Annotated in this window: 79 protein-coding genes (1 of these 79 running past the window's edge); 35 read left to right on the top strand and 44 right to left on the bottom strand. The window is 71.2% G+C overall.

Annotated features, from left to right (window positions below):
- Positions 1-373, bottom strand: the start of a protein-coding gene (locus R3E98_00420) for a YncE family protein (protein MEZ4421843.1). The gene continues 659 nt to the left of window position 1, outside the view; the window shows 373 of its 1,032 coding nt (coding positions 1-373); its start codon is at positions 371-373; the stop codon falls past the left edge of the window.
- Between the two features lie 126 nt (positions 374-499).
- The gene (locus R3E98_00415) at positions 500-1,141 is read right to left on the bottom strand and encodes a hypothetical protein (protein ID MEZ4421842.1); all 642 of its coding nucleotides are present in this window, start codon (positions 1,139-1,141) and stop codon (positions 500-502) included.
- Between the two features lie 175 nt (positions 1,142-1,316).
- Here R3E98_00415 and R3E98_00410 point away from each other — a divergent pair, with 175 nt between their 5' ends.
- The 4 genes from R3E98_00410 to R3E98_00395 are packed head-to-tail and all read left to right on the top strand — an operon-like array spanning position 1,317 to position 6,123.
- Positions 1,317-1,910, top strand: coding sequence for a hypothetical protein (locus R3E98_00410; GenBank protein ID MEZ4421841.1), 594 nt, complete (start codon positions 1,317-1,319; stop codon positions 1,908-1,910).
- 52 nt (positions 1,911-1,962) lie between these two features.
- On the top strand, positions 1,963-3,153 hold the full coding sequence (locus tag R3E98_00405) for an FAD-dependent oxidoreductase (GenBank protein MEZ4421840.1): 1,191 nt from the start codon (positions 1,963-1,965) through the stop codon (positions 3,151-3,153).
- Positions 3,150-4,682 (top strand): P1 family peptidase, encoded by a 1,533-nt coding sequence (locus tag R3E98_00400; GenBank protein MEZ4421839.1) that lies wholly within the window; start codon positions 3,150-3,152, stop codon positions 4,680-4,682. Before R3E98_00405 ends, R3E98_00400 begins: the two co-directional genes overlap by 4 nt.
- Before the next feature lies 1 nt (position 4,683).
- Positions 4,684-6,123 (top strand): DUF839 domain-containing protein, encoded by a 1,440-nt coding sequence (locus tag R3E98_00395; protein ID MEZ4421838.1) that lies wholly within the window; start codon positions 4,684-4,686, stop codon positions 6,121-6,123.
- Positions 6,124-6,209: 86 nt separating this feature from the next.
- Here R3E98_00395 and R3E98_00390 read toward each other — a convergent pair whose 3' ends face one another.
- Positions 6,210-9,518 carry an amidohydrolase family protein gene (locus tag R3E98_00390; protein ID MEZ4421837.1) on the bottom strand — a complete coding sequence of 1,103 codons (3,309 nt, stop codon included), beginning with the start codon at positions 9,516-9,518 and terminating at the stop codon, positions 6,210-6,212.
- A 273-nt stretch (positions 9,519-9,791) separates the two neighbouring features.
- On the opposite strand from R3E98_00390, the gene R3E98_00385 reads away from it, so the two are divergent.
- Positions 9,792-10,493 (top strand): hypothetical protein, encoded by a 702-nt coding sequence (locus R3E98_00385; GenBank protein ID MEZ4421836.1) that lies wholly within the window; start codon positions 9,792-9,794, stop codon positions 10,491-10,493.
- A gap of 25 nt (positions 10,494-10,518) precedes the next feature.
- Here the strand turns inward: R3E98_00385 and R3E98_00380 are convergent, their stop codons facing one another.
- Positions 10,519-12,441: an ABC-F family ATP-binding cassette domain-containing protein gene (locus R3E98_00380; protein ID MEZ4421835.1), complete on the bottom strand. Its 1,923-nt coding sequence runs from the start codon at positions 12,439-12,441 to the stop codon at positions 10,519-10,521.
- Between the two features lie 292 nt (positions 12,442-12,733).
- Here R3E98_00380 and R3E98_00375 point away from each other — a divergent pair, with 292 nt between their 5' ends.
- Positions 12,734-15,328, top strand: a complete 2,595-nt coding sequence (locus tag R3E98_00375) for a response regulator (GenBank protein MEZ4421834.1) — start codon at positions 12,734-12,736, stop codon at positions 15,326-15,328.
- An 11-nt stretch (positions 15,329-15,339) separates the two neighbouring features.
- Here R3E98_00375 and R3E98_00370 read toward each other — a convergent pair whose 3' ends face one another.
- Both R3E98_00370 and R3E98_00365 read right to left on the bottom strand, forming a co-directional pair.
- Positions 15,340-15,687, bottom strand: a complete 348-nt coding sequence (locus R3E98_00370) for a hypothetical protein (GenBank protein ID MEZ4421833.1) — start codon at positions 15,685-15,687, stop codon at positions 15,340-15,342.
- A 274-nt stretch (positions 15,688-15,961) separates the two neighbouring features.
- The gene (locus R3E98_00365; GenBank protein ID MEZ4421832.1) at positions 15,962-17,413 is read right to left on the bottom strand and encodes a serine hydrolase; all 1,452 of its coding nucleotides are present in this window, start codon (positions 17,411-17,413) and stop codon (positions 15,962-15,964) included.
- A gap of 236 nt (positions 17,414-17,649) precedes the next feature.
- Between R3E98_00365 and R3E98_00360 the strand changes: the two genes are divergently transcribed.
- The 4 genes from R3E98_00360 to R3E98_00345 all read left to right on the top strand — a co-directional run bounded on the left by R3E98_00360 (position 17,650) and on the right by R3E98_00345 (position 21,417).
- On the top strand, positions 17,650-19,188 hold the full coding sequence (locus tag R3E98_00360; GenBank protein ID MEZ4421831.1) for an inorganic phosphate transporter: 1,539 nt from the start codon (positions 17,650-17,652) through the stop codon (positions 19,186-19,188).
- Positions 19,189-19,351: 163 nt separating this feature from the next.
- The gene (locus tag R3E98_00355; GenBank protein MEZ4421830.1) at positions 19,352-20,314 is read left to right on the top strand and encodes an MBL fold metallo-hydrolase; all 963 of its coding nucleotides are present in this window, start codon (positions 19,352-19,354) and stop codon (positions 20,312-20,314) included.
- Positions 20,315-20,316: 2 nt separating this feature from the next.
- Complete coding sequence (locus R3E98_00350) at positions 20,317-20,805, top strand: DUF2203 domain-containing protein (GenBank protein MEZ4421829.1); 489 nt, start codon at positions 20,317-20,319, stop codon at positions 20,803-20,805.
- Between the two features lie 153 nt (positions 20,806-20,958).
- Positions 20,959-21,417, top strand: a complete 459-nt coding sequence (locus tag R3E98_00345) for a hypothetical protein (protein MEZ4421828.1) — start codon at positions 20,959-20,961, stop codon at positions 21,415-21,417.
- A gap of 19 nt (positions 21,418-21,436) precedes the next feature.
- On the opposite strand, the gene R3E98_00340 is transcribed toward R3E98_00345, so the two are convergent.
- From R3E98_00340 to R3E98_00315, 6 genes are all read right to left on the bottom strand, one after another.
- Complete coding sequence (locus R3E98_00340; GenBank protein ID MEZ4421827.1) at positions 21,437-22,996, bottom strand: hypothetical protein; 1,560 nt, start codon at positions 22,994-22,996, stop codon at positions 21,437-21,439.
- Positions 22,993-23,499, bottom strand: a complete 507-nt coding sequence (locus R3E98_00335) for a hypothetical protein (protein MEZ4421826.1) — start codon at positions 23,497-23,499, stop codon at positions 22,993-22,995. The genes R3E98_00340 and R3E98_00335 overlap by 4 nt, the downstream gene beginning before the upstream one ends.
- A 181-nt stretch (positions 23,500-23,680) precedes the next feature.
- Positions 23,681-24,811, bottom strand: a complete 1,131-nt coding sequence (locus R3E98_00330) for an aminotransferase class I/II-fold pyridoxal phosphate-dependent enzyme (protein MEZ4421825.1) — start codon at positions 24,809-24,811, stop codon at positions 23,681-23,683.
- Between the two features lie 139 nt (positions 24,812-24,950).
- A complete protein-coding gene (locus tag R3E98_00325; protein ID MEZ4421824.1) occupies positions 24,951-27,872 on the bottom strand; it encodes a M14 family zinc carboxypeptidase in 2,922 nt (973 codons plus the stop codon).
- 86 nt (positions 27,873-27,958) lie between these two features.
- Positions 27,959-28,684 (bottom strand): hypothetical protein, encoded by a 726-nt coding sequence (locus R3E98_00320; protein MEZ4421823.1) that lies wholly within the window; start codon positions 28,682-28,684, stop codon positions 27,959-27,961.
- Between the two features lie 29 nt (positions 28,685-28,713).
- Complete coding sequence (locus R3E98_00315; protein MEZ4421822.1) at positions 28,714-29,262, bottom strand: DUF427 domain-containing protein; 549 nt, start codon at positions 29,260-29,262, stop codon at positions 28,714-28,716.
- A gap of 183 nt (positions 29,263-29,445) precedes the next feature.
- Here R3E98_00315 and R3E98_00310 point away from each other — a divergent pair, with 183 nt between their 5' ends.
- Entirely contained in the window at positions 29,446-32,652 is a 3,207-nt protein-coding gene (locus R3E98_00310) for a glycosyl hydrolase (GenBank protein MEZ4421821.1), read from the top strand.
- Positions 32,653-32,952: 300 nt separating this feature from the next.
- On the opposite strand, the gene R3E98_00305 is transcribed toward R3E98_00310, so the two are convergent.
- Both R3E98_00305 and R3E98_00300 read right to left on the bottom strand, forming a co-directional pair.
- On the bottom strand, positions 32,953-35,655 hold the full coding sequence (locus R3E98_00305) for an ADOP family duplicated permease (GenBank protein ID MEZ4421820.1): 2,703 nt from the start codon (positions 35,653-35,655) through the stop codon (positions 32,953-32,955).
- The gene (locus R3E98_00300; GenBank protein MEZ4421819.1) at positions 35,652-36,002 is read right to left on the bottom strand and encodes a PadR family transcriptional regulator; all 351 of its coding nucleotides are present in this window, start codon (positions 36,000-36,002) and stop codon (positions 35,652-35,654) included. The genes R3E98_00305 and R3E98_00300 overlap by 4 nt, the downstream gene beginning before the upstream one ends.
- Before the next feature lie 402 nt (positions 36,003-36,404).
- Here R3E98_00300 and R3E98_00295 point away from each other — a divergent pair, with 402 nt between their 5' ends.
- Both R3E98_00295 and R3E98_00290 read left to right on the top strand, forming a co-directional pair.
- A complete protein-coding gene (locus tag R3E98_00295) occupies positions 36,405-36,734 on the top strand; it encodes a helix-turn-helix transcriptional regulator (protein MEZ4421818.1) in 330 nt (109 codons plus the stop codon).
- The gene (locus R3E98_00290) at positions 36,731-39,373 is read left to right on the top strand and encodes an ADOP family duplicated permease (GenBank protein MEZ4421817.1); all 2,643 of its coding nucleotides are present in this window, start codon (positions 36,731-36,733) and stop codon (positions 39,371-39,373) included. Before R3E98_00295 ends, R3E98_00290 begins: the two co-directional genes overlap by 4 nt.
- Positions 39,374-39,457: 84 nt before the next feature.
- Here the strand turns inward: R3E98_00290 and R3E98_00285 are convergent, their stop codons facing one another.
- Complete coding sequence (locus R3E98_00285; GenBank protein ID MEZ4421816.1) at positions 39,458-40,456, bottom strand: NAD(P)H-quinone oxidoreductase; 999 nt, start codon at positions 40,454-40,456, stop codon at positions 39,458-39,460.
- A gap of 213 nt (positions 40,457-40,669) precedes the next feature.
- On the opposite strand from R3E98_00285, the gene R3E98_00280 reads away from it, so the two are divergent.
- Positions 40,670-42,040: an MATE family efflux transporter gene (locus R3E98_00280; protein ID MEZ4421815.1), complete on the top strand. Its 1,371-nt coding sequence runs from the start codon at positions 40,670-40,672 to the stop codon at positions 42,038-42,040.
- A gap of 97 nt (positions 42,041-42,137) precedes the next feature.
- Here the strand turns inward: R3E98_00280 and R3E98_00275 are convergent, their stop codons facing one another.
- The 5 genes from R3E98_00275 to R3E98_00255 form a co-directional block, all read right to left on the bottom strand.
- Positions 42,138-44,888, bottom strand: coding sequence for a DUF5916 domain-containing protein (locus tag R3E98_00275; GenBank protein ID MEZ4421814.1), 2,751 nt, complete (start codon positions 44,886-44,888; stop codon positions 42,138-42,140).
- A 138-nt stretch (positions 44,889-45,026) separates the two neighbouring features.
- Positions 45,027-47,714, bottom strand: a complete 2,688-nt coding sequence (locus tag R3E98_00270; protein MEZ4421813.1) for an ADOP family duplicated permease — start codon at positions 47,712-47,714, stop codon at positions 45,027-45,029.
- A gap of 31 nt (positions 47,715-47,745) precedes the next feature.
- Positions 47,746-48,081 (bottom strand): PadR family transcriptional regulator, encoded by a 336-nt coding sequence (locus tag R3E98_00265; protein MEZ4421812.1) that lies wholly within the window; start codon positions 48,079-48,081, stop codon positions 47,746-47,748.
- Between the two features lie 110 nt (positions 48,082-48,191).
- On the bottom strand, positions 48,192-48,545 hold the full coding sequence (locus tag R3E98_00260) for a P-II family nitrogen regulator (GenBank protein ID MEZ4421811.1): 354 nt from the start codon (positions 48,543-48,545) through the stop codon (positions 48,192-48,194).
- 10 nt (positions 48,546-48,555) lie between these two features.
- On the bottom strand, positions 48,556-49,845 hold the full coding sequence (locus R3E98_00255; GenBank protein ID MEZ4421810.1) for an ammonium transporter: 1,290 nt from the start codon (positions 49,843-49,845) through the stop codon (positions 48,556-48,558).
- A gap of 355 nt (positions 49,846-50,200) precedes the next feature.
- Here R3E98_00255 and R3E98_00250 point away from each other — a divergent pair, with 355 nt between their 5' ends.
- Positions 50,201-51,568, top strand: a complete 1,368-nt coding sequence (locus R3E98_00250; protein ID MEZ4421809.1) for an FAD-dependent oxidoreductase — start codon at positions 50,201-50,203, stop codon at positions 51,566-51,568.
- Positions 51,569-51,577: 9 nt separating this feature from the next.
- Here R3E98_00250 and R3E98_00245 read toward each other — a convergent pair whose 3' ends face one another.
- The 9 genes from R3E98_00245 to R3E98_00205 form a co-directional block, all read right to left on the bottom strand.
- Positions 51,578-53,995 (bottom strand): ABC transporter permease, encoded by a 2,418-nt coding sequence (locus tag R3E98_00245; protein MEZ4421808.1) that lies wholly within the window; start codon positions 53,993-53,995, stop codon positions 51,578-51,580.
- Positions 53,996-54,103: 108 nt separating this feature from the next.
- Positions 54,104-56,806: a M14 family metallopeptidase gene (locus R3E98_00240; protein MEZ4421807.1), complete on the bottom strand. Its 2,703-nt coding sequence runs from the start codon at positions 56,804-56,806 to the stop codon at positions 54,104-54,106.
- Between the two features lie 238 nt (positions 56,807-57,044).
- On the bottom strand, positions 57,045-58,328 hold the full coding sequence (locus tag R3E98_00235; GenBank protein MEZ4421806.1) for a RagB/SusD family nutrient uptake outer membrane protein: 1,284 nt from the start codon (positions 58,326-58,328) through the stop codon (positions 57,045-57,047).
- A gap of 10 nt (positions 58,329-58,338) precedes the next feature.
- Complete coding sequence (locus tag R3E98_00230; protein MEZ4421805.1) at positions 58,339-61,308, bottom strand: TonB-dependent receptor; 2,970 nt, start codon at positions 61,306-61,308, stop codon at positions 58,339-58,341.
- 531 nt (positions 61,309-61,839) lie between these two features.
- Entirely contained in the window at positions 61,840-62,286 is a 447-nt protein-coding gene (locus R3E98_00225; GenBank protein ID MEZ4421804.1) for a c-type cytochrome, read from the bottom strand.
- 151 nt (positions 62,287-62,437) lie between these two features.
- On the bottom strand, positions 62,438-63,049 hold the full coding sequence (locus R3E98_00220) for a methyltransferase domain-containing protein (GenBank protein ID MEZ4421803.1): 612 nt from the start codon (positions 63,047-63,049) through the stop codon (positions 62,438-62,440).
- Positions 63,042-64,016, bottom strand: coding sequence for a DUF1028 domain-containing protein (locus R3E98_00215; protein ID MEZ4421802.1), 975 nt, complete (start codon positions 64,014-64,016; stop codon positions 63,042-63,044). The genes R3E98_00220 and R3E98_00215 overlap by 8 nt, the downstream gene beginning before the upstream one ends.
- Before the next feature lie 140 nt (positions 64,017-64,156).
- Positions 64,157-65,872 carry an alpha,alpha-trehalase TreF gene (gene treF / locus R3E98_00210; protein MEZ4421801.1) on the bottom strand — a complete coding sequence of 572 codons (1,716 nt, stop codon included), beginning with the start codon at positions 65,870-65,872 and terminating at the stop codon, positions 64,157-64,159.
- On the bottom strand, positions 65,869-67,485 hold the full coding sequence (locus R3E98_00205; protein MEZ4421800.1) for a sodium:solute symporter: 1,617 nt from the start codon (positions 67,483-67,485) through the stop codon (positions 65,869-65,871). Before R3E98_00205 ends, treF begins: the two co-directional genes overlap by 4 nt.
- A 229-nt stretch (positions 67,486-67,714) precedes the next feature.
- Between R3E98_00205 and R3E98_00200 the strand changes: the two genes are divergently transcribed.
- Positions 67,715-68,992 (top strand): MFS transporter, encoded by a 1,278-nt coding sequence (locus R3E98_00200; GenBank protein ID MEZ4421799.1) that lies wholly within the window; start codon positions 67,715-67,717, stop codon positions 68,990-68,992.
- 139 nt (positions 68,993-69,131) lie between these two features.
- Here the strand turns inward: R3E98_00200 and R3E98_00195 are convergent, their stop codons facing one another.
- From R3E98_00195 to R3E98_00160, 8 genes are all read right to left on the bottom strand, one after another.
- A complete protein-coding gene (locus R3E98_00195; protein ID MEZ4421798.1) occupies positions 69,132-69,527 on the bottom strand; it encodes a hypothetical protein in 396 nt (131 codons plus the stop codon).
- A 305-nt stretch (positions 69,528-69,832) separates the two neighbouring features.
- A complete protein-coding gene (locus R3E98_00190; protein MEZ4421797.1) occupies positions 69,833-70,756 on the bottom strand; it encodes a hypothetical protein in 924 nt (307 codons plus the stop codon).
- A 12-nt stretch (positions 70,757-70,768) separates the two neighbouring features.
- Positions 70,769-72,241, bottom strand: a complete 1,473-nt coding sequence (locus tag R3E98_00185) for an amidohydrolase (protein MEZ4421796.1) — start codon at positions 72,239-72,241, stop codon at positions 70,769-70,771.
- A gap of 184 nt (positions 72,242-72,425) precedes the next feature.
- Positions 72,426-73,505 (bottom strand): type IV pilus twitching motility protein PilT, encoded by a 1,080-nt coding sequence (locus tag R3E98_00180; protein ID MEZ4421795.1) that lies wholly within the window; start codon positions 73,503-73,505, stop codon positions 72,426-72,428.
- A gap of 57 nt (positions 73,506-73,562) precedes the next feature.
- The gene (locus R3E98_00175; GenBank protein MEZ4421794.1) at positions 73,563-74,816 is read right to left on the bottom strand and encodes a hypothetical protein; all 1,254 of its coding nucleotides are present in this window, start codon (positions 74,814-74,816) and stop codon (positions 73,563-73,565) included.
- Positions 74,817-75,038: 222 nt separating this feature from the next.
- Positions 75,039-76,010, bottom strand: a complete 972-nt coding sequence (locus R3E98_00170) for a hypothetical protein (protein ID MEZ4421793.1) — start codon at positions 76,008-76,010, stop codon at positions 75,039-75,041.
- Positions 76,011-76,220: 210 nt separating this feature from the next.
- On the bottom strand, positions 76,221-78,929 hold the full coding sequence (locus R3E98_00165; GenBank protein MEZ4421792.1) for an ABC transporter permease: 2,709 nt from the start codon (positions 78,927-78,929) through the stop codon (positions 76,221-76,223).
- The gene (locus R3E98_00160; protein MEZ4421791.1) at positions 78,926-79,252 is read right to left on the bottom strand and encodes a helix-turn-helix transcriptional regulator; all 327 of its coding nucleotides are present in this window, start codon (positions 79,250-79,252) and stop codon (positions 78,926-78,928) included. Before R3E98_00160 ends, R3E98_00165 begins: the two co-directional genes overlap by 4 nt.
- A gap of 300 nt (positions 79,253-79,552) precedes the next feature.
- Between R3E98_00160 and R3E98_00155 the strand changes: the two genes are divergently transcribed.
- On the top strand, positions 79,553-81,184 hold the full coding sequence (locus R3E98_00155) for a sodium-dependent transporter (protein ID MEZ4421790.1): 1,632 nt from the start codon (positions 79,553-79,555) through the stop codon (positions 81,182-81,184).
- Between the two features lie 270 nt (positions 81,185-81,454).
- Complete coding sequence (locus R3E98_00150; GenBank protein ID MEZ4421789.1) at positions 81,455-82,105, top strand: hypothetical protein; 651 nt, start codon at positions 81,455-81,457, stop codon at positions 82,103-82,105.
- Positions 82,106-82,257: 152 nt separating this feature from the next.
- Here R3E98_00150 and R3E98_00145 read toward each other — a convergent pair whose 3' ends face one another.
- Positions 82,258-82,983 carry a hypothetical protein gene (locus R3E98_00145; GenBank protein MEZ4421788.1) on the bottom strand — a complete coding sequence of 242 codons (726 nt, stop codon included), beginning with the start codon at positions 82,981-82,983 and terminating at the stop codon, positions 82,258-82,260.
- 463 nt (positions 82,984-83,446) lie between these two features.
- Between R3E98_00145 and R3E98_00140 the strand changes: the two genes are divergently transcribed.
- The gene (locus R3E98_00140) at positions 83,447-83,947 is read left to right on the top strand and encodes a hypothetical protein (GenBank protein MEZ4421787.1); all 501 of its coding nucleotides are present in this window, start codon (positions 83,447-83,449) and stop codon (positions 83,945-83,947) included.
- A 61-nt stretch (positions 83,948-84,008) separates the two neighbouring features.
- Here R3E98_00140 and R3E98_00135 read toward each other — a convergent pair whose 3' ends face one another.
- Positions 84,009-85,187 (bottom strand): hypothetical protein, encoded by a 1,179-nt coding sequence (locus R3E98_00135; protein MEZ4421786.1) that lies wholly within the window; start codon positions 85,185-85,187, stop codon positions 84,009-84,011.
- A 344-nt stretch (positions 85,188-85,531) separates the two neighbouring features.
- Between R3E98_00135 and R3E98_00130 the strand changes: the two genes are divergently transcribed.
- Both R3E98_00130 and R3E98_00125 read left to right on the top strand, forming a co-directional pair.
- Positions 85,532-86,077 (top strand): CBS domain-containing protein, encoded by a 546-nt coding sequence (locus R3E98_00130; protein MEZ4421785.1) that lies wholly within the window; start codon positions 85,532-85,534, stop codon positions 86,075-86,077.
- A gap of 34 nt (positions 86,078-86,111) precedes the next feature.
- The gene (locus R3E98_00125) at positions 86,112-86,693 is read left to right on the top strand and encodes an HPF/RaiA family ribosome-associated protein (protein MEZ4421784.1); all 582 of its coding nucleotides are present in this window, start codon (positions 86,112-86,114) and stop codon (positions 86,691-86,693) included.
- 67 nt (positions 86,694-86,760) lie between these two features.
- Here R3E98_00125 and R3E98_00120 read toward each other — a convergent pair whose 3' ends face one another.
- A complete protein-coding gene (locus tag R3E98_00120) occupies positions 86,761-87,120 on the bottom strand; it encodes a hypothetical protein (GenBank protein ID MEZ4421783.1) in 360 nt (119 codons plus the stop codon).
- 483 nt (positions 87,121-87,603) lie between these two features.
- Between R3E98_00120 and R3E98_00115 the strand changes: the two genes are divergently transcribed.
- The 12 genes from R3E98_00115 to R3E98_00060 all read left to right on the top strand — a co-directional run bounded on the left by R3E98_00115 (position 87,604) and on the right by R3E98_00060 (position 111,924).
- Positions 87,604-89,598, top strand: coding sequence for a maltotransferase domain-containing protein (locus R3E98_00115; protein MEZ4421782.1), 1,995 nt, complete (start codon positions 87,604-87,606; stop codon positions 89,596-89,598).
- On the top strand, positions 89,595-92,942 hold the full coding sequence (gene treS / locus R3E98_00110; GenBank protein ID MEZ4421781.1) for a maltose alpha-D-glucosyltransferase: 3,348 nt from the start codon (positions 89,595-89,597) through the stop codon (positions 92,940-92,942). The genes R3E98_00115 and treS overlap by 4 nt, the downstream gene beginning before the upstream one ends.
- Positions 92,939-94,996 carry a 4-alpha-glucanotransferase gene (locus R3E98_00105; protein ID MEZ4421780.1) on the top strand — a complete coding sequence of 686 codons (2,058 nt, stop codon included), beginning with the start codon at positions 92,939-92,941 and terminating at the stop codon, positions 94,994-94,996. The genes treS and R3E98_00105 overlap by 4 nt, the downstream gene beginning before the upstream one ends.
- Complete coding sequence (gene glgB, locus R3E98_00100; GenBank protein ID MEZ4421779.1) at positions 94,993-96,915, top strand: 1,4-alpha-glucan branching protein GlgB; 1,923 nt, start codon at positions 94,993-94,995, stop codon at positions 96,913-96,915. The genes R3E98_00105 and glgB overlap by 4 nt, the downstream gene beginning before the upstream one ends.
- Positions 96,912-98,780, top strand: coding sequence for a malto-oligosyltrehalose trehalohydrolase (treZ, locus tag R3E98_00095; GenBank protein ID MEZ4421778.1), 1,869 nt, complete (start codon positions 96,912-96,914; stop codon positions 98,778-98,780). The genes glgB and treZ overlap by 4 nt, the downstream gene beginning before the upstream one ends.
- On the top strand, positions 98,777-101,182 hold the full coding sequence (locus tag R3E98_00090) for a DUF3536 domain-containing protein (GenBank protein ID MEZ4421777.1): 2,406 nt from the start codon (positions 98,777-98,779) through the stop codon (positions 101,180-101,182). The genes treZ and R3E98_00090 overlap by 4 nt, the downstream gene beginning before the upstream one ends.
- A complete protein-coding gene (treY, locus tag R3E98_00085; GenBank protein MEZ4421776.1) occupies positions 101,179-103,893 on the top strand; it encodes a malto-oligosyltrehalose synthase in 2,715 nt (904 codons plus the stop codon). The genes R3E98_00090 and treY overlap by 4 nt, the downstream gene beginning before the upstream one ends.
- A 130-nt stretch (positions 103,894-104,023) precedes the next feature.
- Positions 104,024-105,625 carry a hypothetical protein gene (locus tag R3E98_00080; protein MEZ4421775.1) on the top strand — a complete coding sequence of 534 codons (1,602 nt, stop codon included), beginning with the start codon at positions 104,024-104,026 and terminating at the stop codon, positions 105,623-105,625.
- Positions 105,622-106,551: an SUMF1/EgtB/PvdO family nonheme iron enzyme gene (locus R3E98_00075; GenBank protein ID MEZ4421774.1), complete on the top strand. Its 930-nt coding sequence runs from the start codon at positions 105,622-105,624 to the stop codon at positions 106,549-106,551. Before R3E98_00080 ends, R3E98_00075 begins: the two co-directional genes overlap by 4 nt.
- Positions 106,552-106,705: 154 nt before the next feature.
- On the top strand, positions 106,706-108,790 hold the full coding sequence (locus R3E98_00070) for a PQQ-binding-like beta-propeller repeat protein (protein ID MEZ4421773.1): 2,085 nt from the start codon (positions 106,706-106,708) through the stop codon (positions 108,788-108,790).
- A 222-nt stretch (positions 108,791-109,012) separates the two neighbouring features.
- Positions 109,013-109,324, top strand: coding sequence for a PadR family transcriptional regulator (locus R3E98_00065; protein MEZ4421772.1), 312 nt, complete (start codon positions 109,013-109,015; stop codon positions 109,322-109,324).
- Complete coding sequence (locus tag R3E98_00060) at positions 109,321-111,924, top strand: ABC transporter permease (GenBank protein ID MEZ4421771.1); 2,604 nt, start codon at positions 109,321-109,323, stop codon at positions 111,922-111,924. Before R3E98_00065 ends, R3E98_00060 begins: the two co-directional genes overlap by 4 nt.
- Before the next feature lie 111 nt (positions 111,925-112,035).
- On the opposite strand, the gene R3E98_00055 is transcribed toward R3E98_00060, so the two are convergent.
- Positions 112,036-112,695, bottom strand: coding sequence for a hypothetical protein (locus tag R3E98_00055; protein ID MEZ4421770.1), 660 nt, complete (start codon positions 112,693-112,695; stop codon positions 112,036-112,038).
- A gap of 53 nt (positions 112,696-112,748) precedes the next feature.
- Positions 112,749-113,225 (bottom strand): DinB family protein, encoded by a 477-nt coding sequence (locus R3E98_00050; GenBank protein ID MEZ4421769.1) that lies wholly within the window; start codon positions 113,223-113,225, stop codon positions 112,749-112,751.
- A gap of 268 nt (positions 113,226-113,493) precedes the next feature.
- On the opposite strand from R3E98_00050, the gene R3E98_00045 reads away from it, so the two are divergent.
- Entirely contained in the window at positions 113,494-113,724 is a 231-nt protein-coding gene (locus tag R3E98_00045; protein ID MEZ4421768.1) for a DUF6364 family protein, read from the top strand.
- Complete coding sequence (locus R3E98_00040) at positions 113,721-114,137, top strand: PIN domain-containing protein (GenBank protein MEZ4421767.1); 417 nt, start codon at positions 113,721-113,723, stop codon at positions 114,135-114,137. Before R3E98_00045 ends, R3E98_00040 begins: the two co-directional genes overlap by 4 nt.
- Positions 114,138-114,260: 123 nt before the next feature.
- On the opposite strand, the gene R3E98_00035 is transcribed toward R3E98_00040, so the two are convergent.
- Both R3E98_00035 and R3E98_00030 read right to left on the bottom strand, forming a co-directional pair.
- Positions 114,261-114,656, bottom strand: coding sequence for a nuclear transport factor 2 family protein (locus R3E98_00035; protein ID MEZ4421766.1), 396 nt, complete (start codon positions 114,654-114,656; stop codon positions 114,261-114,263).
- 190 nt (positions 114,657-114,846) lie between these two features.
- A partial coding sequence (locus R3E98_00030; GenBank protein MEZ4421765.1) for an AAA family ATPase occupies positions 114,847-115,343 on the bottom strand: 497 nt, incomplete at its 5' end.

Below are 115,343 nucleotides of genomic sequence, written 5' to 3'. Positions count from 1 at the left end.
AGGTGAGCGCGAGCCGCGTGTCGCGGTCGATCCACGCGGCGCCGTGCAGGCGTTCGTATCCCTCCACGGCAAATTCACCCGTGACCTCGCCGGTGCGCACGTCGAAGAGCTGGACCTGGTTCCCCGGCCCGCGCTCGTCGCCGTAGTTGGTCACCGCCGCGCGGGTGCCGTCCGAGGTCACCGCGATCTCGTGGGGGGCGATGTGCGTGGCGATGCGTCCGCGCCGCTCCCCCGTGGCCACATCCACCAGCCAGACCGAGTCGTCGTCCATGTTGGCGACGAGCACCGTGCCCGAAGGCGGTTCCTGCGGCGCTGCACCGGCCCACAGGACGGAGCAGAGGAGCAGCGAGGAAGCGACGCGGAGTTGCGGCATGGGACCTCCAGAGGGCGGCGGGGCGGGACGTCCCCGTGGGACGCCGCCGCCCCGCCCGGGCGTTGCCCGGAAGATGCGGGTGCCGGGCGGGCGGAGCAGCCGGAGCGCTCCGCCCGGGTCACCGGATCACCGCACGCGTACCGTCCCCGACATCCCGGAGTGCAAGGTGCAGTCGTACGGGAAATCGCCGGCCGTCGCGAACGTCCGCGCCACCTGCGTGGTGCTCGAGTTCGGGATGTTGGAGGGCGCGCCCGTGGCCGCTCCGAACGTGACGTTGTGCAGCAGCGTGCCGAAGCCCCACGTCACCACCGCATTGCGGGCCACGACCAACGTCTGCGGCGTGAAGGTGTTGTCGCTGCTACCGGCTGTGACGGTGGCCGTGGTGGGAAGCGAGCCGCTGACCGTGATCGTCACCGTCGCGGACGCGGTCACGCCGTCCCGGGTGAGTGTCGCCGTCACCGTCGCCGACCCGGCCGAGAGGCCCAGCGCATCGCCGCCGCCCGCCACCTCGACCACGGCGCCGTCCGACGAGGAGAACGAGAAGCCGCTCACGTTGGCGATGACTCCACCGTTCTGGTCGATCGCCTGCGGCGTCAGCGTGGTGACCTGACCCGCGGTGAGGGAAAGCGTGGTGCTGGGGAAGCGGACGGACGCCAGGGTCTGCGTCGCGGGGGGCGGCGGGTTCACCGGTCCGGTCCCGCCGTCCCCGCCACCGCAGGCGGATACCAGGCCGAGGGTCAGGGCCATCATCCAACGGACGAGCTTCATGGACAGCCTCCTGCACGGGGGGTGGGGAATGGATGAGGAAGTTCAATCTTGAACTATACGCCCCCCCCACCCCCCTCTGTCCACCTCGGCAGTGCGCCGCGCGTGGCTGGAACGGCGGATTCGGGGTAGGATCCTCCTCCCACGCCCGTGTCCTCGCTGACGGACCCGCCGAGCCATGCTTCGTCCCACGCTCCCGCTGCTCCTGCTGGCCCTCCCGCTCCTGGCGGCCCGGCCGGCATCGTCGGGCCCGCGCGCGACCCTCTCCGCCGTCGCGCTCGAGGTGGACCCGCGGGGCGGCCCCGAGGGGGCGAAGGTGACCGTGACGGTGCGGGATCTGACCGGCCGCACGCCGATCGTGGTGGGCTTCGGCGGGATCGGCAGCCCCCACGAGATCCTCGGGGAGGGCGTCTCGGACGAGGACGGTCTGGTCCGGGTGGAGGCGGAGATCCCCTCGTGGGTCGAGCCCGGACGGACGTACCTCTTCTACATGGCCTACGCGGACCAGCGGCCGGTGCGCTTCGCCGATCCCTTCCTGGTCACCGAGGCGGACGGCACCGTGCGCGTGCAGGGCACCGTGGGCACGGAAGGATCCTGCACCACGCTGCACATGTCGGAGACCGAGGTCTTCGGCCTGACGGGGGAGGCGGCACGCGCTCTCCCCGCTGGTGAACGCGTGGGCGTGCACGCGACCCTCGCGCCCGCGGCCACCTGCGGCGGCCTGCTGACCTTGCGGGTCACCCGCGCGGAGCCGATGGGCGGACCTTCCTGACCCCGACGCCCGTCCCGTTGCGAACGGCGCCGGCGCACCCGATCGTCCGGCCATGCAGACTCCTCATCCACGCCGCGCGCTCGTCCTCGGGGCCGGCATCTATGGGCTTACGGCCGCGCTCGAGCTGAGCGCGCGCGGGTGGAGGGTCGAGGTCGCGGATCCGGGCCCCCTGCCCCACGCCGACGCCGCGTCCAACGACATCAGCAAGATCGTCCGCACGGACTACGGCGCCGACGCGTTCTACACGGCCCTCGCCGAAGCGGCGGTGCGAGGATGGGGGGAGTGGAACGAGCAGTGGGGTTGGCCGGCCTTCGAGCGCACCGGATTCCTCCTGCTGTCGCGCCGTCCCCTGGTTCCGGGGTCGTTCGAGCACGATTCCTGGGGCGTGGCCCTCGAGCGGAAGCAGCGCGTGGAGCGCGTCGACGCGCGTATGCTGCGTGACTCGTTCCCCCTGTGGTCGTCCGGCCCCTGGGTGGACGGCTATCTCAACCTGGATGGTGGTTGGTCTCCGAGCGCCCGCGTGCTCGTCGAGCTGGCACAGCGTGCAGCGGAGATGGGAGTCGATCTCCAGGAGGGCCGGTGCGCGCATGCCATCGAACACGACGCGCGCGGTCCCGTGGTGCGCTGGACGGACGGATCCTCCGCTGGGGCGGACGTCGTGCTCGTGGCCGCCGGGAGCTGGACCCCTCTGCTCCTGCCGGAGCTGTCGGATCGGATCAGCGCCGTCGGCCAGCCGGTCTTCCACCTGCGGGTCGAGGATCCCGACCGCTTCCGGCCGCCCGGCTTCCGCGTGTGGGCCGCCGACATCGCCCGCTCCGGCTGGTACGGCTTCCCGGCGCTGCCCGACGGACGCCTGAAGATCGCCAATCACGGCCCCGGGGTCCCGCTGGCGCCCGGTGCGCCCCGGGTCGTGCTGCCCGAGCACGAGAGCCACCTGCGCACCTTCCTCGCCGAAGCGCTTCCCGAGGTGGCGCAGGCGCCGATCGTGCAACGTCGCCTGTGCGTCTACACGGAGACGTTCGACAACGATTTCCTGATCGACCGCCACCCCGATCGCCCGGGCGTGTTCGTGGCCAGCGGAGGCAGCGGGCACGGATACAAGTTCGCCCCGCTGCTCGGTGCGCTCGCCGCCGATGCGGTGGAGGGGCGGGACAATCCCTGGCTGCACCGCTTCCGCTGGCGGGCGCTGGGCCCGCGTCGCACCGAGCCGGCCCGGTGGACCGGGCTGCAGGAGGCGTCGTGAAGCGTGGGGGCCGCCGCAACGCACAGGCCGCGCTGTACCTGTGTGCGCAGGCGCTGGCGGCAACTGGGACCGCCGCGGCGCAGGATCGCTCCGGGCTCTGGAGGGGCACCGCGCGCTACCCGGACGGTGCCACGGAGTCCTGGACGCTGCATGTCTGGTCGAACGCCGGAGTGGCGCACGGCGATCTGCTCTTCGACGCCGGAAGCGGCATGGTGTTGCACGACGTGGATCGCTCCGACGGATTCGCGTTCGCGTTCCAGGGCTCCGGGATGAGCGGTCCGGTGCAGTGCAGCCTTCGCGGGACCCGGACCCTCGCGGGATCGTGCACCGATCCGTCCGGGGGCTCCGTCAGCCTGTCCCTGGAGACCGTCGCCGACGGGGCGGCTCCGGACTACCGCGACGACGGGTCCGTGCGCCCGCGAGCGCGCGAGATCGGGCTCGTCGTGGGTGTGCTCCCCACGGGGACGCACAACGCCATCACGGACGTCCCCGGCGTGCGCGTCGGTCATGCGACCGTCATGGAGGGAGACAGCATCCGCACAGGTGTGACGGCCGTCGTGCCGGCAGCCGGCGACCTGTACGCCCGCCCCGTACCCGCCTGGATCCACAGCGCGAACGGGTACGGCAAGCTGATCGGAGAGACCCAGGTCCGCGAGTTCGGTGAGATCGAGACCCCCGTGCTGCTCACCTGCACGCTCTGCGTCTGGTCGGCGGCCCGGGGGTTGGCCTGGACGCTGATGGACGCCGACCCGGGCCCCGACCACACCATCAATCCGGTCGTGGGGGAGACCAACGACAGCTGGCTGAACGACATGTGGGTGGATCCCATCGGCCCGGAACACGTGCGCGAGGCCCTCGCCAATGCGCGCTCCGGGCCGGTCGCCGAGGGGTCCGTCGGCGCCGGCACGGGCACCACCGCCTTCGGCTGGAAGGGGGGCATCGGAACGTCCTCGCGGCTGCTCCCGGCGTCCCTCGGAGGCTGGAGCGTCGGCGTGCTCGTGCAGACCAACTTCGGTGGCACGCTCAGCATGAACGGCGCTCCCGTGGGACGCGCGCTGGGATCCTTCAGCTACGAAGCCGCGCTCTCGGTGCCGGACGCGCCTCCCCAGCCGTCTGCGCAAGACGGCGGCTCCCTCATGATCGTCGTGGCCACGGACGCTCCCCTCACGGCAGCGGCGCTCGCACGCCTCTCGGAGCGGGCCATGCTGGGTGCTGGTCGCACGGGCTCGTTCATGCACAACAGCTCCGGTGACTACGTGATCGCCTTCTCCTCCGCCGAGTCCGTGCGACGGCCCCGTGACGACCCCGAGCCGCGCGCGTTGCCTTCGCTCTCCAACGCGCAGATGTCACCGCTGTTCGCCGCGGTCGTAGAGGCCACCGAGGAGGCGATCTACAACGCCCTCCTCAAGGCCACGACCGTCCGCGGGCGCGGGCGGGTGTACAAAGCCCTGCCACTTGCGTCCACGCGCCGGATCCTCGAGGAGTACGGCGCCCTCGACCAGAACCGCTCCCTTCCCCCACGACGCTGACATGATCCAGAACGGTCCGTTCGCTCCGCTCGACCGCCGCGCCTTCCTCCGCCGGGCGGCGGGGGCCGGGGGCGGTGCCCTGCTCGCGCCCTCCCTGACCGGCCTGTGGAGCCTCGCAGGCTGCGCGGCGAGCGAAGGCGCCGTCCGGGCGCCTTCCTACGGCGCGCTGGTGCCGGCGCCGGGCATCTCGGAGCTGGAGATCCCACCCGGCTTCCGGTGTGTGCGCCTGAGCGAGGGCGCGCGTCCCTCGACCGTGCGCGGCGGCCTGGACGTTCCCAACGCCTTCGACGGGATGGCGGTCTTCCGGCTCCCCAACGGCAACTTGCGACTCATCCGCAACCACGAGATGGTCGACGACGCGGGGGCCGGCGTGACGCTCGCCACACCGGCCTACGATCCGCTGGCCAGCGGCGGCACCACGTCCCTGGAGGTGCGGATCCGCAGCGTCGGCGACGACCTCGAGGTGGAGCTCGTCGACGAGTTCGTCTCGCTGGCGGGGACCCGGGTCAACTGCGCGGGGGGCCCCACGCCCTGGGGGAGCTGGCTCTCGTGCGAGGAGAACACCTGGGGCGCGGGCCACGGATTCGAGCGGCCGCACGGGTACATCTTCGAGGTGCCGGCCTCCGCGACGGGACCGGTGGCGCCGGTGCCGCTCGTGGCCATGGGACGCTTCGTGCACGAGGCCATCGCCGTGGATCCGGCGACCGGCATCGTCTACGAGACCGAGGACGCCTGGTACGTGCCCGACGACGCCACCCGGCCGGGGGCGGGCTTCTACCGCTTCCTCCCGGAGCAGCCCGGAACCCTGGCGGCCGGTGGGCGCCTGCAGATGCTGGCCGTCGACGATCGGCCGGGCTACGTCACCGCCCGCGGTCAGACGCAAGGTGCGGTGCTTCCCGTCCACTGGGTCGACATCGCCGATCCCGACCCGGCCAACGCGGAGGACGACCCGGCCGCGGTGTTCCGCCAGGGTCACTCGGCGGGCGGAGCGGTGTTCGCCCGTCTGGAAGGGGCGGCGGCCGTCGACGACGGCATCTACATCGTGAGCACGAACGGCGGCGACGCCGAAGCCGGCCAGGTGTTCTTCTATCGGCCCACCGGGCCCGACCACGGCGAGCTGGTCCTGGTCTTCGAGTCGCCCTCACCCGACGTGCTGGACGCGCCCGACAACATCTGCCTTCGTCCCGGCGGGGCGCTGTTCATGTGCGAAGACGGGCGCGGCGACCAGTACGTCCGCGGGCTCGACGCGGACGGTCGCATCATCGATGTCGTGCGCCACCTCGCCGGATCGGAGGAGACCGCGGGCGAGATGGCCGGGGCCTGCTTCAGCCCGGACGGGCGCGTGCTGTTCTTCAACACCCAGGGCGGGCGGCGCCGGGGAGAGACCCTCGCGAGCGCCACGTACGCCGTCTGGGGGCCCTGGCACGAGGGTCCGCTGTAGCGGATTCCATCAGGCCGCCGTCGCAGGACGGGCTCGACGCCGCTGGGCGCCCGCTGCCTGCGCTTCAGGCGGAAGATCGGCTGCGGCTACCGCGGGCCGACACCCGGGACGCCCGTCGGCTCGCGGCTGCTCCACCAGGACGGCGGCCGCTGGCGCTGACGCGGGTAGATCTCGTCCAACGTGTCCCCGTCGTAGAGCCGCCCGTTCTTCATGACCCAGCGGATGCTGCGCGAATTGCGGATGTCGTCCAGCGGGTTCCGCTCGAGCACCACCAGGTCGGCCAGCTTCCCCGGTTCGATGGAGCCCAGGTCGCCATCGAGGCCGATGGCCTCGGCACCGAACTGCGTGGCCACACGCAGCGCCTCGTGCTCGGGCAGTCCACCCGATTGCAGGGCCCACAGCTCCCAGTGGTAGCCGAGGCCTTGCAGCTGACCGTGGCTTCCGACCCCCACGCGGCCCCCGGCAGCGACCAGATCGCGCACGAAGCGCGCATGATCCTCGAAGACGTGTTGATCCTCGCGGAACCACTGCGGCCGACGTAGCGCCACCCGGTCCACCTCCTCGTGCGGCATGAAGTGTCGGAGCTTGGCGTCGTCGTGCACCTCCTCCGTCTCGTAGAACCAGTTCTCGGCCCACGGGCCCCCGTAGGAGACCAGGAGGGTCGGCGTGTACACGCGGCGCGAGGCCACGAACAGCTGGACCACGTCGTCGTACAGCGGATAGATGGGCAGCGAGTGCTCGAGGCCGGGGTAGCCGTCGAGGGTCTCCGTCAGGTTCTGCTTGAGGTTGAGCGATCCTTCCGTGGTGGGCATGAGGCCCTGCTCGCGAGCGGCCATCAGGATCCACTGCCGCTGCTGCCGGTTGCCCGCGACGTACATCTTGATGGTCTTGGTGTCGTAGTAGTCGCTGTAGCGCCGCAGGATCGAGCGCGCATGCTCCAGGTCGCGCACGCTCTCCTGCCAGAAGACGCCGGGACCGGTCGAGTAGATGCGCGGTCCGATCACTTCGCCGGCCCGCACGAGATCCGCGTAGGTCAGCACGTCCGTGGTGGACGTCTGGGGGTCACGCGTGGTGGTGACGCCGTAGGCGAGGTTGGCCTCGTAGATCCACTGGTCGGTCCGGTGCACGCCCCACGAGGGCCACATGTGGGCGTGCGCATCGACGTAGCCGGGCACGATGGTCCGTCCGGTCGCGTCGAGGATCTCCGCGCCGTCGGGGATCTCCACGCTGCCGCGCGCGCCCACCGCGGCGATGCGGTTGCCGCGGATCACCAGATCGGCGTTCTCGATGACCTCCTCCCCCCGCATCGTGATCACGCGCGCGCCGCGCAGCACCGCGGTGCCGGTCGGGAGATCGCGTTCGGCGGTGATGCGCACGCGGTGCTCGGCGGGCGTGTAGCGCGCGTCCGCCCGGGCCCCGGCCGAGTCGGCGGCGGCTCGCGCGTCGTCCACGCTGTCGGCGAATGCACGCGCCGCCTGGAGGTCGTAGAGGAAGTGCGCATTGCCCAGGCTGTAGTGGACGCTCCGCCCGTCGGGGCTCCACCGTGCGAACTCCCCGCGCATCTCGGTCAGGCGGCGCGCCGGGAATGCGGCCCGTTCGGGGTCGGACACGGACACGGTGAGGGTGTCCGTGCCCACGCGCGGCAGCGTGATCACGTAGAGCTCGCCGTTGACGTCCGCGAGGACCTGGTCGCCCATGGGCGCACGCCTCAGCATGGAGGCCTCCATGGGCTCGCGCGAACCCGCAGGTGTGGGGCCCGTGACCTTGAGGTGCACGCGCTCGTCCGACCCGTCCCACCGGAGCGAGCGCAGGGTGCCACCCGGACCCGTCAGCCAGATGCGATCGGAGCCCTCGGCGAAGTGGGGACCGTCGCGGCCCTGGGCCGGCGCGATCAGGGTGGCTTCGCCCCCTGCAGCAGGAATCCAGACCAGCTCGTCCGCCGATCCCGCCGCCCCTGGCGACGACGACTCCAGGAACGAGCGCGCCGTGCCGCGCAGGGCCACGATGCGCTGGCCGTCGGGCGCGTAGGCCGGCGTGACGTAGAGTCCACCCTGGCGGGTCAATGTCTCGGGCTGGCCGCTGCCGTCCGACCGGATGCGCATCAGTTGACCGGTGGCGCCGTCCCAGGTGGAGAAGGCGATCCAGGCACCGTCGGGAGACCAGGCCGGGTGCTGCTGGGCCACGTCCAGGCTTCCGAGACGACGCGGTTGGCTCCCGTCGGCGTTGGCCACCCACAGCCGGTCGAGCGCCGTGAAGGCCAGGCGCCTCCCGTCCGGGGATGGAGCGAGGTCGCGGATCTGCCGCACCGTGAAGGTGGCGGAGTCCTCGATGGGATAGTCGAAGTCCACCTCCGGTCCCAGGGCCAGCGCGCCGCGCACGCGGAAGGGGATCTCGGCGGCGTCCCCACCCACCACCGGCACCCGCCACAGCCTCCCGCCCCACGTGGTGACGAGGGCACGTGAGTCCGGGGTGAACGACATGGCCGGGAGCACGTCCAGCGTGGCGCGCGACTCCTGGTCGTCATGCTGGACCGGATACGCCAGCCAGCGCTCCTCACCGGACTGCAGGTCGCGCAGCACCAGACCGGTCTCGTCCTCGTGCCGGGTCCCGTAGACCAGCCAGCGGCCGTCCGGCGAGAGCGTGGGCCGGAACCCCGATCCGTAGCGCGACGTGCGCGTGTAGCTCTGCCCCGTGTCCCGATCGTAGACCTTCAACTGGTATTGCGGGAGCTGTGCGTTGTAGGTCCAGTCTCCCGTGCCGGTGCGCTCCGCGTACCAGATCCAGCGCGCATCCGCGCCGAAGGCCGCCCCCAGCGCCTTGCGCGGCGCACTGCCCTCGATCAGGTAGGCGCCGGTGCCTCCGTCCACGTGGAAGAGCTTGAGCGTCGGCTGCCGGGCTCCGCGGAAATCCCCCATCGATGCCACGATGTACGCCCCGTCGGGCGTCCATTCCGGCGACTCGGCGCGGTTCGCGGCGCCCTTGCTGATCTGGACGGTGTCGCTGCCGTCGAGCGCCATGGTCCAGATGTTCTGGCCACCGTCCCGGTCCGACGTGAAGACGAGGCGCGACCCGTCCGGGGAGAAGCGCGGCTGCGCGTCGAACGCCATCCCCGACGTGATCCGCGTCGCGGTCCCGCCCTCGATGGGCAGCGTGTAGAGGTCGCCGAGGTAGTCGAACACCAACGTGCGCCCGTCGGGACTGACGTCCACCGAGATCCACGACCCCTCCGTCAGGTCCAGGTCCAGCGTGCGACCGGGCTGGAGGGGGAGCGGGTCCTTCGCGGTGGAGTCGTGCCGCGCCCGGAGGACGGCGGCGTCCTGCGCGGCGGCCGCCGGGACGGAGAGCGACGACAGGAGGACGACGGCGGCCGGGAGCAGGCGACGGAGCTCGGACATGGGGGCGGGCTCGGTGGGCGGAACGGGCGGGCCGCCGCGCTCGGGTCGCGGCGCACCGGATCGCTCCATCATCAACGGCCGCGCGGGTCGACGCCAGTGTACGCGGTGCTCGACCTCTCCGCACCGAGCCGAACGAAGGGCGCCACGGCCGGACCCAGGCACGCGGGACCGTTACCGAACCGAGGCCCGCCGGCAGCCGGGTGGGTCCGCAATCCTTGCGCTCGGGCGCGATCGTTTCCTGGCCACCGACACATCCTGCAAGAGGTCCCGCGCATGCCCCGTCCGACATGGATCGCCGCGGCCGCTTGGCTGCTCCTCGTGCCCTCTCTCCTCGCCCAGGACGGTCCACCGCTGCTCCGGCACCGGGTCACGGCCGCGCGCAACGCGGACCTTCCCACCGAGGTCTGGCTCCGCGAGGCGCTGCTGTCCGACGCGCGGGACGCGCTGCTCCACGAAGCCCGCGTTCGGGCCGTCGCGCTCGCGGCGGCGGATTCCTCCGCGGAGGCGCTGTACTGGGTGGCCGCGCTCGCCGCGCTCCAGGCGGAGACGGCTGGCACACGCGCGAAGATCCGCCTGGGACAGGAGGCCTTCGCCGCGTCCGAGGCCGCCTTGGAGCGCGACCCGCAGCACGCCGGTGCGCATCACGTCATGGGCCGCCTGCATGCGGGCGTCCTGCGGCTGTCGGGCCTGACGCGCTGGGTCGCAGGCCGTCTCGGCCTGGGAGGTCTCCTGGAGCAGGCATCCTGGGAGAGCGCGTCACACCACCTGCGGCGCGCTCACGAGCTGGCGCCGCGGCAGGCCACCTATGCGTTCGAACTCGGGGCGCTCCTGCTGAGTCGCGGCGACACTGCCGCCGCCAGGCCTCTGCTCGAGGACGTGATCGCCCGACCCGCTCCCGACGGCTGGCAGCAGCACCTGCGCCTGCGCGCCTGCGCGCTCCTGCAGGAGGCCTCCTGCGCGGCCCCGCGACCCTGATCCTCCCAGGGGAGCACGACCTGCGCTACCGCGTCAGCTCCGTCTCCAGGCGCTCCCACTCCGCCATCCAGCGCTCCAGATCCGTCTCGATCCGGCTCCGCTCCGTCTGCAGCTCCGCCATGTCCTCCGGCGGTCGGTCCGTCCAGGTCTCGGGATCGGCGAAGACGGCGTCGATCTCCTGCAGGCGCGCCTCGGCGGCCGAGATCCGCTCGGTCACGGCATCGCGCCGTTCGGCGAGCTCCCGCTCCGATCCGGGCGAGCGACCCTTGGGCGCGGGGTCGACCCGGGGCGTCCGGGACTGGGATGCCTTCTTGTCACGCTTGGCCTTCAGCACGACGGTGTCGACGTCCAGGTGGTCGTCCCCGCAATAGTGCACGTACTCCTCGTACGTGCCGCGATAGTCGCGGATGCCCTCGGGCCCGATCTCCACGATACGCGTGGCCAGCTCCCCCACGAACCAGCGGTCGTGGGAGACCACCACGATCGTGCCCTCGTACTCCTTCAGCGCGTCCACCAGGGCCTCGATGGACTCCAGGTCGAGGTGGTTCGTCGGCTCGTCCAGCACGAGCACGTTGGGGCGCAGGATGGCCAACCGGCAGAAGACCAGCCGCGCCGCCTCCCCGCCGGAGAGCGCACCCAGCCGCTTCTTGGCGTCGTCCCCCGAGAAGAGCACGCGCCCCAGCTGCCCCCGTACGAACCCGACGTCCTTTCCCGGGCAGAAGCCGGAGATCCACTCCTCGGCCGTGCGCTCCGGGTTCTCGAACTGCTCGTGGTGGTCCTGCGCGAAGTAGCCGGGGTGGGTCTCGTAGCCCCACGCGGCAGACCCTGCGTCGGCGTCCAGCTCGCCCATCACGATCTTGAGCAGGGTGGACTTCCCGATGCCGTTGGGTCCCATGATCGCCACGCGGTCCCCGCGTTCGACGACCAGGTCGACGCCGTCGAGCACGCGCTTGGCACCGTACGCCTTGGAGATCCCGCGCACCGTCAGCACCTCCTTGCCGCTCGAGCGGACCTGCGCGAACGCGAAGGAGGGATACCGGCGGGAGCTGTTGGGAAGCGACTCCAGGCTCGCCGCCTTCTTCTCGATCATCTTGACCTTGCTCTGGGCCTGACGGGCCTTGCTGGCCTTGGCCTTGAAGCGGTCGACGAAGTCCTGGTGGTGCGCGATCTCCTTCTCGCGCTGCGCGATGTCCTTCTCACGCCGCTCGCGCTCCTCACGCTTGGCGTCGAGGAAGGTGGAGTAGTTGCCGGGATAGAGCTGGATGGTCCGGTAGTCCACGTCCAGGATGTGGGTGGACACCGCGTCCAGGAAGCGGTGGTCGTGCGAAATGACCACGACCGGACCGGCGAAGTCGCGCAGGAACTTCTCCAACCAGCGGATGGACAGGATATCCAGGTGGTTGGTGGGCTCGTCCAGGAGGAGCACGTCGGGCGCGCTGGCGAGCACCTGCGCCAGCAGCACGCGGAGCTTGAAGCCGCCGGACAGCGTGGACAGCGGCTGCCGGTGGATGGCCGTGGGCAGGCCCAGGCCTTCGAGGATGGTGCCGGCGCGGGCCTCCGCCGTGTAGCCGTCGTGGCGCTGGACGATGTCCTCCAGCTCGGAGAAGCGCTCGGCATCGAAGTGCTCGTGCGCCCGCGCGAGCAGCGCCTCCTTCTCCACGATGGCATTCCACAGCTCCGGATTGCCCATCATGGCCACTTCGAGGATCTGCTGCTCCTCGTACAGGAATTGATCCTGCTTGAGGACGCCGAGTCGCAGACGCTTGGGGATGGCGATGGTGCCTTCGTCCGGCGGGACGTCCCCCGTCAGCATCCCGAGGAACGTCGTCTTGCCGGAGCCGTTGGCGCCGATCAACCCGTAGCGGTTTCCCGCGTCGAGCTGGAAGGTGACGCCCTCGAAGAGGGTCCGATCGCCGTAGGACTTGGCGAGATTGGAGACGGAGATCACGGAGACGGCGTGCGCGGGGCCAGGAGGAGCGAGCGCTCAATGATGGCCGTCCGGAGCCCGTCGTGGAAGGCTGGCCCGGCTCCTGCGTCCCCCGGAGGCATGCGCATCGTCCCTGTCCCGCTCAAGCACGGCGCGGCGCGGGCCGATACTGGTGGGTACCGGAACCGACCGGCATCCATGTTCGGCGTGCCGGCACCGAGGGTCCCCGGCGCCTCCCCGGAGGCGTCGGGGATTCGAGGCACATCCGCCTCCCACGGCCCGACCGTCCGTCCCCGGAGTGCGCAGCGCGATCATGGGTGACCCACTCGACCGGCACGAGGTCCGACGGGAGCCCGACGCGCCCTTCCCCGAACCGGCACCGATGTCGCCGGAGCTGCGCAGCTTCGCCGTCCTGGTGCTCGGCACGCTCGCCTACGTGGCCCTGGGTCTGGCCGTCCTCCGCCCCGGGCCGTGGGACATCCCGCCCGCCTACTTCGTCTACGTGCCCAGCGGCTTCGCGTTCGGCCTGCTCGCCCGCTGGGGTCGACAGGTCTGGCCGGTGGCGCTGCTGGGTGCGGGTGCCGTCACGCACCTGACGGGCGGCGCGCCCGTGCACGTCGTGGCCACCGCCCTCGGCGCCACCACCGAGATCTTCGTCGCGGCCCGCTTCCTCTCGCGGTTCGACCGCGACCGCTTCCACTTCCGCGGCGTGCTCCTCCTGCTGGCGGCGGCGTTCGGTGCCGGTGCGGCCGGCGCGGTGTTCGGCACGTTGGGACTGGCGCTCTCGTCCGAGCGCACCACGCTCGACCTCCTGCGGGTGGGGTGGATGTGGGCGGTCGGGCACGGCCTGGGCATGGTGCTGGCGGGATCCCCGTTCGCGGTGCAGGGCGTGGGCGGATGCGGAGAGCGACGCGCTGGACGACTGGAGAGCGTGGCGCTGGTGCTGGCGGTGGCGCTCGCCGCCCATGTGTCGTTCCATGGGCATCTGGACATCGTGGCGAGCCTCCCGCTGGAGTACACGACGTTCCCGTTCCTGATCTGGGCGGCGCTACGCGCCACGCCGTTCTGGGTGACGCTGGCCAACCTCGTGCTCTCGGTCACGGCTCTCGTATGGACCGCGCTCGGGACCGGGCCGCTGTTCCGCGGTGACATGTCCAGCAGCCTGATCTGGGTCGGCTTCTTCGGTCTGGCCACCTGGATCAGCACGGTCACGCTGTCGGCCATCGTCTCGGAGCGGCTGCAGAGCGAGGCCGAGTTGCGCGAGGCCAAGCGGGCGGCGGAGCAGGCGGACCAGGCCAAGAGCGACTTCCTGGCCAACATGAGCCACGAGATCCGCACCCCGATGAACGGGGTGATCGGCATGACCGAGCTGCTGCTCGACACGCCACTGGATCCCGAGCAGATCCACTACGCGGAGACCATCCAGAGCTCCGCCGGCTCCCTGCTCACCATCATCAACGACATCCTCGACTTCTCGAAGATCGAAGCAGGAGCACTGGTCATCGACCCGGTCCCCTTCGATCTGCGCGTGGCCGTGGCCGACGTGGTCGGGATGCTGGAGCTCCGGGCGCGTGAACAGAACGTCGACCTGTCCGTCTTCTACGCCGGCGACGCGCCCCGCCACGTGATCGGGGACCCGGGACGCATCCGGCAGGTGCTGACCAACCTGTTGGGCAACGCGCTCAAGTTCACCCGCGACGGCCGCGTCTCGCTCCGCATCCGCACCGTGGCTGCGGGGCCGGAGGGGGAGCGCTTCCGCTTCGAGGTGGAGGATACCGGGATCGGCATCGAGCCCGATCGGATCCCACAGCTGTTCGACAAGTTCACGCAGGCGGATGGGTCGACCACGCGCCGCTATGGCGGCACCGGGCTGGGCCTGGCCATCTGCCGTCACCTCGTGGGCCTGATGGGCGGGACCATCGGAGCGCGCTCGCGGCTCGGGGTCGGCTCCGTCTTCTGGTTCGAGGTCCCGCTCGCTCCGGCGCCTGCGCCCCCGGCCGAGGCACTCGACGTGGACCTCGGGCATCTGCGGGTCCTGGCGGTGGACGATTGCCTCGTGAACCTGAGACTCGTGACCGAGCAGCTCCGGGACGTGGTGGCGCGCGTGGACGTGACGACGCGCGGTGAAGAGGCCGTGGAGATGCTGGACCGGGCGGCCGCGCGCAACGCGCCGTACGGGCTGATCCTGCTCGACTACCAGATGCCCGACCTCGACGGGGTGGACGTGGCCGAGCGGGTCCGCGCCAATCCCAGCACGCGGGGCGTGCCGCTGATCATGCTGACCTCCTTCCAGCGCTCGGGGGACAGCGAGCGCCTCCTGCGGGCGGGGTTCTCCGGCTGCCTGCTCAAGCCCGTGCTGGCGGACGAGCTCGTGGGCATGATCGCCGCCGTCGCCCATGCCGGCTCCATTCCGCCGCGGCGCCTGATCACCCGGCATACGCTGTCGGAGCTGCGCCATCGCGCGGCCGAGGACGCGACCGAAGCCCGGGGGCTCAGGGTCCTGGTGGCCGAAGACAACCCGGTGAACCAGATGGTGATCGTGAGCCTCCTGGAGCGGGCGGGCTGCGAGGTGGACCTCGCGGTCGACGGACAGGCGGCGGTCGAGCGCGCCGGTGCCTCGTCCTACGACCTGGTCCTCATGGACTGCCAGATGCCGGAGCTGGACGGGTTCGAAGCCACGGCCCGCATCCGGACCGAGGAAGCCGGACGCAGCCACCTGCCCATCGTGGCGATGACGGCGCACGTCATGGAAGGGGACCGGGAGCGCTGCCTGCACGCCGGCATGGACGACTACCTGGCCAAGCCCATCAAGCCGACCGAGTTGCACCGTGTGCTCGAGCAATGGGGGCGCGGCGGGGGCGTCGGCGACCCCGCGAGGCCCGGGCATCCCGTCGAGATCGGCTCCTGAGCCGACCCGGCTCAGCCCTCGCCGGTCCGACCGCGCAACCGCTCCTCGATCTCGGCCATGAAGCGCTGGGCCTCGAACGCCACCTCGGTCTCGCCCATCCGCGCCCAATACGTCTCGATCTCGCGCAGGGACTCGAGGGCCGCCGCGTAGTCGAACGCCGCCAGCGAGAGGGACGCCGCGTCGCCCCAGGAGCGGAGCGCCATCCCGTAGGCCCCGATCTCCGCGAAGCGGACCGCGGCCTGGCGCAGCGCCTCGGCCTGGAGCCGCCGGGCTTCGCGGGCGCCGTCGCCATCCTCCGGTCCGGCGCCGGCACCCCCGGTCGGGGGCGCGGAGCCCCCGGAAGGTCGGGACGGCTTCACCACGCGCGCTCTACCGGTCGCGCCGTGGCGGCACGACCGGCGCAGGCGGTCTGGTTGGCGGCAGCACCCATCCTCATCCCGGCCCGGTGGGGGGTTGCGGGTCGCGGCCGGGCGCCGGAACCCGCACCGAACGATGCCAGGATGCAGCCCCGCTCGGCAGGGTGCAAGAGTAGGCGGCAACAGGACTTCCGGCATCGGTCCCAGGCCGACGCTTCGGCCGCGTGCGCCCGGGTCGACGCCGCCCTGCCCGCTCGGCCGCGGGAGCGGGGGCGCGTCAGTGGTCGGACGCCAGCGGCCGCACCGCCTTGAGCACCTCGCGCGTGAGATCCCACCGGTCGAAGCCCTGCCGGCCCCAGTCCAGACCCCGCCGCACGATGACCAGGTCGTGGGACGGCACGACGATCACGAACTGGCCGCGGTTGCCTGCGGTGGAGTACGCGTCGGCCGGCACGTCCGTGCGGTCATCCGGCACGAGCCAGAACTGACCGCCGTAGAAGTTGCCGGTCTCCGACGTCGCGGGCGCGGGCGTGCGCACGAAATCGATCCACTCCCGCGACAGCAGACGCTCGCCGTTCCAGACGCCGTCCTGCTCGTACAGCATCCCGAAGCGGGCGAGGTCACGCGCGTTCGTATAGACCTGGCTGCTCAGGATGAAGTCGCCGAAGCGGTCCGCGCTCACCAGCGTGTTGCGCATCCCGATCCGGTCCAGCAGCGCCTTGCGCGGGTACTCCAGGTAGGTCTGCGGATCCCCCAGCGCGAGCTTCATGGCGTAGACTCCGAGCAGCGTGTCGTAGTTCTCGTAGTCCCACACCGTGCCCGGCTCGCGGACGAGCGCGCGACTGCGCGCTCCGACCACCGAGCTCGCTCCGGCCCAGTACGACAGCCCCGACCCGATGGCGTACTCGAGCCCGCGGTTGTCGATGGATTCGAGCCCGCTCGACATGTTGAGCACGTGGCGCAGGGTGATCCGACGGCGGGGGTCGGTCTCCGGCGATGCGGCCTCCGGCAACCATTCGAACGGCAGCGGCGCGTCCAGGTCCAGCCGGCCCTGGTCCGCCAGCATGCCCATCAGCGTCACCGCGATGCTCTTCGCCGTCGACCACGTGCGCGTACGCGTGCTCGCGTCCACCCCGGGGGCATAGCGCTCGTGCAGGATCCGTCCGTTCTGCACCACCATCAGGCTGAGCGTGACCTGCTCCGCCGTAGGCCGATCGAAGGCCCAGTCCGACGCCGCCTGCAGCGCCGCTGCGTCCACGTTCCCGGGGAGTGGCATCTCCTCCACGCGGTCCCCGTCCGGCCACGGGATGGTGGCGGGATCCCCCGTCGGCGCCGGCAGCGTCAGCTCGGGCAGCCCGGCGACGGCGTCCCACCCCTGGTCGGGAGCCAGCACCATGCACCCGAGCCCCTCGCGGAAGACCGCGCGCATGACCGGCACGTACCCACCCTCGGCGCCCACCGCGACACCGCGCCGGTCGCGGTCCACCACGTAGTCCCCGCCGGCCGCCGTGCCGATGGGAGCGCGCAGGTAGCGCAACTCCTGGTCGAACACCTGCTCCAGCGTGCGCTGGGACGTGAAGAGGCCGTTGCACATCAGGACGGCCTGGACCCCCCGCTGGATCAGCTCGCGGTCGAACGCCCAGTAGTCGTAGGCCTCCCGCTGCTGTCCCACGAGCGCGGCCGGCAGGGCGGAGACGCTGAGCACGAGTGCGAGGACCAGACGGCGCATGGGTGGTTCCTCCGGAGTCGGGGACGGGCCGGGAGTGACGGAGCAGGCCGCGGTGGGCAGGGCTGGCCCGCCCGTCCCGGGATGATAGGAGGAGCGGGGCCGCCGACGCGAACCGGTCCGGGGCCGACGGCCGGCCCGCTCCCGCCCCCCTCCCCCGCGACCCCCCTGTAACGACATTGCCACGATCCGGTGAACCCTGCTGACGGGCGGCTCGTCCGGTGCGAGCGTCAGCCACCATGGAATTCTCCGTACAGCTGGCCCTGCTGTTGATCGTGGTCCTCGCGGCCCTGGACCTGTGGGTCGGGGTGGCCAACGACGCCGTCAACTTCCTCAACGCCGCCATCGGGTCGCGCGTGGCCACGCGCCGGGCGATCCTGTGGGTGGCGGCGGCCGGCGTGCTCTTCGGCGCGCTCACGTCCTCGGGCCTGATGGAGGTGGCACGGCGCGGCGTCTTCGATCCCACGCGCTTCTCCAGTCCGGAGACGGGGGCGCTGCTCCTGGGCTCCATCCTGGCCATCTACCTGGCCGTCATGGTGGCCGACGTGCTGCTGCTCGACCTGTTCAACACGTTCGGGCTGCCGACCTCCACGACGGTCTCGATCATCTCCGAGCTGGTGGGAGCGTCCCTCGCGGTGGCCCTGTGGACCCTTCCGGGCGGGCTGTCCGGCGCGTTGGACGTCATCCAGTCGGGACCGGTCGTGGGCATCTACACCGGCATCTTCACCAGCGTGCTCGTGGCGTTCACCACGTCGGCGGTCCTGATGTTCGTGGTGCGGCTCATCTACGGGCACCATCTGGACCGCACCTTCCCGGTCTGGGGGTGGATGTGGACGGGAGCGTCCCTCGCGGCGCTGACCTACTTCGTGGTCTTCAAGGGCCTGTCCAACGCGGCCGTCCTGCCCGAGCGCCTGGACCTCTTCCTGCACGAGCAGATCGCGCCCTTGATGGCCTTGGCCTTCGTGACGGGCAGCGCCATCGCGCTGGTGCTCCGTCGGCACCACCAGCGCGTCCTCACCGCGCTCATCCTGCTCGGCACGGGGGCGCTGGCCGTCGCGTTCGCCGGAAACGATCTCGTCAACTTCATCGGTCCGGCCGTCGCCGCCGCGCAGGCGGTGTTCAGCGCCGGCGCCGAGCTGTCCGGCGCCGCCCAGACGCCGCCGTGGGCGCTGCTGCTGGCGGGCGCCATGATGGTGGGCGCGCTGGTGACGTCGCGGAAGGCACGGCGCGTCACCGACACGGAGATCCGTCTGGCCGGCCACTCCAGCACGACCCAGCGCTTCAACGGCAACGGGATCGCCGCCGGGATCGTGGGCCTGGGCCGACTGGCCGTCGCCACCACGGCGTCCTGGATCCCTCCGTCGGTGCGTAGCGCGGCGCTGCGCCGCGTCGCGCCGCCCCCGCGCGATCCGCACGACCCTCCCTACGATCCGCTACGCGCGAGCGTCAACCTCACGGTGGCGGCCCTGCTCATCTCCACGGGCACCACGCTGGGGCTGCCGCTGTCGACCACGTACATCACGTTCACGGCCGCGATGGGCGCGGCGCTCGGTGATCTGGCCTGGAGCCGGCACGATGCCGAGCAGCGCGTAGCCGGCATCCTGGTCGTGCTGGGCGGGTGGGTCGTCACCGGCGTGCTGGCGGCGCTGGGCGCGTTCGCCGTGGCGTCGCTGATCGTGCTCGGCGGCACGGGCGGCGTGCTCCTCGCCACCGGCGGGGTCGCGTTCGGCATCTATCGTCTGCACCACGTGAAGGGGCAGGACACCGAGCACGGCTGAACCGCTGCCCGGGGGGAGACGCAGCCCCGGGCCGGCTCCCGCCAGGGCACTCGGGCGCCACTGCGCATCCTCCGGAGCCGTCCGTTGCGCGCCTCGGGTCGGGTGCTCTATGGTCCGGCAGAACGCCTTCCGCTCCACGCCTTCCGCTCCCGAACCGGATCCGATGCCCACCGAACCCCACGCGTGCGACCGTCGCGCCTTTCTCCTCCGCGCCGGCGGCTGTCTGACGCACCTCGGGCTGATGAGCGCCGGAGTGGGCGCCACCCGCCGTGCCCTCTGGGCCCAGGAGCGGTATCCGGTCGTCGCCCGTGAGCCGTGGGGCCGGCTGGAGCGCGTCGCGGATCGCATCTGGGCCCTGATCTCGACGCCACTGGACGGCGACCGCACCACCCTCTGCAACGGCGGGATCGTCGCCGGTCGGGCCGGTGTGCTGGTCGTGGAGGCATTCGGCTCGGACGAGGGCGCCCGCTGGCTGGCGCGTCAGGCGCGGGAGCTGACCGGTCGGTGGCCGACGCACGTCGTCGTCACCCATTACCACGCCGACCACACTGGCGGTCTGCGCGGCGCCCTCGAGCGCAGCGACGTGACCTTGCTGACGAGCGAGCCGACGCGCGCGTTGATCCTCGAGCGCAACCAGGACGCCCCGGCCAACCTGCTCGCGCGCGCGCAGGTGCTGGATACGCGCCGCCCGACGGAAATCGACCTGGGAGACCGCTCGGTGGTGGCCGTACCTCGCCGCGGGCACACCGACTCGGACGTCTCGCTCGAGGTGACCGACCCGTCGGTGGTCTTCTGTGGCGACCTGGTCTGGAACGGGATGTTCCCGAACTACATGGACGCCATCCCCGACCGCCTCGGACTCGACGTGCGCCTGCTTCGCGAGCGTGGAGCCGAGACGTACGTGCCCGGCCACGGCGCGCTGGCCGGCACGGATGACCTGGAGCGCTACCTGGGCGTGCTCGATGCCGTGGAGGCGCAGGCCCGCCGCGCCGTGGAGCGTGGGACGAGCGCGGCCGAGGCCGCGGCCGGGTTCCGGATCCCGCCCGACCTGGGAGAGTGGATCCTCTTCAACCCGGCGTACTTCGAGCGGGCCATCGGCGCCTGGATGCAGCGCCTCGGCGCCTGAGGGTGGCACGGCACGCCTTCACCGTCGCGGAGGCGGACGCGCTGCTCCCCCACGTACGCGGCGTGTTCCGGCGGATCGACGCCTACCGCGAGGCCGCGCGCCGGCGGGTGGACCGCCTGGCGGTGCTGGATGTGCTCTGGGGTGAGCGCGTGCGGGAGACGGGGCATCCGGACCACGGCGAGTTCCGAGCCGCCCACCGTGGGCTCACGCGCATCCGCCACCGCCTGGAGCGTCTGGTCGATCGCGGACTGACGGAGCGTGGGCTACGGCTTCCGGGAGGTGGACTGGAGCACGGCCTCATCGACTTCCCGACCACGTTGGACGGCCGCTGGATCTACCTGTGCTGGCACAAGGACGAGCCGGCCGTCCAGCACTGGCACGAGCTGCGGGGCGGGTTCGTCGGGCGGCGACCCCTGACGCCGGACGTGGGGGCCCGGCTGGCGCTTCCGTCCGACCCGGCCCGGGACGACGACCGCGACCTCGAGGGCTGAGCCCCGCCCCTTCCTCCGGCACCGTCGGCACCGACGGCCGTCTCGCGACCGGCCCGGCGCCCCCGCCACGGTGGCCGTCCCGGCGGTCCCGCCCTACCATGGTCGCACCTGTCCGCCCTGCCGATCCCATCCGTGTCCGGAGGAGCCCGACCCATGCGCGCACGCACGCCGTTCCTCGCCCTCGCGCTCTCCGCGCTCCTGGCGCCCGCCGTCCTGGCGCAGTCGCCGGAGTCCCGCTTCGGACAGTGGAAGCTCAAGTCGGAGGCCCCACCGCCCGCGCTCAACGTGATGACGTACGAGCCGTGGGGGAACGGGGGGATGCAGATCACGGTGGAATCCACGAACGGCCGGGGGCAGACCTCCACGTGGGGGTATGCGACCGAGTTCGACGGGGCCTTCCGACCGGTGCAGGGCCGCGAGGGCACCGAGACCTCGGTGGTCTTCCTCAACGATCGCGTGACCCAGATCGTCACCCGCCGCGAAGGCCGGGTGACGCAGATGATCATCAACCGCCTCTCCGAGGACGGGAACACCATCCTCAACGACTACCACAACTGGGACGAGAACGGCGACTACCGCCTCACGCAGGCCACGTACGAGCGCATCCGGTAGGGAAGCCCGTGGCGCCCGCTCAGGGCACGTGACGCAGCCGCTCCAGCACGTACCGCGCCGCATACCCGGGCTCGTCCAGCATGCGATCGGCGACATCGGGATGTGCCGTGCGACCCCAATGGTCGGTGTGCAGGTGGTAGAACCCGCTGGTTCGCGCCAGAACCGTCCGACTCGTTCCGGTTGGAGGCGGGTCCGGCGCGGCGAACTCGAGGTGCACCACGTCGCCACGCGTGGCCATGTGGTACCGGCTGTCCGAGGAAGCGATCTCGGCGGTGACGTCCCGACCGTCCCGACCGGTGGCCCTGCGGGGCGAGAGCTCGCGCACCTCGAGGCCGGCATCCGTCTCCCGGCCCAACCGGACCTCATCCACCGCCCACAGCCCGCGCGCGCTCTCGATCCGCACCCGGACCTCGGATCCGGTCACGCCCCGTAGGTCCAGCGTCGCCACCTGGGTCTTGGGGAGGTTGGGACCGACATCCATCAGAGCGTCCTGCAGCTCCCACATCCCGTCCTTCCAGATCGAGACGAGCAGCATCGCCTCTCGATGGATCCATCGCCGCACGCGGGCCCGCTCATCGGGATCCCGATCCACCTTCCGGTACCAGGAGACCAGGTCGTCCCCCTGGGCATCGAGGAACTGCCGCAGGGCGAAGGGCGCGAGTGGCGTGTTGATCGCGTGGACCGCGAGCAGCCCCCGTTCGGCCGCCGGATGATCGAACGTGAGGATCATGCCATCGCGCAGCTCCCCGGGATCGGCGCCCTCCACGGACGCCAGGTCATCTCCCTCCCACCAGATCCCGTCCCGCTCTTCGACTGCGGCCCGCACATCCGCGCCACGCAATCCATGCGCTCGTAGCGGCGCGGACGCACGCTGAAGACCATGGTAGGCACCGCGCGCGTCCGGGAAGACCTCGGTGCCGGTGGGGTGATCCACCACCACGACGCCCACCGCGTCGGTGTACTGCGTCTCCGGACGCTCATTTGCGAGCCGCAGCCGGTAGACGCCCTCGACAGCCCTGAGATGCTCGAGGTTGTCCAGGTCGGAGCGCTGCAACCCGCGGGTGACCGCACCGGAGAAGGTCTCGGAGTCGAGCGTCCACGCGCTTCCGTCCCAGGAGTACAGGAACGGACAGGACGGAAAGGGGGTCGAGGGGCGCGGCTCGGCAGCCGGCCGCCGTCGGTCCTCGCCGTTGGCCGCGATGATCGCGATCGTCGCGCCGACCGCGGCGAGGCCCACCAGGACGGGCGCGCCCCACGAGGCATCGTTCACCTCGATGGCGTCGATGCTGTCCAGGGGCACGGCGACCGAGTCGGTGCTGAAGGTCGGTCGTCGAGCCGCCCCCACCCGCTCGGGCTCCCCATCCAGCGGCACCTGCCGCCGGACGAACCCGTGCAAGGCCTCCGTTCCGAACCAGGGCCGGGAGAGCTGGAACTGCTCGCCGTCCACCAGGGTCACCCGCACGCGCACGTCCGGGGTGACGGCTCCCCAATCCTCGGCAGGAATCCGGACCAGCCGGGTGCACGACCCGAAGAGCAGGAGAACACCCGCGAGCGCCGCCAGGCGCAATCCCGTCTTCATGGCAGCCCCGCTTCGCGGCGCTCTCGACGGATCTGCTCCAGGGCCTCGCGCCAGGTCACCCGTTCGTACTCGACCCCGGCCACGATCCCCAGGACGATCCCCACCGTGGACAGCCCGACGGGCACCGCCACCCGCATCGCGCTCTCGCGCGGCGAACATCGGTTGGACGCGTAGACGTCGTCCTCGACGCAGTCGTAGCGGGTCAGGCCAACGCCCACGGCGCCGCCGAGGGCGCCGAGCACCATGCCGAGCACCCAGGCGGCCCCGGAGCGGTTGCTGACCCGTTCCGAGATCTCCGCGTACGGGATCACCACGCCGGCATCGTCGTACACCGGGAGCCGGTCCACCTCCTGGGGGACGGTGGCGAGCACCGCTTCCGGCACGGACGCGGGCGGGAACCGGCCCCGTAGGGACTGCTGTGCGTCCAGGCAGCCCGGCGCCGAGGATGCGGCGAGGGCGAGCAAGGCGACGCGCGAGAAGGATGCGGGGGCGGCGAGGGACATGGCGGGCCTCGGCGGTGGGGGATCGCTCTCCCCCGGATACGGCAAACCCGCCCGCGCTGGACCATCCGGCGGACACGGCCGCCCGGCAGACGCCGGCGCCCGCCTCGTTGGACGAACGAACGGCACGGTGCCCGGAGGCACCGTGCCGTTCTTGATCGGGGGACCGACCCTGCGGGGCGGGCTACACCCAGCCCTTCTTGCGGAAGTCCTTCAGTGTGGCGGCCCAGCGGTCCATCTCGTCGGGCAGGCCGAAGGAGACGCGGTTCCACTCCAGCATGGGTGGGAAACGGCGGCCTACCAGCAGCCCTTCGTTGCGCATGCGATCGATGTAGGTGGTCAGGTCACCACTGATCCGATGCATGATGAAGTTGGTGTTGGTGGGCAGGTACTCGAGCCCCAGCTCGTCCAGGGTGGTATGGACGATCGCGCGGGCCTCCTCGTTCACCTTGACGGAACGGGCGACGAGGCCGTCGTCCTGGAGGGACGCGATGCCCGCGGCCGCCGCCAGGACGTTGGGGCTGTTCTGCACCGTCCATTCGCGCAACCGGACCGCGGTGTCGGGATGCGAGACCGCGTAGCCGAGCCGGAGTCCGGCCATCGCGAAGATCTTCGAGAACGTGCGGACCACGATCACGTTGGGCTTCTGGTCCACCCACTTCAGGCAATGCCCGTAGCGCGGGTCGGTGACGTATTCGAGGTACGCCTCGTCCATCACGAAGGTGGTCGTCTCCGGCGCGTCTGCGATCCAGGCGTCGATGTCGGCCGCAGCCGTCACCGTGCCGGTGGGGTTGTTGGGATTGCAGAAGTAGACGACCGACGGCCGCTTGCTGGCAGCCTCCCGCATGCGACCCACGTCGTGCTGCAGGTCCTTGGTCAGCGGGATGGAGACCACGTTGTAGGCCATCGTGGCCTGGTAGTCGCCGATGTCCTCGAACGTCGGCTCCGCGACGATCAGGGGAACGCTGGGGCCCTGGTACGCGTGCGTGATGACCTGGAGGATCTCGGTCGACCCGAAGCCGAGCGTGAGGTGGGCCGGCTGGACGCCCAGGTAGGAGGCCAGCGCGTTCGTCAGGTCGGCGGAGCTGGGATAGCGGTTGGCATCGACGATGGCGTCGATCAGCGCCTCGCGTGCCTTGGGGGACAATCCGAGCGGATTCTCGTTGGAGGAAAGCCGGACGTTGCCGTTGGGGAGCGTCTTTCCCACGCGGAACAGGCCCGAGCGGGACAGGAGGCCTCCGAGGCCGCTACCCGCCACGCCCGCGCCCGCGAGTCCGGCGGCCATTCCTGTGCTGACGAAGCCACGGCGATCCATGCTGCCCTCCTGGGTTCTGGGTTCTTCCGCAATGTGCGGGGGAAGGGCGCGCGATCGAAAGGGGAGGCCCGGAAACGACCGCGGCCCGCGACCCCCGCAGGGGCCACGGGCCGCCGGTGCCCACCGGTGCGACGCCGCCTCAGCGCCGCGCTCCCTCCGATCCGTCCGTCGCCGTGGCGGGCTCGGGGCGGACGCCGAGATCATTCCAGTTCAGGATGGCGTTGAAGCCCAGGAAGTAGTTCCCCTGCGTCTGCCAGCGCCAGAAGGGCCGGATGGCGAACATCACCACGTGCCCGTCGCCGAGCGGGGCGTCCACGATCTGCGCCCGACCCTGCAGCGCCTCGCCCCCGCCGAGCGCCCCCGACAGGAGCATCTGGTCCGCCCGCTGCGGGAAGGACATCACCACCCGCGGGCCGTCGCCGTCCTCGTCGCCACCCAACCCGAACTGGCGGGCCAAGGCCCGGAACTCGGCCGCCTCGTCCACCTGCGGGCGCTCGGCGCGCTCCTGCTCCGCGGGCGCCTCCCACGGAGAGAGCTGCGGCCGGTTGGCCATGGGCGTGGTGTTCTGCCAGGGCCCGCCCCCACCGCCGAAGCCGAAGCCACCGCCGCCGCCGCCGACGTTCATCACCACGTCGCCCTTGAAGTACACGGGGAGCTGCGTGCCCGTGAATCCATAGGCGATGGGACTGGTCGGGTCGGTGATCATGCCGCGATGCACCGAGCCCGGTGTGATCAGGTTGTCCGGGCTCTCCACCGAGACCCCGGTGGTGATGCCGTACTCGGGGAAGATGCGCGCGGTCGCCCCCTCGGTGATCAGCGTACCGCCTTCCTGGACGAAGCGCGCCAGCTCCACGAGACCCTCCCAGCCCATCCCGCCCTGGATGTCGGCGCTCTCGTCGAGCGCGCCGAGGTTCGGAGTCGAATCGGTGCGCTGGTAGGGCAGCGGCAGGTCGCCCGACCTGGCGATGCCGTTGACCATCGACTGTGCGCTGCCACCGACATGCGGGTAGATGATGACGTCGTAGCGGGAGCGCAGGTTGCCTTCCCTGAGCTTCTGGTCCGCGAAGTAGGTGTAGGGCACGCCATAGGTGTCCAGAGCGGCGCGGACCCAGCCCTCGTCCTGCGTCCGCTGCCAGGCATGCACGTAGCCGATGCGCGGCAGGTCCAGCTCATGCGTCGGAACGTCGGGAACGGCGTTCGTGGCCCAGGCCGACAGGCCCAGCTCTTCGAGGGAGGGCTCCAGCGTCGCGCGGTCGGCATCGGGCACGATGAACGCGCCGGCCCGGAAGGTCCGGCCGGCCATCTGGAAGTCCCGCTCGGCCGCGAGCATGCGGACCCCTGCATGCCGATAGCGGAAGCTCATCAGGTTGTTGTCCGTGGTGTGCTCGACGACCAGGACGGTCCCGCGTCCTTCCACGCCCCCGGGGGCATGCACATCGGCCGTCACCGGTGACATCGCCTGCTCCAGCACCGCAGGATCTTCGATCGTCTCCAGCTCCAGGTTCCGCATGAGCTGGAACGTCCAGCCGGTGTCGTCATAGGGACGCGGATTGGCGAGGCTGAAGGCCTGGAGCGAGAAGTACATGTCGGCCAGCGTCCGGAAGGGCTGGTCCGCGCGGACGATGTAGTCGCCCCGCGCCACCTCCACGCCGCCCACCTCGAAGTCACGGTCGGCACGGTGGAACTCGAGCCCCTGGAAGCGCAGGTCGTTGACGGCTTGCGCCGCGTCGGACTTGCGGCGCTGCTGCGCCGGGATGACCCAGGCGTGGACCGGACCCTCCCGGCCCTTGTCCACGGAACGCTTGTTCTTGAGCCAGTAGTTCTCCAGGAACCAGTTCCGGTGATCGGCCGTGTACTTGAGCGAGAAGAGCACGCCCGACTGCTGGATGTTGGTGTTGTTGCGCGGCCCCCACTCGATGGTCGACAGCGGCGGGTTGGGTCGGAACCACTCGCGACTGGTGGCGCTGCCGCCGACCCGCAGCGTCCGATTGTCCGGCCCGTAGCTCGCCACCTCGTAGAAGCGGCCTGTGGCGTTGTGGGCGTGCGCGATGGTGAACATGTAGTTCGGCGTCCACCCGTCGTAGAAGTTGTAGGTCCAGACGCCGGGCACGTCGCGCTTGGTCATCTCCAGCACGTCGTTCTGGGCGAGCACCCACCACTCCCCGATGGTGATGGCGTCGAAGGCCTCGTTGTAGGGTCCGGTCCCGGTGGAGGTGTAGAGGTAGTTCTGCGCCTCGTGCAGGTCGTGCATGATGGTCGGCGCCCATTCCAGCTGCACGCCCAGCACATTGCGGGTGAGATCCAGCAGCATGCCCATCCCGTCGCGGTTGTTGTCGTGCGCCACGTACTTGCCCCAGTACATCAGGGGCAGCCGCGTCTCGCCCTCCGGCCGGTTCTTGTTGAAGTAGTACGTGTCGACCTGCTTCTCGCGGCCGTCCACCTCGATCACCGGTGTGATGAAGGTGATGACGTTGTCGCGGATCGTCTGGTAGAACTCGCCGTCGTCCACGACCAGACGGTAGGCCAGCTCCTGCAGCATCTCGGGACCACCGTTCTCCGGGGAGTGCATCCCCGACGTGAGCCAGTAGATGGGCTTGGCCACCCCCTCGATCAGCTCACGCGCCCGTGCGTCGGACGTCACGCGTGGATCGGTGAGCTCCTGCAGGTAGCCCTTGTAGCGTTCCAGGTCGCGGATCGTGGCCTCGTCCGCGATGGCCATGAGGACCATCTCCCGCCCTTCCTCGGTCTCCCCGATGGACCACACGGTGGCTCGGGGCGACGCATCGGCGATGGCGCGCAGGTAGCGGTGGATGTCGGCGGCGTACGTGAGCTCGCCCGGCGTGCCCACGATCCGGCCGTGGAAGTCGAGCGGCGTGGGGACGGTGGCCGAAGCGGGCAGGTGGTCCACCAGCTCGGTCGTGATGCGCGCGTCCTGCAGATGCTCCGCGATCAGACGGGTGTATTCCTCGTCGACGGCCTGCTGGGCGGTGAGCATGGACGGCAGGACGGCCAGAAGCGCGGCGAAGAGGGCGGCGCGCCGCCCCCGGTGGATCGGTTGCATGAAGCCCCCTGGAGGATGAGCGACGGCCGGGCGGACCGGCCTCTCTTGGACTACACCCCTGCCCGGGGTGACGCAAGCAGCGGCGGTCAGCGATCCCGGGGCGGGCCGAGCGCCCGTACGGCGATCCCGGCGTTCAGCGCGTGCGTGTGGGTGGTCAGGTGGAGGGCGTTGCCGCCTTCGAGCTCGAGACGGGATCGGACCACCATCCAGCCATAGTCGGCGAAGGCCTCCATCCGATCCGTGAGCGGGACGGAGGCGCCCACGCCCAGGCGCGCCAGGGGTCCGGTGAGCTGATGCCGGAACGTCCGCTCACCTGCGACCCGCACCTCGACGTGCGGGACCAGCACGCCCAACCCGGCTGCCGCATGCAGGCCCAGGCGCCCGTCGCCGCCTCCGGGCGTCCAGCGGCGCCGCGCACCGACCGTGAGCACGTTGTAGCCGTGGCTCATCTCGAGGTGCTCGAGCACGTCGGCGAGAGGGCGGCGCCCATCGACCGCGGCTCCGCCGAACGAGCCCTCCAGGTCGACCTCCTGCGTGGGATCCGCCACGACCTTCGCATGGGTGAAGTCGAGGACCGCCGACCAGGGTTGGTCGGCGCGCTCCACCCGCAGGCGCAGGCCGTAGTAGATGGGGCTCTCGAAGGACTCGTCCTCCCAGCGCACGCGTCGGATCTCGAGCCGTTCCTGACCCACACGCAGCGTGAGGTCGGACGCGGCCGTCCAGGACCGTCCCCCGTAGGCCTCGACGTGCAGTGCCAGGGGTGCCTGGCCGGCGGCGGACGCGCCGGTCGTCGCGAGCAGGAGAGAGACCACGAGGAGTGCCCCGGCCCCACTCCGACCGCTCACCATCCGCCGGTGCCCGGCGTCCCCTTGACCGGCCCGGCGATCTCCGAGGTCAACCAGCCGCCGTAGAACCCGCCCGGCTGGGGACGCACACGCTCGCCGTCCACCGTGCACTCGCACAGGGCCGGATAGAAGGACAGCCAGTCGCGGAGCGCCGCGAAGGCCGCCGATGGCTCGGGATAGCTCCAGCCGATCGCCCCGCGGTGCGCGCCCGCGGCGCCGAGGCCCCAGTAGCGCGCGCTGCCCTTCCACTCGCAGTGGGAGCGGCCGGCCAGGGGATGCAGCACCTCCATCCGCACGTCCTCCGGGGGGAGGTAGAACGTGGGTGGGCTGGCCGTCTCCAGGACCCGACGGGCCCGGCGGGTCCGAGCCAGCTCCAGGTCGCCGATGCATACGACGACCTCGCGCGCGTCCTCCGCGATCCGGGGCGGGCGCGGATAGTCCCACACGGACTCCTGCCCCGGGTGGGGCTCCTCGGCGAATGGAGGCCGCTCCTGGCCGAACCAGCGCCATCCACCCGGTCCCCGGCGCGATGTCGATTCCTGCATGGTGGGGTTCCTCGTGCGTTCCGTGCGGGGGGGACGCCCTCCCGTACCCGCGAAGCGGGCGTACGGTCGCGCGTGGCGGGGCCGCGTCGGACCGCGACGCCGCCCTCCCGAGGTGCACGGTTGCCCGCTGCGTCCTACCTTTCGCCCGCTCCGCACGTCCCACCCGATCTGGAACCCGGTATCATGCGAACGACCCGTATCCTGCCCGCCCTCGCGGCTCTCGGTGCCCTGGGGTTCGGCGCTTCCCCGTCGTCCGCGGCGGCCCAGCAGACGCTGCAGGCCGTCCAGTTGGACTCCACGCTCCTGGCCGGCTACCGCTGGCGCAACATCGGCCCCGACCGCGGCGGCCGCTCCATCGCCGTCTCCGGCGTGCGCGGTCGCCCCGACGAGGCCTACTTCGGCGCCGTGGGTGGCGGCCTCTGGAAGACCACCGACGCCGGCGTGACGTGGGCCGCCGTCACCGACCACAAGATCACGTCGGCATCGGTGGGCGCGGTGGCCGTGTCGGAGACCGACCCGGACTTCGTCGTGATCGGGACCGGAGAGAGCTGCATCCGCGGCAACATCATGCCGGGCGACGGCATCTACCGGAGCCGGGATGCCGGCGAGACCTGGGAGCACGTCGGCTTCCGCAACGTGGATGCCATCTCCAAGGTCCGCATCCACCCGACCGATCCGGACATCGTCTTCGCGGCCGTGTTCGGCAAGTACAGCGTCGACAGCGACGAACGCGGCGTGTACAAGAGCACGGACGGGGGCACCACCTGGCGCAAGGTGCTGTTCCGCGACGGGAAGACGGGTGCCATCGACATCAGCATCGACCGCAACAACCCGGACGTGCTCTACGCATCCCTCTGGGAGGCGTATCGCAAGGAGTACCAGATGTCGAGCGGTGGCCCCGGCTCCGGGCTCTTCAAGAGCACCGACGGCGGGGAGACCTGGCGTGAGATCACCCGCAACCCCGGACTGCCCCAGGAGGGCCTGGTGGGGCGGATCGGCGTATCGGTGTCGCGTGCCAACTCGAACCGGGTCTACGCGCTGGTCGAGAACGACAACGGCGGGCTCTTCTCCAGCGACGACGGAGGCGCCACCTGGACGCTGATCAACGATGATCGCTCCATCCGTCAGCGGGCCTTCTACTACACGCACGTCTTCGCCGACCCGCACGACGAGGACGTGGTGTATCTGCAGAACACGTCGCTGTTCCGCTCCGAGGACGGCGGCAAGACCCTGGAGACCATCAACAACGGCACGCACGGGGACTTCCACGACTTCTGGATCGACCCCGACCAGGCGGAGCACCTGGTGGTGGGCAACGACGGCGGGGGCGCCGTCTCCACCAACACGGGGGACAGCTGGACCGATCAGGACTTCCCGACCGCCCAGTTCTACCACGCCATCACCACGGAGCACATCCCCTACCACGTCTGCGGGTCGCAGCAGGACAACAGCACGCTGTGCACGCCGTCGGACTGGAATGCCGCCCGTTTCGGCTTCGGGGTGAGCCGGGGCTTCGGGGGCGGCAACCGCGGCGGGGACGTGACCGCAGGGTCCACCGAGCTCTCCTACGTGGCGGGCGGTGGCGAACCCGGCTACATCGCCCCGGATCCGCTGGACCTGGATCAGTTCTACTCCGGCACCAACAACGGCTCGTACGTCGACAAGTTCAATCGGCGGCTGGGCACCTCGCGCGAGGTGAACCCGTATCCCTGGTTCTACTCGGGCGAGCCCGCCATCGAGATCCGCGAGCGGTGGCAGTGGACCTTCCCGATCCTGTTCTCCAAGGTGGATCCCACCCGTCTGTACGTGTCGTCCCAGCGGCTGTGGATGACCCAGGACGGCGGGCGCACCTGGGAGCAGCTCAGTGGCGACCTCACCCGTGCCGACCCCGCCACCCTGCAGAAGTCGGGCGGTCCCATCACCGGGGACATGAACGGCCCCGAGGTCTATGCCACCATCTTCGCGGTGGGGCCGAGCAAGCGGGACGTGAACGTCATCTGGACGGGCTCCGACGACGGGCTCGTGCATGTGACGCGGGACGGCGGGAAGACGTGGACCGACGTCACCCCGCCCGACATGCCGGAGTTCGGCCGCGTCAGCCAGATCGACGCATCCGCCTTCGAGACGGGGCGCGCGTACATCTCGGTGCGGCGTCCCCTGCTCAACGACCGCGCACCCCACATCTGGAAGACGTCCGACTACGGCCAGACGTGGACGAAGATCGTCAACGGCATCCGCAACGACGACTACGTGCATGCCGTGCGTGAGGACCCGACGCGCCAGGGCCTGCTCTACGCGGCCACGCAGCATGGCGTCTACCTCTCGTACGACGACGGCGCCCACTGGCAGAGCCTCAACAACAACCTGCCGGACGTACCCGTGGCCGACCTGATCGTGGAGGACAACGACCTGGTGATCGGCACGCATGGCCGCAGCTTCTGGATCCTGGACAACATCGCGCCGCTCCGGCAGATGACGCCGGACCTGACGCGGCAGGCCGCCACGCTGTTCACACCCCCTGCGGGCATCCGCTCGGGTGGACCGCTCATCCTGAGCTGGTGGCTGAAGGACAAGCCGTCGTGGGCGCAGCTCGAGATCGTGGATGCGTCCGGCGCGGTTGTGCGGACCTTCCAGGCGGACACGACCACACCGGACAGCACCGCGACGTCGGATCCGGCCGATCGGTACCGCGCTGGACCCGACCTCCCCCTCGAGGCGGGTCTGAACCACATCGCCTGGGATCTGCGGGCGGACGGCTTCGAGGTCTTCCCGGGGATGATCTACTGGGGCGTGCGCAGCAGCGGACCCACGCTGCCTCCCGGCCGCTACACCGCGCGCCTGACGGCAGACGACCACACGGCCACCGCCCCGGTGACGATCGAACGCAATCCGTGGATCACCGACGTGACGGACGCCGATCTGATCGCGCAGTACGAGTTCTCCAGCGCGGTGCGGGACAAGGTGACCGAGGCCAATCGGGCCGTGATCGCCATCCGCAACGTGAAGGACCAGCTGGAGGATCGCCTCGAGCGTTCGGACGACGGGCGCCTGGCCAGCGCGGCGGAGACGCTGGAGACGAACGCCTCGGACGTCGAGGAGAACATCTACCAGGTCCGGAATCGCAGCGGTCAGGATCCGCTCAACTTCCCCATCAAGGTCAACAACCGGTTGGCCAACCTCATGTCGATGGCCGAGCGGGGAGACGGTCCGCCCAGCACCAACATGCCGGAGATCCTCGGGATCCTGTCGGACGAGCTGAAGGGCTACACGGACCGGCTGGACCGCATCTGGGCCACCGACCTGGCGGCGGTGAACCGGGAGTTGCAGCGGTTGGGGCTGCCGACCATCAATCCCAACTGCACGCCGGAAGGGCCGTGCCCGGTGATGTAGGCGGGTCGTAGGGCGCCGTAGCAGCGGGCTCGTCGAGGCGTTTTCCGCTCGGCGAGCCCGTTCGCGTTCCTGGCACCGCCCGCGTTCGGGCGGGGCCGAGACCCCCGGGTCCCCTGCGCGGGGTCGCTCGCCTGGCCGGCGGGTCCCTGGTCGGAGGCTCGCTGAGCGGATGCGGAGCGTCGGGTCTGCGTGTCCGCTGCTGCGGGGGCGCTCCGCATCCGATCCCCCGCTCCGGGGACCCGGGGGTCTCGACCCTTCGGGCGTCGCGGTGGGGCGGCCTCGGGCTGACCCGCTCCGCCCCTACTCCTCCGCCAGGGTCCGGGCCGGATCCACCCGCGACGCCCGCAGCGCCGGCACCCACGCGGCCACCAGGGCGAGCCCGGCGATCAGACCCGTGGCGCCGACGAACACGGTGACGTCCGTCCGCCCCACGTCGAACAGGATGGCGTCCAACCAGCGGGTGCCTACCCAAGCGACGAGCAGGCCCGCCGCCGCGCCGCCCGCGGTCAGCGCGGCGGCGGAGGCCAGGACCGTCCGCCGCACGCTCGCGCGATCCGCGCCCAGCGCCATGCGGATCCCGATCTCCTTGCGCCGGCGCGCCACCGAGCCGGACAACACCCCGAACGTGCCGATCGCGGAGAGGAGCAGGGCCAGGAGCGCGAAGCCGCCCATCAGCGCCAGCGCGAAGCGATCCTGCGCACGGGAGGCGTCCAACCAACCCGAGAGCGGACGAGGGCGGTAGAGCACCAACGCGGGATCGATCCGCGCCAGGGTACCCCGGATCTGCTCTCGCAGGGCGCCCAGGTCCCCGTCCGCGCGGACCACCTGGGTGAGCGGCCAGTTGCGGTCGTCCGCATGCTGGGCATGCGGCACGAAGATCTGCGGCGCCACGGCACCACGCGGCGTATGCGCCACGTCCTGGACCACCCCCACGATGCGGCGCTCGTCGTTGGCGGCGAAGAGCAGGCGCCCCAGTGGATCCTCGTCCGGGAACAGGCGCTCCGCGAGGGTCTCGTTGATCCACAGGACGTTGGACGCGCCCTCCATGTCCACGTCCGCTGCCTGCGCGCCGCGCAGCACCCGGATGCCGGCAGCGTCGAAGTAGTCACCGGCGATGATGCGCACGTCCGCCTGGCTCCACCCGTCGTCGTTCTCGAGATCACCGGGATCCGTGGACAGCCCCCAGATGTTGTAGCGGCCGTTCACGGGCAGCCAGGACGTGGCGCCTACGGCGTGCACCCCCGGCAACGCAGCGACCTGCTGCTCCAGGGTCCGGTGGAAGCGCACACGGTCGGCGCCTTCCGGATACCGCGTCGAAGGCAGATGCACCTCGAAGGTGAGCACGCCTTCGGGCTGGAAGCCCAGCTCCACCTGCCGCAGCGACGCGAAGCTCCGTACGAGGAGGCCCGCCCCCACCACCAGCGCCAGCGCCACCGCGAGCTGGGTGATCACGAGGCCGCTGCGCACGGAGCGCAGCCGCCTCGACTCCGTGCCACCCCTTCCGCCACTGCGCAGCGCTTCTGCGGGCGGGGTGCGCGACAGCCGCAGCGCCGGCACCAGCCCGGACAGGAGCAACGCCACGCCCGTGACCGCGAAGCCCAGGAGCAGGATCCGCGGACTGAGCGTCGGTCGGGTGAGGGCCGGCAGCGCCTCCGGAGCGAGCATCAGCAGGCCCTTGAGGGCGCCCCAGCCGAGCAGCAGACCGGCGACCCCACCGCCAACGGCCAACAAAGCGCTCTCCAGGAGCAGGTGGACGAACAGGCGGGCCCGGTTCGCGCCCAGCGCGCCGCGCACGGCCAGCTCCCGTGAGCGGGCGAGCGCACGGGCGAAGATCAGGTTGCCCGCGTTCACGCAGGTGCTGAGCAGCACCAGCGCCACGGCTCCGGCGAGCACCCACAACATCGTGCGGCGCGATTCGCCGACGAGGTCTTCCTGCAGGGGCAGGATCGCGGGACGCCAGTCGCCGATCTCGGGGCGCACGCGCGCCAGCGCGTCGGCATGCGCCGCCAGGCGGGCGCGCGCCGCTTCGACCGTGAGGCCGGGCTGCAGGCGGGCGACCGACGTCAGGTAGTAGTTGCCCCAGCTGTTGCGGTCGCCTTCCCGCAGGTTCTGCGGGACCCACACGTCCGGTTGGCTGCCGACCGGATTCGTGAATCCCTGTGGCATCACGCCGATGATCTCACGCCGGACGCCATCGATCTCGATCGCGCGACCGATCACGTCGGCGGCGCCGGAGAAGCGCCGTTGCCAGAGCGCGTGGGAGAGCACCGCCACGGCGCTGCCCGTCTCCGCGTTGAATCCGTCCGGGCTGCCCAGGCTCTCCTCCGGCCGGAACGTGCGCCCGAGCAGAGGAGGCACGCCCAGCGTAGCGAAGAGCCCGGCGTCGGCCGAGGAGACGACCACCCGCTCGGGGAGGTCACCCCCGGTGAGGTCGCCGCCCACCTCACGGTAGGTGTAGAGCGCGCCCAGGTCGGTGAAGACGTCGTCCCATTCCCGGTAGGCCTGGATCACCGGGCCCCGCAGGTAGTTGAAGCCGACGTCTCCTTCCCTCTCGTAGACCCGCACGAGCCGATCCGCGTCGGGATAGGGCAGGTCCTGCAGCAGCACCGCGTCGAGCGCCGTGAACACGGCGGTGTTCGCGCCGATCCCCAACGCCAGCGTAGCCACCACCATCGCGCTCACGGCCCCGCTGCGGCGCAGCGTGCGCGCGGCCTGCCGCACCTCGCCCATCCAACGCCCCCACCCCATCCTCCGCCTCCTCGGGCGCTCCCGCCCCGTTCGACCCCAGACCTCCCGGATGCGCCGCCCCGCCGCCTCCGGATCCCCGAACCGCTCCAGCAGGTCCGCCGCGCTCCGGCCCGCGGCCAGGCCGTCCTCGAAGTGGGCCCGCAGGTCCGCAAGGACGTCGCGTCGCGCCTCGCCCTCCAGGCCCGCCGCCGCCAGCACCCGGTCGATGCAGGCACCCACCTCGGGGGCCAGGTCGCGCGGCCCGCCGCTCCTCACGTCGTCGCCTCCGTCTCGCCACCCTCGACGCCGAGTCGGCGCAGCGCCTCCACGAGGCGCCGCCACTGGTCGCGCTGCAGGACCAGCCAGGCCCTCCCGGCCGGTGTCAGGTGGTAGTACTTCCGCTCCCGTCCGGACGGAGCCCGTCGTCGGGCCGGCGCGACGAAACCGCGGGCCTCGAGGTTGTAGAGCAGGGGGTAGACGGTGGACTGCCCGAGCTCGAGGAGGCCGCCGGAGCGCGTCTCCAGGGCCTCCACCAGCTCGTAGCCGTACATGTCCCCGCGCTCGAGCAGCGTCAGCACCGCCAGCGGCGCCGCACCCCGCATCCACTCCCGGTCCAGGGCCATGCCTCCCTCCTCCTCGTTCGGCCACGAGGCGCGCGCGGCTCCCGCCTGGCCCGCTCGTGGCACCCCGGCCCTCATACTATGTCTCACATAGTATGCGTACGCAGGTGTACTGCAACCGTTGAGATGGTCGCGTTGTCCAGAAGGTTGGAACGCTGCAGGGTGCCGGGTGCGGATCCCACCGGACGGTGGGCCGGCGTTACGGACGGGCGGGGGTCGGGCGGCGGGACGGACGCGTGGGTCGGGCGGGACGGGCGGCGAGGACGCGTGGGTCGGGCGGGACGGGCGGCGGGAGCGGGTCGGGGGGTCGGGCGGCGGGAGAGGGCCGGGTGGGCCTCCCGTGGACCGATATCGACAATGTCTGTATCGTTGGATCCGACATTGTCAGAACCAACAGGAGGGCACGTGGGACGCGAAGGACTGGGCGAGCTGGAGCATCAGGCCATGCTGGCGCTGCTCCACCTGAAGGAGGACACCTACACCGCGCCGATCGTCGAGGAGCTGGAGCGGCGGACTGGCCGCCAGACCAGCGTGGCCGCGGTCTACGTGGTGCTGCGGCGCCTGGAGGAGAAGGGGCTGGTGCGCTCGGAGCTGACCAGCCCCGGTGAGGAGGGTGGCCGCGATCGCCGCTGCTTCAAGGTCACGCCGGCCGGGATGGAGAAGCTGCGCGTGGCCCGCGAGGCCTACCAGTCCCTCTGGAGCGGCCTGTCGCTGGCGCCCGGGGACGGCCGGTGAAGCCGAGTCCGCCGTCCAGGTGGCGCGCGCTGCTCGCGCGCGTGCTGCCGGAGCGTGACCGCGAGGTCCTGCTGGACGAGATGGACCGGCTCTACGCGAGCCGGGCCGCCGAGAGCGGAGAGCCTGCCGCGGCGCGCTGGTACCGGGGGGAAGTGCTGCAGTTCGCCCGCCGGGTCCCCGGCGAGCGCATCCGGGAGACTTCGAGGGTCATGGGGGTGGAGATGGCGGATGTGATGCGTCTCGTTCGGCAGACGGTGCGGGGACTCCTGCGCGCGCCGGGTTTCGCCGCGGTCGCGGTGCTCACGCTGGGGCTCGGCATCGGGGCGAGCGCGGTGATCTTCGGCATCGTGGACCGGGCGCTGCTGCGCCCGCTCCCCTTCCCCGAGCCGGGCGCGCTGGTCTCCGTGCTGGATGGATGGGGATCGAGCGCCGGCACGTTGGAGATCCTCCAACGTGAGATGACCACGGTCCAGGCGATCGGGATGGCCCGCAACGCGGAAGGGTCCACGCTGGAGCGCGAAGGGCTGCCAGCCGAGCGGATCACCGTGGCCTCCGTCTCCCCCGAGTACCTGGCCGCGCTGGGTGTCGCCCCCACGCTGGGTCGTCTCTTCCAGGTGGAGGAGTCGCGCCCCGGCCGCGGGAGCGTGGCCTTGCTGGGTCACGACATGTGGCGCACGACGTACGGCGCCGATCCGTCGATCGTGGGACGCTCGGTCACGTTGGATGGCACGGCGTACGAGATCGTGGGCGTGCTGCCCGCCGGCTTCGACTTCCCGTCCCTGAACAACCGCGTGTGGCGGCCCCTGGTCATGGACCCGTCGAACGTCGGCTGGCACTGGGGAGCCGGCAACGGCAGCGTGCTCGCGCGCATGGCGCCGGAGGTCACGGCCGACGCCGTGCGCCAGGAGCTGCTGCGCCTCCAGGAGGACGTGCGATTGGCCAATCCGCTCTGGACGCCGAATCCGGGATTCTGGGACGAGGCCAAGGTGGTGCCGCTGCAGGAGGCGCGGGCGCAGTGGGTGCGCACGCCGCTCCTGATCCTGTTGGGCGCCGTGGCGGTGGTGCTGCTCGTGGTGTGCGCCAACGTGGCCAACCTCTTCCTGTCGCGGGGACTGGCGCGCGGGCGCGACCAGGCGGTACGCGCCGCGCTGGGTGCGGGTGCCGGCCGTCTCGCGCGCGAACAGCTCCTGGAAGCGCTGGTGCTGGCCGCGGCCGGGCTGGTGGCGGGACTGACGCTGGCGTGGGTGGGGATGGAGGTCCTTCGCACCCGCCTGCCGGCCGAGCTCCCCGGAGCGGAGCAGGTGGCGCTCGACCTGCGCGTCGTGGCGTTCACCGCGGCGCTGGCGCTGGTCACCGCGCTGCTGGCCGGTGCATTGCCTGCGCTGCGGGCCGCGCGCAGAGGACCCGCGGAGGTGCTGCGCGAAGCCGGCCGCGGCGGCTCGGTCGCGCCGTCGCGCCGCCGGACCACACGCGGTCTCGTGGCGGCCCAGCTCGCCGCCGCGGTGGTGCTGGTGACCAGCGCCGGCCTTCTGGCGCGTACCCTGTCGGCGCTCTCGCGCGTCGATCCCGGCTTCGAGATCGACGGCCGCATCACGGCGCAGGTGCACCTACCGCCCGGGCTGCCCACCGACCCCGCCGCGCGCGCCGAGTACTTCGCGCAGATGGAGGCCACGCTCGCGGCCGATCCGGCCCTCGCACGGGTGTCCTTCGCCAGCACCATTCCGTTCGGGGCCGAAGAGGAGTACGTGGCCACGTCCATCGACGGCGTGACCACGGACCCGAACGAGCTGCCGGTGATGCCCCACCACCGCGTCAGCACCGGGTTCTTCGCCGTGGCCGGGATCCCGCTCGTGGAGGGGCGTACCTTCACGGCGTCGGACCGGGTGGGTACTCCGTTCGTGGCCGTCGTCGACCGCACGTTCGTGGACCGGTATCTCGGCGGGCGTCCCGCGCTCGGTCAGATCGTACGCTATCCGTGGCGCGGTGCGCCGCCCATCGAGATCGTGGGAGTGGTGGAGCCGGTCTCGCACGGGGACCTGGCCGCCGCGCCGGAGCCCACGGTGTGGACGCCCCTGGCGCAGATGGGGATGGGCGCCTTCGGCTACGGCGTCCTGGTGGCCGAGGCCACCCGCTCGCCCGAGGCCGCGCTCGGCGCCGTCACCGCTCGCCTCCGCGAGGTCGACCCGCGCCTGGCCGTCAGTGACCTGGGCACCTGGCGGGACCTGCTCGGCACCTCGCTGGCCGGCACGCAACTGGTGGCGCTGCTGCTCGGCATCTTCGCGGTGACGACGCTCGTGCTCGGCTGCGTGGGCGTCTACGGCGTGGCGGCCTTCTCGGTCCGCCAGCGCGTCAAGGAGATCGGGGTGCGCATGGCCATGGGCGCGCCGGTGTCGGGCATCCGCCGCTCCGTCCTGCGGGACGGCTTGCGCCTGGCCCTGCCGGGTGGGCTGCTCGGTCTGCTGCTGGCGGTGCCGGCCGGACGGGCGCTGGGCGGGCTGCTCTACGGCATCGCACCGTTCGACCCGCTCACGTTCGTGGCCGCGCCCCTCGTGCTCGCCCTGGCCGCGCTGCTGGCGGTCTACGCGCCGGCCCGGCGCGCCACACGGGTGGACCCGGCCATCGTGCTGCGGGACGACTGACGTACGGTCCGGCCCTCCCCCACGCGGGGAGGGCCGGAACCGAAGGGCGGGAGGGAACACCGGACCGTGCCTGCGGGCACGGGATCAGCCCGCTCCGTCGCCGAACTCCAGCAGGATCTTCCCGACGTTGCGGTTCTCCTCCATGGATCGATGCGCGTCGGCCGCCTGGGCGGCCGGGAGGATGCGATCGACCACGGGCCGCAGACGTCCCTCCGCGAAGGCGGGCAGCACGCGAGCCTCGAACGTGCGCGCGAGCGCGATCTTCTCCTCGAGCGGACGCGCCCGCAGCACGGTCCCGCGGATCTCGCCGCGCCGCCCCATCAGCGCCCGGAGGTCGATCTCGGCCTTGGCCCCCGCCGTGACGCCCACCACCACATGGCGTCCCCGCTCGGCGAGCGCCCGTTGGTTGCCCGCGAGATAGGCGCCACCGACCAGGTCCAGGATGACGTCCGCGCCCCGGCCATCCGTGGCCTCCAGCACGGCGTCCACCCACGCGTCCGGGCTCTCGGCGACGATGCCCACGTCCAGCCCGAGCGCGCGGCAGTGGGCCAGCTTCTCCGGCGTGCGCGACGTCCCCACGCTGCGCGCGCCCAGCCAGCGTGCGAGCTGGACCGCCGCCGTCCCGACGCCGCTGGCCACGGCGTGCACCAGCAGACACTCGCCGGCAGCGAGCCCGGCCTGGAGCACGACCGCGTCGTACGCCGTGAGGAACGCCTCGGGGATCGCGCCCGCCAGACGGAGATCGGCTCCGTCGGGGAGTCGCATCGCGGTGCGCTCGTGCACGCGCACGTACTCGGCGTACCCGCCTCCGCCGAGGATTCCCAGCACGGCATCCCCGGGTTGGAGACGGGTGACGTCGGGGCCGACTTCATGGACCCGGCCGGCGTACTCGAGGCCCGGGATGTCGGCCGGCGCGTCGGGGGGCGCGGGATAGAGGCCGCGGCGCTGCAGGAGATCGGCGCGGTTCACTCCGGCGGTCACCACCTGCACCAGCACCTCTCCCGCGCGAGGCGTCGGGCGCTCCGCCTCCGTCCAGCGCAGCACGTCGGGCCCGCCGGGGCGGTCGATCACGATGGCATGCATGGTCCGGACGTTCGGGGGGATCGGCCTCGGAGACAAGCCGGCCAGGGCAGGCGCGCGGGGGCTCTCCGTCCCGGTTGCCGTCCTTCGGACTCCGGATAGGTTCCTGCAGCGCGTCCACACCGGGCCGCGTACGGCCGGGGACATCCCGGCCGCCCTCGGGACGCGCGCGACGTGCCCGGCACCCTTCCCCGCACCGCTCCAGGGAGTTCCCTCGTGCAGGACCTGACCGAAGGGTCGATCCCCAAGCATCTCGTCGCCATGGCGGCGCCGATCGGGATCGGGATGCTGTTCCAGACCCTGTACTACCTGGTGGACCTGTACTTCGTCGGCCGCCTGGGCGAGGCCGCGATCGCCGGGCTCGGGGCCGCGGGCAACGTCCAGTTCCTCGTGATGTCGGTGACGCAGATCCTGGGCGTCGGCACCATGGCACTCATCGCCCACGCCAGCGGACGGAAGGACACGGCCGACGCCAACCTCGTGTTCAACCAGAGTCTTGTGCTCGCGCTCGCGTGTGCCGTCCTCACCCTCGGCGTCGGGTACGCACTCGCCGGCCCCTACATGGCCACGCTCGGCGCCGACCCCGCCACCATGGCGGCGGGCCGCCTCTATCTGCACTGGTTCCTGCCCGGGCTCGGCCTGCAATTCGCGCTCGTTTCGATGGGATCGGCGCTACGCGGAGCGGGTGTGGTCAAACCCACCATGATGGTGCAGATCGCCACCGTGCTGCTGAATGCCGTGCTCTCCCCGATCATGATCGCGGGATACGGCACCGGTCGGCCGCTCGGTGTGCTCGGCGCCGGCCTCTCGACGTCCATCTCGGTCGCGGTGGGCGTCCTGCTTCTCTGGCGCTACTTCCACCGCCACGCCCGCTTCGTGCGGGTCGATCGTGCTCTCCTGGCTCCCCGCCCGGACGTCTGGGCCCGCGTGCTGCGCATCGGCCTGCCGCCCGGTGGCGAGTTCGCGTTGATGTTCGTCTTCATGGGCGTCATCTACTGGGTGATCCGGGACTTCGGTGCGGCCGCCCAGGCCGGCTTCGGAGTGGGCTCCCGGGTGATGCAGGCGATCTTCCTTCCCGCCATGGCGGTGGCGTTCGCCACGGCCCCGGTGGCCGGCCAGAACGTCGGGGCGGGTCGGCTGGACCGCGTGCGCGCGACGTTCCACGCGGCGGCGCTCACCGGGAGCGTGCTGATGCTCCTCCTGACGCTCTTCTGTCAGGTGCGCCCGGATCTGCTGGTCACGGGATTCACGGACGATCCCGACGTGGTGGCCGTGGGCGCGGAATACCTGCGTATCATCTCGTGGAACTTCGTGGCCACCGGGATCATCTTCACGTGCTCGGGGATGTTCCAGGCGCTCGGCAACACCGTGCCGTCGCTGCTGGCGAGCGCGAGCCGCCTGCTCACCTTCGTGCTGCCGGCGATCTGGCTGGCCGGCCGGGAAGGATTCCGGTTGCGGCATCTGTGGATGTTGTCGGTGGCGACGGTTGCCCTGCAGGCGCTGGCAAGCTGGGGAATGCTGGCCTACCACCTGCGCCGGCGCAGCGCGGAGATGGAGGTCGGCACCACGGCGCGCATGCGCGCTTGACCTGCGGACGACACACGCGGGCCGACTTCGGATGCCAGGTGTGCGATGAGGGCGGGTCGGGAGCGTTCCCGAGTCGGCCGCTCCCGCCGTTCCCCCCTCAGGGGCTCAGCCAGTAGTTCACCTTGACGATGAAGACGTTCTCGGACTGGGCGCCGAGCAGCGCATCGAGGTCGCGCGAGACGTCGAAGTCTCCGAGGCCGATCCGACTCTCCTGCCGACGCTGCCATACCAGGAAGACGGTGGAGCCGGGACGGTACTCCCACCGGAGCACGGCGTTGCCGATCAGCGACCGGACATTGAAGCTCCGGTCCCCGAAGGAGTCGTCCGCGACGCCGTCTCCGTCGTAGTCGAGGTAGCGCTCCCCGTCCGCGTCCACGCACGTGCGCCCTCCGCTGCACGTGGCCACGCCGGCCACATCGCTGAAGGTCCCGGCGGCGAACCGATCCCATTCGAACGACTCCGGACGGGCCAGTTGCTTGTACTGGGCGAAGTCCCCGCTCGAGAGGAGGGGCTGGGCGAACAGCTGCAGGGACAACGTGGGGCTCACCGTGACGCTGATGCGTGTCTCCAGCGAGAGTTCGCGTTGCTCCAGGTCGGCGAAGAGGTAGCGCAGGCCGTAGGTCGCCGGGAACTCCAGGGCATCGCTGGTGCGCACGTACTGGGCGCCCGTGTTCGAGCGCGACCACTCGGGTTCGAGACGGATCTCGACGCGCGACGAGGGTCGATATTCGACGTCCGCGGACGCGTCGAAGCCCCAACCGGCGTCCAGGTCCGACCATTCGTACGAGAGGCGCGGCGAGACGCTGAACGCGCGTCGACTGTCCGAGCGCACGCCGAGGTTCACGCTGTACGAGCGTGGGCTCAGGACCAGCGGGCCGCCGCGTGACGCGGTCCGGTCCATCCGTTCGGGACGGAAGCTCAGGCCGGCATCGATCTCCCAGAGGTTCTGGAACTCGACCTCCCCGTTCAGGTTGATGGAGCCGTTGACGTGCCCCCGACCCCACGAGTCCCACGACAGGGGAGCCTCCAACACGTCGTGCGTCCAGTTGTGGAACGTGGAGACGGAGGCTTCATAGCTGCGGTACCACGATCCCGGCTGGATCTCCTGGTAGGAGACGCGTACGCCGCCGTCCAGCACCTCCTGGCGTCCGCTGAAGCCCAGGTCGTTCACCTCGAATCCGGGGGTCACCTGCGCGGCCCAGATCGAGCCGGTCCAGTGGCGGCCCCGGCGCTTGGCCAGCGTCATACGCCAATCCACGCCGGCCAGGGACGTGAGCGTGGAGTCGATGGAGAGGCGGTCCGCGTCCGGGCGCTGGAAGAAGTGGTTGCTGCTGCGCTGGATCCGCAGCACGGCCGTGGAGTCGCCCTCCACGTAGCTGCCGGCGACGTAGCCGAAGAACGCCCAGGTGCGATCGCTCCACTGGTGCTCCCAGTCGAGCCCGATGTTGAAGGCGTTCGAGGTCAGGAAGTCGAAGGACCCGTCTCCGGGCAGCTCCCGGTGCATGCCGGTGACGATGCCGCCGATGGTCGAGGCGCCTTCGTTGAAGTCCTGCCGCAGACGCACCACGCCCGAGTGCGTACGGGGTTCGGCGAGGTAGCCCGAGGTCAGGCCTGTCTCCTGGAAGAAGGCGCGTCCGCGCTCTCCGGAGGTGGAGGCCGCGAGGACTCCGATGGAGAGACCGCTGGACGTGCGCCCGGTCAGCTTGGCCGCCCCCAGGATGGTGGCCGCGTCCGGTGCGTCCAGGAACGCCGCGCCGGCCGGGCCGTCCCCCTGGGGTTCGCGCCCCACACGGCGGCTGTAGTACAGGCGGTTGCGTCCGCCGGAGAGCTGGAAGTCGAAGATCCGCGCGTCCTCGACGAAGAACGGCCGGCGCTCGTCGAAGAAGACCTCGAAGGCAGAGAGGTTGATCACGGCCGGGTCGGCCTCCACCTGACCGAAATCCGGATTGATGGTCACGTCCAGCGTGAACTGGGATCCGAGGCCGTAGCGCAGGTCCACACCCGTACGGGCGTCCACGTCGGACCCGTCGCGGAAGGGATCGCCACTCACCTCGGGCCCGGTGAAGGCCCGGCTCAAGACGTACGGGCGCAACTCGATGCGATGACCGCCCGATTCCACGTTGACGCCCCGCAGCGGCGCGAACTGGCTGACGACGCCGGCTTGCTGCCGGGAGACCAACGCGTACTGCGATGTCTCGTTGGTGCTCAGCTTCCGCCGGTTGAAGTTGATCCCCCATTCCAGCCGGCCGCTCTCGGGGGCTTCGTAGCGGATCTGCGAGAACGGAATGCGGATCTCCACGGTCCAGCCGCCGTCGTCGATCTGGACCGCAGAGGTCCAGACCGCGTTCCAGGCGTCATCGGCGTTGCTGTCGTCGTAGAGGTACTCGTCCCGCTGCACATTGGACGCGCTGACGCGGAAGAGGTACCCCGTTCGGCGATCCAGATTCGGGTCGAGCGCGACCTCGAAGAAGTCGTACTGTCCCCAGTCGTCGCGTCGCACCAGCTGACGGCCGATGGTGCCGGGCGCGTCGTCGTGCAGCCGGGCCCCGACGTAGAGCGCCTCGTCGTCGAACAGGATCCGCACCTCGCTGCGCTCACCCGGAGGCGCGCCCTCCTGGGGCTCCCGTTGCACGAAGTCGGCGGCGGGTGGCGCGGCCGCCCAGGCCGCTTCGTCGAGACGCCCGTCCAGCCGGATCTCGGCCGTGGTGGGGACCGCCTCGACCGCCCGTGGCCGTCGGGGCTGCCCGTCGGGCTCGGGCCCGTCTGCCGTCTGGGCGGCCACGACGGGAGGTAGCGCGAGGGCGAAGAGACCAACCAGGGACGAAGCGGCGAGGCGGCGGTGGGGCATCGAGCGGGCGCGATCCGATCTCGAGGGGTCGTGGTCGTGTCCGAGCCTTGTTCATACCACGAACGCCCGGATTCGCTCCACGGGAGCACCGACTCCACCTACGCGGGGCAGGGTCCCGTACCCCTGCCCCGCCCGCGCTCACTCCGCGCGGAGCGCGTTGACCGGGTCGGCTCGACCGGCGGTACGGGCGGGTGCGGCGGCCGCCACCACCGACACGACGAGGAGACCCGCCACGACGGCCAGATACACGAGCGGATCGACCGCGCGTTGGTCGAACAGGAGGGGCTGGACCCACCGGGACAGGAGCAACGCCAACGCGATCCCGACCACCGCGCCCGTCCCCACCCACCGCACGGCCCGCCCCACCACGAGGGTCATCAGGTCATGACGACGCGCCCCCAGTACGGCGCGCACGCCGAGCTCGTGGAGGCGTTGCGCCACTCCGTAGGCCACGGCGCCATAGAGCCCGACGGACGCCACGATCAGCGCGAGGGCGCCGAACGCGGCGAAGAGCAGCGCGCCGAGCCGCCACGGACGCTGCTGGCCATCCACCAGGTCCGTGAACGGCCGGACCGTCACGTACCCCTCCCCGGGCATCTCGGGCTGCAACGCGGTGCGCACGGCGTCGACGAACCGGGCGGGATCGCCCTGGACGCGGAGCACGAGGGCCTCCGGCACGAGGCCCGGGTACTGCGCCATCGGAAGGTAGTAGCGCAGGCGCGCATCCTCCTGCAGGCTGCTGTGGAACGCGTTCTCCGACACGCCGATCACGGTCCGGCACGGTCCACCCGGGGACTCCAGGCGCAGGCAACGCCCGAGTGCCTCCTGCCCCGGCCAGAGGACCTCCGCCATGGCCTCGCTGACCACCACCACGGGAGGCGCGCCGGCCCGGTCTTCGCTTCCGAAGCCCCGGCCGCTGAGGATCTGCGTCCCGAAGGTGGGGAAGTAGTCGGCCGACGCGGTCTGCAGCGAGAACGCTCCCAGGTTGGACACGGAGTCGAGGCCCTCGACGAACAGCGCCGTGCGCTCCTCGCTCAGGAACGGCAACGTGCTGACGACGCTGCCGGCCTCCACGCCGGGCAGGCGGGTCCCGGCCGCCAGCAGCCGCTCGCCGAGCGCGACCGTCTCGTCGGTCTCCAGCCGGGCCCCGCGCAGCTGCGGGAAGACGAGGACCAGCGCCTCGGTGTCGTAGCCGAGGCGGAGCGCGCGGACGTTCTCGAAGCTCCCCACGAACAGTCCGGCTCCGATCAGCAGGACCGTCGACAGGGCGACCTGCGCGACCAGCAACGCGCCGCGCACCCGGTCGCGTCGGCCGCCGCCCTCGCGAGGCCCGGCCTTGAGGCGTTCCACGACGTCGCCGCGCTCACCGACCAGCAACGGTCCCAGGCTGCTCAGCACGCTGGTGGCCACGGCCGCCAGGATGGCGAAGAGCAGCGTGCGTGGGTCCGTGAGGATCCCTTCGGGCACACCGACGTCCACGAGCCGGCGGAAGAGCCGCTCTCCGCCGTACGCCAACGCGAGACCCGTGAGGCAGCCGGCCGCGGCGAGCACGAGGCTCTCCGTCAACGCCTGGCGCACCAGACGTCCCCGACGTACACCCAGCGCGAGGCGCACGGCCGTCTCGCGGCTACGACGTATGGAACGGGCGACGATGAGGTTCGCGACGTTCGCGCAGGTGATCAGCAGGACCACGCCCGCCACCCCGAACACCCAGAGCAGGAGGCGGGACTGGAGCGGCGCGGCCGGTCCCGCCGCGGTGCGCAGCGCGCCCAGGACCACGCGGGGCGCGGATTCCTCGACCGACGGGCCGCCGTCGAGATCCACCTCGGCTCGCCAGCTGCGCTGGAAGGCCGTGCTCAGGTCCGCGGTGATCTCCTCCGCGTCCACACCGGCAGGCGTGCGGGCGACGATCCCCATCCAACCCCAGGAGTAGGTCGTGTACCACGCCGACGGGTCCGCGCCGGAGAGCGCAGCGGACGCGTACGCGGTGATGGGGAGGAAGACGGAGGGTGCCTCTCCTTCCGCCACGCCCACGAAGCCCTCGGGCGCCACACCGATGATCTCGCAGAGGAGGTCGCGGACCCGGATGGTGCTCCCGATGACATCGCGCCCGCCGAGCTCGTTCTTCCAATAGGAGTACCCGAGCACCGCGACGGGCGCGCCGCCGGGAGGGATGTCTTCGGACGGCAGGAAGTACCGTCCGAGCGCGGGTGGCGCATCGAAGAGGTCGAAGAGGCCGGCGCTGACGATGGCGACGTTGCGCTCCCGGGTCTCGAGGCCGGCGCCCACCGCCAGCCGGCGTTCAGTCACCGCCGCCAGCTCTGCTCCCCGCGTGCCCCAGCGCTCGAGGTCGAGGAAGCGTGTGAAGGGGACGCTGGTGCCGTTCGTCACGCGTTCGCCGCGTCGATCCCACTGCAGGTAGACCCGGTGTACCTGATCCGGCTCCCGCAGGAACGGGTGGGGACGGAACAGCGTCGCGTCCACCAGCCCGAACATCAACGAGCCGACGCCGATCCCCAGCCCCAGGGTGAGGATGACGGTGCCCGCGAACGCCGGCGCCCGCACGAAGCCGCGTACGGCGTGGCGAAGGTCCTGCAGCAGGTCGTCCAGCCAGAAGAGCGACCAGCGGTCGCGCGTAGCCTGCCGCACCCGGACCTCCGGCCCCAGCCGGCGCCGCGCGATGGCCTGGGCCTCGTCCGGGCTCGCCCCCGCGGCCCGGGCCTCGGCTTCGATCTGCTCGGCGTGGAAACGGAGCTCGTCCTGGAGCTCGCTGTCCAGGTGGCCCCGTCGCATCCAATCCAACACCCGCGTCAGCCACTCCCGCATCACCGCCTCCCCGCGGCCGTTCCGCCGCTCGTCACGTCGTGCCCATCACCCGCGCGATGGCATCCACCAACGCCGCGAACGATTCGGCCTGCTCGCCGAGCTGTTTCCGACCTGCCGCGGTGATGGTGTAGTACCGGGCTCGCTGGCTGTTGGGTGTGGTGCCCCACTCCGCCTTGATCCACCCCTTCTGGCGCATCCGCTGCAAGGCCGGATAGAGCGACCCCTCCTCGACCCGGATCACGTCCCCCGAGAGACGCTTGAGGTGCTGGGCGATGCCGTACCCGTGCATCGGCTCGTGGGTGAGCGTGCGCAGGACGAGCATGTCCAGCGTGCCGGGCAGCAGGTCGCGTCGGGTCGGAGAAGCCATGGCGGGCAATCTAAGGCCATAGACCGTCTAGGGGGTAGTCCCCCTATGGGGTCGACGCCCCCGGGGGGGGCCGGCCCGGCGGAGAGGCCGGCGCCGGACGCCCGACCTCCTCAGATGGCCGTCCCGCCCCGTTCCTCGGTGCGGATGCGGATGCACTCCTCCAAGGGGGTGACGAAGATCTTCCCGTCGCCGAGCTCTCCGGACCCGTGCTTGGCCGAGCGCAGGATCGCGTCCACGGCCGTGCCGACGAACTCGTCGTTGCACGCGATGTCCAGACGCACCTTGGGCAACAGGTCGGGCATGACCACCTGCCCCCGGTACAGCTCCTCGTCGGCCGTCTCCTCCTGGTAGCGTCCATGGCCGGTGCACCGGCTGACCGTGATCCGGGTGATCTCCGCATCGATCAACGCCTGACGCACGTCGTCGAGCTTGTCCGGCTGGATGATGGCGGTCACGAGCTTCATGGTCCCTCCGTCAGTTGAGGTTGAGCAGGCCGTAGCCATGCTCGCTGTGGAGGGCGTGGTCCATGCCCGCCCGCTGATCGGCATCGTCGAGTCGCAATCCGACCGTGGACTGCACCAGCACGGCAATCCCCCAGGTCAGCAATCCCGCGTAGAGCAGGGTGGCGCCGACGGCCGCCGACTGCACACCCAGTTGCCCCCACACCGTCCACCCGGCATCGGTGTTGGCGACCCGCCAGCTCTCGCGGATCAGGAACGTGAGCGCGAGCGCGCCGAAGATGCCGGAGCACCCATGGATGCCGAAGACGTCGAGCGAGTCGTCGTAGCCGGCGCGGGTCTTGATCTGGATCGCCCCGTAGGAGACCAACGAGGCCAGGCCACCCAGCAGGATCGCTCCGGCCGGTGTCACCACGTCGGCGGCGGGGGTGATGACGACCAGGCCGGCCAGGATCCCCGACGCCATGCCGAGGCTCGTGGCCTTGCCGTGCCGGACGCCTTCGATGAGCAGCCAGGAGAGCGCTCCGGCCGCCGCCGCGATCTGCGTGACGGTCAGCGCGTGTGCGCTGCTCTCCCCGCTCGAGACGGCCGAGCCGGCATTGAAGCCGAACCAGCCCACCCAGAGCAGACCGGCCCCGATCAGCGTCATGGTGAGGTTGTTCGGGTGCATGGCGGTGCCGGGGTAGCCGCGGCGTGGGCCCAGGTAGATCGCGGCGACGAGGGCGCTGATCCCGGAGGAGATGTGGACCACCGTGCCGCCGGCGAAGTCGATGGCGCCCTGGGCGTAGAAGAAGCCGTCGGAGGCCCAGACCCAGTGGCACAGCGGGTTGTAGACCAGGACGGACCAGAGCGCCACGAACACGCAGAAGCCCAGGAAGCGCACGCGCTCGGCGAAGGCGCCCGCGATCAGGGCCGGGGTGATGATGGCGAACTTGCCCTGGAACATCGCGAAGACGTACTCGGGCACGAGCGCGGGTGCCGAGCCCGCCACGGAGTTCTCCAGGCCGCGCAGCATGAAGTAGTCGGGATTCCAGCCGAACCACCCGCCCAGGACGCTGGGCCCGAACGCCATGGCGTACCCGCACACCGCCCACAACACCCCGACGATCGCCATCGCCGTGAACGCGTGCATCATGGTGCCGAGCACGTTCTTGGTGCGCACGAGCCCGCCGTAGAACATCGCCAGACCGGGCGTCATCAGCAGGACCAGCGACGTGCTGGTGAGCATCCATGCCGTTGCGCCCGAGTCGATCGGCGCCGGGTCCTGGGCGAAGGCGGCATCGGGAAGGAGAAGCAAGCCCGCCAGCGCGAGCCCGGGGGACAACCACGACGAGGTCACGCACTGCTCCCTGCGAGGGGTGGAGAAGGACGTCGGGAAGAGGGGCGCGCGCGGGGGCTCGCGCCAGGGGTTCACGCCACCCGCGCCTCCGCGGCCCACGCGTGGTGGAGTGGCCAGGGCGGCCGCCCGGCCTTCGGCGCTGGCCTGTCCGACCCGACCCGGCCCCCGACGACCGTCGCCGGCGGAGTCGCGGGATCGCGACGCAGCGCCGGGGGTCCCGGCCCCCGCCGGGCGGGCGCTCCTGCCTCCATGTCCATCGGCCGGGACGGGTGTCGCCGTGGGGTCTGTGGAATGCGCACCCATCGGCGCCGGGAGACGGACCATGACGCGGGTCGGCATCATCGGAGGGGGGCCGGGCGGGCTGTTGACCGCCCGCCTGTTGGAACGCGCGGCGGGAGGACGGCTCGACGTGACGGTCTACGAGGCATCGGGTCGCGTGGGCGGCAAGCTCGACACGCGGGCCTTTCCCTGCGGCTCCCGGTACGAGGCCGGCGCGGCGGAGTGCTACGACCACACCGCGCTCGGCCCGGACCCGCTCATCGAGTTGATCCAGGAGCTGGGGCTCGGGCTCCGGCCCATCGAGGGGGCGGGCACCTGGTTCGAGGGCAGGATGGTCCCGGACCTGGCCGGCTCCACCCTGCCCGGACGCGCGGCAGCCGAGGTGGCCCGCTTCCGCGACCGGGCGCAGGCGCTGCTGCCGCTCGAACGCTGGCATCCCGACGACTGGCGGGCGGACGCCGCCCATCCGTGGCTGCGGCGTTCAGGCGCCGCCCTGCTCGACGACGTGGAGGACGAGACGGCGCGGCGCTACCTGGAGACGATGCTCCATTCGGACCTCGCCACCGAGCCCCACCGCACCAACGGCCTGACCGTGCTCAAGAACGCGGTGCTCGATCTGCCCGGCTACGTCCAGTGTCGCGCGCTCGAGGGTGGGATGGGGCGTCTCGCGGACGCACTGGAGCAGGGGCTCCAGCACACGCGGATCCGCCGCGCGACCCGCGTCCGCCGGGTCGAGCAGCGGCCAGGCGCGCGCTTCCGGCTCCACCTGGAGACGGAGGAAGGCGCGGCCCTCGCGGATGAGGATGTGCTCTTCGCGGCGCTGCCGCTCACCCAGCTCGGGAGCGTGGATTGGACCGGGACCGACCTCGCTCCCGCGCTGCGCCGGCACGTTGCGCGCCACGACCATCCCGCGCATTACCTGCGTGTGACGCTGTGCTGTGAGCGTCCCTTCTGGCGCGACCGCTTCCCCGGCTCCTGGTTCATGCTGGACGCGTTCGGGGGGGCCTGTGCCTACGACGAGAGCCGCCGGCTCGGCGGCGGCGACGGCGCAGTCCTGGGCGTCCTGCTCGCCGGGAGCGCGGCGCTCGCGGGCGCCGCCGCCACGCGCGCGGAGCTCACCCGCCGCGTCCTGGACGCCCTGCCGGCCGACCTGGCACGCAGCGCGCGCCGGCACCTGCTCGGCGCCCGGGTCCACCGCTGGACGGCCGGCGTCTCCGGTCTTCCCGGCGGCCTCGTGCCCCGCGATCCCGCCCGGAGCCACCAGCCCGACCGGGACCGACTGCCCACGCTGCTCCTCGTCGGCGACTACCTCTTCGATTCGACGCTCAACGGGGTCTGCCAGTCCGCCGCCGTGGCCACCCGGCTCTACCTGGAGGAGGGGGCCGCGGTGCGCGCACGCACCGCGGCCTGAGCAGCGGACCTACTCCAGCTCCAGGGCCCGCACGGGCTGCGTCGCCGTGGCCCGGCGCACCGGGACCGCGACGGCCAGCAGGGCCGTGACCAGCACGGAGAACGCGACCGCGCCATAGGTCAGCGGGTCGGCCGCTCCGACGCCATACCACAGCGACCGCAGCGCACCCCCGAGGGCCAGCGCGGCCAACAGCCCCACACCGAGCCCGGCCAGCACGGGCAGCAGCGCCCGCTCGAGCACCTGGCGCGCCACGGCGATGCGCCCGGCGCCCAGTGCGATGCGCACACCGATCTCGTGCGTGCGCTGCCGCACCCCGTAGGAGACCACGCCGTAGACCCCGACCATGGCGAGGACCAGCGCGACCGCCGCGAACAGCCCCATGAGCAACGTGAAGAACCGCGGGACCGCCGTCTCGGTCCGCAGCACGTCTCCCCCGGTGTAGATGTCGCGCAGGGACTGCAGCGGATCCATCTCGGCGAAGACGCGGCGCACGGGTCCGATGAGCGTCAGCGGGTCCCCATCCGTGCGCAGGACGATCGCCATGCCGCGCCGCGTGATCGTCTCGTTGAGGAAGTACGCCGTCGGAGGGGCCGGCTGCTCCAACCCGTCCTGGCGCACGTCCTCCACGACCCCGAGGACGTCCACCTGCGTGTCACCCACCGCCAGGCGCCGTCCGCTCGCCGCCGTGGTACCGAAGACCTCCCGCGCCAGGCGCTCGTTGATGACCACGCTGAGGCGGGGGCTCGCCTGATCGAAGACGCGCCCGTCCACCGTCTGGATCCCCAGGGCCGCGAACGTGCCGGGCGTCACGTTGAGGATCTGGGCCGACGGCCGCTCGGGCGCGCCGGCAGGGCGTGGCCGCTGGGCGTCCTCGTACTCCGTCATCGGCTCGCCCTGTCCGCGCGCGGGGAAATGGCGGATGGCCCCGGCCGCCGTGACGCCGGGCAGGCCCCGCAGCGCATCGAGCGCCTCGCGCTGGAAGGCGAGGAACGCCGCGGGCTCGTCGTAGCGGCGGCTGGAGATCGTGAGGTCCACGGCGAGCAGGCCCTGCGGCTCGAAGCCGGGGTCGGTGGTGCGCAGCGCGGACAGGCTGCGCAGGAACAGCCCCGCGCCCACGAGCAGCACGCACGCCAGCGCCACCTCCGACAGGACCAGCGCGGACAGCGTGCGCTGCAGGGAGCGCGATCCGCCCGAGCGGGCGCTGACGCGGAGGCTGGCCGCCGGATCGACCCGGCCGGCCCGGCGCGCCGGAAGCGAGCCGAAGAGCAGGCCGGTGACCAGCGAGATCGCGAGCGCGAAGGTCAGCACCACCGCGTCGGGCCGGATCTCGGCCGCGCGCGGCAGCAGGTCGCCGCTGCGCTGCACCAGGGCCGGGACGCCGAAGACCGCCAGCACGGTGCCGGCCACGCCGCCGAGCAGACAGAGGACCAGGCTCTCCGTCAGGAGCTGCGACGTCAGACGGCTTCCGCCGCCTCCGAGCGAAGCGCGCACCGCGAACTCACGCTCCCGCCCCATGCCGCGGGCGAGCAACAGGTTGGCGACGTTGACGCTGGAGATGAGCAGCGTGAAACCAACCACCCCGAACAGCACGAGCAGCGCCGTGGAGACCCGACCGACGACCGCCTCGCGCAGTGGCACGACCGTCGCCTGCTGGCGGCCCTCGTTGGTCTCCGGCCAGGTACGGGCCAGCTCCTGGGCGATGCGCGTGAGCTCCGCCTCGGACTCCTCGACACCCGCCCCGGGCGCCAGGCGCCCCACGGCCGAGAGGAAGCGGACCGGCCGCAGGTGCAGCGGCGTCTCGTCCGGCTCGATGCGGGACAACAGCGCCCAGGCCTCGACGTCCGGCTGCGGGAACGTGAAGCCGGCCGGCATCACGCCGACGACGCGATAGGGCACACCCTCGAAGGACAACGTGCGCCCCACCACTCCGGCGTCGGCGCCGAAGCGGCGGCGCCAGAACCCGTCCGACAGCACGACCACGTGCGGGTCGCCATCCTCTTCGGCCACGGTCGGCCACCGACCCAGGGCCGCAGGCACCGCGAGCGTCTCGAAGAAGCCGGTCGAGACGCTGACGGTCGCGAGCTCCTCGCCACTGCTCTCCTCGGTCAGCACGAGCTGGCCGGGCGCGGCGCTGTAGAGACCCATCGAGGACAGGGTGGTGCTCGCGTCCCGCCAATCCTCGAAGTCGGGCACCGAGAAACCACTCTCGAACGCGGCCTCGCTGGCAGGTCCCTCGTAGAGCCGCACCAGGCGCTCCGCATCCGGGAACGGGAGAGGTCGGAAGAGCACGGAGCGCACGACGGTGAAGATCGTCGTGGTGGCCCCGATGCCCAGCGCCAGGGTCAGGATCGCCGTGGCGGCGAACCCCGGATGCCGTGCCAACGAACGAAGCGCGAAACGCAGATCCTGCGTGAGCCTTCCTTCCATCCACCGCCCCATGACCCCTCCCGTGCCGCGCTGATGTGCGCAAAATCCACCAGTGATATGCACGCTACCACGTCGGTGGCGCCGCGGGAAGGGGGTGACCCGGGACGCCTAGGGCCGAGCGGGAGCGGCCGGCGCCGGTCCGGTCGGGGCCGGAGGAGGCGATGCCTCCGCGTGCGGCGGTGTCCCGAACCCCGTCGTGCCCTGCGCGGTCGCGGCCACCGCACCGTGGTAGAGCGCTGCGTTGAACAGGGCACGGAACGTCCCGGTCGGCTGTCCGCGCCACTGGGGGCGGAAGCCCAGCAGCACCACGCGGCCCCGCCCGTGACGCACCTCCACCGCAGCCGCCTTTCCCTGCAGCCGCTCCTCGCCGAGGAGGTAGCCCGAGCGCAGGGGTGAGCCCGCGTCGGCGTAGCGGGCCAGCACCGCGCCGTCGAACTCCGCCGTGGGCGAGAAGACCGGGCTGCGGTCGAAGAACACGGACGCCTCCGCCGGCATCCCCGCCATCAGCGGGTGCGCGCTGTCCACCTGCACCTCGAGGATCGAGCCGGCGGCGAAGAACGCGTTGCGCGGCACGCCCGCCACCACGTTGTCGACGGGCAGATGCAGCGCGTCGATGCAGAGGTCCGCGGAGGCGCTCAGGCACACCAGCGTGCCCCCGGCTCGCACGAACGCATCGAGCGCGCGTATGCCCTGGTCCCCGAGACCCCCCGCATAGCGTGGCGGCACCGATCCCGGCGCGTGACCGTTGCGCAGCGACGCCGGGCGCTCGGACGGCAGGAGGATCACGTCGTAGCGGTCCCGCAGATCCCCCGCCCGCATGTCGGCGTCCCACACGTTCTGGAAGCGGAAGCGGAAGCGCTCGAGGAGCCAGCGGGTCCAGCCTTCGTCCATGCTGGCCGCCCAGGGCCGATACACGCCCAGGCGGGCGCGGGGCAGGATCTCCCCTGCCGCAGCACCACGAACCGCGCGCAGCGCGTAGTCCCGCACCATCCGCTGCCCGGCGTCCCCGTCGAGCCCGGTGACCACGTAGCGTCCGTCCGCCACCCGGACGGTGGCGCCCGCGTCCCAGGCGTCGTTCAGGGCGCGGAAGGCGTTGTTCTGGGCCGGATCGAGCAGCAGCGCCGGGCCCGAGCCGGTCACGCGACCGGCTGCGGGCACGATGGCGGCAGCGACCGGGTCGGCATCGAAGCCCACGCCGTCGACGCGATCGAAGGGCGCCGCGTCCTGGACGTCGGCGTCCCACGCCACGGGCTCCGCCCGCAGCGGCGTCAACGCCCCCGCGAAATCGGCGTCGAGGGGCTGCGTGGCCGTGACGACCCGCACGCCCATCTGGAGCGGCAGGGTCCACCCCGCGGCATCGTAGGGCTGTTCGGGCGGACCGTCGGGGTACTCGCGTAGATCCGGATAGGTCTGCACGTCCAGGAGCTGGCGCACCAGCTCTCCGAAGGCCTGGTCGGTGCGCACGACCCACGTCCCGGCCGGCCAGGTCATGCCCTCCTGTCGGGCCTCGCGGGCGAGCTGGTGCACCTGCACCCCGTTGAATGCCAGCCGGCGCAGCATCTCCACCGGCGCGACCGGGTCGCGCTGGTCCTGCGGCACGATGTACGCGTAGGGAGCGTGGCGACTGTACTTCCGGATCTGGTCCCGGCCGGACTGGTAGCGGTTGTAGAGGACGTCCTCCCGGTACTTGGCCGCATAGTCCAGCACCGCCAGCGAGGCCACGCGCATGTACTCCACGGCGTCACCCAGCCGCCACCATCCACCTTCCCACGGGCTCGGATAGAGCGACTCGGCCCGCAGGTCCCGCCGTCCGGCCGGGAAGTCCTGCAGGGTATAGAAGTATGGAGTCGCGTAGCGATACAGCGCCGTCTCCGTCCAGAACGCGGCCTGGTTCTGCAGGAGCGGCATGTAGTCCACGTAGCCCGGGTACCAGGCATCGAAGCCCGTTCCCATGTGGGTGGCGCCGGGCAGCCCGCGCGCCTCCAGCATCTGGGCGATGGTCATGCCGATCGTGTTCACCGTGCGCGACATCAACGGCGGCGCCTGGGTCGCGATCGGCTCGGCGAACGGCGGCAGCCAGATCCGCGTGGGGAACGGAGAGCTCTGGTGGTGCACGTGGATGATCTGCGGCTCCCAGGCCCGCCAGACCCGCTCGAGCACGCGCGACTCCACCATGTTGAGCATGTAGGCGTCGCGGTTGTTGTCGTGGCCCACGTACTCCTGGTAGAGCCACGGCATGGGCGCGACCTCGTACGGCGTGCCGACGTTGGACAGGTACCAGTCGGCGATCAGGGTCTGTCCATCCGGATTCAGCGAAGGCCACAGCACCGCCACCACGTTGTCGCGGATCGCTCGGGTGCGCTCGTCTTCGCCCGCCACGAGGTCGTAGGCCAGTTGGATCATCTGCTCGGGACCCGCCACCTCGCTGGCGTGCAGGCCGCCGCTGATGTCGACGATGGCCCGCCCCTCGCGCGCCAGCGCCATGGCGCCGGAATCGGTCAGCTCCTGGGGTCGCGCCAGGCGTCCCGCGATGTCGCGCCAGCGTTCCAGGCTCCGGAGGTTCTCCTCGGACGAGACGAGGGCCACCCACCACTCCCGCCCCTGCGACGTGCGGCCCACCCGCTGCATGACCATGCGGTCGGACGCGGCGTCGAGGCGCTGGAAGTAGGCGAGCGACTGCTCGTAGGTGGCAAGCCGGAAGTCGGTCCCGGGCGCGAAGCCGAGCACGGACTCGGGCGTGGGCAGCTGGGCGCCGAGCGGCGCACCGGCAAGGCCGACGAGGGCGAGCAGGAAGAGAAACAGAGTGCGCACGGGTCGGCGGTCCGGAGGAGGCGGGGGGCGTGACATCGCTCCCAGTCTGTGGCGCGCCGGCGCAGAGCGCCACCGCACGCCGTCCGGCCGACGATGCGGGGCAAGGCCCGGTGGATCGGGCGTAGTGGGTGCGCGCGTGGAGCCTGCCCGGACGGATGCGTCGCAGTTCAGGGGGCAACCGGACCAGGACCGGGTGCGGGGGCTGCCCAGCCCCCGCACCCGCCGGACCCCGTCGGTATCAGGACGGGATGTTGGGATTGGCCCGCTTCTCCTGCTCGGGAAGCGGCATGCACGTGATGGGGCCGTAGGACTGCCCCTTGTGGTTCACGCCCTGCGGAAACGCCAGACCGTGGCGGAGCATGTCGTTCAGCCGATGCCCCTCGAGCCACAACTGGCGTCGACGCTCCTCCAGGACGATGGCCAGCAGGTCAGCCTCGGTCTCCGCGCCTGTCAGCACCAGGGCCGGAAGACCCTGCGCGCCGCGAAGCTCGTCGATATGCATCTTGGCTTCGCTCGGCCGCGCTTCGGCCATGACGAGCTTGGCCTCCGCCCAGGACGCCATGGGGATGGGCGAGCCCGCGGACGTGTACTTCCTCTGGTACCAGTGGACGGTCGCGCCGTCGTGTCCCGCCTGTCCGCTGTTCTCCACCACGACGCGCGTGTCCGGCTGCCCCTCGACGAGCAACGTGCCGTACTCGTCCGGGTTGGCCGAGACGTAGCGATTGGGAACGTTCAGATTGAACACCCGGTTCTCGCGGACCCCGTCGATGGTGGAGTATTCCGCGTTCCACACGAAGCCCTCCGGGATCTCCGCCGCATCGGCGTAGGCCCCGGCTGCGTCTCCCAGGTCCAACCGGGCCCGCGCCCGACCCGCCTGGGCCAGCAGCGCGAGATCGGACGCTCCTGCTGCGTCCGCGAGGGAGAGGCCCTCGCTGAACTTGGCCTCGGCCATGGCTACGACGTCGCTGGGCTGCAGCAGCGGTCCCTGGTCGATGGCCATCTCGCAGAAGCCCTCGCCCAGCAGCAGATGGGCGAACGCGCCGTAGATCTCCAGAAGCGCGAGCATCTCGCCTTTGTCCCCGTTGACCTCGGCCTCGGGGAAGCTCTCGATCAGGCGGCGGCCCTCTCCAGTCACGTAGACCGCTTGCTGCAGGGGCGTGTAGGCGCCCAACCCCGTCGCGTTCCTGGCCGTGGGACAGCTTCCGGTGATGGTCTCCAGCTCCAAGCCCCGCCAACCCCAGCCATTGATGTTGAGCCATCCCGACGAGTTGATGGTCTCGTCGGCCAGCAGGCTGGTCGACGCCACGTAGCTGGTGTAGGCGCACTCGAACTGCCCCAGCGCTCCATTCACGATGGTCTGCGCCAGCGCCGGGTTCTCGAGATCCGCGGCCTCGACCGCGCCCGGATTCTCCACCTCCAGCAGGCTGTCACAGGCGCCGATGCCGCCCGCACACGTCACGACCGCGGCTGCCGTCGTCCACCGCGCGATCCGGCCCCGTCTGGTTCCTTGCGTTCCGATCATGGTCGCCTCCTCAGAAGCTCAGGCGCAGCGTCATGGTGACGCTCGCAGTGGGCGGGAGCACCGTCTGGTATCCGACGGAGTTGGCGCCGGTCGCGCGCACTTCGGGATCCCACACGTGCATGCCGGCGATCTTCTCGGTGACGAGGCCGCTGCGCGGCGTATCCCACCCTTCCTCGGCTGTCCACAGCATGGCCAGGTTCCGCATGCCGACGCTCACCATTCCGCGGTCCGCTCCGATCCGTCCAGCCAGGCCCGCGGGGAGATCGTAGCTCAACGAGACCTCCCGCAGGCGCAGGAAGCCCGCCTCGTAGACGCCCATCCGGTCGTTCTCCAGGGAACGGTAGACCTGCACGAGCGGGTTGTTGCGCAGCAACACCGCCTCGGTGGTGGACTGGTTGTGCGTCGCTCGGATCTCGGTGTTGTTCTGGATGTGCCCTCCGTTCCCCTCGACCCGCGCGTACAGGCGCAGATTCCCGAACAGGGTGAAGGTGTTCCCGACGCCCAGCTGCCACGTCGGCTGGCTCCGTCCCAACCACACCTGAGGAGCCTCGCTGCAGGGGACGGGCGCACCTCCCGGGTCCACGCCCTGCGGACCCGTGCCCCCGTCGCACAGCGCCCGGACCACCGCGCCGCTCGCGTCGATCTCGGCTTCCAGCACCCGCAGCATGAAGATGTCCGCGACCGAGTAGCCCTCACGGTGCTGGGATTGGGTTCCGGCGAAGATGGTCTCCAGGTCACCCAGGTCCGCGATCCGGTTCCGCGCCGTGGCGAACTGCGTGTCCAGGTCCCACGAGAAGCGGGGGCCCTGTACCAGGCGGGCGTTGACCGCCACTTCATTCCCCCATGCGTCGATCCGCCCGATATTGACCAGCTGTGAGCCGGTGAACCCGCTGGACGGGGGAAGGGGGCGGTTGATGATCGCGTCCTTCGTCGCGCGATCGAAGCGCGTGAACTCGAGGCTCAGCCGATCGTCGAAGAAGCTGGCATCGAAGCCGAGCTCGAGCTCTTCGCCACGCTCCGGCTGCAGCTCGGGATTCCCGTAGGAATCCGGGGTGAGGGCGGGATTGTCGCCGAAGCCGATCGTGGGGGCGTACAGGCGACTGGCCGCGAACGTGCCGGGTTGCCGACCGGCGGCGCCCCAGGCGCCGCGGAGCCGGAACTGGCTGATGAAGTCGAAGCTCCAGAAGTCCTCTTCGGACACCACCCACGTGCCACTGAGCTTCGGGTAGTAGGCAGCATCGATCTCCGAGCCGAACGCGCTGTGCGAGTCCATCCGCACCGCGCCCGTGAGGAAGGCGCGGTTGTTCCAGCCTACCTGCTGCTGGACGTAGAAGCCGACCATGGCCTCCTCCGCGAACGTCTCGTCACCCGTGCGCACCGCGCCACCGGAGATGGTGGTGACGGGGATCGCCGGGAACTGCGTGCCCTCGGCGGTGATGAAGGAGCTCTCGGTCTTGTAGTACTGGAAGCCCACCGACGGCGTGAACGTGTAGTCACCCCAGGTTCGATTGGCGCTGCCCGAGTAGTCCAGCGTCAGGAAGCGACGGGTTCCGCGCGAGACCTCCTTCTCGCCGAGCGCGCGCTGCCCGTAGAAGTGGGCCGCGCCCTCCGGCTGCTGGGGCAGGACCGTGAAGGCCAGCTCGTTGTTGTTGTCGATTCCGGCCACGAGGCGGTGGCTCGACCACTCGACCGGCTGGAAGCGCAGCTCCACGCTCGTGGTGGTCCGATCGCTGTCGCCACGGTCCTCGACCTTGCTCCATTCCTCGGGAGGTGCCGCCCGCCATCCCCTCCGGCCACTTCCGTCCACCAGCGTGCGCGGGTTGGACCAGATCAGGTTGCTGAAGGGATCGGTGTCGATCGAGCCCTGCGCCAGGCGGGTCTGGGTGCTGATGAACGACGAGTTGATGTTGACGGTGAGGGACTGGGTGAGCAGGGCCTCCACGTTCGCGCGCACGGCGAAGCGCTTGTTCCAGTTCCAGTCGACGACACCGACATCGTTGTCGCGCGAGATCGCCCCGAAGTAGCGCACCGCGTCCGTGCCCCCGCGCATGCTGAGGTTGTAGCTCTGCGTCAGCCCGTTCTGGAAGATGGGTCCCAGGCCGGTCTGCTCCTCGTTCTCATAGACGTTCAGTCCCACGAGCTCGCCCGGCCGATCGGGGTCGGGCATGTAGCGCAGACCCACGCGACCGGCCGGGTCCCAGAGCCAGTTGGTGCCTACGCGCGCGGTCAGGTCGAACTGCGGAGCGCCCGTCCGGCCGCGCTTGGTGATGATCTGGATGACGCCGTTGGACGCTTCCGTGCCGTACAGCGTGGCCGCGGCCGGTCCTTTGATGATCTCGATGCTCTCGATGTCGGCGGGGTGGATGTCGTTCAGCCGATTGATGTTCGCGCCACCCCGCTGTCCCGGACCGCGACGGGGATCGCTGTCCATGCGTACGCCGTCGATGTAGATGATGGGGTCGTTGCCCTGGGTGACGGACGCCACACCGCGGATGACGGGTGCAGTGCCGGTCCCCACCTGCCCCGTGCCGGGCAGCATGACCAGGCCCGGTGTCCGTTGTGCGATGAGCTGGTCCACGCTCGCGATCGGCGAGCGCGACAACACCTCGTCCGAGTTCACGGCCGTGACGACGTTGCCGATCGCCCGTCGCTGCGTGCCACCGGCGGTCCCCGTCACGATGATCTCGTCCAGCTCCAACGCCGAGGCGGAGAGCCGGAACTGTGTGACGATCGTCTCGCCGGAGCGCACGACCACGGTTTGCTGTTGGGATGCATAGCCCAGCAGCAGCAGCTCCACCGTCTGCTCCCCGGCAGGGACGTTCAACAGCAGGAAGCGTCCGTCCGCGTTGGTCAGACCGCCGATCCCCGTGCCCCGGACGCTGACCTGCGCGGAGGCCAGCGCACGGCCGGTCGCGGCATCCGTCACCTGTCCCTGGATGGAGCCGCTCTGCGCGGCGGCGGGGATCGGGAACAGGCCCAACGCCAGGATCCATGCCAGCGCTCGCCTGCGCCCGCGTGGCGCCGGCCGTGGGTTTCGGGGGTTGTCTCTGGTCATGGGATGGTCTCCGTCGAACGAGTGGGAGTGACGGCGCCCGGGTCGGTCCCTGGACGCCGCGCGGAAACCGCGCGCGGCCCCATCCCCCACGTGCAACGGCACGACGACGCTCGTTCCGGAGACCGGAGGCCGGTCCGGAGCGTCGGCGCGTGCACAGCCGCACGATGCGTAGATGTGGTCGCGGCGTGTCGCTCGATGACGGAGCCGGCGGGAGGCTCACGGGAGGGAATCGAGCGTGCTACGAAAAGCGGACTGATCTATAGGGATCCGGGCGTGCAGGCGCCAGGGTGGGGCACACTGCTACGCCGGGCCCGATCGGGCCTCCGCGATGCGTCTGGCGCAGGCCGCGCCGAGGCGCTGACGGCGCGCGGGGCCGGCGTGCCGAACGGGGCTCGTCTGCCAGCCGGGCAACGGAGGAGGAGCGCGCGCAGAGCCGCCCCTCCCCGCGGGTGCCGGTCAGGACGTGGTGCGCAGCCCTTCGCGCAGATAGTGCGCGACCGCATCGACGTCTCGCGGCTTGAGCCCTTCGAGCCCCCAGTGCGGCATGCCGTCCGCCGTGCCCACGAAGATGTGACGCCGCAGCCCTTCGTGGTCCTCCACGAAGCGCCAGTCCGATTCGCGGAAGGACGGCGGGCGGACCGTGTCCCCGCGGGAAACGAAGCCACCGTCCCCATACCCGCGCGGCCCGTGGCACTTCTCGCAGCTGAAGCGGAAGACGACCGCACCCCGTTCGTTGGCCGCCGCGGGGTTCTCCCAGGAAATGGAATCGAACGCCGCCGGATCGTAGGCCGCCTCGGCGGTACGCAGCGTATCCAGGGCGAGTGTCTCGGCGGGCGACGGTCCCGGCGACTCGTTCGCGCAGGCAAGGGCGGAGACCAGGGACAGGCAGGCCACGCGCTTCATGCAGCACCTCCGTACCGAGGACTGGATCGGGCGCTCCACGGGGGAGCCGTCCTCCCACTGGTTGGACGGTACGGGGTCGCCGGTGCGTCCGACTGTAGGGAGAACTCCGACGGTGGGGGTGGTGGGAAGCCTCGTGGCGGATGGGCCCGGCTCAGCCGCAGACCTCGAGCTCGGTCAGGTCGCGCACCTGGTCCGCGCGCACCCACGAGTGCATGCCGCAGTGCACCAGGCCGGCGTCGGCGAACAGCCGCCGGTACGTGGATGCCGAGCGCTTCTGGAAATCGTGATGATCGCCCACGATGTCGTCGCCGCTGGTGTACGTCTCCAGGAAGGCCACGCCGCCCACGAGGGGCACCAGCGCCTCCAGGCCCGCCACGATCTGCGGCCGGGTCAGATAGTGGAGCACGTCCGCGCACACCACCAGGTCGAAGGGCCGCTCGAACACGTGCAGGTGGAGGTCCTCGAAGGACCCCTGCCGGACGTTGCGCCGCGCGCCGTAGCGCTCGACGGCGTACGCGCTGGCATCGATGCCGAGATATGTGGACCGGGGACGCAACCGGGCCAGGACCGGCTGCCAGCGAGCCTCGCCGCACCCCACGTCCAGCACCGAACGCAACGGGCGGCCCAGCACGATCTCCGCCACCGCCACCGCCAACGTCACCTTGCGCTCGAGCGCGGCGCGCGAGCCGACGCGTTGGTCGCCTCGGTACCAACGATCGAAGTAGGCCCGGTCGTACCGCTTGCCGGCCACGGTCTCACCCACCCACGAGCCGGCGGAAGCGCGCGTCGTTCCGCAGGCGCTCGAAGTTGGAATCGCGCGGCAGGGTTCGACGCCGTCCCGGATTCAACTCGACGGCCCGCATGAGCGACTCGAAGGCGGCATCCGTCTCCCCCCGGCGCGCCTGCACGTTGGCCAGCGCCACCCAGGCGTTGTCGTTCCGGGGCGCCAGCTCCGTGGCCGCCCGCGCCCGCTCCAGGCCGGCGTCGAGATCTCCCGCGGCCACCGCCCGGTTCGCGTCCTGGATGATCTCGCCGGAGCGCTGCAGCTCCAGGATCCGGCGCAGCTCCTCGAGCGGACGCGTGTGGTCGTCCACCCGGATGTCGACCGCGCGATCGCTGAATCCGCCGTTCACGCGCGGCCGCACCACCAGCAGCGCTCCCGACTGCATCCCGCGCGCGTCCCCACCCGCCGCCTGTGCGGCATCCAGCGCTTCGAGCAGCCGCTCGGCGAGCGGGCCGTTGGAGGACTCGAAGGAGCGGGCCATCGCGTCCACCACCTCCGCACCCGTCAGGATGTTGCCCTGCGCACAGTAGTCCCGTCCGCAGCGATGCCCCTTCCAGTCGTTGGCGCCGGTGCCGGTCCAGGCGGCCGTGCGGCCCTGCTGATCCATCATCGCCACCTGCCGACGATCCCGGCCCTCGTCGCTGGCGACGAGCATGGCCAGCGCTTCCTCCGGCGGGTAGCCCGCTTCGATGAGCTGGATCCCCAGCGGTCCGTACATCGGATTCGCCGCCGCCTGGTGCGCGACGATGGCCACGCCACCCTTCGCCGTCATGGCCCGATTCCCGGCGGCGAACGCCTTCGACTGCACGCCCATCCCGAGCTCCCCGGTGGAGGGATCCCGGGCGATGATGGAGAAGGTGGCGAGGTAGTTCGGATCGTAGTCCTGCGCTCGCAGCGTCGCGGGCGCGGGCAGCAGGGCGAGCACCAGGAAAGCGGAACGACGCATGGGGCCTCCGGAGTGGCACAGGCGGGCAACGGCGCCGGAGACTATACGCCGCCCTGCGTCCTCCCGCACCGCGTCGCACCCCGCGACGGCGTCTCCCGATACGGCGCCCCGAGCGAGAGCGAACGGTGGGCCCGCCGCCGTCAGGACCTCGGAGAGTCCTCGGCGTCCAGCGCGGCGCAGCGCAGGGCCGGCACGCCGAGGGTGTCGGCGACGCCGTCCGCGTGCAGTGACAGGGCCAACGCCACCCCGTTCGTCCATCCGAAGCCGTCCTGCGTGGGGTATTCCCCGCCGCCCGCGGGCCGGTCCGGATCCTCCACGTCGTACTTCTCCATCATGCGCCCCGTGCTCCGCCAGGTCCGGCGGTTCAAGGCCAGCCAACGGGAGCGCGCCTCCGCGGCGAGCGTGGCCCGTCCCGCCGCGCACAGCGCCGAGATGCCCATCCACTGCAGCGGAGCCCATCCGTTCGGCGCATCCCACTGCTGTCCGGAGCGGACCTCCGTGGTGACCAGACCGCCCGGGCGGAGGAAGTCCCTCTCGAGCGTCTCCGCCACACGCCGCGCCTGACCGGGGTCCGCCAGACCGAAGAACACGGGTACCGCGCCGGCGAGCGTGGGACGGTCCCGCACGCGCGTCCCGTCCCTCCAGCGCACGTCGTAGAAGAAGCCGTCGTCGGGATCCCAGGCGGCGCGCAGGAGTGCGGCCTGCCGAAGTGCCGCGGCCCGGCTGAGTTCGGCGGCGCGGGCGGAGTCACCAGTGGCGCCTCGCGCCCGCAGCAGGGCGGCCAGGGTCTGCTCCGCATGGACCAGGAGGCTGTTCAGGTCCACCGGCGCCCGGCTCGTCGTCTCCAGGGTCGTCAGATCCGCAGGATCGCGCAGCCAACGGCTCGAGAAGTCCCACCCGCTCTCCGCCGTCGCGCGGATCTCCCGGTACAGTGCGGGGCGACGCCCCGGCGGTAGCCGTTCGGCGAGACGCACGTCCTCGCGATAGGACTCCGGCCGGGGCTCGGCGCGATCGTCCCAGTAGCGGTTGAGCACCGCGCCGTCCGGCAACCGCACCACGCGCTGGTGCGCGGTGCCCGGGGCCACGGACCCGGCGCCCGCCATCCAGAACGCGTGCTCGTCCAGCAGCGCAGGCAGGAACTCCAGCGCCGCGGCGGTATCGGCCGCCTGGGCGTAGAGGCCCACCATGGCGGCCAGGAACGGGGGCTGACTCCGACTGCGGTAGTACGAGCGGTTGCCGTTCGGGACGAAGCCCAGCGTTCGGACCAGGAATGCAAAGTTGCGCAGCATGTCGCGCACGAGATCGACGCGGCCGCTCGCGACCAGCCCCAGCATGGTGAAGTACGAGTCCCAGTAGTACACCTCGCGGAAGCGGCCCCCGGGCACGACGTAGCGGTGCGGGAGCGGGATCAGCGAGGAGAGCCCCGACGGATCGTCCGGCGGCCGGGTCAGGACCGGCCAGAGCGCACGGATGTGCGCCTCCATGTCGTCGGTGGATCCGACGTCTCCGCCGCCGATGACCGGTGGAGGATCGAACCACCGCGCGACGAAGGGCTCCAGATCCACTGCACCGCTCGCACGGAGGCTGTCCCACCCACGCAGGATCGCGGCCGGCCGCGCCCGCGGGAGCGCGTCCACGAAGGTCTTGGAGTCCTGGTACACCTCCGCCATCTGCACGGCGTGGAACAGGGGACCCAGATCGCGGGCCGGTGCGTACCCGGTCGCGGGCTCGAGCGCGGCGCCCGTGGTCGGCGCCGTCGACGTCGCCACGGCGGGACCGCAGGCGTACAGGACCACCACGGCCAGCACAGCCGCGGGACGCACGCTCCAGGCGCGCAGCGTACGCCGGACGCTCACGAGAAGACCGCCCAGAGCACGATCACGGCGGCGACCAGCACGGCGCTCAGCACGACGTCCAGCCGGTGCCAGCCCGGGCCCCGCGGACCCTGGGCACGCACGCGCGTGGCCAACGTGAGCCCTTCGACCTTCTCCGGAGGCGGCTCCGGCGTCAGCAGGCTCACACCGATCAGCACCGCGCTGCACACGAGGAAGAGCACGACCGCGAAGTGGAGGAAGTTCATGTCGGCGAACCGGAACCAGAACCCGTCCAGGCGGTCCTTCAGGATCTCCGCAATAAGGCGACCGACGCCCAGCACGAAGCCGGTGCCCAGCGCGGCCACCGCGCCCGGCGCGTTCACGCGCCGCCAGAGCAGCCCCGCCAGGAATACCGCGGCGATCGGCGGCGAGATGTAGGCCTGGACGCTCTGCAGGTACTGGTAGAGCTGCCCGGAGATGCGGTCCATCAGCGGGATCCACAGCAGGCCCAGCCCCACCAGGGCAGCGGTCGTGAGCTGACCCACCACCACCAGGCGGCGCTCGGAGGCCTCCGGATGCAGGCGCTTGTACACGTCGAGCGTGACGAGCGTGGAGGTGGAGTTGAACACGGAGGACAGCGAGCTCATGAGCGCGGCGAGCAGACCCGCGACCACCAGGCCACGCAGCCCTACCGGAAGCAGGGCCGCCATCAGGGCCGGAAGGGCCTGGTCGGGCGTATCCAACGCGAGCCGGCCCTGCTGGGAGAGCGCCCAGGCGATCACGCCGGGCAGCACGAAGATGAACAGCGGGAGCAGCTTGAGATACCCCGCCAGGATGGTGCCCCGACGCGCATGGTCGCGGTCGTGCGCGGCCAGGACGCGCTGGACGATGAACTGGTCCGTGCACCAGTACCAGACGCCCAGGATGGGCGCGCCGAACACGATGCCGGTCCAGGGGAAATCGGGATCGCTCATCGGCCTCCACAGCGACAGCATCCCGGGCTGCACCACGCCGCGCAGGCCCTCCCAGCCACCCAGGGCATCGAGCCCGAGCAGCGTGACGGCGATGGCGCCACCCAGCAGCACGAAGACCTGCAGAAGGTCCGTGTAGAGCACGGCCCGCAGGCCGCCGAAGATGGTGTAGACCCCCGTGACCACGACGACCACCAGCGCGCCGGTCCAGAAGTCGATGCCCATCAGGGCCTCGAAGACGATCCCGCCCGCCGCGATCGTCACGGAGATCTTGGTGAGCACGTAGCCCACGATGGAGATGGCGGCCAGATAGCCCCGCGCGCCGGACGAGTAGCGGCGCTCCAGGAACTCCGGCATGGTGAAGACGCCGCTGGCCAGGTAGAACGGGACGAACAGCCAGCCGAGCAACAGCAGCACCAGGGACGCCAGGATCTCGAACTGCGCGACCGCGACACCGGAGGCGGCCCCCGTGCCGGCGAGCCCCACCAGGTGCTCGGAGCCGATGTTGGACGCGAAGAGGGACCCGCCGATCAGGAACCAGCCGGCATCGCGTCCGGCGAGGAAGTAGTCCTGTGAGGTGCCACGCGCTGCGCGCTCGCGCAGCGCGGCCCAGAGCGCGACGCCGAACACGAGCGTGAAATACCCCGCCACGACCACCCAATCGAGCGTCGCGAGTCGGCCCACGTCCTCTCCGGGTTCGGGGATCGGGGGCACGTCCAAGCGAAGGCAGAAGCGGCGGCCGGGCAACCCGTCGGCATGCGCGCCGAACGGGAGAGCCCGCTCGGGCGGGGAACGACGCGGCTTCCCCCGTGCGCTATACTCCTGCCCGTCGCCCGCCCGCGGGAAGCCCCGCACGGGCCCTGCCCCCACCACGCTCCGGGTCCACCGCGTGTCCGGTCGATTGCGCTTCGCGTTGAGGTCGCTGCGCGGCCGCAACCTGCGCGTCTTCTTCGCAGGCCAGGGTGTCTCGTTGATCGGCACCTGGATGCAGCAGCTCGGGATGAGCTGGCTCGTCTACCGCCTGACGGGCTCGTCGGTGCTGCTGGGCGTCATGGCATTCTCCAGCCAGGTCCCGTCGTTGTTCCTGGCCCCCCTGGCCGGCGCCGCCGCCGATCGCTGGAGCCGGTACCGGCTGGTGGTGGCCGCACAGGCGGGATCGATGGTCCTCGCGCTTGTGCTCGCCACGCTCGTGCTCTCGGACCGCATCGAGATCTGGCACCTGATCACGTTCGCGCTGCTGTCCGGCATCCTGTCGGGGATCGACATCCCCGCACGGCAATCCCTGCTGGTCAGCCTGGTGGAGTCGCCGGAGGATCTGCCGAACGCCATCGCGCTCAACTCCTCCATGTTCAATGCGGCGCGGCTGGTGGGACCCTCCGTCGCGGGCGTGCTCATCGGCCTGGTGGGCGAGGGCCCGGTCTTCCTCATCAACGGCCTGAGCTACGTCGCCGTCCTGGTGGCGCTGTCCACGATCCGCGTGCCCCGGCTCCCGCGGCGCGATCAGGCCTCCATCCTCCAGAGCCTCCGGGCCGGATGGCGCTACGCGGCGGGCTTCGCGCCCATCCGCGCCCTGCTGCTCCTCCTGGCCGGGGTCTCGATGGTGGGCATCCCGTACACGGTGTTGCTCCCCGTCTTCGCGGCCGACGTCTTCGGTGGGAACGCGAGCACGCTCGGTCTGCTGACCTCCAGCGCGGCCACCGGCGCCCTGGCCGGTACGCTGTTCCTGGCCTCGCGCGACTCCATCCGCGGCATCGGCACACTGATCGCGCAGGCGTGCGGGTTGTTCGGGGTGGGTCTGATCGGCTTCTCGCTGGCCCGCACGCCCTGGACCGGCTCGCTGCTGCTCGTGTTCGCCGGCTTCGGGGTGATCGTCACCACGGCCGGCATCAACACCGTCCTGCAGACCCTCGTGGAGGAGGAGATGCGCGGCCGCGTGATGAGCCTCTACACCGTGGCCTTCGTGGGCCTGAGCCCGTTCGGCAGCCTGACCGGCGGCTGGTTGGCGGCGCACCTGGGCGCCCCCGTCACCGTGGCGCTGGGCGGCGCCGGCTGCCTGGTGCTCTCCGCCTGGTTCGCGCGGGTGCTCCCCGCGCTGCGTGAGGAGGCGCGTCCCGTGCTCGTGGCCCGCGGCGTCCTGCCCGAGGTCGCCGAGGGCGTGTCCACCGCCACCTGGTTCCGGCTGCGGAACTGAGGGGCGGTCGCCGCGGCCCGGTCGCGGACCCACGATCCGCGCGAACGCTCCCTCGTGCGCACGCGCCCGAGGCGCCACGTCCTCGATCCGCAATGTACGCTTCGATCCACCGCGCATCACGGTGGGGCGTGGGAGGACGCTACTGCAGCGGGTTCGGGAAGTTGGCGAGCCCGGCCACCGAGTCCGGCAGACGGCTCGTCAGCCAGTCCAGATCCATCCGGGCAGGGTGCTCGATGTACGTCTCGGGTTCATCGACGAGGTTCTGGAGATACTCCCGGCTCGCGTTCCAGGGGTCGTCGTCGGGCACCTGGTCGACCACACCGAACCGGTTCTGTTCGTAGCGCACACCGAACGTTCCCTCGCGCTGGTCCGGCGTACCGTCGTAGACGGCCACCGCCCAGGTGCGTCCTTCCATGTGGTCGTCGAGCGCGCGGATGAGCAGCCCGTAGAGACCGTGATCGCGGTTGGCGGAGAGCGAGCGATTGACCACGTCGATCGCCTGGGTGAGCAACGTGCGGGTGTCCAGCTTCGGCATGAGGGACTCCTCTCGAGGTCGAGGGGTGACGGAACTTCCGAGAGGCGGGCCAGACGGTGGAATCCGGTTCAGGGAACACCGCACAGTGTCTGCGGCCCGGTCGTCAGTCCTCTCGGAAGCCGTCGATCGGCAGAAAAGCAATCGGCGCGCCGCACCCCGGGACGGAGGGCGCCTGAACGGCGCAACCGACTCTCTCCCAATCAGTTGGGCGCCCGGGCCATCCCGGCCTGCTCACGTCCGGTCCCGCGGTCTCCCCCGGCGGTCGCGTTTCGCGCGCGCACGATACGCACGACGCCCCGCGGGCATCACCACCAGCGCAGGCCGACCCGGTGCACCGTCCGCTCGTCGTCCACGCGTCCCCAGGCATAGTCGACCCCGATCCGGTCTCCCCTGAACGCGGCACCGAGCGTCCAACCGGACGCGGGATCGTCCCCCACGGGCTGACCGTATCCCGCGCGCGCGAAGAACGTCCGTCCCTGGACCGGCCAATACGATACCTCCACCCCTCCGCCCGGCCGTACGTCCCCGCCGCGCCGGACGTCGAGTGCCGCGGCGGCCATCAGGTCGAGCGGGCCCACCGGTCTGCGGTCGGTCGCCGCGGCGAGGGACACACGGGTGGGCAGCTCGACAGCCTGTCCTGCAAGGTCCAGGTCCGCCCCCACGTCCTGCACCGCCACGCTCGCCGTGCCGAAGGGGAGGTCGATGCCCGCACCGACGTCGAAGGCCGCGCCCCGATCGGACCCACCGCCGGCCCGGACGGCCAGCAGCCTTGCGGCCACGCCCGCGTGCACCGGTCCCACCTCGCGTCCGTACCCCACACTCACTGCCGTCTCGCTCGCCGTGCCCGGGCCCTGGAGCGCGAGGTCGGCCTCCCACCGCGCCAGCGCACCCGCCGAGGTGGCGTACGTGGCGTTCAGCACACCGAGCGCCACGGCACCGCCGAACCAGTCGGCCGCGCCCGCGAAGGCGACGAGCGCGCCGGTCTCTGCGGCAGAGGAGAAGGTGGCTGCAATGCCGCTCGCCTCGCCCACCAGCCCGGGCGCGTAGAACAGCAGATCCGCGCTTCCCTGCGTGAGCGGATGCGCGTGGCCCATCCCGCCGGCGGCAGCGCTGGCGGGCAGGAGGGTGACGGAGAGCGTGGACGTGGACTGGGCCACGAGCGGTGCACACCATGCCGCCGTCGCGGCGCAGCAGAACAGGAGCGACCGGACGGAGCGGCGCGAACGCACGGTGCCCATCCGTCAGCGCCCCGCCACGGGGAGGCGGTAGTCGAGCGGAGGCTCGCGGTCGCCGAGCAGCGGCTCGTAGACGAACGCATCGCCGCGTCGCTCGTCGAACTCCGCGCGGGCGGCCGCGATCGTCGCCGGCGTACGGTAGAGGTCGATCGCCGTCAGCGTGAGTGTCTTGGCCGCGACCAGCATCCCCTTGGCACCGATCGGGGTGCCGCCCGCGGCGATGGCCTGCCAACTGTGCGCGGCCGTGCCCGGCACCCACGTCGCGGTGCTGAGGTTGGCCGAGGGAACCAGCCACGTGATGTCGCCCGTGTCCGCCGACGCGTACGTCTGCTCGAACTGGAAGGGCTGGATGGCCCAGGCCTGATCCATGGGGGGCGGGTTGTTCAGCGAGGTGCGGATGGCCTCGGCGAAGGCGCGGTCCTTCGCATCGTATTCCACGCCACCCACGGTCTCCAGGTTGGCGTGCATCACCTCCTGCAGCGCGACGTTCGGCAGGCGATTGTAGGCTCCGGCGATCACCTCGTACTCCATCGTCGTCCCCGTTCCGCGGGCGGCGCCTTCGGCGCTGGCGACGAGGCGGTCGAAGACGTCCTTCACCACCTCCGGGTCCGGGTGTCGCACGTAGTAGTAGACCTCGGCGAAGTCGGGGACCACGTTGGGCGCGCTCCCACCCGATGTGATGACATAGTGGATGCGGGTCTCCTGCGGGACGTGCTCGCGCATGAGGTTGGCCATGAAGTTCAGCGATTCGACCCCATCCAGCGCCGAGCGGCCGTGCTCCGGCGCGGCCGCCGCGTGCGCGGAGACCCCGCTGAAGCGGAACTGCGCGGACTTGACGGCCAGGTTCCCGCTGGGCCCGGCGAAGTTGGAGTCCCCCGCGTGCCAGGACAGCACCACGTCCACGTCTTCGAAGAGCCCCGCGCGCGCCATGTACACCTTGCCCGATCCCCCCTCCTCGGCGGGCGTGCCGTAGAGGCGGATGGTCCCGGACGTCCCGCTCGCCTCCAGCCACTCCTTCACGGCGATGGCGGCGTGCGTCGAGCCGGTGCCGAACAGGTGGTGCCCGCAGGCGTGTCCGGCCCGCTTGCCCTCGATGGGCTGCCGGGTGGGGACGGCATCCTGGTTGATCCCCGGCAGGGCGTCGAACTCGGCGAGGATGCCGAGCACCGGCTCACCGCTCCCCCATTCCGCCACGAATGCGGTGGGGATCCCGGCGACCCCGGCCTCGATGCGGAATCCGGCCTGGGACAGCTCCGATCGGAGGAGCGCGGAGCTCTCCGTCTCGAGGTACCCCAGCTCCGCGAGGTTCCAGATCTCCATCGCGACGTCCGTCATGTGGGCGAAGCGGGCGTCGAGGGCGGACAGGGCCGCCTCCCGGCCCTGCTGGCCGGTGGCGGAGGCCGGGAGCAGGAGGACGAGCCCGCCGAGCAGGGCGGCCCGACCGGCTGCGCGGACGGAAGGGGGAAACGCGACGGTCATGGGGACGACTCTCCTGGACGTTCGGATCGCAAGTCGTCCCAATGTACTCACCGGCGACGGCGGGCGCCGCCCACGGCCACGGGCGCGCAGGAGGCGGGCCAGGCCCGGTCGGGCCCGGCGGGCCCACGCCGTCGATGAACGGAGCGGCGGCGCGCGGGGCGTGGGTCGCGCCCTCCGCCCCGGCTCAGCCCGCCGTGCGGCTGGGCTCCTTTTCGAGATACTGGAGGAAGGTGGCCTTGTTGTGGGCGCGCATGTAGGCCTCCTGCGCGTCGATGCTGCCGGCCATCAGGAACTCCAGGATGTGCTGATCCAGCAACTGCATCCCGTCCTTCTTGCCCGTCTGGATCATGGACGGGATCTGGTGGAGCTTGTTCTCGCGGATCAGCGCCGAGATCGCGGGCGTTCCGATCATGATCTCCAGCGCGGCCACCCGCCCCGTTCCACCCTTCTTGCGGAGCAGGAGCTGCGAGACCACGCCTTTCAACGACTCCGCCAGCATGGACCGCACCTGCGTCTGCTGATCGGCGGGGAAGACGTCGATGATCCGGTCCACGGTCTTGGGCGCGGAGTTGGTGTGCAGCGTGCCGAAGACCAGGTGCCCGGTCTCGGCGGCCGTGAGCCCCAGCTCCACGGTCTCGCGGTCCCGCATCTCGCCGACCAGGATCACGTCGGGGTCCTCACGGAGCGCAGCACGGAGGGCGTTGGCGAAGCTCCGGGTCGTGGCGCCCACCTCCCGCTGGTTCACGAGGGACTTCTTGTTCTCGTGCGTGAACTCGATCGGATCCTCGATGGTGAGGATATGATCGGCGCGCGTCTCGTTGATGAGGTCCACCATGGCGGCCAGCGTGGTGCTCTTGCCCGACCCGGTGGGCCCGGTCACCAGCACCAGCCCCTTCGTCAGCATGCAGAGCTTCCGTACCGCGTCGGGCAGGTTGAGCTGGTCCGCGGTCAGGATCTCGGCCGGGATGGTCCGGAAGACCGCACCCATCCCCTTCCGTTGGAGGAACACGTTCACCCGGAAGCGGGCCAGACCCTCGATCTCGTACGCGAAGTCCAGCTCGCGGTGCTCGTGGAAGCGCGTCTTCTGCTCCGGCGTCATGATCTCGTGCAGGAGCGTCTCGGTGTCCCGTGGCGTCAGCTCCCGGAACTTCACCCGCGTCATGTGACCATGACGGCGCACCACCGGCTGGGAGCCGGTGGTCAGGTGCAGGTCCGATCCCTCCTGCTGCACGAGGATCTTGAGGAACTGATCCACTTGGGGCATATCGCTTCCTTGTCGTCGCGCCCGAGGCGCACGGGTGATCCGCTGTACGGCGTGCGCTCAGCGCGCGGGGCGCAAAGGCTCCAGCGCCCAGGTCCATTCCGTCGACTCGGCCTGCTGGAGCGTAAGCTCCCAACGGAGGCCGGCCGCGAAGGCTTCGTCGGCGTCGACCTCGGGCGGGAGTACCAGGAACGTGGTCCGCGCCAGCGATTGCGCCCGGGCCCGGACGGCTGGGTCGCGGTCGGCCAGCTCGCCCGTGAGGACGTCGAACCCGAAGCCACCCAGGGCCTGCAGGACCTCCTCCCGTTCCGGGCCTTCGGGCAGCACCACCGTGGAGGGTGGCCGGCGCGCCTCCGACCGGTCCGTGAGGTGCAGCGCGCGCAGCGAACGGTCCAGCAGGACGGCGGGCAGATGCGGGAGCACGTCCGCAGCGAAGGGCTCCGGGCTCGAGCGGACGCGGAACTTCCCTGCTCCCGAGGCGACGATCATGGCGATCTCCGAGAGGAGGTCCGCGGGTGGCGTCGGCACGGAGAGAGGATCGTCCAGCAGCGGGACCGGCTCGAACACCAGCTCCGCGCCGTCGCGCGTCACGAGCTCTTTCACGTGCACGGGAACGATGGCCTCCTTGACCCGCAGGTCGGCGTTCCACTGCCGCAAGCCGGCAGCGAGCGCTTCGCCGTACGCGGGCACCAGGGTGCGCGCCAGATCCTGCCTCCAGTGCACGTCCACCGCCGCGCGCCACGTGCGTCCGCGCGCCACATACCATCCCGTCGTGCGCAAGCCATGCGCAGAGATGCCGAAGCGATCGGCGTCGGCGAGCACCGCCTCGTCCAGGAAATCGCCGACGCGCCGGGGAACCACCGCGACGCGCCGCTCGACCGGAAGCGCGAAGACCTCGTGCACGAGCGACCGGATCTGCTCGGCGGAGGCGACGGCGCGCTCGACCGGGAGACCGACCCGTTCCTGGAGCTCGCCGAGGGCCTCACCTTCCCGGTTGGGAGCGGAGACGACGACCTTGAGGGCATCGGGCGTCCGCAGGATCGGCAGCGCCGTGTGCGCCAGCGCCCATTCGCGCGTGACGAGGCGTGCCGCCGCCAGGTCCACCTCGTCCACGCGGGGGACCACGTAGGGCAGATCGAACTGGCTGGCCAACACCCAGTCGAGCTCCTGCCGCGACACCAGTCCCAGCGCCAGGAGCGCCTCGCCGAAGAAGCCGCCATGGGCCCGCTGATGCGCCAGCGCCCGGTCCACCTCGTCCTGCGTGAGGCGGCCGATCCCGACCAGGATGTCCCCGACGTTGCGGTGCGTGCCCATGACCGTCCGATGCCCGGGCGTGGGCGTCGGATCGCGGACGGGAGGGTCCGGGCGACGCGGGGCCGGGCGCGGATGGGGCCGGGGCAGAAGGCATGCCAGTCGTGGGCGCGCCACAACGGGCGTCCGCGCGCGCTGGGGCGCTTCCGCGGAAGGGCGAGCGGTGCCGGGATGGAGACCGGATTGCCGGTCGGATCGGGCGGCGTTGCGCGGACGCCGCGGGTCCTACCAGGTCAGCTCGGCATCGATGATGGCCGCCAGCTCCTCTTCCCGCCGCCAGGTCGCCTCGTAGTCGAGCGCCAGGGACAGCAGCGCGCGCCGTTCGGCGGCTTCGTTGACGAGGATGTCCAGGGCCAGGGCGCGGGTCCGGTCCATGGTCCACAGCGACTGGCTGCGGCCTCCGCCGGCGAGCAGGGCCCTCGCCGAGCCGGTGTCCTGGATGGCCCGCGCCGCCGCTTCGATGGCCGCGGTCTCGGCCCCCGCGAAGTGCTGGTAGGCGAGGATGCGGCGGAGCGTCCCTTCCGCCGTGGGGCCCGTGAGGCGGTACGCGTCGCCCGGACTCCAGAAGTCGCACCGGGGACAGGGGATCCGCAGCTCGAGCCCGTCCTCTCCCATCACCGGATGCACGAACCACCCCGTGTCGTAGAGCAGCGCGCGGCGCACGCTTCCGCAGTTCGCGCAAGGAAGGCGTCCCGCCCACACGGTCCGTCCGAACCGGTGCCACCGCTTCACGTCGGTCAGGCCGCCGCGGTCCCAGCGCACCTTCCGCTCCTCGTCGGCGAGCCCCACGCTCTGACCGAGCACCGTGAGCGTCCCCTGGAGCAACCCGGCGAGCTGCGAGGAGGGGCGGCGCTGGAACGCGTGCCGCCGTTGCAGCTCGCGGCCGTAGCGCCACCAGCTGCGCTCCGCCAGTCCGGCGTCCCCGACGCGCACCAGCGCGACCTCATCCGCCTGCAACAACGTGATGTTGGCCGTGTTGGCCAGCGGGACGCCGCGATCGTGCGCCAGGCGCTCCATGGACTCGATCACCTCGGCGCGGTCTTCCAACGGCCAGAGGTTCCAGCAGCGGCAGCGGTCGCAGACGGCCCACAGCCGGTGTCGCGTCGCGTCGTAGGCCGCCACGCGGACCGCGGGGAATCCGTGCTCGTCGCTGGCGCTGGCCAGGGGCCGATCGCAGAAGAGACAGCGACGCTGCACGAGGCGCTCTCCAGGAGGGGTGCGGAGCTGGGTCGGCGGCCGGGGCCGCCCCTATGGGTACCGCGGGCGCGGGGGAAGGTTACGCCCGGCCCCCGGTGGAGGCGAGCGTCCTCGGCACCGGTGCCCTCGGGGACACCGCGGTGGGCGCCCTCGCCGATCGGGCGTGCTCGTCGCTGGACCCGCGGCGCCCCGGACCGCCGGGCCTCCGCGCTAGTCTCCCCGCAGCGCCTCCACCGGGTCCACACCCGCAGCCCTACGGGCCGGTACCCAGGCAGCCAGTGCGGCCACGGCCACGAGCAGCAGCGGACCGGACAGGAATGCGAGCGGGTCCCGCACGCTCACCATCCGCAGGAAGCTGCCGAGCCACTGTCCGGCCACGAGAGCGCCGACCACGCCCACCGCGCAGCCGGCCAAGGTCAGCGACAGGCTCCGCTTCACCACGGTCGCCACCACGCGCCTCCGATCGGCCCCCAGGGCGATGCGCACGCCGATCTCGCGCGTCCGCGCCACGACCCGCTGGGCCACGACGCCGTACACGCCGATCGCGGCCAGCCCCAGCGCCAGCGCGGAGAACAGCGTGAGCAGGATGCTCAGGAAGCGCTCGTCCGCGAGCGAGCCCCGGATCACCGCGGAGACGTCGCGCAGGTCCGCGAGCGGCAGCGTGGGGTCCAGGTCGGCGAGTACGGCGCGGACCTGCGCGAAGGTCGCCGCGGGCGTGTCCGAACCACGCACGACCAGCGTGGCCTCCCGCAGGCCGAAGCCCCCGTAGATGGCGCCCGCCTGCGCCTGGGGCACGTAGAACTGAGGCGTGGGCTCTCCCGCCAGCTCCGCCTGCATGACGTCGCCTACGATGCCCACGATCGTCATCACCGGGTTGCCGTTGTCGGCAGACGCCCCCATCTGCAGGGTCTGTCCGATCGCGTTCCCCTGCGGCCAGAACCGGCGCGCCATGGTCTCGCTGACCAGGACCACCGGCGGGGCCGTGGCTCCATCCTCGCGATTGAACCCGCGTCCCCGGCGCAGCGGGATGCGCAGCGCGCCGAACCACCCGGGGCTCGCCACCTGGTAGGCGGCGTTGACGCCTTCGTCCGCATCGGCGACCCCCGAGGCCGTCAGCGTCTCCAGACCGGCACCGCCGCTCAGCGGCAGCACGCGCACGGAACCCGCGGCCTCGATCCCGGCGCGGCTGGCCAGCGCGTCCTCCAGGCGTGTGTGGAAGTCCACCACGCTCCCAGGCGACGGATAGCGCGCCGCATCGAGCGCGAACGTCACGGCCACCGCGCCGTCGGGGTCGAAGCCGGGATCGACGCGCACGAGGGCCAGCAGATTCCGACTGAGCAGGCCCGCCCCGATCAGCAGCAACACCGCCAGGGCGAGCTGACCGAGCAGCAGCCCGCTTTGCACGCGCGCCCGACTCCGATCGAGCGTCGTGCCCCGCTCCTGGAGGCCCAGGCGCTCCGTTCGCGTCACGGTCCGGGCGGGCGCGAGTCCCAGGACCGCGGCGACCGCGAGGGCCAGGAGGCTGGCGAACGCGACGACCAGGCCGTCGACCCGCACGCTCGCATTCCCCGCGCTCCCACCCGGGCTACCGAGCGCGAGCAGCCCGGGGATGCCGATCGCCGCCAGCGCGACACCCAGCACGGCTCCACCCGCGCTCAGCAGCAGGCTCTCGAGCGCGAGATGCCCGACCAGCGTGCGGCGTCGCGCGCCCAGGGCGCGGCGGATCCCAAGCTCGCGGACGCGTCCTTGCGTCCGGACGTAGAAGAGGTTGGCCACGTTGGCGCAGGCGATCAGCAGGACCAGCAGCGCAGCGCCGCTCAGCGTCCACAATGCCGGGCGCACCGGCCCCGTCAGCCGCGCCTGCAGGCCCTCCACCTGTACGGGATGGCGCGCGGTGACGCCGTGCTCCCCGGGCCGTGCCTCCTCCAGACGGGCGGCCACCGCCCGCGCGTCGGCGCGGCCCGCGTCGAGATCCAGGCCCGGACGGAGGCGACCGATCACGCTCAGGTAGTGGGACGAGCGGCCGGCAGGCGCCGCGGGATCGATCCGCACGGGCCGGAGCAGATCGACGTCCTCCCCGGGGAAGGCGAAGTCCGGCGGCAGCACGCCGATCACCTGCTCGGAGCGTCCGTCGATCGAGATGGAGCGACCGATGATCGACAGGTCGCGGCCGAAGGCACGCGTCCAGAGCCCATCCGTGAGGATCGCCACCCGCGCGGCGTCGGGATGATCCTCACCGGCCGCGAAGTCCCGCCCGTGTGCCACGGACACGCGCAGCACGTCCAGGAAGTCGGCACTGACATTGGCGGACCGTACCCGCTGCGGCTGCGGATCACCGACGAGATTGACGCGGCTGGTCCAGTACGCGGCGAGCCCCGCGAACGCCGACGTGGCCGCGGAGAACTCGAGGTATTCCGGCTCCGATGCGACGATCGCGAATCCCGCCACGTCCGGATCGCGCCGGAATTCCAGCCACAGGGCCACGAGCTCCTCGGGAGCCGGATAGGGCAGCGGGCGCAATACGAGGCCCCGCACCACCGTGAAGACCGCGGTGTTCGCACCGATGCCGAGGGCCAGGGTGGCCACGACGATCGCGGTGAAGGCGGGACGGCGGCGCAAGGCACGCAGCGCATGGCGCAGGTCGGCACGCATGGGCCTGATCCGGTCGGTGGGAGCGTGGCGAGACCGTCGGCGCGCGCGCTGCGATCCCAGCAGACGCGCGGGCAGATAGTGCAGGACCAGCGACGCGGCCTCCCGCGCGTACATCTGGCCGACCGCCGAGGGACGGTCCCCACGCGCGAGGAGACCGTCCGCCCGCTCGTGCAGATCGCCGATCACCGCGGGGGAGCGGTCCGGCGGCAGCACGTGGCCGAGCACCGCGTCCGCCCAACGCACCACGCGCAGCTCGTCGGCGCTCACGGGCGGTCCAGCAGCACCGTGTGTCCCGACCACATGCGGAGCAGGGCCTGCCGGGACCGCCGTAGCGCCTCGAGCCCGTCCGGCGCCAGTCGGTAGTAGCGTCGAGGCCGTCCGGCACGGCCGCCCGTGTCCGCCTCCTGGGCCGACACGAGGAGTCCCTTCCCTTCGAGACGATCGAGCGTCGTGTAGAGGGCGCCCGAGGAGGGCCGGCGCTGGGCCACGGTTTCGATCTCGTCCCCGATGCGCACACCGTAGGCGTCTCCGCCCAGGCGTAGCACGGCGAGCAGGACGAGCTGCTCGAACTCCCCGAGGTGTGTAGGCATGGTTGGATCCCTACAATGTGAGCTTCATTGCTCACATTGTAGGATAAAGGCCGTGCGGCCGCCAGCCCCGGGTGCATCCGCCGCGCCAGGAGCCCCAGCGCGCCCGGCGCATCGAGGAGTCGGCCGGGGGCCGGTGCTGCCGTCCCCTCCGACCGGGGAAGGTCGCCGCGGGAGAGGGCGATTCCGGGCCAACTTGACCGCTCGCCCCCGGCACTGAAAGATCAGCCCCGCCGTGCCATGCCTCCGCCCGCCTTCCAGAGCCCGCGGAGGGCCTTTGCAACGCCCGACCAGGGGTGGTGGATGACGGAGAAGACGGATCAATGGGGATCCCGCCTGGGGGTCATCCTGGCGGTCTCGGGATCGGCCGTGGGGCTGGGGAACTTCCTGCGCTTCCCCGGCCAGGCTGCGGCCAACGGAGGAGGGGCATTCCTGATCCCCTACTTCGCGGCGCTGATCTTCCTCGGGATCCCGATCTGCTGGGCCGAGTGGGCCATGGGACGCTACGGCGGACAGAAGGGCTTCCACTCCGCGCCCGCGATCATGGGGGTGATCGGCAAGGGGCGCATCGCGCGCTACGCCGGGGTGATGGGCGTTCTGATCCCGCTGGCGGTGTCCTTCTACTACACGTTCATCGCCGCCTGGTGTCTGGGCTACTTCTGGGCCTACGTGACCGGCTCGTTCGGGATCGATCCCACCATGGCCATCACGGACCAGACGGCCGCGTCCGCCGCGTTCTACAACGGGTTCACGGGCACGGAAGGCAACGGCCTCCTGTTCGGCGCAGGCCATCTGCCGACGGTCGTGTTCTGGGTGATCACGTTCGCGGCCAACATGTACCTGATCGTCCGGGGCCTCTCCAAGGGCATCGAGCGCTTCGTCTCGCTCGCCATGCCCATCATGGCGCTGTGCGCCCTCGTGGTCCTGATCCGCGTGCTCACGCTGGGCACCCCGGACCCGGCGCTGCCGGACCAGAAGGTGATGAACGGTCTGGCCTACATGTGGAACCCGGACTTCGCGGCGCTCGCCAACCCGCAGACGTGGTTGGCCGCCGCGGGGCAGATCTTCTTCAGCATCTCGGTCGGGTTCGGCATCATCATCAACTACGCCTCGTACATGAAGCGGAAGACGGACGTGGCCCTGTCGGGCCTGACCGCCGCCGCCACCAACGAGGTGTTCGAGGTCGGCTTCGGCGGGCTCATCACGCTGACCGCCTCCTTCGTCTTCCTGGGGCTCTCCGGCACCGTGGCCGCGGTGGCCACCGGCACGTTCGGGCTGGGCTTCCAGACGCTTCCGGTCGTGTTCGCGCAGATGGGCTCCTTCGGACCCATCATCGGAGCGGTCTGGTTCTTCATGCTCTTCCTGGCTGCCGTCACCAGCTCGGTGAGCATGTACCAGCCGGCCGTGGCCTTCATGCGTGAGGCGCTCGGCGTGGAGCGCGGCCGGGCCGTCCTGTTCACGGTCGCCATCTGCCTCGTGGGCTCCGGCCTCGTCCTCGTGTACACGGAAGGTGGGGTCTTCTGGAACACCATCGACTTCTGGGTGGGAACGTTCCTGATCCTGGTCATGGCCATGATCGAGATCATCTGCTTCAGCTGGGTCTTCGGCATCGACCGGGGCTGGGACGAGATCCACGCGGGAGCGCAGATCCAGATCCCCACCGTGTTCCGCTTCATCATGAAGTGGGTGGCGCCGATCTACCTGCTGGTGGTGTTGATCGCGTTCTGCATCTCCAACCTTCCGGCGTCGATCGCCCAGATCGCGCAACAGCCGCTGGCCCAGGGCGCTCTGGCCCTCCTCGCGGTGGTCACGGCCATCCTGTTCGTGTGCGTGCGCATCGGGGAGAAGCGCTGGAGGGAGCTGGGTCTGGACCTGGACGGCAAGGAACCGAGTCCCAACTGGCATGCGCCGGCTGCTCAAGGAGTGAAGCGATGACCGCAGGCGGTTGGATCCTGTTGGTGGTGTCCCTGAGCTTCGTCTGGGGGCTGGCCATCTGGTGCTACTGGAAGATCCTCTCCGTTCCGGACTCCACCGAGGACTGATCCGGCGCCCGCGCGGCGCACCGGGTTCGAGAGGGCATGACGGCGTCCGCCGTCATGCCCTCTCGTCCATAGGTGTCCAGTCGTTTGCAGGTGTCCAGATCGGCACGTCTCCGTCGCCGGGTAGAGCGGAAGGAAGTCCGTCCGCCCGCCGCTGGAGTCGTTCATGCCCGCCCTGGACCGCACGGCCCGCGTCCTCGCTCTCGTCCTGTCCTGCCTGGCCGTATCCGCCTGCGCGCAGCCGGTGGGCCCGGGAAGCGACGACGGGCCGGCCCAGCCTCCACCGGAGGAGCCCGCGCCTCCGGATACGACCACGGGGCCGCTGCGGGGCTTCGGCCTGAAGGCCGACCCCGGGGCCACGGCCGTGACCCTCGTCGCGAGCGGAAGCGACTCGACCACGTGTGAGCGTCGGGCCGCAGGGCTCGTCCGGATGCGACTCCCGATCACGGGCGCCGTGCTCGCCGCCCTCGAAGCCACCTGGGACGGCGCTGGCCGCGCGTTCGTGCGACCCGTGACCACCCACTTCTTCTCGGGCCGCGGCCGTCTGTCCTACGCCGAGGCGATCGAGGTGGCGTCGTCCGGTCGCGTCCTCCACACCTTCACGCACGGAGACGCGGTCGAGGATCCCGATCCCCCGGTGGGCGATGAGGTGACGCCCGAGCTCGGCGTGATCCGCGGGGACGTGCGGGTGGGAGACACCCTGATGGTCACCCTCGCCGGCGAGGGCACGGCCTCTCTCGGGACGTGGTGTGGGTCAGGGACGGCCGGGCAGGTCCAGTGGAGGGTCCGCGGCGTGGTGCTCTGGCTGGAACGCTAGACGAAGGGACCGGGCCGGGATGCCCGGCGAAACGGAATCCGCGCCCGGCTTGACGCCACCCCGGGACGGGGCGGGTGTCATACCGGACGCGGAGGGTCCGTCAGCACGCGTGTCGAGGCGGACGGAAACGCGAAGCGTCCGCGGGCCCTGCGTCAGCCCATCCGGTCGCTGTCCAACCTCCACCGCAGGACGTCCAGGTCGTGCTGGAGCTCGGCCAGGTTCTCCGAGACCTCCGCGCGCACCTCGGCGTACTGCGCCTCTCCCGCGGCCTGCAGCTCCTGCAGGTCCTCGCGGAGCTCCTCGTGCGCGCTCCGGATGTCCTCCAGGGACTCCTGGGCTTCGCCGCGCATCTCTTCGCCGAGCGTAGCCATCCGCTGATCGACCTCGGTCAGCGTGGTCTCCAGGTCGGACGTCTGTCGCTGCACCTCCGCCTCGAACTCCTCACGCGTTTCGATGGCGGTCAGCTCGGCTTCGTTCCGCCACCGTTCGAGCCGCAACTGCTTTTGCTCGACCTCGGCGCGCAGCTCACGGGCCTCTTCACCCGTGGCCTGGCCCAGACGGTCCAGGTCCGCTTCGATCTCCTGACCCAGCTGGTCGACGTTGGTCTCGACCTCGTTCCAGCGCGCCTCCATCTCCGGCTCGAGGTCTCTTGCGCCTTGCTGCAGGTCGTTCGCGAACTCATCGATCTCGCTGCGCGTCTCGTCCAGGGCGCTCCGCGTGGCGTTCATGAGATCCTGGCTGGCCTGTTCGATCTCGGCACCGGCCTGTTCGACGGCCGCTTCGGCGTCGTTCGGGGTCTCCTGGGCGTCCTGGCAGGCAACGGTCGCCAAGAGGGCGAACGCCGCGAGGGACAGGGTACCCGCTGCTCGGGTCGACATCGGGGTCTTCTCCTGTTTGCGCATGGCATGGTGTTGTTTCGCGTCCCGGGCGGACGCACGACCACGACGCTGGCGCGTGCGTAGCCGAGGGGCAGACAGGCGCAACGGCCGTGCCTCGGCGCGAAACAGCCGGTCTGCCAGGGAGAGGCAAGGGATCGAGCCCGCGCGGCGCTCCGTGATCGTTCACGGCGACTCCGGGAGAAACAACGTGTGCCCACGGGGTGCCCATCCGGAGTAGAGGTCTCGTCCTCTCGCGTCCCGTCACGGAAGAGCGGAGGGGCCTCGACCGCTCCACGTCCTGCGTCATTCCGATGCGGAGCGCAGCAGGAGCGAAGCGCGAACGGAATCCGCACAAGTGCATCGCGCCACTGGGCTTTGGATCCGTGTGCGGCCGGCGGCACACCCGTTGCCAAAGACGTCTCCACGGCAAGGACGCCGGGAACTGGATGGGGGGAGGGAGGCGATGCTCACCGAACACGCAGCGCGGGCCACGGCCGCGGCAACCGAAGGAGCGGCCGCAGGTGCAGTGATGCTCGCCGTCCCCGAGGCGGTCGCGCTCCTCTCCGGCGGGCCCCAGTGGAGCGTGGGGCGGGCGCTCGTCGACGCCGCGGCGGTGTCCGAGCCGCTCGCCGTGGCAGCGCTGCTCGCCGCCGCCGCCGTGCTGTCGCTTCTCTACGATCGGGCAGCATCCGCCGGAGACGAGCGCGGGTGGGATCTCCTGTTCGGCGCGGGCTCCGGCGTGCTGGTGGTGCTCGCTGCCCTCAGTGCCGCGCTACCGGGCGGGACCGCCGCTCCCAGCGCAGCAGGATGGATGCTCGCGCAGGGCAGCTACGGGGCCGCGTTGGTGCTCCTGCGTCGCAGAGGCATGTCTGCCCCCGCACATGCCACGCGGACGAATGAAGCTGGCTGGGTCGACGATCCGGGTGCGCTGTTGCCGCGCGATTCGCTCCTGCCCAACGACTGACACCGCGGCCTCCTGACCCCGCGCGCCGGGGGGCAGGCGCGCCCGCAGCGCGCGCCCCCTCTCACCCCGCCCCGCCGGGAGCCCACCGGAGGAGCGCCGCCACGCCTTCCGTGCGGGACAGCCGCTCGGCGGCTTCGGCTCGCACCTCCTCCACGCGTCCGCCCTGCTCGAGGACCCGGTCGATCATCCGGTCCACGAGGTCGGCGACAGGAATCACGCCTTCCCCGCAACGGGGGCAGGGCTTCGTCGCCGTGCCGTCCACCAGGAGCCAGCCGCAGGTCCCGCACTCCCCACCGGGAAGCCGGGCCCCCGCGGCGTAGACCAGCGTATGGACCTGGGCGTCCGCGACGGCCTCGCTGACGGCGGCCGCACCGAGGCGGGATCGCCGGGGATGCTCCCAGAGGTCCTCCACGAGCGCCCGCTCCATGCTGCGCTCCACCTGATGCTCCACCCGCTCGACGGCTGCCAGGACCTCGGCGGCCGACGCGAGGAGGGAGGCGTCGACCGTCCCGCCGAGCCGCCGACGCAGTCGGTGGGGAAGCAGACGGGTGAACTCGGAGACCGTCTCCACCGGGCCACCCACCAGGATGCGGTCCACGCCGCTTCGATCGGCACGCTGCAGGGCGGCGATGGCACGGTCCACGTGCCGCCGCACGTGCCATTCGTGGTGTCTGCGGATCTTCTCTGCATCGTATCCCATCCCCACCGTCCCCGCGGTGGGCCCTTGCCAGGCGCGCTGCAGGCTCGGCCCCTGTCGATGCTTGGCGGGCACCTCGTCCTCGAACGCCTCCAGCTCCTCGATCTCGCCCATGCAGACCTCGAAGAGTCGGGTGCGGGCCTTGTCCACCAGGACGACCAGCGTCCGCTCGTGCTCGTCCAGCTCGCCCAGGACGGGTCGCAGGTAGGGACGGTCTCCCCACCGCGCCGCTACCGCGACGGGCCTACGCAGAGGAAGCGCGATCTCCACCTCTCCCAGCGGCGACGCGAACGCCGCCACGCCGCTGGGTGCCACCGGCAAAGCCGCGAGGGCGCCGGAAATGCGGTGCGCGGCCGCCTCGAAGCGGGTGCGTTCCGGCTCGTCCAGCACCGCACGCAGCGGGGAAAGCACCGCATCGAGCCGCGCGCGGAGCTCACGCCCGGCGTCCCGAGCCGGGTCCGTGCGCAGATAGACGGACAACACCTCGGTGTCGCCGGGCTTGACGCGCTCGAGGGCGTGGACGGTGCGCTCGGACGGGAGCATGCGGGCCTCCGGAAACGGGCGGTCGGTCTGGCGGCGGCGCGCAGGGTGGATCGTGAAGCGAGGCCACCCGCGTCCGACGATGCCTCCAAGAGAGCGCCCCCCGGCGTGAAGCGCCGTCGGGAGATGCCCGAACGCCGGCGCCCGTCAATTCCCGTAGGGCCTGCGCAGAACCTTCGCGCGCTTCGATCGGCTCGAGCGGAACCGGCGCGCGCCGGCAGCAGCCTGCGGGGAGCTTCCCGACGCAGGTCCGAGCCCATCCCCGACAGCCATCGGCGGGCCGACCTCCTTATCCTGGATTCGAGGGGGTGGCCCCCCGCTCCCCATCCTGCGGACCCGGAGGCTGGATGCTACGCGTCTCCGACATCATGACCGCCGACGTGTCCACACTGGACCCGTCCCACACCCTCCGGGCCGCCCTGGAGGTGCTGGCGGACCGAGGCATCCACGGCGCTCCGGTGGTCGCCGGTGACACCGTGGTCGGGGTCCTGTCGCTCACCGACATCCTGACCTTCGAAGCCTCGGAGCCCGGCGTGCCCCGCCATCGCCCCGACAACCCGGACTGGGGCGAGATGGACGTCCCGACCGCGGAGGAGGCGGACCCGAGCGACGACGCCACCTTCTTCGTGGAGATGTGGTCCGACTCGGAGAGCGACGTCGTGGGCCGCATGGAAGAGGAGGGGCCCGAGTGGGACTTCCTGGAAGCCCACACCGTTGCGGAAGTCATGACCCGACGGGTGTTCGCCCTCACCCCCTCCGCCTCCGTCGCCGATGCCGCCCGGTACATGGTCGACGGGGGCGTCCACCGTGTGCTGGTCATGGACTCGGGTGCTCTGGTGGGGCTCGTCTCCGCCTGGGACATCGTCCGAGCCGTGGCCGACCGCAGGCTCTGAACGTCCGCATTCGCTTCAGACAAGGAAGGTCGTGATGCAGATCCCCCTCGAGTTGGCCTATCGTCACGTCGAATCCACGCCGGCGATCGAGGCGATGATCCGGGAGCGCACGGAGCGGCTCGAACGCTTCGCCCCTCGGATCACGAGCTGCAGGGTCATGGTCGAGATGCCACATCGGCGCCAGCAGAAGGGCAATCTCTACCACATCCGCATCGACATCACGCTGCCGGGAGGCGAGCTGATCGTGGATCGACACCCGCTCGAGCATTCCGCCCATGAGGACGTGGCCGTCGCCATCGCGGAGAGCTTCGAGCAGGCCGAAGCGCGGCTGCAACGCTTCGTCGCCATGCACCGTGGGGACGTGAGGGCCCACGACGAGACCGTGCTCGGCGTCGTGGCGCGCGTGTTCGCGGACGAAGGCTACGGCTTCCTCGAGGGCGAGGACGGGACGGAGTACTACTTCAACGACGCGACCGTCCAGCGCGGCGCTGTCCGCGACCTGGAGCCCGGGACGGAGGTTCGCTTCCACCCGGACCACGGAACGGACGGGCCCCGCGCCAGCCGGGTGGTCGCCACCGGAATCGCCCGGGCTTCGACGGAGGAAGGCGCCCGCTGAGACCTTTCCAGGCGTCGCGTCAGGAGGGCACCGCGGCGCCGAGCGCAGACAGGATCGCTCCGCTCGGTCAGGCTTCTGCGTCCACCAGCGGGGTCTGCTGGTGGAACATGAGCTTCCAGGCACCGTCGCGGCGCACGTAGCCACTGCTGACGAGCGCGCGATAGAGCTCGGCGTCGCCTCTGCGCGCCTGCGCGCGGTACGTGATCAGGGCTACGTCATCCGTCGGCTGGAGCACCCCCTCGACCTGCAGGTCGAGGTCCCGCCAGCGCGCCGCCGGCTCGACGGTCCCAGCCACCGTGTCCCGATCGGTGACACCCGCCATCGCGGTGAACCCCATCAGCAGCGTGTCATCCAGCGCCGTCTGATACTCGTCCGAACCTCCAGTCCACAGCCTGCGCTCGATTGCGAGCAGGTCCTGCTCCAGCATGCGATCTCCTTCGGTACGAGGGTCATGCGTCGCGTCGCCCCGCCGTTCCAGGGATCAGGAAGCATGCCCGCTGGCAGGCGCTCCCACGCGTCGCTTCGGCACCGGGGAGCGGGCCGGGCGAGCGGGTGGTGCCGCGACAGGCACCCGCCGGACGTGGTGCGCGGGTCGGCGCACCTGCGGGGGGAATGCCGGCTCGGAGGCGGGCGCACCGTACCTCCGTTCGTGCACGAACGTACCTCCGATCGTGCACGATCCGGTGGATTGAAACAAAGCACACCGGTGAACGCAGGCGGCATGACGCAGCTCCATGCGCTTCGTGACCCGGTCCTCTTGTTGCACCCGTTGGACGGTCGTTGCCTCGTTCGTCCTGCAGCCTTGCAAGGAGCACGAACCATCCTGGCGAAGACCTCCGCCCCCGCACGCCAGCGGCGCCCGTCCCGTGATTCCCATGCGTCTCGCCCGGAAGACGCGGGTCGCAGACGCGTGGTGCTGCTCGACCCCAGCCCCGAGATCGATGCGGGCCGCTACGCCGCCAAGGCGGTGGCGGGCGAACCGTTCACGGTGGAGGTCGACGCCTTCACAGACGGCCACGACCGCGTAGCCTGCGCGCTCTTGTGGCGTCCCGTCGGGGAGGACGAGACCGACTGGTCCGAGACGTCCATGACGGCACTGGTCAACGATCGTTGGCGCGGGCAGTTCACGCCGGCCCAGCCCGGCCGCTACGAGTACACGGTCATCGGGTGGATCGACCGGTTCCGCACGTGGGCCGAAGACCTGCGGAAGCGCATCGACGCCGACCAGGACGTTGCCCAGGAGCTGCTCATCGGTGCCGACCTGGTCGGCGAGGCAGCGGAAGAGGCTCGCGACGACACCTCAGCAGCACTGGAGGCCTGGGCCACCCGCCTGCGGAAGGCCGGCGGTGCGCCGCTGCGCGGCAGCACGGATGCCGCCCAGGACGTCCTCGACGCGCTGGATGAGCCGCTGGCGGCCGACGCCCGCCGCTGGCAGGCGCGCCGCTTCGTGGCGCGGTATCCGCGCGTCCTTCCGCTGCAGGTCGACCGGCCTCTCGGCCGGACCGGAGCGTGGTACGAGTTCTTTCCCCGTTCGACCGGTCCCGACGGGCGTCACGGCACCTTCGCGGATGCGGAGGCCCACCTGCCGTACGTGGCCGAGCTGGGATTCGACGTCATCTACCTGCCCCCGATCCATCCCATCGGACGGACCGCCCGCAAAGGCCCGAACAACCGCACGTCCTCCGGGCCTGCCGACCCCGGGAGTCCCTGGGCCATCGGCGCTGCGGAAGGCGGCCATACCGCGGTCCACCCGGACCTGGGAACGCTGGAGGATTTCCAGCACTTCCGCGCTCGCGCCGAAGCATTGGGCCTGGAGGTGGCGCTCGACATCGCCTTCCAGTGCTCGCCGGACCATCCGTGGGTGGAGGAGCATCCGCAGTGGTTCCGCCACCGCCCCGATGGCTCGATCCGCACGGCGGAGAACCCACCGAAGCGCTACGAGGACATCTATCCCTTCGACTTCGAGACGGAGGACTGGCGGGCGCTGTGGGAGGCCCTGCGCGACGTGTTCCTGTTCTGGGTGGAGCAGGGCGTGCGGGTCTTCCGGGTGGACAACCCCCACACCAAGCCCTTCCCCTTCTGGGAGTGGTGCATCGCCCAGGTCCGGGAGCAGAGCCCCGATGTGCTGTTCCTGTCGGAGGCGTTCACGCGTCCCAAGGTGATGCACACGCTGGCGAAGCTGGGCTTCTCGCAGTCCTACACCTACTTCGCGTGGCGGAACTCCGCGGCCGAGCTCCAGGCGTACATGGAGGAGCTGACCACACCCCCCACCTGCCACTACTTCCGGCCGGCGTTCTGGCCCAACACGCCCGACATCCTCACGGAGTACCTCCAGACCGGAGGTCGGGGAGCCTACACGGTGCGCCTCGTGCTCGCGGGCACCCTGGCGTCCACCTACGGGATCTACGGACCCGCGTTCGAGCTGTTGGAGCACCGGCCCCGTGAGCCGGAGAGCGAGGAGTACCTCGACTCCGAGAAGTACCAGGTGCGGGATTGGGACCTGGAGCGCCCCGAGAGCCTGCGCGAGCTGGTGCGCTTGCTCAACCGGATCCGACACGAGAATCCGGCGCTCCAATCCAACGAGCGCCTGCTGTTCCACGACACCGACGACGAGCACGTGCTGGCCTTCAGCAAGCGCACGCCCGACGGCTCCAACCGCATCCTCGTGGTCGTGAACGTGGATCCGCACCACGCGCACGCCGCCCACGTGGATCTACGGCCCGACGCCTTCGGTCTCGACGCCGACACGCGATATCGCGCCCACGACCTGCTCGGTGGCGGGCGCTTCCAATGGCCCGCCGAACGCGCCTGGGTCCACCTCGACCCGGCGGGCCTGCCGGCGCACATCTTCCGGCTCAAGCCCTACCAACCCCGCGACGAAACCCACTTCGACTACTTCGTATGAACCCGCTCGCGCCATCGCTTCGCAGGAGACCACCCCGGGCGCGACCGCGCCCGGCGTCCGATCCGCTCTGGTTCAAGGATGCCGTCATCTACGAGCTGCACGTCCGCTCGTTCCACGACTCCAACGGCGACGGGATCGGAGACTTCCAGGGACTGCGCCGTAAGCTCGACTACCTGCAGGAGCTCGGGGTCACGGCTCTTTGGTTGCTCCCCTTCTACCCGTCTCCGCTCCGCGACGACGGCTACGACATCGCGGACTACCACACGGTCCACCCGTCGTACGGTACGCTGGACGACTTCCGGGCCTTCCTGGAGGAAGCGCACCGCCGCGGGCTCAAGGTCATCACGGAGCTGGTGATCAACCACACGTCGGACCAACACCCGTGGTTCCAGCGGGCTCGCCGGGCCCCGCCCGGTAGCCCGGAGCGCGAGATGTACGTCTGGAGCGACACGCCGGATCGGTATTCGGACGCACGCATCATCTTCACCGATTTCGAGCCGTCCAACTGGAGTTGGGATCCTGTCGCCCAGGCGTACTTCTGGCACCGCTTCTACGGGCACCAGCCGGACCTCAACTACGACAACCCCGAGGTCCACGAGCGCATCCTCCAGGTCCTGGACTACTGGTTCGAGATGGGCGTGGACGGGATGCGGCTGGACGCCATCCCCTATCTGTACGAGCGGGAAGGCACGAGCTGCGAGAACCTGCCGGAGACCCACGCCTTCCTGCGGAAGCTGCGCAGCCACGTGGATGAGCGGTTCGCCAATCGCATGCTGTTGGCCGAGGCCAACCAGTGGCCGGAGGACGCCGCGGCGTACTTCGGCGATGGCGACGAGTGCCACATGAACTTCCACTTCCCCATCATGCCGCGGCTGTTCATGGCGCTGCAGATGGAGGACCGCTTTCCCATCGTCGATATCCTCGAGCAGACGCCGGCCATCCCGGCCAACTCGCAGTGGGCGCTCTTCCTGCGCAACCACGACGAGCTCACCCTCGAGATGGTGACGGACGAGGAGCGGGACTACATGTACCGCGTCTACGCCCGCGACCGGACCGCACGGATCAACCTGGGCATCCGCCGACGCCTCGGTCCGCTGCTCGAGAACGATCGGCGCCAGATCGAGCTCCTGAACTCGCTGTTGCTCTCCCTACCGGGAACCCCCGTCATCTACTACGGGGACGAGATCGGTATGGGAGACAACTTCTACCTGGGCGATCGCAACGGTGTGCGCACCCCGATGCAGTGGAGCGCCGATCGGAACGCCGGTTTCTCGGAGGCCAATCCGCAGCGCCTGTTCCTGCCCGTCGTGATCGACCCGGAGTACTACTACGGCTCCGTGAATGTGGAGGCCCAACAGGCCAATCCCAGTTCGCTGCTGTGGTGGATGCGACGCATCATCTCCCTGCGGCGCCGCCACCCGGCGTTCGGGCGCGGATCGTTCCGCTGGGTCCACTCCGACAACCGCCACATCCTGGCCTTCCTGCGGCAGCACGAAGGGGAATCCATCCTGGTGGTGGCGAACCTCTCGCGCTTCCCGCAGGCGTGCACGCTGGATCTCTCCGATCTGAGCGGCCGGGTTCCGGTCGAGCTGTTCGGCCGGACCCGCTTCCCGGCCGCGGACGGGGATCCGTACCCGTTCTCGCTCGGTCCCTACGGGTTCTACTGGTTCCGGCTCGAAGCCACGCCCACGGACGGAGCGGAGGGAGAGCCCACCGAGGCACCGGTCCTGGCCGCCGAGACCGAGCCCGTCGAGATCTTCCACGAGGCCCGCTGGGACGCGCTCGGTCCACCGTTGCTACGGCATGCGCGCCGCTCCCGCTGGTACCGGGGCAAGGGCCGCACCGTGCGGGAGGCCGCCGTCGCGGACGTGTTGGACCTCGACGGGTCCGAGGCCCGACGGCTGGCCCTGCTCCGCGTGGGTTACGTCGCCAGCGACTCCGATGCGGACGTCTACGTCGTTCCGCTGGAGTTGGACGCAGAGGAGGACGCCGACGACGCCGCGGACAGCGGTGGCATCGCCACCGTGGAGGTCCCGGACGGATCGGCGCTCCTGCGCGACGGCCTCGAGGAGCCGGAGACGGCGGGCGTGCTGCTCGACCTCATCCTGGAGCGAGGGACCGTGGAGGGGCAGGTGGGCGCGCTGGTGGGTCTGCGCACGCAGGAAGACGTCGATACCTCGGACGTGCCGACGGCCACGGTATCGCGCGCGGAGCAGAGCAACACGTCCGTGATCTTCGGCGATCGCTGGATCCTCAAGGTCTTCCGGAAGCTCGAGGCAGGACCGAACCTCGACCGGGAGGTGGTGGACTACCTCACCCGCCGCGGCTTCCCCAACACCCCGGCGATCCACGGCGCGCTCGAGTACCGCCCGCGAAGGGGGGAGCCGGCGACCCTGGCCGTGCTGCAACAGTACGTGCGGAATCAGGGCGACGTCTGGAGCACGGCGCTCGAATCGCTCGAACGCTATTTCGAACGGGCGCTGGCATCCGGTGCGGACGCCCGCCAGGTGGACGTCCCCGCGACCGCGGACCGCGCAGTGCCTTCCATGACGGATCTGCTGGGACCCGGCGTGGTGGACCTGTTCGATCTCCTGGGCCGTCGGACGGCCGAGCTGCATCGAACGCTGGCGGACACCGACGAGCCCGCGTTCCGACCCGAGCCCTATACGCCGTTCTACCAGCGTTCCCTCTACCAGTCCATCCGGAACCTGGTGGGTCAGACGTTCCGTCTGCTGGAGGCGCACGAGCATCGTCTCGACCCTGCCGCGCGCGAACGGGCCCGACACGTCCTGCGCTCCCGGGACGACATCCTGGAGCGCTCGCGGCCTCCCACCCGCGCGATCGGTGGTAAGCGGATCCGTGTGCACGGGGACTACCACATGGGGCAGGTGCTCTCCACGGGTCGCGACGTCATGATCATCGATTTCGAGGGGGAGCCAGCCCGTCCGCTCGGGGAGCGGAGACTCAAGCGCTCCCCGCTCCGCGATGTCGCCGGCATGCTGCGTTCCTTCCACTACGCGGCGAGCATGGGCCGACTCCGCCAGGAGGAGATCACCGGTGGAGGAGACGCCTCCACCCGCGAGGCGCTCGCGGCCTGGGCCGACCTGTGGTGCCGCTGGGCCACGCGGCTCTTCCTGGGCGCGTACCTGCGCACGGAGCGCGGCGCCGGGCTGGTGCCCTCCGCGGCTGCCGATCGGCGCTTCCTGCTGGACTACTACCTGATCGAGAAGGCGCTGCGCGAGCTGGGGTACGAAGTGGAGAACCGTCCCTCCTGGGCCTGGCTTCCGCTGGAAGGTCTGCTGGAGCTGCTCGGCACGCGCCCCGGTCCGGAGTCGCGCGCGTGAACGAGCGATCCTCGACGACGCCCGCCGCAGGGGTCGATGCGGACCTGCTGCCGTTGGTCGAGCTGTGGGGGCTCGAGCCGGGCTTCTGGCCCGCCGACGGCGGCGCGTTCCGCACCGCAGGACGCGAAGCGCTCCTGGCGGCGCTGCGCACGCTGGGTGCGCTCGACGAGGGCGACGATCTGGACGAAGCCGCACGGCGTCGGCAGGCCGAACTGACCGCGCGCATCCTCGATCCCGTGACCGTGGTCCGCGCCGACGTCGACGACAGCGTGCTCCTACGCGCCCCGGCAGAATGGAGGGACGTCTCCCTGCAGGCCCATCTCGAGGCCGAGGACGGATCGGCCGACCGGGAGTGGGCCGCGCCGCTCACTCCGGAGACGTGGACGAGCCCCTCCCCCACCGCGCCCGGGTGGCCGGCACGAGACGGTCTACCGGGCCCCCTGGCCCGGCTGCCACTTCCCCACCCACTCACGCCGGGGTATTGGACGTTGCGCGTGCGGGGTGCCGGACGGAGCGTGACGTCCCGGGTGATCGCGACGCCGGGCTCCGCCTGGACCCCTTCTCCACCACGTCGGGGATGGGGCGCGTTCCTGCCGCTGCACGCGCTGCGCACGGAGCGCAGCCGGGGCACCGGCGACTTCTCCGACCTCGAGCGCCTGCTCGACTGGCTCGGGGGCCTCGGCGCAGAGTGGTTGGGCACGTTGCCGCTGTTCCCGGTGTTCCTCGACCAGCCCTACGACCCCAGCCCGTACGCACCCGTCTCGCGGCGGATGTGGAGCGAGCTGTTCATCGATCCGGCGCGCGCGCCGGAGCTCGATCGGTCCGCCGATGCCTGCGCTCTCCTGAGCAACGCGACGTTCCGGGCGGAGGCCGCCCGCGTCCGCGAGGTGGGCGATGTGGACTACCGCAGCTCGGCTGCCCTCGTGCGTCGGGCCCTGGAGCCCCTCTCCTCGACGTTCTTCGCCGACGCCCCACACGCGGAGGCCCGCCTCGCGGCATTGGGACCGGACCGGGCGACGGTCGAGCGCTACGCACGCTTCCGCGGACAGCGCGACGCGGACGCGGACCGTTCCGACATGGGCACCGCGACGCGCTACCACCTCTATGCCCAGGTTCTGGCGCGCGAGCAGATCGAGCAGCTCACCCGACGGGAGGGCACGTTCACGGGTCTGTACCTGGACCTGCCTCTCGGCACGCATCCCGACGGCTTCGACCGCGCCGAGGATCCCGAACTCTACGCACCGGCCACGAGTGTCGGTGCACCGCCCGATCCCTTCTTCGATCAGGGCCAGAACTGGGGCTTTCCCCCCATGGATCCCCATCGCCTGCGCGAACGCGGGCATCGGCCGTGGGCCGACGCCTTCGCGCATCTGGCCCGGGCCGCGCGCGCCGTGCGCATCGATCACGTGATGGGACTGCACCGCCTCTTCTGGATCCCGGCGGACGTCTCCGCCACCGACGGCGTCTACGTCCGCTACCCCGCGCACGAGCTGCACGCCGTCCTGGCCGTCGAGTCGCACCGGGCCGGGATCGAGGTGGTAGGCGAGGACCTGGGCACCGTACCGGACGAGGTGCGGGCTGCGTTGGACGCCGGGTCCGTGCGTCGGATGTACGTGGTGCCGTTCCATCTGGAGCGCGACTGGACCGACCCCGCGCCCGCCGACGGACCCCCGCCGCCGCTCGAGCCGGTGCCTCCGGGCGCGGTGGCGAGCCTGGGCACACACGACATGGCGCCCTTCGCGGCCTGGTGGTCCGAGCGTGTGCGGGCCCGGACCGGGGACGCGACGCCACCGTCACCGGAGCGGCTCGAGGACGTGCGCCAACGACTTCTCGATGCGCTCGCGGAGAGCCCCGCCCGCATGGTGCTGATCGACCTGGAAGACCTCTGGCTCGAGCACCGACCGCAGAACGTGCCCGGCACGGCGTCCGACGCGAACTGGCGGCGCAAGGCCGCCCGTTCCCTCGACGAGATCCGAGCCTCAACCACCCTCGTGGACAGCCTGGTCCGCATCGACCGGATCCGGCGTGCGGCCGAGGAGCCCCGACCGATATGATCGTACATCCCGAACGAACGCTGCTGACCGAGCAGGACCTGCATCTCTTCAACGAAGGCACGCACCGGCGGCTCTACGAGCGGCTGGGGGGTCGCCTGGTCGCCCTCGGTCCCGATGCCGAGGGGGCCCACTTCGCCGTGTGGGCCCCGAACGCGGAAGCCGTCTCGGTCGTCGGGGACTTCAACGACTGGCGGGTCGACGATGCGCCCCTGGAGGCGTTGGGATCGTCCGGCATCTGGGCCGGCCTGGACGAGCGCGCGCGACCCGGGCATCGCTACAAGTTCCACATCCGGTCCCGCCACGGCGGCTACAGCGTCGCCAAGGCGGATCCCTTCGCCCTTTCCGCCGAGACGCCGCCGGCGACGGCGTCCGTCCTGAGCCGGCTCGATCACGAGTGGGGGGACGCAGAGTGGATGGCGCGTCGGGCGCGGCACAACGCCGCCGATGCTCCCATCAGCATCTACGAGGTGCACCTGGGCTCCTGGCGCCGTCCCGACGACCCCGACCGGGAGTTCCTGAGCTACCGGGAGATGGCCGAGCCGCTGGCACAGTACGCCACCGAGCTGGGATTCAGCCACGTGGAGCTCCTTCCCGTGATGGAGCACCCGTTCTACGGCTCGTGGGGCTACCAGACCACCGGCTACTTCGCTCCGTCCTCCCGGTACGGCAGCCCGCAGGACTTCATGTACCTGATCGATCGCCTGCACCAGGCCGGCGTCGGCGTCATCCTGGACTGGGTTCCGTCCCATTTCCCGACGGACGAGCACGGGCTGGTCTTCTTCGACGGCACCCACCTGTTCGAGCACGCCGACCCGAAGGAAGGCATCCACCCGGACTGGGACAGCGCCATCTTCAACTACGGCCGCAACGAAGTGCGCGGCTTCCTGCTCTCCAGCGCCCTGTTCTGGCTGGACGTCTATCACGTGGACGGCCTGCGGGTCGATGCCGTGGCCTCGATGCTCTACCGGGACTACTCCCGGGCCGCAGGCGAGTGGATCCCCAACGAGTACGGGGGCCGGGAGAACCTGGAGGCCATGTCCTTCCTGCGGTCCCTGAACGAGGTCGTCTACGCCGAGCATCCGGACGTGCAGACGTTCGCGGAGGAATCGACGTCCTGGCCGATGGTGTCGCGCCCCACCTGGCTGGGCGGTCTCGGATTCGGCCTGAAGTGGGACATGGGGTGGATGCACGACACGCTGCGCTACTTCGCGCGTGAGCCGGTCCACCGGGCGTATCATCACGGGGAGCTGTCGTTCCGGATGATGTACGCCTTCAACGAGAACTTCACGCTACCGTTATCTCACGACGAAGTGGTCCACGGGAAGGGCTCGTTGCTGGGCAAGATGCCTGGAGACGAGTGGCAGCGGCGCGCGAATCTGCGCACGCTCCTCGGGTACATGTATGCGCAGCCCGGCAAGAAGCTGCTGTTCATGGGCGGTGAGATCGGACAGGAGCGTGAATGGAACCACGACGCCCAGCTCCAGTGGGACCTGCTGGAGGATGCGGGGCACCGAGGCCTGCAGCGCTGGGTCGCCGACCTCAACCGGGTCTACCGTGAGCAGCCCGCGCTGCACGTGCACGACTTCGATCCGGAAGGCTTCCAGTGGTTGGAGGTGCACGACTCCGGCCGAAGCGTCTACGCCTTCCTGCGGCATGGCGGTGGAGAGAGCGTGCTCGTGGTCATCAACGCCACGCCGACCCCCCACGAGAACTACCGCGTCGGCGTCCCCGCGGCCGGCACGTTCTGTGAGCTGCTGAACAGCGACGCGACCCACTACGGCGGCAGCGGGTGGGGCAACCTGGGCACGGTCGAGTCGACGCCCGTTCCCCATCACGGGCTGTGGCACTCCCTGGTGCTGACCCTGCCTCCCTTGTCGATCGTCCTGCTGACCCGGGACGATGAGGCGTCCACCGCATGACGTCCCGCACGTCCGGGGCCGCCGAGGGCGCACCCCTCGACCGCGGTCTGGGCGCCCTCACGCAGCCGCAGGGCGGGACCACCTTCACGGTGTGGGCGCCCGACGCGAAGCGCGTGCGCGTCCGCCTGTACGAGCCGGAGCGCGACGTCGAGCTGGAGCCCGCCGAGCACGGTCACCATACCGCCTTCGCCCCCGAGGTCGGGAGCGGGACGCGCTACATGGTGTTGCTCGACGACGGTCCTCCCCTGCCCGACCCCGCCTCGCGGTGCCAGCCCCAGGGCATATGGGGTCCGTCCGAAGTCGTGGCGCGGGCCTTCCCCTGGACGGATCAGGCGTGGCGGGGACGGCGGCTGGAGGAGCTCGTCTTCTACGAGGTTCACGTCGGTACGTGCACGACCGCCGGGACCTTCGACGGCTTGATCCAGCGCCTGGACGCGTTGGTGGACCTGGGCGTGACCGCGCTCCAGCTCATGCCCGTCGCCCAGTTCCCGGGCGCCCGCAACTGGGGCTACGACGGCGTCTTCCCCTGGGCGGCCCAGAACACCTACGGCGGCCCCGACGGGCTGCGCCGCCTGGTGGACGCCGCCCACGCACGTGGACTCGCCGTCTTCCTGGACGTGGTCTACAACCACCTCGGACCCGAAGGCAACGTGCTGGGCCGCTTCGGCCCCTATTTCACCGACCGCTACCGCACGCCCTGGGGCGACGCCCTCAACTTCGACGGCGCGCACAGCGACGAGGTCCGCCGCTACTTCATCGAGAGCGCGCTCTGGTGGCTGGGCGACTGCCATCTCGACGGCCTTCGCCTGGATGCGGTGCATGCGATCCTGGATCGGTCGGCCCGCCCGTTCCTGCAGGAGCTCGCGGAACGGGTGCATGCGTTGGGGCAGGAGTCGGGACGGACCCTGCACGTCGTGGCCGAGAGCGACGCGAACGACCCCACCCTGGTGGAAGCTCCCCGGCTCGGCGGGTACGGCCTCGACGCGCAGTGGAGCGACGACCTGCACCACTCCGTCCATGCCCTGCTGACAGGGGAGGAGTCGGGCTACTACGAGGACTTCGGCGGCATCGAGCAGCTCGAGCGTGCGTTGCGCACCGGCTACTCGTACACGGGTCAGCGCTCGCCGCACCGGGGTCGTCGGCACGGGCGGGTCCCTCGGTCGGTCGCTCCCTCACGCTTCGTCGTCTACGGCCAGAATCACGACCAGGTGGGGAACCGCGCACGTGGCGAACGGCTCATCCACCTCACCGACCTGGAGGGTGTGAAGCTGGCGGCAGCCACCATCCTGCTTTCGCCCTTCCTGCCGTTGCTGTTCATGGGGGAGGAATGGGGCGAGACGCACCCGTTTCCGTATTTCATCGATCATTCGGATCCGGCCCTCGTGGAAGCCGTGCGCGAAGGCCGCGCCCGCGAGTTCGCTGGGTTCCGCTGGGCGGGCGAGATCCCCGATCCGGCCGCGCCGGCGACCTTCGAGTCGGCGCGGATCGTTCCGGAGCGGGCGCAGGACGAGCCCCATCGCACCCTGCTCACGTTGTATCGCACGCTGCTGGCGTTACGCAGCGCGCGCTGGAACAGCGGCGCACGGGCCGACGCGGAGCCGCCGGACGTGGCGCGCATCGGAGCCGACACGATCGCGCTGCGGCACCGGAGCGGCCGACGTCCGACGCTCCTGCTGCTCCACTTCGGACGGGAGGCCGCCGCCGTGCCCGTCACGGTCCCGGACGGAACCTGGCGCCGACGGCTCGACACGGCGGCGGAGCGGTGGAGAGGACCGGGAAGCAGGGCGCCCGAGCGCCTGGAGGGGGAGATGCACGTGGATCTGCGACGGCGCTCGGCCGTCTTGTACATCGAGGAGGATTCATGAGTCGGGGGTTCGTTTGTATCCACGGGCATTTCTACCAACCCCCCCGCGAGAACCCGTGGCTGGAGGCCATCGAGCCCCAGGAGACCGCCGCTCCGTATCACGACTGGAACGAGCGCATCGCGGTCGAGTGCTACGCGCCGAACGCGTGGTCGCGCATCCTGGACGGGGACGGCCGCATCACCGAGATCGTCAACAACTACGCCCGGATCAGCTTCAACTTCGGACCCACGCTGCTGGCGTGGATGGAAGCACGCGATCCGGGCACCTATCAGGCCATCCTCCAGGCCGACCGCGAGAGCCGTGAGCGATTCGCGGGACACGGCAACGCGCTGGCGCAGGGGTACAACCACATCATCCTGCCGCTCGCCGACGCGCGGGATCTCACCACGCAGGTTCGCTGGGGCATCCGCGACTTCGAACATCGCTTCGGTCGGCGGCCGGAGGGGATGTGGCTGCCCGAGACGGCCGCCGACACGGCCACCCTCGAGGCGCTGGCGGCCGAAGGACTGGCGTTCACCATCCTGGCGCCCCGGCAGGCGCGCGCCGTGCGGGCACCCGACGCCGAGGAATGGACGGACGTGGACGAGTCCACGATCGACCCCAGCCGGCCCTACCGGGTGGAGCTGCCGTCCGGACGCTCCCTCACGGTCTTCTTCTATGACGGACCGCTGTCCCAGGCTGTCGCGTTCGACGGCATGCTGCGGTCCGGCGACGCGTTCGCCGATCGACTCCTGGCTCCCCTCGAGGCGCACGACCGGCCTTCGGCGCTGGTCCACATCGCAACCGACGGCGAGACGTTCGGTCACCACCATCGACACGGCGAGATGGCGCTTTCCTGGGCCCTGGAGCGGATCGAGCGCGATCCCGAGGTGGAGCTGATCAACTATGGTGCCTATCTGGAGCGGCATCCGGCCGAATGGCGGGCCGAGATCCACGACGGCAGCTCGTGGAGCTGCGTCCACGGCGTGGAGCGCTGGCGCTCCGACTGCGGCTGCCGCGCCGGCCGCGGGCCCAACTGGACCCAGGAGTGGCGCGGCCCGCTGCGTGCGGCGCTCGACGGCCTGCGCGACCGGGTACGACCGCTCTGGGAGCGCGCGGCCGCGGAGATCTTCGACGACCCCTGGGCCGCGCGCGACGGCTACATCGACGTCGTGCTGGACCGGGGGGAAGCGAGCCTGGAGCGCTTCTTCGCAGCGCACGCCGGCCGGGCCCCGGAGGGCGAGGAGCGCGTGCGGGCCCTGGAGCTGATGGAGCTGCAACGCCACGCCATGCTCATGTACACCAGTTGCGGGTGGTTCTTCGACGAGATCTCCGACCTCGAGACCGCCCAGGTGCTGCAGTACGCGGGGAGGGTGGTCGAGCTGGCCGGGCTGCTCTTCGACGTGGACGTGGAGACGGAGTTCCTGGAAGACCTGGCCGCCGCGCCCAGCAACCTGCCCCGGTGGGGGGACGGCCGCACGGTCTATCAGCGCACGGTGGGACGGGCCCGGGTGGAGCTGTCCAAGGTCGCGGCCCACCATGCCGTGATCTCGCTGTTCGAGCCCGGCTCCGAGGAGGTCTACGGGTACCGTGTGGACGTCGAAGACGGCCACGTGGTCGAGTCCGGCCGCACGCGACTCGCGTACGGGCGCTCCCTGGTCCGCTCCGCCATCACCGGCCGCAGGGGTCGGTTCACGTCGGGCGTGCTGCACCTGGGCGACCAGAACCTGGTCGGCGGTGTGCGCCCGTTCCGGGGAGAGCAGGAGTACCAGGAACTCACGTCCACCCTGCGCGACGCGTTCGACGCCGGAGACCTTCCCTCCATCGTGCGCACGCTGGACGAGCACTTCTCGGCCGGGATCCACTCCCTGCGCTCACTGTTCCGTGACGAGCAGCTCCGGGTGCTGGACCGGCTCCTGGGACCCGCGCTCGAGCGCTCCACCGATGCGCTGGAACGGGTCTATGAGGAGCACAGCGTGGTGCTGCGCTTCCTCGTGGAGCTGGACGCGCCCCTGCCGCCGGGTCTGCAGCGTCTGGCGGAGCAGGTGCTGGCCCAGCGCCTGCGCTCCGCCTTGCATCCGCCGGCGGTCGATCTGGACGTGGCCACCGACCTGGTGCGGGAGGCCGAGCAGGTGGGCGCGGAGCTGGCGGAGGCGCCCGTGGCCCACGCCGCCCGCGCGGCCGTGCTCGCACACGTGCAGGAGGTGGCCGCGTCTCCGGACGACCCGGCGCGCCTCGCCGCCGCCCTCTCGGCCGCAGGGCTGGCCCGGACGCTGCCGTTCGACGTGGATCTGTGGGAGGCGCAGAACGTCTTCCACGGGCTGATCCGGTCCGTGGATGCGGGGGATCTCGACAACGGTGGAGGGGAACGGCGCGAGCGTCTGCGGGCGCTGGGGGCGGCGCTGCGCGTCGCAGTGCCGTGATCCCGGCTCCGTTCCGTTCCACCTACCGGCTGCAGCTCACGCCGGAGCGGGACTTCGCGCACATGCGCGCGCACCTGGACGCCCTGGAGCGTCTGGGCGTGGGAGCGCTGTACCTGTCCCCTGTGTTCGAGTCCGTCCCCGGCAGCGAGCATGGCTACGACGTGGTCGATCCCACGCGGGTGCGCGCCGCGCTGGGCGGCAGGAGCGGCCTGGAGTCGCTCGCGGCCGACGCCCACGAGCGCGGGATGGGCATCGTGCTGGACCTGGTCCCCAACCACATGGCCGCCCACGCCGACAACCCGTGGTGGTGGGACGTCCTGACCTTCGGAGCGGCCTCTCCGCATGCGCGCATGTTCGCCCTCACCTGCCCCGGGACCCGCGACGAGCCGATCACCCTCCCGGTGCTCGGGAGCGCGCTCGAGGACGTGGTGGGCGCGGGCCAGCTCCAGCTCGGGATCCACGAGCACATGCTGGCCTTCCGTCATCATGAGCACCGGGTGCCGCTGACGCCGGCGTCGTGGGCGCTGGCCCTGCGCGGCGCCGACGACCCGCTCCAGGATCTCCGGGCACGCTGCGACGCCGTGGACGAAGCCGACATCGCGGCCGCGCGCGCCCTCCAGCGTCATCTGCGCGAGCGTCTGGACGCCGAGCCCGCCTTCGCAGGCGCGCTGCATTCGTGGCTGGACTCGCTCCCGGCTCGCGATCCGGAGCGCGTCCTGGCGCTGGTGCGGATGCAGCCCCACCGCCTCGTCTCCTGGCGACGCACGGGCGAAGGCCTCGGGTACCGCCGCTTCTTCGACATCACCGGCCTGGTGGGCGTGCGGGTCGAGGATCCCGCGGTCTTCGCCACGACCCATGCGCTGGTGGGCGACCTGCTGGAGCGCGGAGTCGTCGACGCCGTGCGCATCGACCATGTCGACGGCCTGCGTGATCCAGCCGGATACCTCGACCGGCTCGCCGCGTTCGTGCGCGAGCGCGCGGGCGGACCGCGCCGGATCCTGGTCGAGAAGATCCTGGCTCCCGGAGAGCGCCTGCCCGCGAGCTGGCCGGTGGACGGCACCACCGGATACGACTTCCTGGCCGCGGCCGGACGGCTGTTCGTCCGTCCCGAGGGCTTCGCCCGGCTCGTCCGCGCCTACGCGCTCCGCACCGGGCTGCCGCTGGACTTCGACTCGGTCACGGTCGTCACCAAGCGCCACGTGGCGCGGGCGCTCTTCGCCTTCGAGGTCGGTCGCCTGGCGCGCAGCCTGCCCACCGCGCCGGACGGCGCCCGCCTGGACGAGGCCGAAGCCACCGAGGCCGTGATCGAGCTGACCGCCCACCTCCCGGTCTACCGCACCTACGCGACCTCCCTGCCGCTGACCGGAGCGGACCGGCGTCGGGTGGACGCCGCACTCGCCGCCGCCGGCTCCGCGGCTACGCTGCCGGCCGGTGCCGAGACGCATCTGCGCGCAGGACTCCTCGGCGAGGCGGCGGCCGAGGCCTGGACGGACTGGGTGCTCGACTGGCAGCAGCTCTCCGGCGCAGTCATGGCCAAGGCCGTGGAGGACACCGCCTTCTATCTCTACGTCCCGCTCGCCGCCCTGGCCGAGGTGGGCGACGAGCCGGCTCCCCTCGCCGCCCACTCCGACGGAGCGAATGCGACCGCGACCTTCCACGCCTTCTGCGCCGAGCGCCGTCGCTCGTGGCCCGGCACGGCGAACGCGACGTCCACGCACGACACCAAACGAGCCGAGGACGTGCGCGCCCGGCTCGCGGTGCTGAGCGAGATCGCGCCCCGGTGGGAGGCGGCGGTGGAGCGCTGGACACGCGCCCACGCCCACCTGCGCACGGAGGGCGCTCCCGATGCCAGTGAGGAATGGCTGATCTACCAGACGCTGCTGGGCGCCTGGCCGGCGGAGGGCCCGGCGGGTCCGGAGTTCCTGGAACGCATGGACGCGTATCTCCTCAAGGCGCTGCGCGAAGCCAAGGTCAATACCGCATGGCGCGACCCCGACCCGGAGCACGAGGCCGCGGTGCAGCGGTTCGCCCGCGCCCTGCTGGACCCGCGGCGCGCATCGGGGGGCTTCCGTGCGGAGTTCGAGGCGCTGGCGGCCGACGTGGCCTTCCATGGCGCCCTGAACTCCTTGACGCAGCTCGTGCTGCGCGCGGCCGCTCCCGGTGTGCCGGACGTGTACCGCGGGACCGAGCTCTGGGACCTCAGCCTGGTCGACCCGGACAATCGACGCCCGCTCGACTACGACGCCCGCGACGCGGCTCTGACGGCCGCGGAGCGCGAAGCGCCGGCGACGCTGCTCGCGCGCTGGCCGGACGGGCACGTGAAGACGCAGGTCCTGGCCCGCACGCTGGCCGCGCGTCGCCAGCACGGGCGTCTCCTGCTGGAGGGAAGCTACCTGCCGCTGCCGGCGGAGGGATCCCGGGCGCGGCATGCCCTGGCCTTTGCGCGGATCCTGGACGACGCGTGGGCCCTGGCGCTGGTTCCCCGGTGGACCACGGCGCTGACGGCGCGCCCGCGCGCGCCGCTGGGGGACGACGTGTGGGACGGAACGCACCTTCCCCTGCCGGACCACGCCCCGCGGCGCTGGCGCAATCTGCTGGACGGAGCCGTCCACACGGTCGTCGAGGGAGACCCGCAGGAGCGCGCCGCGCTGTCCGTCGGCGCGCTGTTGTCCGAGCTCCCCGTCGCGCTGCTGGTGGGCGAGGTCGGGTAGACCCGGCCCGCGCGTTGGGGTGGCGCTGCGCTCGCGCCCGCGGTCCCGCTTCCCCCGACGCCGCCCCTCCCATTACCATCGGCGCGACGGGCCCCGCTCGGCCCACCCGCACCCGCTCCCGATCCAGGCGATGGCTTCCGCAGCACGCTCCCGCGCCCGCACCGCCCGCCGCTCTCCGAGCGCCGTCGAGGCGCCCGCGCGCGGTTCGCTGGCGTTCCTGCTCCCGCCGCTCTTCGCCCTGGCGCTGGCCGCCGTCGCGTTCGTACCGCGGATCCAGGCCAACGAGCGGCTGGCGCTGTCCTTCTTCGGGGCCGCGGCGGCGCTCCTGCTCGGATACGCCGGCCTGGCGCTCCGCCTCGGGCCGGCCCTGCGCTCGCGCGGCGTCGACCTGGTCCTGCGCCGGCAGCACTGGCTGCAGGCGGGCGTGCAGATCGCCGTCTACGCCTACTGGGGCTGGTTCTGGCGACCGGTCTACGCCCACGCCTGGCTGCTGGTGGGGCAGATCCTCTTCGCCTACGCCTTCGACCTCCTGCTGTCATGGTGGCGGCGGGAACGGACGTCTCTCGGATTCGGGCCCTTCCCGATCATCCTCAGCACCAACCTGTTCCTGTGGTTCCGCGACGACTGGTTCTATCTGCAGTTCCTGATGATCGCCGTCGGCTTCCTGGGCAAGGAATTCGTGCGCTGGGAGCGGGACGGGAAGCGCGTCCACATCTTCAATCCGTCGGCGTTCACGCTCGGCCTCTTCTCGCTGGTGCTGATCGCCACCGGCACCACCGAGCTGACCTGGGGCCAGGAGATCGCGTCCACGCTCACGCTGGCGCCGCACATCTACCTCTTCCTGTTCGCGCTGGGGCTGGTCGTGATGTGGTTCTTCTCCATCACGCTCGTCGCGGGGACCGCCGCGCTCGTGCTGTTCGGATTGAGCGCCGGCTACGCCGCCCTGACCGGCGTGCCCTGGTTCCTGGATTCGGAGATCCCCGCGGCCGTGTTCCTGGGCCTGCACCTGCTCGTGACCGACCCCTCCACGTCCCCGCGCTCCGCGCCGGGGAAGGCGTTGTTCGGCGCCCTCTACGGGGTGAGCGTCTTCGGGCTCTACGCCCTGCTGGGCGCGTTCGGTGTGCCCACCTTCTACGACAAGCTGCTCGCCGTCCCGCTCCTCAACCTCAGCGTGCGCGGCATCGACGGGCTGGTCCGCCGCGTGCGGTCGGGCGCTCCGTCCGCTGCACCCGCCGCGTGGGCTTCGGCGCGCGCCAATCTGGCCTTCATGTCCGTCTGGGCCGTCTTCTTCGCCGCCATGACGGTGCTGGGACGCACCGACGGACGGCACGTCGGGGACAGCCTGCCTTTCTGGGAAGCGGCGTGCGGCGAAGGCCGCCCGAACGCGTGCGCCCGCCTGCTCCAGTTGGAGGCGACGTACTGTGCGGACAATTCCGCCTGGGCCTGCAACGAGCTCGGCGCGCACCACCGTGAAGGACGCCTGCTGCCCGCGGACGAAGCCCGCGCCCAGGGGTTCTTCGCCCGCGCCTGCGAGCTGCGCTTCCAGGCCGCCTGCCTCAACCTGGTCGATCCCACGCGCTTCCTGCGCAGCCCCCCGCGCACGCTGGACCTGCGCCTGCTCCTGCGCGAGGGCGGGCGCAACCTGATGGAGATGCCGGAGCCCGAGCTGTACGAGCGCGCCTGCCGGCACCAGTGGGGCTTCGCCTGCGAGCGGCAGGCCAGCACGGGATGAGCGCCCCGCAGCGGTGGGCCGTCCCCCTGGCCGCGCTGGGGCTGGTGGGCGCCGTGTGGATCTCCCTCGAGGTCGCCCGCGAGGCCCCGGCGGCGGAGCGCGCCCCGCTCCCCCCCGGCGGGTCCTTCGACGATCCGCGCTTCCGTGCCGACGCCTGGATGCTTCCGGCGGACGGCGCCCTGGGCTTCGTGGAGATTCCCGCGGGACCCTTCCGGATGGGGAGCGACCCGACCGCCGACGGGCTGTCCTACGACATCGAGCGGTGGACGCCGGAGGAACCCCAGGGCGTGGTGGACCTCCCCACGTTCTGGATCGGCCGGTTCGAGGTGACCGTGGCCCAGTATCGGGCCTTCGTGGAGGCCACCGGACATCGCGCCACGGACCCCACGCCCCTCCAGGCCCCTCCCGATCACCCCGTGACGTCCGTGTCCTGGCCGGACGCGCTCGCGTACGCGCGCTGGCTGGAGGGGGAGCTGCGCGCCAGCGCCACCACCCCGGCAACGCTGCGAGCCCGCCTCGACGAGGGATGGCGGCTGACGCTTCCCAGCGAGGCCCAGTGGGAGAAGGCGGCGCGCGGACCGGACGGGCGCATCTACCCGTGGGGCAGCACGCCCGACACCGCCTTCGCCACCTTCGGACGTCGAGGTCCCAGCCCGGTGGGAACCCACCCCTGCCCGGCCTGTCCCTACGACGGTCTGGCGGACCTGAGCGGGAACGTCTGGGAATGGACCCGCAGCCCGTATCAGCCCTATCCCTTCGATCCCTCCGACGACACCGCCACGGCGGACGAGGACGCGCTCTGGGTGATGCGCGGGGGGTCGTTCGCGGACGACGCGCGCAACGTGCGCGCCGCGGTTCGCGGAGGCGCCGATCCGGGCGCGCGGCGGCCGTTCCTGGGGTTCCGACTGGTGCTCACCCCTCCCTGAGCGGAGGGCCCCCGGAAACCGGCTTGCGCGGCTCGGGCGGCCCGCCGCACAATGGCCCGTTCGGGCCGTGTGCATCCGCACGGCCTCGGGCCGCACGACCCGCGGCACGTTCCCGGACGGCCCCGCCACCGGGCAGCAGCAGGGGGAGACACGCATGAGTGAGGAGAGACGAGGCCCCGCCAGGCCCCGCTCCCGCAGCCGTTTCGCGCTGGCGTTGGCCATGCTGGCCGTGCTGCCGGGAGCGGTGCAGGGGCAGGGACAGGGGGTCGAGGGAGGGCAGTGGACGTACCTGGGCGGAGACGCCTGGCACACGCGCTACACGCCCTCCGACCAGATCAACGCGTCCAACTTCCAGAACCTCGAGGTCGTCTGGGAGTGGGACGCCAGCAGCTTCGGGCCCAGCACGTCGCGCGCGACGCCGACGTACGTCGACGGCAAGCTCATCACGGTGACCGGAGACCGCCGCCACGTCGTGGCGCTCGACCCCGGAACCGGCGAGCTGCTCTGGAGCTACTCCGAGCCCAGGACCGAGCGCTGGGAGTACTCCATGCGCAAGGGATACGGCAAAGGCGTCGCCTACGGAGAGATCGATGGGCGCGGCGTGATCTTCATCACGTCCCCGGCTTTCTTCCTCACCGCCCTGGACGCCGAGACGGGTCAGCCCCTGGAGAACTGGGGTGAGCCGGTCCCGATCCCGGGCTTTCCGAAGAGCGGCGTCGTCGATCTCCTGCCGCCGCTGATCGCCGACTGGAAGCCCTGGCTCGAGTCCGGCGAGACCTACGATCCGGACCAGGGCCTTCCGCTCGAGCTCGGCTACATCACGTCGTCGTCTCCCCCCATTGTCGTCAACGACGTGGTCGTGGTCGGGAACTCCGCGGAGCAGGGCTACAACCAGACGCGGGTCGAGAACGTCCCCGGTGACATCATGGGCTTCGATGCCCGCACGGGTCGCTTCAAGTGGAAGTTCCACGTGATCCCGCGCCCCGGTGAGTTCGGGCACGAGACGTGGGAGAACGACGCCTGGGAATGGACGGGTGATGTGTCGTCCTGGGCGCCCATGTCGGCCGATCCCGAGCTGGGCCTGGTGTACGTGCCCACCAACCCGCCCACGATCGACTACTACGGCGGGTTCTCGCCGGGCGACAACCTGTTCGGAACGAGCGTCATCGCGCTCGACGTGCAGACCGGTCAGCGGAAGTGGCACCAGCAGCTCGTCCATCACGACATCTGGAACTACGACACGCCCACGGCGCCGGTGCTGATGGACGTGAACGTGAACGGGAGACGGATCCCCGGCCTGTTCCAGGTGACCAAGCAGTCGTGGGTGTATTCGTACAACCGCGAGACCGGTGAGCCCATCTGGCCCATCGAGGAGCGCGAGGTCCCGCAGTCGACCGTTCCGGGCGAGAAGCTGTCGCGCACACAGCCGTATCCGACGAAGCCCGCGCCGTTCGACCTGCAGGGCCGTCAGGAGAGCGACCTGATCGACTACACGCCGCAGATCCGGCAACGGGTGCTGGAGTTCGCGCGTGAGAACGACATGATCACGCCGTTGTTCAACCCGCCGGTCGTGGCCGGCAGCCCCGAGGCGGAGAAGCCGTCCGGCGGGCTGGTGTGTCCGGGTGGCGGAGGCGGCGCCAACATCTACAGCCCCACGGTCGCCGATCCCGTCAACGGGATCTTGTTCATCGCTTCCGCGAGCGGGTGCTCACCGGCCCTGCTGATGCCGGGCAAGGACTCCCCGCTCGACGGGCCCTTGATGACGGGCACGACCCACTCCGACTGGTCACGCGCCGTGGATTCCGAGGGCGGAGACCGTGCGGATCGCGCGAACATCGACGGCCTCTCCATCTGGAAGGGACCGGTCGGCCGCATCACCGCCATCGACATGAACACCGGCGAGCACCTGTGGCAGATCCCGAACGGGGATGCGCCCGAGCAGGTGCAGGAGCGCATCCGCAACCACCCGTTGCTGCAGGGCGCACCCAACGTGCCCACGAACCCGGGTCGGCCGGGACACGCGGTGATGGTGGCGAGCCCCACGCTCCTGTTCTCGTCCGGCCAGACCGCGGACGGGACCTGGAACCTGTTCGCGCTGGACAAGCGGACGGGCGAGCGACTGGGCGCTGTGGAGATCCCCGGCCCTACGCGCTACGGCATGTCGAGCTGGAGCCATGAGGGCAAGCAGTACATCATCATCCAGCTGAACAACGGCATCGCGGCGATGGCGTTGCCCTGATCCTCGCTCGGTCCCCGGTCGGCTCGGCGCTCGCGCGGGCCGTCCGGGGACGGACGGGCTCCCTCCGCTCCGCCCTCCCTCGGCTCCACACTCCCTCCGCTTCCGCTCTGCCCTCCGGCGCTGCCCTCCGGCTCCGCCCCCCACGTCCACCTCCTGCATTGACGCGGCCCACTAGTACTACTACATATCTTACACTTCTACTATCTCGTGACCGGAGGACCCGTGCCCCGCCCTCTCGGCGTGACCTCACTGCAGATCCTCGCCGCCCTGCGCTCCGGTCGGGCCTACGGGCTCGAGCTGGTGACCCGCACCGGTCTGCCGTCGGGGACGGTCTACCCGACGCTCGCCCGCCTCAAGCAACGCGGCCTCGTGAGGTCCGCGTGGGAGGACACCCGGATCGCCGAGGCCGAAGGCCGCCCCCGCCGGCGGTACTATGAGCCCACCGCCGCCGGGCTGCGCACGCTCGCGGAGGGCGCGGAGCGGGTCGCCGGTGTGGCCGCTCTCCTGGCCGACCCCGAGCCGCGCCCCTCGTGAGTCGCCTGGCGCGGTCCCTGGTGCGGGTAGCCGGCGCGCTGGTGCCCCGCAGCGAGCGGCGGGAGTGGCGGGAGGAGTGGCTGTCGGAGCTCGCGGCCCTGGAACGCCACGGGGCCGACGGCACGCCTGGACCCGTCTCGTTCGCGCTGGGCGCGTTCGCGCACGCGCTCACGCTGCGGCGGACATCCTGGTCGTGGACCGGCCTCGGCCAGGACCTGCGCTGGGCGCGACGGTCTCTCGTCCGCGCGCCCGGCTTCGCCCTCGGCGCGGCCCTCACGCTCGCGCTCGGCATCGGCGCCAACGCGACGATCTTCGCGCTGATCAACGGGCTCCTGCTCCGTCCTCCGCCCGGCCTGACCGAGCCTGAGCGCCTGGTGCAGGTCGCGCGCAGCTACGAGCAGGACCCGCGCTTCGACAACTTCTCCTGGCCGGCGTTCGAGGTGATCGCGGACGAGACGGCCGTGTTCGCGTCGGTGGGTGCGAGCAACCAGGCGGCGTTCGTCCTCGGGACGGGGGACGACGTCGAGCAGGTGCCGGGTCTGTACGTCACCGGCTCGTGGTTCGGCACGCTCGGCGTGCGGCCGGCCGTGGGGCGTCTGCTCCAGCCCGCCGACGACCGCGCGCCCGGCGCCCACCCGGTCGTGGTCCTGTCGCATGCGCTGTGGACGCGGCGGTTCGGCGCGGACCCGCGGGTCGTCGGACGGACCGTCACCATCGGCGGCGAGCCCTACGAGATCGTGGGCGTGGCCGCCCAGGAGTTCGCTGGCACCGAAGCGCTGGGCGCCGGACCCCAGGTGTGGCTGCCCGCCATGCAGACGCCACCGATGGGCGATCGGCTGCCGTTCGACGAATGGGGATGGAGCTCGTTCGACGTCGTCGCGCGTCTGGCCGATGGCGTGGACCTGGAGGCGGCGAGCGCAGCCATGCCCGGCCTGGCCGCACGCCTGCGCGCCGCCGCGCCCGTCAACGACGGCATCCTGGTGCTGCTGGCCGAAGGAGTGGGGCTCGATCCCGAGGAGCGGGCCGAAGCGCGGCGCCTGTCCGGTATCCTCCTCCTGGTGGTGGGGCTGCTCCTGCTGATCACGTGCACGAACGTGGCCAACCTCTTCCTCGCGCGAGCCGGCGCGCGTCAGGCCGAGCTGGGCGTGCGCGCGGCGCTGGGCGCCGGCTCCGGCCGGTTGGCGCGGCAGCTCCTGGTGGAGAGCCTGGTGCTCGCGGGCCTGGCCACCGTGCTCGCGCTCCCGCTGGTGCTGCGCGCCGGCGCCGTGCTGCCCGCTCTCTTTCCGTGGACGCTGTCCGTGCCCGTCGGGGTCGACGCGCGCGTCCTCGTCTTCCTGGCCGCCGTGGGCCTGGCCACCGGCCTGTTCTTCGGCGCCATGCCCGCCTGGGTCACCTCGCGGCGGAGCCTGGCCGGGATCCTGCGCGATGCCGGTCCCACGTCCGGTCGCAGGACCACCCGCATCCGGGACGCCCTCGTCGTGGCGCAGCTGGGCCTGTCGCTCGGGCTGGTGACGGGAGCGGCGCTGCTCGGCCGGAGCGTCTGGAACGCACGCGCGGCCGATCCGGGCTTCCGACCGGACGGGTTGCACGCCGCGGTGCTGGCCCTCGACCGCACGGGCCGATACGACGAAACCTCCGGGCTCGCCCTCTATACGCGGTTGTTGGACGAGGCAGCGGGTCTCCCGGGCGTGGAAGGCGTGACGCTCGCGAATCAGATGCCGATCGCGGGCGGACACAGTCGACAGACGGTGCGGCCCCAGCAGGATCCCGCGCTCGCATACGAGGCCGAGTACACCGTCGTTGCGGGTGACTACTTCACCACCCTGGACATCCCCATCCTGCGCGGACGGGCGTTGCGCGGGATCGGCCGCGAGCCCGAGCCGGTCGTGGTCGTCAACGAAGCGCTGGCGTCCATGTTCTGGCCCGGTGAGGACCCGATCGGGAAGGTGCTGGCCGGCGAACCTGCTGCGCGCGTCGTGGGCCTCGTCCCGGACGTGCAGATGCGCTCGTTGCGGGCACCGGGCCGCCCGGCGGTCTATTGGCCGATCGAGCAGCGCTACTCCCCGTTCGTGGCCCTGCACCTGCGGACGGCGGACGGGGCCTCGCTCACGGCGGGCGACCTGCGCGCGCTCGTGCGCCGGGTGGACCCGGAGCTGCCCGCCCCCGTGGTGATCGACCTGCGCGCCGCCGTCCGCGATTCGTTGGCGGAGACGCGCACGCTGGGGCTGCTCCTCGCCACGTTCGCGGGGCTGGCGCTCCTGCTGGCGACCATCGGGCTGTACGGGCTGGTCTCCTTCCAGGCCGCGCAACGCGTGCGCGAGATCGGGATCCGGGCGGCGCTGGGCGCACGTCCGCTGTCCCTGACCCGCCTGGTGGTGAGGCGCGGGTTGATCCTCGCCGGCGCGGGCGCGCTGGGCGGCCTCCTCGCCTCGTGGGCCCTCGGCCACGCCCTGCAGAGTCTGCTCTACGACGTGGACGCGCAGGACCCGTGGACGGCGGCGGCGGCGGCGCTGGTCCTGCTGGTCACGGCGGTGGCGGCCGCGTGGATCCCGGCACGACGCGCCGGGCGGGTGGACGCGCTGGTGGCGCTGCGGAGCTGAGGGGCCGGGAGGGGCAAGGACCCGGGTTCGTCGCCCGAGCGACCGGCTCGGCGAGTGCGGCGATCACCCGCCGGACCCGCGTGGAGTCTCGATCCAGGAAGCCGCTTCCGCTCAGCTCACCGAAACGCGCAGCATCATGAGCCGGCCGGCCCGACGCCGAACATCGTAGAGCGCGCCGGTCGGATCGCGGATGTCATAACGTCGCTCGGATGCATCGAAGAACCAGCGCTCCAACTCCACCGTCGCAGTGAGCCCCGTCGGGTCGCCGAGACGGACGCCCCCACCGATCGACCGATACCAGACCCCCGCTCCCCAGAAGTGGCCCACGCCCCCCGACAGCCGTAGCCGCGACTCGGGGCGCCCCAGGGTTCGTTCGACAACCAGACGGGACGTGGTCGTCCACAGGGGCGTCTCCAGTCCCTCCGAACGGAGACAGGGAGCGCCGGGCTCACACGGGGCTGCATCCGTGGCACAGTCGGCACCGAAGCCGGACCCCAGGACCCCCGCCTCCAGCTCGATGCGCAACGGCCCCTTCAGGTGCCAGCCCGGCCCTGCCGCAGCGAACAGCGGAACGCCAGCGTCGCAGGTGCCCACCGTGATGTCCCTGTTCCCGGGCTCGCCGATCCCGATGCCCGCCCGCCACTGGTCGGGAGCCCAGCCACGACTCTGGCCCTCCGCCACGCGGACGGTGGCGACGAGAAGAAGCGCAGCGCCGAAGAGCGCGGAGGCAGGAATCCGACGACCGCGCAGGACGACCCGCCGCCCGATCACGAGATGCCGGGACCACCGCGGCGCTGACGGCCCGGCCGGCCTGGAGATCATGTTCACGACGCCTCTCGCGACGCCGCCAATGCCTTCTTGAGCATGACGATCTGACCCGCATGGTAGGCGTCGTGCTGAGGCGCCCCGCAGAACTGGACGTACGCCTCGAACCCGGAACCCAGCTCATCCGAAAGACGCTGGGAGGGGAACGCCCGCACGGCGCTCTGGAGCCGCTCATTGAGCTGCCCCAATGCGTCCTGGCTCTCTCGCCACGCAGCCGCGCTGACCTCTGTCACTGGAGGCCACGCTTCCTGCGGCGAGAGCTGTAGCCGCTCCCCGCCCAGCCGCCGGAGGACCAAGGTGTACCCGCCGATCAGGTGCAGCACGATCTCCCAGATGCTGTGCGCGTCGGGGATCGGATGCGCCGCTGCGTCCTCGGCCGACACACCCGCCAGCACTTCACCCACGGACGGCCCGTGCCAGGCACCACCCCGAACCGCTCGGCCGATCTGATCGGCGAGGATCTCCTGATCCAGCATCGCAGCTTCTCCCGATGGTGTGTCCGTGTGCGGGGCCCCGACAGCTCGTTCAGGCCGCCTGGGATTGTGTTGCCGCACCACGCCGACTCGGAGGCAGTGGGGCCCACGCCCGCGCAACGTTGGGATCGACGCGTGGCGCAACCCCCGTCAGGGTCGACGCACCGCGTAGACTGCTACATTCTCGACGCCCAGGTCGGGACCCCCTTTCCGGGAACCGTGGTCCGCCGCTATACGTATATCATGGTGTGCACGTACGTAGGAGGCCCCGATGGCCAAGACCAAGCTTACCCTATCCGTCGAACGACGCATCATCGAGCGAGCAAAGCGCTATTCCCAGCGCAACGATACGACCGTCTCCGAGCTCGTGAGCCAGTTCCTGGCCTCGCTGGAGGAGGAGGACGGGGGCTCGACTCCGATCACCGCCAGGCTGGTCGGAGCCCTCGCGCCCGAAAGCTCCGTCGACGAGTACTACCAGTACCTGGATGAGAAGTACGGGTGACTCGGGTACTTGTCGACCTCAACGTGGTGCTGGACGTGCTGTTTCAGCGAGATCCGCACTACAAGGAGGCAGCAGTCGTCTTCCGGAAGATTGAGGCCGGCGATCTCTCTGGTCTTCTGGCGGCTCACTCCGTCACCACCCTGCACTACTTGGCTTCAAGGCGACTCGGTCCCGCGAAGTGCCGCGCACTTCTCGTCGACGTGCTCGAGCTCTTCGACGTAGTACCGGTCGACGGCGATCGACTCAGGCGGGCCCTCGGTCTCGGCTGGAAAGACTTCGAAGACGCAGTGCAAGCGGCGTGCGCCGAGGCCGCAGAAGCCGACTATCTCGTGACGCGAGACAAGAAGGGATTCCGAGCGTCGACGGTGCGTGTGATCACGCCAGGTGAGCTTGTCGCCCTGTCCGCTCCCTGAGGCCACAGGGCTGCATCCCCGCTTCCACTCGGATCGCAGCATCAAGGGCATCGCCATCGGCCGAGCGGCGCTTTTCCCACCCGGTAGGTCCGCCCAGGAGCTGCCCGGATCTCGGGCGTCCGACTACGCGGGTTGAAGCCCCGGCTGCGACATCCCTCTGGCGTAGCGCCACCGACCGTCCTGCTCACGGCGCAGCACGAGGAAGACTCGTTGTCGCTGGGTCAGCGTTTCGCCACCCTCCCGGGGCTCGATCGCCTGCACGTCCCACCCGCGCGCCACCGCGAGGTCTCCGGACAGCAGACACTCTTCCGCCTCGAAGGATGGATCGATTCGAAATCGTTCGATCGCCGCACGGAGGATCCCACGCACCGACTCCCGGCCTCGGATGGCGGGTGCGCCAGACGCCCATAGGACGTAGTCGTCCGTCAGAAGCCCGACGGCCGCATCGATGTCTCCGGTACGGATCGCCGCACGCCATGACTGATGAAGCTCCTCGATTCCGGCGTCGATCTCCTCCATGCTCCCTCCGGTCTTGATGCCCGTGATCGGATTTGCTGAGGGTCCGGGCGCCCTGACGGATCGGAACCCTGCTGCGCGACCCGCCCGATGACCCGCGACGCGTATCCATCACCCGCGACAGGCATCCATCCGCCGAGCCGGTCAGCAGCGACTTCCGGCGGGACCGTGGCGCGCCCGGTGCGAGGGGAGCCTAGCGAAGCTGGGCCAGCCACTCGAGCGAGGCGGTCGTGCGTCGGTCCAGCGGACCCCGTACCTCCAGGATCTCGACCTCAAGCTCGAGGTGATCACCGAGCAGCAGCTCCCGGAGTGCTTCGTCCACCGCGCCACGGGAATCGGTCGGATCTTCGTCCTGACCGAAGTCGATCACGTCTGGAGCTTCTACGGGTACGAAGACCACCGCATCCAGGGATCGCATCGCCCGACGCACAGGCTCGCGCCAGCGAGCGATGACCCGCTCGTCATTCTGGCACGTGACCATGAGGTAGGCCAGCAGATCCACCGGGCAGCGATCGAAGACCACGTTCGGGGCTTCATCGCCCAGAGCGTCCAGAGCGTATTCGAGCTGGGCTTCGAAGTCGTCCGGATCAGGGGGGTGGGAGAAGAGGTAGCCATCCGCCACGAGCTCGTGATACGGCTCGTCGGCGAAGTCGTGATCTCCCAGCGCATCCGCGATGGACTGGGCCAAGG

The sequence above is a fragment of the Gemmatimonadota bacterium genome (assembly GCA_041390125.1).
In the GTDB taxonomy this organism is placed as follows: Bacteria; Gemmatimonadota; Gemmatimonadetes; order Longimicrobiales; family Gaopeijiaceae; genus JAGQIF01.
Note: the sequence above shows the minus strand (reverse complement) of the source record. Positions and strands in the feature narration are given on the sequence as shown.

Coding starts and splice junctions, on each gene's coding strand:
- R3E98_00180 (MEZ4421795.1), bottom strand. CDS start 73,505: ATGCCCCAAGTGGATCAGTTCCTCAAGATCCTCGTGCAGCAGGAGGGA.
- R3E98_00375 (MEZ4421834.1), top strand. CDS start 12,734: ATGGGTGACCCACTCGACCGGCACGAGGTCCGACGGGAGCCCGACGCG.
- R3E98_00250 (MEZ4421809.1), top strand. CDS start 50,201: ATGACGCGGGTCGGCATCATCGGAGGGGGGCCGGGCGGGCTGTTGACC.
- R3E98_00285 (MEZ4421816.1), bottom strand. CDS start 40,456: ATGCATGCCATCGTGATCGACCGCCCCGGCGGGCCCGACGTGCTGCGC.
- R3E98_00310 (MEZ4421821.1), top strand. CDS start 29,446: ATGCGAACGACCCGTATCCTGCCCGCCCTCGCGGCTCTCGGTGCCCTG.
- R3E98_00155 (MEZ4421790.1), top strand. CDS start 79,553: ATGACGGAGAAGACGGATCAATGGGGATCCCGCCTGGGGGTCATCCTG.
- R3E98_00415 (MEZ4421842.1), bottom strand. CDS start 1,141: ATGAAGCTCGTCCGTTGGATGATGGCCCTGACCCTCGGCCTGGTATCC.
- R3E98_00340 (MEZ4421827.1), bottom strand. CDS start 22,996: ATGAAGACGGGATTGCGCCTGGCGGCGCTCGCGGGTGTTCTCCTGCTC.
- R3E98_00185 (MEZ4421796.1), bottom strand. CDS start 72,241: ATGACCGTCGCGTTTCCCCCTTCCGTCCGCGCAGCCGGTCGGGCCGCC.
- R3E98_00325 (MEZ4421824.1), bottom strand. CDS start 27,872: ATGCAACCGATCCACCGGGGGCGGCGCGCCGCCCTCTTCGCCGCGCTT.
- R3E98_00300 (MEZ4421819.1), bottom strand. CDS start 36,002: ATGGCCCTGGACCGGGAGTGGATGCGGGGTGCGGCGCCGCTGGCGGTG.
- R3E98_00265 (MEZ4421812.1), bottom strand. CDS start 48,081: ATGGCTTCTCCGACCCGACGCGACCTGCTGCCCGGCACGCTGGACATG.
- R3E98_00070 (MEZ4421773.1), top strand. CDS start 106,706: ATGAGTGAGGAGAGACGAGGCCCCGCCAGGCCCCGCTCCCGCAGCCGT.
- R3E98_00050 (MEZ4421769.1), bottom strand. CDS start 113,225: ATGCTGGATCAGGAGATCCTCGCCGATCAGATCGGCCGAGCGGTTCGG.
- R3E98_00405 (MEZ4421840.1), top strand. CDS start 1,963: ATGCAGACTCCTCATCCACGCCGCGCGCTCGTCCTCGGGGCCGGCATC.
- R3E98_00140 (MEZ4421787.1), top strand. CDS start 83,447: ATGCTCACCGAACACGCAGCGCGGGCCACGGCCGCGGCAACCGAAGGA.
- R3E98_00135 (MEZ4421786.1), bottom strand. CDS start 85,187: ATGCTCCCGTCCGAGCGCACCGTCCACGCCCTCGAGCGCGTCAAGCCC.
- R3E98_00120 (MEZ4421783.1), bottom strand. CDS start 87,120: ATGCTGGAGCAGGACCTGCTCGCAATCGAGCGCAGGCTGTGGACTGGA.
- R3E98_00335 (MEZ4421826.1), bottom strand. CDS start 23,499: ATGTCCCTCGCCGCCCCCGCATCCTTCTCGCGCGTCGCCTTGCTCGCC.
- R3E98_00150 (MEZ4421789.1), top strand. CDS start 81,455: ATGCCCGCCCTGGACCGCACGGCCCGCGTCCTCGCTCTCGTCCTGTCC.
- R3E98_00080 (MEZ4421775.1), top strand. CDS start 104,024: ATGGCTTCCGCAGCACGCTCCCGCGCCCGCACCGCCCGCCGCTCTCCG.
- R3E98_00245 (MEZ4421808.1), bottom strand. CDS start 53,995: ATGGAAGGAAGGCTCACGCAGGATCTGCGTTTCGCGCTTCGTTCGTTG.
- R3E98_00130 (MEZ4421785.1), top strand. CDS start 85,532: ATGCTACGCGTCTCCGACATCATGACCGCCGACGTGTCCACACTGGAC.
- R3E98_00330 (MEZ4421825.1), bottom strand. CDS start 24,811: ATGGATCGCCGTGGCTTCGTCAGCACAGGAATGGCCGCCGGACTCGCG.
- R3E98_00215 (MEZ4421802.1), bottom strand. CDS start 64,016: ATGCGTCGTTCCGCTTTCCTGGTGCTCGCCCTGCTGCCCGCGCCCGCG.
- R3E98_00225 (MEZ4421804.1), bottom strand. CDS start 62,286: ATGAAGCGCGTGGCCTGCCTGTCCCTGGTCTCCGCCCTTGCCTGCGCG.
- R3E98_00390 (MEZ4421837.1), bottom strand. CDS start 9,518: ATGTCCGAGCTCCGTCGCCTGCTCCCGGCCGCCGTCGTCCTCCTGTCG.
- R3E98_00195 (MEZ4421798.1), bottom strand. CDS start 69,527: ATGCCGAAGCTGGACACCCGCACGTTGCTCACCCAGGCGATCGACGTG.
- treZ (MEZ4421778.1), top strand. CDS start 96,912: ATGACGTCCCGCACGTCCGGGGCCGCCGAGGGCGCACCCCTCGACCGC.
- R3E98_00360 (MEZ4421831.1), top strand. CDS start 17,650: ATGGAATTCTCCGTACAGCTGGCCCTGCTGTTGATCGTGGTCCTCGCG.
- R3E98_00145 (MEZ4421788.1), bottom strand. CDS start 82,983: ATGTCGACCCGAGCAGCGGGTACCCTGTCCCTCGCGGCGTTCGCCCTC.
- R3E98_00035 (MEZ4421766.1), bottom strand. CDS start 114,656: ATGGAGGAGATCGACGCCGGAATCGAGGAGCTTCATCAGTCATGGCGT.
- R3E98_00175 (MEZ4421794.1), bottom strand. CDS start 74,816: ATGGGCACGCACCGCAACGTCGGGGACATCCTGGTCGGGATCGGCCGC.
- R3E98_00355 (MEZ4421830.1), top strand. CDS start 19,352: ATGCCCACCGAACCCCACGCGTGCGACCGTCGCGCCTTTCTCCTCCGC.
- R3E98_00045 (MEZ4421768.1), top strand. CDS start 113,494: ATGGCCAAGACCAAGCTTACCCTATCCGTCGAACGACGCATCATCGAG.
- R3E98_00160 (MEZ4421791.1), bottom strand. CDS start 79,252: ATGCCTACACACCTCGGGGAGTTCGAGCAGCTCGTCCTGCTCGCCGTG.
- R3E98_00385 (MEZ4421836.1), top strand. CDS start 9,792: ATGCCCCGTCCGACATGGATCGCCGCGGCCGCTTGGCTGCTCCTCGTG.
- R3E98_00270 (MEZ4421813.1), bottom strand. CDS start 47,714: ATGCGGGAGTGGCTGACGCGGGTGTTGGATTGGATGCGACGGGGCCAC.
- glgB (MEZ4421779.1), top strand. CDS start 94,993: ATGATCGTACATCCCGAACGAACGCTGCTGACCGAGCAGGACCTGCAT.
- R3E98_00260 (MEZ4421811.1), bottom strand. CDS start 48,545: ATGAAGCTCGTGACCGCCATCATCCAGCCGGACAAGCTCGACGACGTG.
- R3E98_00395 (MEZ4421838.1), top strand. CDS start 4,684: ATGATCCAGAACGGTCCGTTCGCTCCGCTCGACCGCCGCGCCTTCCTC.
- R3E98_00410 (MEZ4421841.1), top strand. CDS start 1,317: ATGCTTCGTCCCACGCTCCCGCTGCTCCTGCTGGCCCTCCCGCTCCTG.
- R3E98_00125 (MEZ4421784.1), top strand. CDS start 86,112: ATGCAGATCCCCCTCGAGTTGGCCTATCGTCACGTCGAATCCACGCCG.
- R3E98_00275 (MEZ4421814.1), bottom strand. CDS start 44,888: ATGCCCCACCGCCGCCTCGCCGCTTCGTCCCTGGTTGGTCTCTTCGCC.
- R3E98_00090 (MEZ4421777.1), top strand. CDS start 98,777: ATGAGTCGGGGGTTCGTTTGTATCCACGGGCATTTCTACCAACCCCCC.
- R3E98_00235 (MEZ4421806.1), bottom strand. CDS start 58,328: ATGATCGGAACGCAAGGAACCAGACGGGGCCGGATCGCGCGGTGGACG.
- R3E98_00345 (MEZ4421828.1), top strand. CDS start 20,959: ATGCGCGCACGCACGCCGTTCCTCGCCCTCGCGCTCTCCGCGCTCCTG.
- R3E98_00075 (MEZ4421774.1), top strand. CDS start 105,622: ATGAGCGCCCCGCAGCGGTGGGCCGTCCCCCTGGCCGCGCTGGGGCTG.
- R3E98_00315 (MEZ4421822.1), bottom strand. CDS start 29,262: ATGCAGGAATCGACATCGCGCCGGGGACCGGGTGGATGGCGCTGGTTC.
- treS (MEZ4421781.1), top strand. CDS start 89,595: ATGAACCCGCTCGCGCCATCGCTTCGCAGGAGACCACCCCGGGCGCGA.
- R3E98_00365 (MEZ4421832.1), bottom strand. CDS start 17,413: ATGCGCCGTCTGGTCCTCGCACTCGTGCTCAGCGTCTCCGCCCTGCCG.